The sequence below is a fragment of the Rahnella sp. PCH160 genome (genome assembly GCF_047784855.1).
Lineage (GTDB): Bacteria > Pseudomonadota > Gammaproteobacteria > Enterobacterales > Enterobacteriaceae > Rahnella.
This window is the reverse complement of record NZ_JBLOGT010000001.1, coordinates 1,208,890-1,324,232: the sequence shown is the minus strand read 5'-3', so window position 1 is coordinate 1,324,232 and position 115,343 is coordinate 1,208,890. Positions and strand designations below refer to the sequence as shown.

Here is a 115,343-nt window from a genome sequence, read left to right as displayed (position 1 = left end):
AGAACCGTCAGAAGGTATCACCACGTCAAAGCGGGTTTTGTCGATTTTGTCGCGATAATTCAGACCGTTGAAGTCCCAGACCACGCCGACCTGCACTTCGCCTTTTTCCAGAGAGGCGATAACCGGGTTAGTCAGGCTCAGACGCCCTGCTTTCGCCAGTTTGCCGAAATATTCCAGACCCGGTTTCAGATTCTGTTCGTTGCCGCCCATCGCGTAAGTGGCCGCCAGAACGCCGTTTGCCGCCTGCGCAGCGGTGCTCACATCACCGATGGTGACTTTGTATTTCCCTTTCAGCAAATCAGCCCAGCTGTGCGGCTCATCTTTCACCTGAGATTTATCGATAATAAACGCAATGGTTCCGGTGTAAGCGAGTGCCCACATCCCGTCTTTATCTTTGGCCCAGTCTGGCACCTGATCCCAGGTTGTTGGTTTATAGGGCTGTGTGACGCCCTTCTGGACCGCAACAGGGCCGAATGCCGCACCCACATCACCAATATCTGCACTGGCATTGTCTTTTTCGGCGAGGAATTTAGCGATTTCCTGCGCAGAACTCATATCGGTATCACTGTGCTTCAGACCGTATTTGGTGCTCAAATCATTCCAGGTATCTTTCCAGTTTGCCCAGTCATCAGGCATACCGACACTGTTTACCGTGCCTTCGGCTTGTGCCGCTTTCAGGAGTTCAGCAGGAGGTTCAGCGGCAAAAGCCGATGAAGCGGAGAGGACAAGCGCGCTGGTTAACACAGAAGCGAACAACTGTTTCATAACGGATGCTCCAGATGATAGTGTGTGTGAAGTGCTGGTCTAGTCCAGCAAGAACCAAGCCAATCTAACGATCAATTGTGATAATTATATGTCAGCGTGAAAAAGCAGCTGTTTTAACCTTATAGCTGTTAACAAGCGCACATTATTTACGCAAAGAAGAGTCGGATTGGTGCAAAAACGCACTAAAATGAGGCTTACTAACCGATGAGTGAACCGCAGACCACCCTTGCCGTTATCTGCAAGGCATTGAGCGAAAGTATTGCGGCCGGGGCATTTTCTGCCGAGGGAAGGCTGCCTTCTGAGCGCGCGTTGAGTGAACAGTTTTCCACAACCCGCATCACGCTGCGTGAGGCGTTAGGCCATCTGGAAGCGCAGGGGCTGATTTATCGCGAAGTACGTCGGGGCTGGTTTGTTTCGCCGCCACGCATTATTTATAACCCGTTGCAGCGCAGCCATTTTCACGCCATGGCGAAAGATCAGGGGCGAAGTGCGCAGACGGAGGTCATTGATGCCAGACACTGCATCGCCAGCGACGCCGTTTGCCAGAAATTATTGCTGCCGCCCGCCAGTGATGTGATTTGCATCCGCCGGTTACGCTATATCGATAAACGCCCCGTGCTTTACGTCGAGCATTACCTCAACCCGTTGTATTTTAATGGTATTCTTGATGCAGATTTAACGTCTTCGCTGACTGATTTGTATGCCTCGCGTTACGATATTTATTACGGGCGTGTCCGGTTTGATATGGTGCCGACGCTGCTGACAAAAGACGCATCGCACGCCCTGAAAGTCGCTTCCGGCAGCCCGGCATTATTTATTACGCGCACCAACCGGGATCAACACGACCGGGTCATCGACTGTGATTTGGAATACTGGCGTTATGACGCGCTGCATATTGATGTGGAAGTGAATTGAGATGAACCCCGGTCACTTTTTGAAGTCAGTGACCGGGGTTCATGATGACCGTCAACGGGAAGGATGACGGGGATATTAATCGGCGTCGTAGCCTAAATTAGGCGCCAGCCAGCGTTCGACTTCGGCAACTGGCATATTCTTACGTGCCGCATAATCCTCAACCTGATCGCGCTGGATTTGTGCGACGGCGAAATATTTGCTGTCAGGATGACTGAAATACCAGCCGGAGACTGCCGCGCCCGGCCACATTGCAAAGGATTCTGTCAGTTGCATGCCGGTGTTGGTTTCAACATCCAGTAATGTCCAGATTTGCCCTTTTTCAGTGTGTTCAGGGCATGCAGGATAACCCGGAGCCGGACGGATCCCCTGATAGTTTTCACGAATAAGTTCTTCGTTACTCAGGTTTTCGTTAGCGGCAAAGCCCCAGTAAACCTTACGCACTTTTTCATGCAGGTATTCTGCAAAGGCTTCTGCCAGACGGTCTGCCAGCGCTTTGATCATGATTTTGTTGTAATCGTCGTGCTGCTTGTCGTACGCCTCGGCAAGCGCGTCCTCCTCCAGCCCACCGGTCACGGCAAATGCGCCCAGGTAATCTTTTTTGCCGCTGGATTTCGGCGCAACAAAATCGGACAGACAATAGTTCGCAAAGTCCGTTTTTTCGGTTTGCTGACGCAGATGGTGGCTGACTACCAGCACTTCTTCACGACGCTCGTCACTGTAAATTTCGATATCGTCGCCTTTGCGGTTCGCCGGGAATAAACCGACCACGCCGCGCGGATTCAGTAATTTTTCAGCGGAAAGCTTATCGAGCAGATCGTTGGCATCCTTGAACAGGCGTTTAGCTTCTTCGCCCACCACTTCATCTTCCAGAATCCGCGGGTATTTACCCGCCAGCGACCAGGTCATGAAGAATGGCGTCCAGTCGATGTAATTACGCAGGGTTTCGATGCTGGCTTCCACTTTCTGAACACCCAGACGGTGCGCGACCGGCGGTGTGTAATCTTCCCAGTCGATGACCGTTGCGTTATCACGCGCCACTTCAAGGCTGACCGGCGGCGTCCGGGGTTTTTTACGGGCGTGCTGAATACGCACGGTCTCGTATTCTTTACGGGTTCGCTCGATAAAAGCGTCACGCTGTCCGGCAGATAAGAGTGCCGAAACCACGCCGACAGAGCGTGAGGCGTTTTGCACATAGCACGTCACCCCGCTGTAGTTCTGTTCGATTTTAACCGCCGTATGCGCCTTGGACGTGGTCGCACCGCCGATAAGAAGCGGCATCGTGAATCCGCGACGCTCCATCTCTTTTGCCACGTTGACCATTTCGTCCAGCGAAGGCGTGATCAGCCCGGAAAGGCCGATAATATCGACGTTTTGTTCAATCGCCGTTTTCAAAATTTTGTCGGTCGGCACCATTACACCGAGATCGATAATCTCGTAGTTATTGCATTGCAGCACCACACCCACAATGTTCTTGCCGATGTCATGGACATCGCCTTTCACCGTCGCGAGCAGGATTTTTCCGTTTGTCTGGCCTTTTTCCTTGCTGGCTTCAATGTAAGGTTCGAGATACGCCACCGCCTGTTTCATCACACGCGCGGATTTCACCACCTGCGGCAGAAACATTTTACCTGCACCGAAAAGATCACCGACGACGTTCATGCCATCCATCAGCGGCCCTTCAATCACTTCAATCGGGCGCGCGGCCTGCTGGCGGCACTCTTCGGTGTCCAGCTCGATGAATTCGGTAATGCCTTTGATCAGGGAATATTCGAGACGTTTTTTAACATCCCAGCCACGCCATTCGGCCTGCTGTTTGTTGGCTTCGCCGTCGTCTTTGCTGCCACGGTATTTTTCCGCCAGTTCCAGCAGACGCTCTGTTCCGTCATCACGGCGGTTCAGAATCACATCTTCAACGGCATCGCGCAGTTCAGCCGGTAAGTCATCGTAGATAGCCAGCTGACCGGCGTTAACGATGCCCATATCCATGCCGTTGCGGATCGCGTGATACAGGAATACGGCGTGAATGGCTTCACGCACCGGTTCATTGCCGCGAAAGGAGAAGGAAACGTTGGACACGCCGCCCGAAATCATCGCATGCGGCAATTCTGCTTTGATATCCGCACAGGCTTCAATGAAGTCGACGGCATAGTTGTTATGTTCGTCAATCCCCGTGGCGACCGCGAAGATATTCGGGTCAAAGATTATATCTTCCGGCGGGAATCCGACTTTCTCGGTCAGTAGTTTATAGGCACGACGGCAGATTTCGATTTTACGGGCGCGGGTATCCGCCTGTCCGGTTTCATCAAAGGCCATGACCACCACGGCTGCGCCGTAACGCCGTACAATCCGGGCGTGATGAAGGAAAGCTTCTTCCCCTTCTTTCATCGAGATAGAGTTCACAATGCCTTTGCCCTGGATGCATTTCAGGCCTTTTTCGATGACGTCCCACTTGGAGGAGTCAATCATGATCGGCACACGGGCAATGTCCGGCTCACCGGCAATCAGATTCAGGAAGCGCACCATTGCCGCTTCGGCGTCGAGCATCCCTTCATCCATGTTGATGTCGATAATCTGGGCACCGCTTTCCACCTGCTGACGAGCAACGGCCAGCGCTTCGGCGTATTTTTCTTCTTTAATCAGGCGTTTGAAACGGGCAGAACCGGTGACGTTGGTTCGCTCACCCACGTTCACAAACAGAGTTTGCGCATCAATGGTCAGCGGTTCCAACCCCGCCAGACGGCAGGCGACAGGAATAACCGGCAACTGGCGTGGCGGCACGCCTTCAACTGCTTTCACCATCGCGGCAATGTGCGCCGGCGTGGTACCACAGCAGCCGCCGACAATATTCAGGAAACCCGAACGCGCCCATTCGCCGATATGCTCCGCCATTTCTTTGGCTTCAAGATCGTACTCACCAAAGGCATTCGGTAAGCCCGCATTCGGGTGCGCTGTGACGTAGCATTCGGCAATACGCGACAATTCAGCGACATACTGGCGTAATTCGTCCGGCCCCAGTGCGCAGTTCAGGCCGAAGGTAAGCGGTTTTACGTGGCGCAGTGAGTTATAGAACGCCTCTGTTGTCTGGCCTGACAATGTTCGGCCAGAAGCATCGGTGATCGTGCCGGAGACCATGACCGGCAGCACGATGCCCAGCGCTTCAAATTCCGTTTCTACCGCAAACGTCGCGGCTTTGGCGTTGAGTGTGTCGAAAACGGTTTCGATCATAATCAGATCGGCACCGCCCTTAATCAGCGCCCGGGTAGATTCACGGTACGCGTCGACCAGTTGATCAAAAGAGACATTACGGAAAGCCGGATCGTTTACGTCCGGAGAGATCGACGCTGTGCGGTTGGTCGGGCCTAAAACACCGGCCACATAACGCGGTTTATCCGGCGTGCGGGCAGTCCATTCGTCGGCACAGGCTCGCGCCATACGTGCTGCTTCATAGTTAATTTCAGCGGAAAGCGACGCCATATGGTAGTCGGCCATCGCGATGGTGGTGGAGTTGAAGGTGTTGGTTTCAAGAATATCTGCGCCAGCAGCAAGATAGCCGTTGTGGATCTCAATGATCACTTCGGGTTTGCTCAATACCAGAAGATCGTTATTGCCTTTAAGATCGCTTTCCCAGTCAGCAAAGCGCTCACCGCGATAGTCTTCCTCTTCAAGACGGTAGCTCTGGATCATGGTTCCCATGCCGCCGTCCAACACCAAAATGCGCTGTGCCAATTGCTTATGTAGCGCTTCAACCCGATTAGTCACTTTCACCTCATCACCCACCACGCACACCCGGCAAATTGTTCATTCATACGCCGGAAATTATGGTCAACATCCTAGCATACCTTCCAAAGGCAAAAGGCCGTGCCGACATGAGACTTTTTCAATTCAGGAAGGCATCCCGCAAATGCTGTGCAACACATCGGATGAGCGCAAAGGCAGGTTGCGATCCATACTGTAAAAACGAAAACCAATTCCAAAAATGACTTTTCTTCGCCAGATTTTGGCGCATCTTACAAGGAACAGGCTTATGGCAACGTCCGCATTGACCCCGGCCAAGCGAGCTAAGAAAACAAAAGCCGCTGCAACAGCAGGCAGCGCCGCCACCGGACAGGTTCAGTCCCTCACCCGTGGCCTTAAGTTGCTGGAATATATTGCTGAAGCTCAGGGCAGCGTAGCGCTGACGGATCTGGCTCAACAGGCAGGTTTGCCCAATTCCACCACTCACCGTTTGCTGACAACGATGCAGCAGCAGGGGTTTGTCCGGCAGGTCGGCGATTTGGGCCTGTGGACCATTGGTTCACATGCGTTTGTGGTCGGCAGCAGTTTTCTGCAAAGCCGTAATTTGCTGGCGATGGTACATCCGATGTTGCGCCGGCTGATGGAGGAGTCGGGTGAAACCGTCAATCTGGCCGTACTGGATCACAGTGATTATCAGGCGATCATCATCGATCAGGTGCAATGCAATGCGCTGATGCGGATGTCAGCGCCAATCGGCGGAAAACTGCCGATGCATGCTTCCGGCGCAGGAAAGGCATTTCTCTCCACCCTGGCGGAAGAACGGCTGGCGAAGCTTCTGCACAAAATTGGTTTGCACAGCTATACGCCGCTGACCAAGACGTCTCCGGCAAACCTGAAACAGGAGCTGGCCGATACACGTAAACGCGGTTATGCCTTTGATGATGAAGAACATGCGCTCGGCCTGCGCTGCGTGGCGACCTGTATTTACGATGAACACAACGATGCTTACGCCGCGATTTCCATTTCCGGCCCGGTTTCAAGGATAACCGACGATCGCGTGACCGAACTGGGTGCGCTGGTGATCCACGCGGCAAAAGAAATTACGCAGGCGTATGGCGGCGGGAAACATTAACTGGGGAATGACTCCCGCACGGATGGCGGGAGCATGAGACTTAAAGGTGGATGAAACGCTGGCTGCGGCGATACGCAAAGACGTCCTCAACATGCCCTTCACGGATCCGCGTTTGCAATCCGCGCCAGTAATCGGCAGAAAATAAATCATTGTGTGCCGCTTCGAAGAACTGCCGGACACGTTTATCGCTGCACAGGAAATGGCGGAACTCTTCGGGAAAAACATCACCCGACGCAATGCTGTACCAGGGCTCGCTGGCCAGTTCATCCTCGGGGTAACGCGGTTCAGGGATATCGCGGAAATTTACTTCCGTCATGTAACATATCTCGTCGTAATCATAAAAGACGACGCGGCCATGGCGGGTTACACCAAAGTTTTTAAACAGCATATCGCCGGGAAAGATGTTCGCCGCCGCAAGTTGTTTAATCGCGTTACCGTATTCTTCAATAACGTCATGCAGTTGCTGATCATCCGCCTGTTCCAGATATAAATTCAGCGGCGTCATACGCCGTTCGATATACAAATGCTTAAGGGCAATACTGTCGCCAAGATCCTCAATCTTCGCCGGAACTTCGCGCTGCAGTTCCGCCATTAACTCCGGGCTGATGTTTTTCTTAACCAGGACAAAATGCTCAAACTCCTGGGTATCCGCCATACGTCCAACACGATCATGCTCTTTGACCAGCTGGTAACAGGCCATAACCTGCGCTTCGGTCACCTCTTTTTGCGGTGCAAACCGGTCTTTTATGACTTTGAAAACCCGGTCGCTTCCCGGCAAGGTAAAAACCAGCATGACCATACCTTTGACCCCAGGCGCAATAATAAAGGACTCGTCGGTTTGTGCCATAAACCGTAAATGCTCGCGATAACATTCCGTTTTCGCATGTTTCTGGCACCCGATGGCACTGTAAAGTTCGGCCGTCGTTTTTGCCGGTAAAATCTCCCGCAGCCATTCAATGAGCGCGCCCGGTTGCGGGGCGTAAACCATAAAATAGGAACGTGCGAAGCCGAAAACGATGCTGGCATCATTTCCCTCCGTCAGGCAAGCATCTACAAATAACTGGTGCTGATGGCTTTGATGTACCGGCAATAACAGCGGAAAAACCTGCTGTCCCCACCGGATTTTGCCAATTATCCACGCCGCCTTATTGCGGTAGAAAACTTCAGAGGCGATCTCAATCACCGCCTCTGATAACGCATCACCGGGAAATCTCTGCTGCAACACAGTGGCAATAGAATCAATATCACGCGGCGCATTTTCCCACGCCAAACGCATCGGAAGATCGTTAAGAACTTTGCCCAGCGTCGCGACCAGATTTCCTTGCACAGGGTATTGCCGGGCGAGTGGCCGGACGCAATTTTGTGGGAGGTGAGTTGGCTGTTCGCTGTAAATAAATAGCTTATCCGCCGTCAGCTCACGGTGTTTGAAAATACGGCAATAGACTGAATTAAAGAAGCTTTCAGCGATTTCTGCCCGAGGATAATCAGGCAACAATCCGGCGTAACAGTTTTTTATGCGGACCAGAAATGCAGTGTCGTAGAAGTGCTGGCCCGTGATACATTTGAGCTGCGAGACAACCAATCCGACATGGTGGTCATAAAGATGAATTCGCTGTTTCATCGCCGCCTGCACCGCCTGCCAGTTAGCGCTTTCAAAACGTTGCTGAGCTTCTGAAGTCACTTCCAGAAAACGGCCATATTGGGCATCGAACCCTTGTAAAATAGTCTGAGCGATCAGCAATTCGATGCGCATGGTGTGGGCTCCTGAAGGGAAAAACCCGGCTTGTGCCGGGCCAAATCAGTGTGACGTTGAAGAGAATTGCTGTTCTTCGGTCGAACCGGTTAATGCCGTTACCGATGAGCGGCCGCCCTGAATGATGGTGGTAACTTTGTCGAAATATCCGGTGCCCACTTCCTGCTGATGAGAAGCGAAAGTGTACCCACGGCCGATTGCCGCAAATTCAGGCCCCTGCACTTTTTCGACGTAGTGTTTCATCCCTTCGCCCTGCGCATACGCATGGGCAAGATCGAACATGTTGAACCACATGCTGTGGATGCCCGCCAGCGTGATGAACTGGTACTGATAGCCCATCGCTGCCAACTGGTCCTGGAAGCTGGCAATCGTTTTATCATCGAGATTCTTCTTCCAGTTAAACGACGGCGAACAGTTATAGGCCAGCAATTTTCCGGGAAATTTCGCATGAATAGCCTCAGCAAAACGCTGAGCAAGTTTGAGATCCGGTGTCGATGTTTCACACCAGACAACGTCAGCATACGGCGCGTAAGCCAGCCCGCGGCTGATCGCCTGTTCTATACCGGCGTGCGTCCTATAAAAGCCTTCATGCGTTCTCTCGCCGGTAATGAACTGGCTGTCATAAGGATCGCAATCGGACGTCAGCAAATCAGCCGCATCGGCGTCGGTACGTGCCACCAGCAATGTCGGGACGCCGAGTACATCAGCAGCCAGACGGGCAGACACCAGCTTTTGCACTGCCTCCTGAGTGGGAACTAACACTTTGCCACCCATGTGCCCACATTTTTTCACCGCAGCAAGCTGGTCTTCGAAATGGACGGCCGCCGCACCGGCTTCAATCATCGATTTCATCAATTCAAACGCATTCAGCACACCACCAAAACCGGCTTCTGCATCGGCGACAATCGGCAGGAAATAATCGGTGTAACCTGGCTGGCCAGGTTCGATATTATTGGCCCATTGAATCTGATCGGCACGGCGGAAGGTATTGTTAATACGGGACACAACTTCCGGTACAGAATTCACCGGATATAACGACTGATCGGGATACATACTGGATGCGGTATTCGCATCGGCGGCAACCTGCCAGCCGGACAGATAAATCGCTTCAATACCCGCTTTTGCCTGCTGCAATGCCTGTCCGCCTGTCAGTGCGCCCAGACAATTCACGTAACCTTTGCGGGATGCACCGTGCAGTAAATTCCACAGACGTGAAGCACCGTGCTGAGCCAGCGTGCATTCCGGGTTAACTGAGCCGCGCAGGCTGATGACGTCTGCAGCCGTATAAGGGCGGGTAATGCCTTTCCAGCGTGGCTGGTTCCAGGTTTCTTCAAGCTGCTGAATTTGGTGAGTACGTGTTGTTTTCATGGCAAATGCTCCGGTCTTTTTATGAGTAGGGTAAGAAGAATCAGGCCAGCAGCTGATAGCCCGGCAGGGTCAGGAAGTCGATTAACTCATCCTGTGTGGTAATTTTTTCCATTAATGCGGCGGCCTGCGTGAAGCGCCCGGAACTGAAACGTTGTTCGCCTAACTCCTGTTGGATCACCAGCATTTCTTCATTCAACATTCGACGGAACAGAGGCTTTGTGACCAGCTGGCCGTCGGTGAGCGTTTTGCCGTGATGGATCCACTGCCAGATTGAGGTTCGGGAAATCTCTGCGGTGGCGGCATCTTCCATCAGCCCGTAAATAGGTACGCAGCCATTGCCGGAAATCCACGCTTCGATGTACTGCACCGCCACGCGAATGTTGGCGCGCATCCCCTCTTCGGTACGTTCGCCGGAACAAGGCTCCAGCAGTTGTGCCGCCGTAATATCGGCATCGTCTGCGCGTAATACGTCCAGTTGGTTTGAGCGGGAGCCGAGCGCTTTATCGAAAACTTCCAGCACGGTATCAGCCAGCCCCGGATGCGCGATCCAGGTACCGTCATGCCCGTTACTCGCTTCCAGCTCTTTATCCGTTCTCACCTTGTTCAGAACCCACTCGTTGCGCTTAACATCTTTGCTCGGAATAAATGCCGCCATTCCGCCCATCGCAAATGCGCCGCGGCGGTGGCAGGTTTTGATGAGAAGTCGCGAATACGCCTTGAGGAATGGCTGCGTCATGGTGACTGACTGACGATCGGGAAGGACGCGGTCAGCATGATTTTTCAGCGTTTTGATATAGCTGAAAATATAATCCCAGCGACCACAGTTCAGCCCGACGATATGGTCACGCAGGTGGTAAAGGATTTCGTCCATCTGGAATACGGCAGGCAAAGTTTCAATCAGTACGGTGGCTTTGATGGTGCCACGGGATAATCCGGTGTAATCCTCGGCAAAGCTGAAGACCTGGCTCCACCAGTCCGCTTCCTGATAAGACTGCATTTTTGGCAGATAGAAATACGGGCCGCTGCCTTTTGCCAGTAACGCGCGATAGTTATGGAAGAAGTACAAAGCGAAATCAAACAAGGAACCTGGAATAGCCTCACCCTGCCAGACCACATGTTTTTCGGGCAAATGCAGGCCACGGACGCGACAGATCAACACGGCTGGATCAGGTTTGAGCTGGTAAATTTTGCCTGATTCGTTGGTGTAACTTATCGTGCCGTTAACCGCATCACGTAAGTTGATCTGCCCTTCGATGACTTTCTGCCAGTCAGGAGCCAGAGAGTCTTCAAAATCGGCCATAAAGACTTTCACATTGGCATTGAGCGCATTAATTACCATTTTGCGTTCTACAGGCCCGGTGATTTCTACGCGGCGATCCCTCAAATCGGCCGGAATGCCGAGAATCTTCCATTCTGTTTTTTTAATGGAATCAGTTTCCGAAATAAAATCTGGCAATGTCCCGTCGTCAATTTTTTGCTGCACGGCGATACGTTCTGCCAGCAAGCGGTTACGCAGCGGGGTAAAACGCACGACCAGCTCAGACAAAAAGTCCACAGCCTCCTCGGTCAGGATATGTGTTTCTTTTTCACCAAAATGGCGGGTAAAACCAAGCTGACTGCGCGTAATTTGCTCTGACATCGCTAACTCTCCTGATTTTTCGACTTAAATCTGCCAGACCGCCTCACTAAGCAGATACTGATACGGTAGAAAATAACCCAACGACACCTGACACGATCTTGTGGCGATTTATCGATGGTCATTTATTACCCGATAGATTTAAGCGTAATCAGGATTTACATAAAATCAAAAACGATTTCCATTTTATTTTTATTTATTAAATAACCTCGTTTATTCAGTGAGATGAAAATGTAAAAAATTCTCAAAAAAAGAGAATCGATTTCATTTTTTGAGAGTTTGAGGATTACAGATAGAAAATCGCTGGGAAGAGGTTGGAGGCGAACAGAAGCAGACGATCGGGTGTAGATCGTCTGCAAATTGCGAAGGGAATTATTCCAGGGTTGGATTCATCTGCCGCAGATCGAATGGCGTGATCTGGTAAACATAGTAGTTTAGCCAGTTAGCAAACAGGAGGTGCCCGTGACTACGCCAGGTCGCTTTAGGCGATAACTCAGCATTGTCATGCGGGAAGTAATTGTAAGGCATTTCAGGCGATAAACCGGCTGCGACATCACGCAGGTATTCTCCGGCTAAAGTGCCCGCGTCATATTCCGGGTGCCCCGTGACAAAGGCCATGCGCTTATCTTTCGTTGCAAACAAATAAGCCCCGGCCTCGTCAGATTCCGCCAGAATATCGAGATCAGTATGCTGACGCAGTGTATCCGCTGGGAAATCAGCGTAGCGCGAATGAGGGGCCAGGAATGTTTCATCAAAACCACGGGTTAGCAGAGCCAGTGGCTGTAATGTCTGGTGAGGATAAACGCCTGAAAGCTTAGTTTCGCGTGTCATTTTAGGGATGTCATATAGGACATTTAACGCAGCCTGCACAGCCCAACACACGAACAGTGTTGACGTGACGTGCTCCTTAGCCCAGTGAATAACGCGCTCAATCTCCGGCCAGTAGGCAACATCGCAGAAATCAACTAAGCCCAGGGGGCACCAGTGACAATCAAGCCATCGTAGTTGTCGTGCTGAATATCTTCGAAATCACAGTAGAAGTTATCCAGATGCTCTGCTGGAGTATTTTTAGACTCACGGCTATCAATGCGCAGAAGCTGCACATCAATCTGCAAAGGAGAGTTGGAAAGCAGCCGTAAAAACTGATTTTCGGTCTCAATTTTCTTTGGCATCAGGTTGAGTACCAGCACTTTCAAAGGACGAATTTCCTGAGTTTTTGCGCGTGATGAGGCCATCACAAAAACGTTCTCATTGCGCAGGAAATTTACGGCTGGTAATTCATCTGGAACCCGGATCGGCATAGCAACTTCCTCACTACATCCATTTATACGTTTAGACTTCTAGATAGCCGAAGATAGCGGTTTTTATCTAAGATGTCGAGCCTGCAAACGGTAAGTGAAAATGTTTCAGCTTCAGTTATTAAATTAGACGATTTGGTTATATAAGAGAGAAAACAGAAAGCAATGAGTGATAAAAAGGGAACGACAGGAGGGAAAGAATGGAGGATGTGGCTGAAAATCCCCCCAAATTTCCCATAGCAAAAAGCCCTGTACGTCAGTACAGGGCTTTCCACTTGTTTGATGCCTGGCAGTTCCCTACTCTCGCATGGGGAGACCCCACACTACCATCGGCGCTACGGCGTTTCACTTCTGAGTTCGGCATGGGGTCAGGTGGGACCACCGCGCTACTGCCGCCAGGCAAATTCTGTTTCATCCATAACGCTTACCCTGTCTCAGGCTTGCACTACGAACCAATCTCGGAACATCAGCTGAAAATCAAAGTATCTGCACAGAATCTCTAAAAACACCTTTGGTGTTGTAAGGTTAAGCCTCTCGGGTCATTAGTACTGGTTAGCTCAATGCATCGCTGCACTTACACACCCAGCCTATCAACGTCTTAGTCTTAAACGTCCCTTCAGGTGGCTTAAAGCCACAGGGAAGACTCATCTCGAGGCAAGTTTCGCGCTTAGATGCTTTCAGCGCTTATCTTTTCCGCATTTAGCTACCGGGCAATGCCATTGGCATGACAACCCGAACACCAGTGATGCGTCCACTCCGGTCCTCTCGTACTAGGAGCAGCCCCTCTCAATCTTCCAACGCCCACGGCAGATAGGGACCGAACTGTCTCACGACGTTCTAAACCCAGCTCGCGTACCACTTTAAACGGCGAACAGCCGTACCCTTGGGACCTACTTCAGCCCCAGGATGTGATGAGCCGACATCGAGGTGCCAAACACCGCCGTCGATATGAACTCTTGGGCGGTATCAGCCTGTTATCCCCGGAGTACCTTTTATCCGTTGAGCGATGGCCCTTCCATTCAGAACCACCGGATCACTATGACCTACTTTCGTACCTGCTCGAGCCGTCACTCTCGCAGTCAAGCTAGCTTATGCCATTGCACTAACCTCACGATGTCCGACCGTGATTAGCTAACCTTCGTGCTCCTCCGTTACTCTTTAGGAGGAGACCGCCCCAGTCAAACTACCCACCAGACACTGTCCTCACCCCGGATTACGGGGCCGAGTTAGAACATCAAACATTAAAGGGTGGTATTTCAAGGTTGGCTCCACAAGAACTGGCGTCCTCGCTTCAAAGCCTCCCACCTATCCTACACATCAAGGCTCAATGTTCAGTGTCAAGCTATAGTAAAGGTTCACGGGGTCTTTCCGTCTTGCCGCGGGTACACTGCATCTTCACAGCGAGTTCAATTTCACTGAGTCTCGGGTGGAGACAGCCTGGCCATCATTACGCCATTCGTGCAGGTCGGAACTTACCCGACAAGGAATTTCGCTACCTTAGGACCGTTATAGTTACGGCCGCCGTTTACCGGGGCTTCGATCAAGAGCTTCGCATTGCTGCTAACCCCATCAATTAACCTTCCGGCACCGGGCAGGCGTCACACCGTATACGTCCACTTTCGTGTTTGCACAGTGCTGTGTTTTTATTAAACAGTTGCAGCCAGCTGGTATCTTCGACTGGATTCAGCTCCGGGAGCAAGTCCCTTCACCTACGCGCCAGCGTGCCTTCTCCCGAAGTTACGGCACCATTTTGCCTAGTTCCTTCACCCGAGTTCTCTCAAGCGCCTGAGTATTCTCTACCTGACCACCTGTGTCGGTTTGGGGTACGATTTCGTGTTACCTGGAGCTTAGAGGCTTTTCCTGGAAGCATGGCATCAACTACTTTACCACCGTAGTGGCTCGTTATCACGCCTCAGGGTTATACAAAAGAGCGGATTTACCAACTCTTCCCCCCTACACGCTTGAACCGGGACAACCGTCGCCCGGCTAGCCTAGCCTTCTCCGTCCCCCCTTCGCAGTAACACCAAGTGCTGGAATATTAACCAGCTTCCCATCGACTACGCTTTTCAGCCTCGCCTTAGGGGTCGACTCACCCTGCCCCGATTAACGTTGGACAGGAACCCTTGGTCTTCCGGCGTGCGGGTTTTTCACCCGCATTATCGTTACTTATGTCAGCATTCGCACTTCTGATACCTCCAGCAAACCTCACAGTTCACCTTCGACGGCTTACAGAACGCTCCCCTACCCAACAACGCATAAGCGTCGCTGCCGCAGCTTCGGTGCATGGTTTAGCCCCGTTACATCTTCCGCGCAGGCCGACTCGACCAGTGAGCTATTACGCTTTCTTTAAATGATGGCTGCTTCTAAGCCAACATCCTGGCTGTCTATGCCTTCCCACATCGTTTCCCACTTAACCATGACTTTGGGACCTTAGCTGGCGGTCTGGGTTGTTTCCCTCTTCACGACGGACGTTAGCACCCGCCGTGTGTCTCCCGTGATAACATTCTTCGGTATTCGTAGTTTGCATCGAGTTGGTAAGCCGGGATGGCCCCCTAGTCGAAACAGTGCTCTACCCCCGAAGATGAGTTCACGAGGCGCTACCTAAATAGCTTTCGGGGAGAACCAGCTATCTCCCGGTTTGATTGGCCTTTCACCCCCAGCCACAAGTCATCCGCTAATTTTTCAACATTAGTCGGTTCGGTCCTCCAGTTAGTGTTACCCAACCTTCAACCTGCCCATGGCTAGATCACCGGGTTTCGGGTCTATACCTTGCAACTTGACGCCCAGTTAAGACTCGGTTTCCCTACGGCTCCCCTATACGGTTAACCTTGCTACAAAATATAAGTCGCTGACCCATTATACAAAAGGTACGCAGTCACCCCATAAAAGAGGCTCCCACTGCTTGTACGTACACGGTTTCAGGTTCTATTTCACTCCCCTCGCCGGGGTTCTTTTCGCCTTTCCCTCACGGTACTGGTTCACTATCGGTCAGTCAGGAGTATTTAGCCTTGGAGGATGGTCCCCCCATATTCAGACAGGATGTCACGTGTCCCGCCCTACTCATCGAACTCACAATCTGTGCATTTTTGTGTACGGGACTATCACCCTATACTGTGCGACTTTCCAGACGCTTCCACTAACACACAAACTGATGCTGGTTCTGGGCTCTTCCCCGTTCGCTCGCCGCTACTGGGGGAATCTCGGTTGATTTCTTTTCCTCGGGGTACTTAGATGTTTCAGTTCCCCCGGTTCGCCTCATTACACTATGTATTCATGTAATGATAATGTGTCGAAACACACTGGGTTTCCCCATTCGGGTATCGTCGGTTATTACGGTTCATATCACCTTACCGACGCTTTTCGCAGATTAGCACGCCCTTCATCGCCTCTGACTGCCTAGGCATCCACCGTGTACGCTTAGTCGCTTAACCTCACAACCCGAAGGTGTTTCCACCATCGCATTGCGATTATTTGAGAGACTCTGTTACAGACTAATCACCACTCAGTACTTCTACGGAGAGTGATGTTCAGCTGTAAACTTTCAATTTTCAGCTTGTTCCAGATTGTTAAAGAGCAAAATACTTCGCAGCATACTGTTTCCAATACACTCTGAAGTATTATTTAAAGGCTGTACGGTAATGGTGGAGCTAAGCGGGATCGAACCGCTGACCTCCTGCGTGCAAGGCAGGCGCTCTCCCAGCTGAGCTATAGCCCCATACAGTCACTTACAGATACCTTAATTACTCATCAGTCAGATGAGTCAGCCAATTACTTTCTCATCAAGGCGGAGTCATGCGAAGTTTGCTTGTGCAAACGAGACATGGCGACAACGAAGAGGAGGAGGGAATTGGTAGGCCTGAGTGGACTTGAACCACCGACCTCACCCTTATCAGGGGTGCGCTCTAACCACCTGAGCTACAAGCCTATTAAGGTATTTCTGCTCGTTACTTTCTATCAGACAATCTGTGTGGACACTGCACAATGCGTATCTTGAGGTAAGGAGGTGATCCAACCGCAGGTTCCCCTACGGTTACCTTGTTACGACTTCACCCCAGTCATGAATCACAAAGTGGTAAGCGCCCTCCCGAAGGTTAAGCTACCTACTTCTTTTGCAACCCACTCCCATGGTGTGACGGGCGGTGTGTACAAGGCCCGGGAACGTATTCACCGTAGCATTCTGATCTACGATTACTAGCGATTCCGACTTCATGGAGTCGAGTTGCAGACTCCAATCCGGACTACGACATACTTTATGAGGTCCGCTTGCTCTCGCGAGTTCGCTTCTCTTTGTATATGCCATTGTAGCACGTGTGTAGCCCTACTCGTAAGGGCCATGATGACTTGACGTCATCCCCACCTTCCTCCGGTTTATCACCGGCAGTCTCCTTTGAGTTCCCGACATTACTCGCTGGCAACAAAGGATAAGGGTTGCGCTCGTTGCGGGACTTAACCCAACATTTCACAACACGAGCTGACGACAGCCATGCAGCACCTGTCTCAGAGTTCCCGAAGGCACTAAGCTATCTCTAGCGAATTCTCTGGATGTCAAGAGTAGGTAAGGTTCTTCGCGTTGCATCGAATTAAACCACATGCTCCACCGCTTGTGCGGGCCCCCGTCAATTCATTTGAGTTTTAACCTTGCGGCCGTACTCCCCAGGCGGTCGACTTAACGCGTTAGCTCCGGAAGCCACGCCTCAAGGGCACAACCTCCAAGTCGACATCGTTTACAGCGTGGACTACCAGGGTATCTAATCCTGTTTGCTCCCCACGCTTTCGCACCTGAGCGTCAGTCTTTGTCCAGGGGGCCGCCTTCGCCACCGGTATTCCTCCAGATCTCTACGCATTTCACCGCTACACCTGGAATTCTACCCCCCTCTACAAGACTCTAGCTTGCCAGTTTCAAATGCAGTTCCCAAGTTAAGCTCGGGGATTTCACATCTGACTTAACAAACCGCCTGCGTGCGCTTTACGCCCAGTAATTCCGATTAACGCTTGCACCCTCCGTATTACCGCGGCTGCTGGCACGGAGTTAGCCGGTGCTTCTTCTGCGAGTAACGTCAATGCAATGTGCTATTAACACATTACCCTTCCTCCTCGCTGAAAGTGCTTTACAACCCTAAGGCCTTCTTCACACACGCGGCATGGCTGCATCAGGCTTGCGCCCATTGTGCAATATTCCCCACTGCTGCCTCCCGTAGGAGTCTGGACCGTGTCTCAGTTCCAGTGTGGCTGGTCATCCTCTCAGACCAGCTAGGGATCGTCGCCTAGGTGAGCCATTACCTCACCTACTAGCTAATCCCATCTGGGCACATCCGATGGCGTGAGGCCCGAAGGTCCCCCACTTTGGTCTTGCGACGTCATGCGGTATTAGCTACCGTTTCCAGTAGTTATCCCCCTCCATCAGGCAGTTTCCCAGACATTACTCACCCGTCCGCCGCTCGTCACCCAGAGAGCAAGCTCTCCTGTGCTACCGCTCGACTTGCATGTGTTAGGCCTGCCGCCAGCGTTCAATCTGAGCCATGATCAAACTCTTCAATTAAAAGTTCGATTTGCTTAAACAAGTTAAGCGGTGCTCAAAAATTAACTTTCGTAATAATTCACTAAATGAATTACTGCTTGGTCACTCTTTAAGACTTGATATTTTTTTGCCACCGAAGTGGCTGATATCGTCTTGTGAGTGCCCACACAGATTGTCTGATAAATTGTTAAAGAGCAGTGAGTTACGCGCTTTCGCTTGCTAACTCGAGGTGGCGTATATTACGCTTTCCTCGTTCAGTGTCAACCGTTTATTTCATCCGGTTGCCGCTGCTTTAAATCTTTTCCGACCCGGTCACTTCGTGATGTTGTTCACGTTGTTCCCTGTCGATGGAGCGGCATTATAGGGAGTTCTCAGCAGGCCGCAAGGGCTAATTTTAAGAAAAAATACCGTTTGCTGCATTACACAGCAAACACACCGCTTATACCGTGTTTTGCACAGATTTATCCACAGATCCGCAGGAATCTCAAATTTTGCGAGCGTCGCGCAATCGTTTTCGCTACAATTTCGCGCGTCAGTTTTCGACACCCATTACGGGTGATAAATGAAAAGTAAGCCGTCAGGGGGTAGTTATCCGAGCTCAATCCCGCGTTTTTCTGCAAATTGCTCTATATAAAGAGAAGAAAACGCCCATTGAATTCAGATAACGCTCTTTATTGCGACTCCAAAGCCAAGGATATAAACCACCATGCAACAATCTCGTCCAATCCGCCGCGCCCTGCTCAGCGTTTCTGATAAAGCCGGTATCGTAGAATTCGCCCAGGCACTCTCTTCGCGTGGCGTTGAATTACTTTCCACTGGCGGCACCGCTAGCCTGTTGGCAAAAGCCGGTCTGCCAGTCACAGAAGTGTCTGACTACACGGGTTTCCCGGAAATGATGGATGGACGCGTCAAAACCCTTCACCCGAAAGTTCACGGCGGGATCCTCGGCCGTCGCGGGAAAGATGATGACATTATGGCGCAGCACGCGATCGCGCCAATCGACATGGTGGTCGTAAACCTTTATCCGTTCGCGGAAACCGTCGCCCGCCCGGATTGCTCACTGGAAGATGCAGTCGAAAACATTGATATCGGCGGCCCGACCATGGTTCGCTCTGCGGCGAAGAACCACAAAGACGTGGCAATCGTGGTGAAGAGTAATGATTACGCTTCTGTTATTGAAGAGATGGATGCCAACAGCAGCTCACTGACGCTGACGACCCGTTTCAATCTGGCGATTAAGGCTTTCGAGCACACTGCGTCTTATGACGGCATGATTGCCAACTACTTCGGCACCATGGTTCCGGCTTATCACGGCGATACCGAATCCGCGTCTGGCCAGTTCCCGCGAACTCTGAATCTTAGCTATATAAAGAAACAAGATATGCGTTATGGCGAGAACAGCCATCAGAACGCCGCCTTCTATATAGAAGAAAACGTCAGCGAAGCTTCCGTGGCGACGTCAACCCAGTTGCAGGGCAAAGCTCTTTCCTATAACAACATTGCAGATACCGATGCGGCACTGGAATGTGTGAAGGAATTTGCAGAGCCTGCTTGTGTCATCGTTAAACACGCGAACCCTTGCGGTGTTGCCATCGGAGACAACGTTCTGGCTGCTTACGAACGTGCTTATCAGACTGACCCGACTTCCGCTTTCGGCGGCATTATTGCCTTCAACCGCGAGCTCGATGCTGAAACCGCGAAAGCGATCATCAGCCGCCAGTTTGTGGAAGTGATCATCGCCCCGTCGGTCAGCCCAGAAGCGCTGGCCCTGACTGCGGCAAAACAAAACGTCCGCGTTCTGACTTCCGGCCAATGGCAAGGGCGCCAGAAAGCACTGGACTTCAAACGTGTGAATGGCGGCCTGCTGGTTCAGGATCGTGATTTGGGCATGGTTGATGCCGGTGATTTGCGTGTTGTTTCGCAGCGCCAGCCAACCGAGCAGGAACTGACAGATGCCCTGTTCTGCTGGAAAGTCGCCAAGTTCGTTAAATCCAACGCCATCGTTTATGCACGCGATAAAATGACCATCGGTATTGGTGCAGGCCAGATGAGCCGCGTGTACTCGGCGAAAATCGCGGGGATTAAAGCCGCTGACGAAGGCCTGGAAGTCGCAGGTTCCGTGATGGCATCAGATGCCTTCTTCCCGTTCCGCGACGGTATTGATGCAGCCGCTGCGGTGGGCATTACCTGTGTAATTCAGCCTGGCGGTTCAATTCGTGATGATGAAGTTATCGCAGCCGCAAACGAACACGGTATCGCAATGCTGTTCACAGACATGCGCCATTTCCGTCATTAATTTTCTTTTAGCGGGTGCGATGCGCCCGCTCACCCGGAGTCCTCGAATGAATATTTTAATTATCGGCAACGGCGGGCGTGAACATGCACTGGCATGGAAGGCATCGCAATCTCCACTGGCGGATAAAGTGTTTGTCGCACCCGGTAACGCCGGTACCGCGCTGGAACCTCTGCTGGAGAATGTTGATATCGCCGCGACCGATATCGCCGCTCTGCTGGCATTTGCCAAAAGCAATGATATCGGCCTGACCATTGTCGGCCCTGAAGCGCCGCTGGTGATTGGTGTGGTTGATGCGTTCCGCGCTGCTGGACTGAAAATTTTTGGCCCGACGCAGGAAGCTGCACAGCTGGAAGGCTCGAAAGCTTTCACTAAGGATTTCCTGGCTCGTCACAATATCCCAAGCGCGGATTACCAAAACTTCACCGAAATCGAACCGGCACTGGCTTATCTGCGCAGCAAAGGCGCGCCGATCGTCATTAAAGCCGACGGACTGGCTGCGGGCAAAGGTGTCATTGTGGCGATGACATTGAAAGAAGCGGAAGACGCCGTTCACGATATGTTGGCAGGAAACGCTTTTGGCGATGCAGGCAGCCGTATCGTTATCGAAGAATTCCTGGATGGCGAAGAAGCGAGTTTCATCGTGATGGTTGACGGCACAAATGTTCTGCCGATGGCAACCAGTCAGGATCACAAACGTGTTGGCGATGGCGACAGCGGCCCGAACACCGGCGGTATGGGCGCTTATTCTCCGGCACCGGTTGTCACGGATGAAATCCATCAGCGCGTGATGGATCAGGTTATCTGGCCGACTGTGCACGGCATGGCGGCTGAGAATAATACTTACACCGGTTTCCTGTATGCGGGTCTGATGATCTCCGCTGACGGCCAGCCGAAAGTGATCGAATTTAACTGCCGCTTTGGCGATCCGGAAACTCAGCCGATCATGTTGCGCCTGCGTTCCGATCTGGTCGATCTTTGTCTGGCCGGTTCAGAAGGCCGTCTGGCCGATAAAACATCCGAGTGGGATCCGCGTCCTTCACTGGGTGTGGTGATCGCCGCAGGCGGTTATCCTGCCGATTACAAAACCGGTGACGTGATCCACGGTCTGCCGCTGGAAGAAGCGCCAGACGGTAAAGTTTTCCATGCCGGAACCCGTTTGCAGGATGAACGCGTGGTGACGAATGGCGGACGCGTACTGTGCGTGACTGCGCTGGGTAAAACCGTCGAAGCCGCTCAGCAACGTGCTTATGATTTAGCGAAAGATATTCATTGGGAAGGCAGTTTCTGCCGCAAGGATATCGGCTATCGCGCGATTGACCGCGAACGTAATCTGTAATCAGGTTCACCTGACGATCAAATCCTGACGATCAAAAAAGGCACGCTCAGCGTGCCTTTCGTTTATACGTATACGCAAGCGGGATCAGAGATCTGACTCTTTGGGTTCCCACTGACAAAAATCTTGATTTGCGACCAGTAGCAATTCGTTGCCTTCCGGTGCCGTCAGCCAGGCAAGGCCGAGATTGTCGTTACTGCGACTGGCTCGTTTAGCCAGCCAGACCTGAGAACGGACGGTCAGCTTTGGCGTCACCTGCTCGCCTGCGCAGGTCGTGATCAAACCCTGCCGCCAGTTAGCCTGCACCAGCCGGACATTACCCACGCGCAGCGCACTACTCAGGTCGAGAATTTTTGCCGCTTCATATTTATAGCGCTCGATGTCATCTGAGGATAATTTTTCCCGACGCTCAGGAAGTTGTCGCTGCATAAAGCTGACATGCCCGCTGTCGTCAAAACGCAGCATCACGCCTAAATCCGTTTTAGTCGCATGCGTTTCTTTAATCAGGTGCAATTGCCCCTGCTGGAATTCGTATCGGGTAATGATCGTATCGCCGCCAAAATAGGGGCTGTATACGTTGAGAATAGTTTGAGGTTCGTTCTGTGCGTTGTCTTCACGCCAGAGGCGGTTGATACCTTGATCGGCAACATACCCGCTGGCAAAAAACAATTCAGGGGAATTTTTTGAACTACAACCCACCAGACCGAGAACCAGTAAACTTGCCACCAGTCTGGGGGTGATAAACTGAAGGGGCTTACAGGCCCCTCCGCTTATTCTTTTCACTGCAAGCAATTACTTAACAGCGTCTTTCAGAGCTTTACCAGAAACGAACGCAGGTACGTTTGCAGCTGCGATTTTGATTTCTTTACCAGTCTGTGGGTTACGACCAGTACGCTCGTTACGATGATTTACCTTGAAAGTCCCGAAACCAACCAATTGTACAGCATCACCTTCTTTCAGAGACTCGGTAATAGCAGACAGAGTAGATTCAAGAGCAACTTTGGCTTGTGCTTTGGAAAGATCAGCTTTGTCAGCAATTACATCAATCAGTTGAGTCTTGTTCATAAGTTATCCTTTACAGTGTGTTTATCGTTTGCAAAGCATCGAGTGCGACGGATATGCCGATTGACAGCACCCTCCTGCATACACGCACCGATAGCCACTTTTTTTACGCACCCCAAATGTAGACCAGACAGGGTGCGGATGTGAAGCCTTAAGGCACGACAAATCAGGCGTTAAATCACGTTTTCTAGCCTTATTGCGCTAAATTTATGCCAATGTTACTGACAGCGGCTTCACGCAGGTCAGAACGTAACCCTTTTATTAATTCCAGATCACGCTCTTCACAGTCAGCCAACAGGCGAAAAATCTCCCATTGGATGTCCCATTCTTCTTCAACAGCAGGAATGACTTTCAGCTCATCATCGGTCATTTCTTTACCGGCCTGAGTCATTTCCAGCATCGCAACAGTACGAATTGATGCTTCACTGACAGCAACCGCATGAGACAACGTCTCGCCGCTCAGACGTGAATGAATCAGTTCGCCTAATGCAATACAAGCATCAATGGCCGGGTAAACGCCATAAATGTCGTAGTCATCGGAAGAAGGCACCGCTTCCTCCAGTTTTTCGAGCTGTGAGTCAAAATTGACCTTGGCGTCTTTTACCACCAACGTTTCCCAGATTAAATCCAGGATACGGCGGTAAACCTGTGCCTCGCCAAACCCGGTTTCCAGGCAAAACGCCTGATAGTTCGGGTACATGCGTTCACACAAGCTCGCCATAAACGTCACGTGTTGCCAGCTTTCCAGCTTTTCCAGACGTAAATGTATTGGATTACGTAACATGAGTTGATCTCGTTAACTTTTCTGCGCGGGAGTTTACCTGAAATAAATCAATATCCCTATTCCTTGATTCCTAAAGATCATCACTCAACCGTTGCCAGCGTTGAAACGCTGCCCGGTTTGATGCCACAGCATCGGCCCAGCGGGTTGGCTCCGGCAAACGATATTGCCGCATACAGCGTTCAACCCAGTAAAGTGAAGATTCCATGCTGATGCGATTACCTGGTGAGATAAAAAGCGGGTTACAGCGTAGCTTACTGCGCCAGACCCAACCGATCTGCTCATCGCCATCATACAACGCCTGCTGGCTGTTCTTTTCTTCGCCGAGTGGCAGAAACTTCCCGCACAAACGGCTCTTGGCCACACCAATCGTTGGCACGTCGATCATCAGACCAAAATGGCTGGCGACACCCAGACGGCGCGGATGCGCAATACCCTGCCCGTCAACCAGCACCAGATCCGGGCGCAAAGTGATTTGCTGCCAGGCCTGCAACAGCGCCGGTAACTCCCGGAAAGAAAGGAAACCGGGAATATAAGGCATGACGGTCGGGATACGGGCTATCTGGTATTCCACCAGTTCAAGCGAGGGATAACGCAGAATCGCAACCGCGGCACGCGTCACTTCACCGCCTTGTTCAAAACCCACATCCACACCCGCGACAAGCGCCGGTGTAGTGAAATCAGGCGGATCCTGCAGTTCTGTCTGATCGGCGAGGATCCGTTGTTCTTCACGTAATGCACGGGTATCGATCATACGCCAGGTTTACTCGTGATACTGCCGCGACAGGCTGTGCACCGCTTCCACGAACGCACCGGCGTTTTCTGGCGGAACATCCTGATGAATACCGTGGCCCAGATTAAAGACATGGCCATTACCTTTACCAAAACCGGCCAGAATGGTTTCCACTTCCTGCTCGATACGAACCGGCGAAGCGTACAGCATGGAAGGATCCATGTTGCCCTGAATCGCCACTTTGTCGCCTACGCGACGACGGGCTTCGGCAATATCCGTTGTCCAGTCAAGGCCCAGCGCGTCACAACCGGTTGCCGCCATCGCTTCCAGCCATTGTCCGCCGCCTTTGGTGAACAGCGTCACTGGCACGCGGCGACCTTCGTTTTCACGGATCAGACCGTCGACAATCTTGTGCATGTAGTTCAGGGAGAACTCGCGGTAATCGCGAGGCGTGAGTACGCCGCCCCAGGTGTCAAAAATCATGACAGACTGCGCGCCCGCTTTGATTTGGGCATTAAGGTAGAGAATGACGCTATCGGCCACTTTATCGAGCAAAAGGTGCAAAGTCTGCGGATCGGCATACATCATCTTTTTGATTTTTGTGAAGGCTTTGCTGCTGCCTCCTTCGATCATATATGTCGCCAGTGTCCACGGGCTGCCGGAAAAACCGATAAGCGGCACTTCACCTTTGAGGTTTTTACGGATAGTGCGAACCGCGTTCATGACGTAGCCCAGTTCCATTTCCGGATCAGGGACGGGCAGTTTTTCGACATCGGCACGGCAGGTCAGCGGAGAAGAAAAACGGGGGCCTTCACCGGCTTCGAAATACAACCCCAGCCCCATGGCGTCAGGAATGGTAAGGATGTCAGAGAACAGAATCGCGGCGTCCAGCGGGTAGCGACGCAGTGGCTGGAGGGTCACTTCACAGGCCAGCTCCGCATTCTTGCAAAGCGACATAAAATCACCGGCTACAGCGCGGGTTTCTTTGTACTCTGGCAAATAACGGCCCGCCTGACGCATCATCCAGACCGGTGTGATATCCACAGGCTGGCGTAACAGGGCGCGCAGGTAGCGGTCATTTTTCAACTCATTCATTCTGTCTTTTTCCTTCAATATTCGGGCCGCCCGAAAATAATCTGGCGGCATTCTACCATGCAACACTCCTGCTACACGTCGTCTTCATCTCTTTCTGCGCGGCACAGCGCAACTGTATCTTCAATCAACCGGCGGGCGATGGTTCCCGGCGGCGGCAACTGTGGCAGCTGATCAAAGCGATACCAGCCCGCGCTGAGCAGCTCTTTCGGATCGTGCACGATGTCACCGCTGTCATAGTCGGCCATAAACGCCATCATCAGCGAATTCGGGAACGGCCAAGGCTGAGAGCTGACGTACCGGACGTTTTTCACGCGGATATTGCTCTCCTCCATGACCTCACGCGCCACGGTTTCTTCGAGGGTTTCGCCGACTTCAACGAAACCGGCCAGTACCGTGTGAATACCATTACGGTGACGAACATGCTGCGCCAGCAAAATCTCATCACCCCGGCGGATAGCGACAATGATGCAGGGCGCGATTTGCGGATAATACCGTTCACGACAGTTCCCGCACAGCGCAGCCCATTCCGTTTTACTGACCTGCATTTCATGCCCGCAGTAGCCGCAGAATTTGTGCGAACGGTAAAATTCCGACAGTTGCACGCCGCGCCCGACCAGTTGGAATAGCCCGCGTTCCTGATCGAGCATCTGCCGCGCGGACACCATGTGATGGTGCATCGCCTGACGCACCATCCACACCGGCTCGCCCTGCCACTCGCCAATCTGACGCCCAATTTTGCCTGTCAGCGCAAACTTTTCAGCGCTGCCAAACGGCAGTTCACCTTCAGGCAGCCACAGCTTGCCTTCATAGCTGATCACCCACCAGCCGGTATGTTGTTCTGTAATCTGTAATTCCATAATTGTTGTTGCATAACCTCGACGAGACTGACAATCTGGGGTTGATATTTACATATTAGTAACCTTTGGTTACTTTTTTCTCGCTCACGGAGTCAACCATGCTAAATCGTCTGGAAAGACTGACCCAACGCGTTGGTGGCAGTAATGAGTTAGTGGATCAATGGCTGCACGCACGCAAAGAACTGCTGGTGTCTTACTGCACACTGGTCGGCCTGAAACCCAATAAAGAAAAACATACACCGCTGAATGAAAAAGCGTTGGACAACTTTTGCCATAACCTGGTGGATTATCTGTCCGCCGGCCATTTCCACCTTTATCAGCGGATCATTGATGAAGTGGAAGGTGCAGAGATAAAATTACAGGCTGCGAAAATATACCCCGCACTCGAGCTCAATACTGAAGCTATCATGGCTTTCCATGACAGTTACACCGAAAATGATATTGATGATGACAATGCTTTCGCATTTCATTATGCATTATCTGATGTGGGTGAAGCGTTGGATGCGCGTTTTCAGCTCGAGGATCAACTGATCATTCTGGCCTTTGATCCGGAAAGTCGCAAAGAATTACCTTCTGCAAACGAAGAGCATCTCGCCAAACCCGCGTAACGTGTTACGTCTGCACAACACGTTGCCACAATAAAAACCCTGCTCAGGGTTGTAGTTTTTAAAACGGCCTCCTATATTGAGGCTTCTTGTCGGAGTGCCTCGTGCAAAATTTCCTCGCGGAGATGATGCCAGGCTGAGACCGTTAATTCGGGATCCGCGGAACCTGATCGGGTTAGTACCCGCGAAGGGAACAAGAGTAATGTTATGCGTTTAGCGCGATTTGGCATCAGCCTGCATACGGCCGCCAGCGTTCAACCGCCCATTTTTACTCCTGCCGTAAACCTCCAGACAAGCAATTTTCCATTACGTTCTGTCACGCTTTTGCCGTGAAAACAACACAAGGAATTTGCTATGTCGAGTACCCAGAAACCCGTTACATCCGAAAAAAAGCCCGCTAACCGCCGCGAACAACGCGCACAGGCACAGTCGTTTATCGACAGCCTGCAAGGCGAAGCCTTTCCCAATTCCCGACGTATCTATCTCCAGGGCAACCACGCTGATATTCGTGTCCCTATGCGGGAAATCCAGCTCAGCCCGACGCTGATCGGCGGCGGAAAAGACAATCCGCAGTTTGAAGAAAACGAAGCGATTCCGGTTTATGACACCGCCGGGCCGTATGGCGATCCGTCTGCAACTATCGACGTGCATACCGGTCTGGAAAAATTGCGCGCCCGCTGGATAACCGGACGCGCCGATACCGAAGAACTTCCACAGGTCAGCTCCGGTTTTACTCAGCAGCGTCTGGCCGATGAAGGACTGGATCATTTGCGGTTCGAGCATCTGCCGCGCCCGCGAAAAGCCCTTGCCGGTAAAAATGTCACGCAGTTACATTATGCGCGCCGGGGCATGATTACTCCTGAGATGGAATTCATCGCCATCCGTGAAAATATGGGGCGTGAGCGGATCCGCGGAGAAGTTCTGCGCCAGCAACATCCCGGCGAAAGCTTCGGAGCGCACCTGCCCGCCAATATCACTGCGGAATTTGTGCGCCAGGAAGTCGCCGCCGGTCGCGCGATTATCCCCGCCAATATCAACCACCCTGAATCCGAGCCGATGATCATTGGCCGCAATTTTCTGGTGAAGGTGAATGCCAATATCGGTAACTCAGCGGTGACGTCCTCCATCGAAGAAGAAGTTGAAAAGCTGGTGTGGTCGACACGCTGGGGCGCGGATACCGTGATGGATCTCTCCACCGGCCGCTATATCCACGAAACCCGCGAATGGATCCTGCGTAACAGCCCGGTTCCGATTGGCACCGTTCCGATTTATCAGGCTCTGGAAAAAGTGAACGGCATTGCCGAAAACCTGAACTGGGAAATGTTCCGCGATACCCTGCTGGAACAGGCCGAGCAAGGCGTGGATTACTTCACCATACACGCAGGCGTGCTGCTGCGTTACGTACCGATGACCGCCAAACGCCTGACCGGCATTGTTTCGCGCGGCGGCTCAATCATGGCGAAATGGTGCCTGTCGCATCATCGCGAAAGCTTTCTGTATGAGAATTTCCGTGAGATCTGCGAAATCTGCGCCGCCTACGATGTCTCGCTTTCGCTGGGCGACGGCCTGCGTCCGGGCTCAATTCAGGATGCAAACGACGAAGCGCAGTTCGCAGAATTGCATACGCTGGGCGAGCTGACGAAAATCGCCTGGGAATATGACGTACAGGTGATGATTGAAGGGCCGGGGCATGTGCCGATGCAAATGATCCGCCGCAATATGACCGAAGAACTCGAGCATTGCCATGAAGCGCCGTTCTATACGCTCGGGCCACTGACGACCGACATTGCACCCGGTTACGATCACTTCACGTCCGGGATTGGCGCGGCGATGATTGGCTGGTTCGGTTGCGCCATGCTGTGTTACGTCACGCCAAAAGAGCATCTTGGCCTGCCGAACAAAGAAGACGTTAAACAGGGTTTGATTACCTACAAGATAGCAGCGCACGCGGCAGATTTAGCGAAAGGCCATCCGGGCGCACAAATCCGTGATAACGCCATGTCTAAAGCGCGGTTTGAATTCCGCTGGGAAGACCAGTTTAATCTGGCGCTCGATCCGGCCACAGCACGCGCTTATCACGATGAAACTCTCCCGCAGGAATCCGGAAAAGTCGCACACTTCTGTTCAATGTGCGGCCCAAAATTCTGCTCAATGAAAATCACGCAAGAAGTTCGCGATTACGCCGCCGCGCTGGAAGCCAAAGCCCGGCCTATCGAACTTATGGAATCCGGCATGGCACAAATGTCTGCGGAATTCCGTTCGCGCGGCAGCGAGCTTTATCATCCTGCCAGCCATTACACGCCGGAGATCAGTAAATGAGTCGGCACGCTAAAACGTTCCCGTCCGTTCCTTTCCATCTGGGTTTATATCCGGTGGTGGATACTGTCGAATGGATTGCCCGCCTGCTGGATGCGGGCGTTAAAACGCTGCAACTGCGGGTGAAAGATTTACCCGATGAAGACGTCGAACCCGCCATTATCGACGCCATTACGCTGGGACGAAAATATGACGCGCGGCTGTTCATTAACGATTACTGGCGTCTGGCGGTAAAACATCAGGCATACGGCGTGCATTTAGGTCAGGAAGATCTGGATACCGCCGATTTGCAGGCCATTCTTGATGCCGGTTTGCGTCTGGGCGTATCGACGCATGACGATGAAGAACTGGCCCGCGCCGTGGCGGTCAATCCGTCTTATATCGCACTCGGCCATATTTTCCCGACGCAGACCAAAGATATGCCGTCGGCGCCGCAGGGGTTGTCGGAATTAGCCCGACACATTAGGCAGCTGAACGGCAGTTTCCCGACAGTCGCCATCGGCGGCATCAGTATTGACCGCGCACCGTCGGTTCTTGATTGCGGCGTCGGCAGCATCGCCGTCGTCAGCGCCATAACGCAGGCCGCGGACTGGCGCGCGGCCACCGCGCAACTGCTGGCCTTATGCGCCAGCAAGGTTCCGGAAGATGCTTAACGACGCGGCCTTTATGCGTTACAGCCGGCAACTGATGCTGGAAGAATTCGGTCCACAGGCGCAGGAAAAGTTACTGGCGGCAAAAGTGCTGATCGTCGGGCTCGGCGGTCTGGGTTCACCGGCAGCGCTTTATCTGGCGGCAGCGGGTATCGGTACGTTATTTCTGGCCGATGATGACACACTGCACATCACCAATCTTCAGCGGCAAATTCTGTACCGTACCACTGACCTTGACCAACCGAAAGCCAGACTGGCGAAACGCGAGCTGCTGCGCCTGAACCCACTTTGTGAAGCCGTTGCCATCACTGAACGGCTTGCAGGAGAAGCTCTGCTTCGGGCCGTCGGCAATGCCGATATCGTCTTGGATTGCAGCGACAACATGGAAACCCGCCATGCGGTCAATAAAGCCTGCGTTGAAGCGGGTAAAACGTTGATCAGCGGCAGCGCAGTCGGATTCAGCGGCCAGCTTCTGGTCATCGAAGCGCCCTATCTTCACGGCTGCTACGCCTGTTTGTATCCGGATCAGGAAACAGTACAGCGCAACTGCCGGACATCAGGCGTACTCGGGCCAGTCGTCGGCACCATCGGCACATTGCAGGCGCTGGAAACGCTGAAAATTCTGGCGGGGTTACCGAGTTCTCTCAGCGGAAAGCTGCGGCTGTTCGACGGAAAAACGCAAAACTGGCGTTCCCTGCAACTTACGCGTTCACCGGGTTGTGCCGTCTGCGGAGGCCAGCCATGAACATTCTGGTCAACGAAGAGACGCATCATTTCGCTGATCCTCTGACGCTGAATACGTTGCTTAATCTGCTGGATCTGAACCCGGCGGGGAGCGCGCTGGCGGTCAATCAGATCATTATTCCGCGTGATAACTGGCTTTTTCACTTACTGAAAGACGGTGATCAGGTTCTGCTCTTTCAGGCGATTGCCGGAGGCTGAAACATGTTAAAAATTGCTGATACTACGTTTACCTCACATTTGTTTACCGGGACAGGAAAGTTCGCCAATGCTTCTTTGATGCAGCAATCGCTCGCGGCATCCGGTTCTCAGCTGGTAACGATGGCGATGAAACGCGTCGATCTGCGGCGCGGCGGCGATGACATTCTTTCGCCTTTGCAGCAACTTGGCGTGCGCTTGTTGCCGAATACGTCAGGGGCGAAAACGGCAGAAGAAGCCGTGTTTGCTGCCCAACTGGCACGCGAAGCGCTGGGGACGCACTGGGTCAAACTGGAAATCCATCCGGACATGAAATATCTGCTGCCTGATGCCATCGAAACCCTGAAGGCCGCAGAAATATTGGTGAAACAAGGGTTTGTCGTTTTGCCTTATTGCAGTGCTGATCCGGTACTGTGTAAACGCCTCGAAGAAGCCGGATGCGCTGCGGTGATGCCGCTTGGCGCACCGATTGGTTCTAATCAAGGGCTGCAAACCCGCGAGTTCCTGCAAATTATTATCGAACAGGCGCGGGTGCCCGTTGTGGTGGATGCCGGGATCGGCGCACCCAGTCAGGCCGCCCAAGCGCTTGAAATGGGCGCGGACGCCGTGCTGGTAAATACGGCAATTGCCGTTGCGCGGGATCCGGTTTCCATGGCGACGGCATTTCGTCTGGCTGTTGAAGCGGGCGTGCTTGCCCGTCAAAGCGGATTAGGAGGCCGGCAGCGATACGCCAGCGCATCCAGCCCGCTGACCCGTTTTCTGACTTCCCCGCAGGCAAGTTTATGAGCGACTTTACCGATGTCTGGTCGACGGTCGACTGGGATGATATTTCCCTGCGAATTAACAGCAAAACAGCACACGATGTTGAACGGGCGCTGAGCCAGAGCAAAATAGACCGCGATGATTTTATGGCACTGATTTCTCCGGCCGCGTTACCGTATCTCGAAGAAATGGCACAGCGCGCACAGCAGCTCACCCGCCAGCGTTTCGGCAATACCGTGAATTTCTTTGCGCCTCTTTATCTCTCCAATCTTTGCGCTAACGAATGCACGTACTGCGGCTTTTCGATGAGCAACAAGATCAAACGCAAAACACTGGACGAAGAAGAGATTAGCGCTGAATGTGAGGCGCTGAATGCGCTGGGCTTCAAACATCTGTTGCTGGTGACGGGCGAGCATAAAGGGAAAGTCGGCATGGATTATTTCCGCCGTCATTTCCCCGCTATCCGCAGCCATTTTGATTCGCTGATGATTGAAGTGCAGCCGCTGCAGCAGGAGGAATACGCCGAGTTAAAAACGCTGGGGCTGGACGGTGTTCTGGTTTATCAGGAAACCTATCACGCACCGACTTACGCGTTGCATCATCTTCGCGGGCAAAAACAAGATTTCTTCTGGCGGCTGGAAACCCCAGACCGGCTGGGACGCGCGGGAATCGATAAGATCGGGCTTGGGGCGTTGTTCGGGCTTTCGGGAAACTGGCGCACGGACAGTTATATGGTGGCCGAGCATTTGCTTTATCTGCAACAAACCTACTGGAAAAGCCGTTATTCGGTGGCGTTCCCGAGATTGCGCCCGTGTACCGGCGGAATCGAACCGGCTTCATTGCTGGAGGAAAACCAACTGGTGCAGCTAATTTGCGCTTTCCGGATGCTTTCACCGGATGTTGAGCTTTCTCTGTCGACACGCGAATCACCGTATTTCCGCGATCATGTCATTCCTCTGGCGATCAACACGGTCAGCGCCGGATCCAAAACTCAACCGGGCGGTTATGCAGACGATCATCCTGAACTGGAACAATTCGCGCCACATGATAACCGCTCACCACAGCGGGTGGCGGCGGCATTAACGCAGGCTGGATTACAGCCGGTGTGGAAAGACTGGGACAGTTTTTTGGGGCGTGCGCCGCAGGAAAATGTCGCCAGACAGCAACGCAGTAATCTCTCAGGAATGCGCATTCCATAAAGCGATTTTGCACCTCGCGCCAGCACGCCGGGAAGGTTACCGTGCCGTTGTCGCTGCATCATCGCAACCGGCCAGCGCCACATATCCCGGCGCTGCTTCCAACCAGCCGGAACAGGTTATCGTCCAGTTTCCTGTTCCGGCTCCTCTCTATTATTCATCCGTAAATCCAACGCATCGTTATTTCAGGCAAAAAAAAACCGCTCCCGAAGGAGCGGCTTGATACGTTTCGACAGCGGACGATTACTCGTCGTTGCTGTTACCGAAACCTGCGTTCAGAAGTTCAGCCAGGTTAGCCGTTGCTTCATCCGCGCTCACCGGTGGTGCGACTGGCACATCACCCTGTGCTTTACGACGTGCACGTTCCTGATGGTAAGAGTAACCGGTACCGGCTGGGATCAGACGACCCACGATAACGTTCTCTTTCAGGCCACGCAGTTCATCACGTTTACCGGCAACAGCCGCTTCGGTAAGAACGCGCGTGGTTTCCTGGAACGACGCAGCAGAGATGAAGGATTCGGTCGCCAAAGAGGCTTTGGTAATACCGAGCAGGTCACGGCTGAATGTTGCCGTGATTTTGCCTTCAGCTTCCAGCTTACGGTTAGCGATTTTAACGCGAGACATTTCTGCCTGCTCGCCTTCCAGGAAGTCTGTGCCGCCCGCGCTAACGATGGTGCCTTTACGCAACATCTGACGAACGATAACTTCGATGTGTTTATCGTTAATCTTAACGCCTTGCAGACGGTAAACTTCCTGCACTTCGTTGGTGATGTAGCGGGTAACCGCATGAACACCACGAAGACGCAGAATGTCGTGTGGAGACTCAGGGCCGTCGGATACGACGTCACCACGTTCCACAACTTCACCTTCGAACACGTTCAGCTGACGCCATTTTGGAATCATTTCTTCGTAAGCATCGCTGCCATCCAACGGAGAAATTACCAGACGACGTTTGCCTTTGGTTTCTTTACCGAAGGAGATGATCCCGCTGATTTCAGCAAGGATTGCAGGCTCTTTCGGACGACGCGCTTCGAACAAGTCAGCAACGCGTGGCAGACCACCGGTGATGTCCTTGGTACCGCCGGATTCCTGAGGAATACGCGCAAGGGTGTCACCAGAGTGAATCTGAGTACCATCTTCCAACTGAACGATGGCTTTACCTGGCAGGAAGTATTGAGCAGGCATATCTGTACCTGGGATCAATACGTCGTCGCCTTTGGCATCAACGATTTTCAGTGCCGGACGCAGGTCTTTACCGCTACCAGTACGTTCTGCAGAATCCAGAACTACCAGAGAGGACAAACCGGTCAGGTCATCTGTCTGACGTGTTATGGCCTGAGTATCAATCATATCGGCAAAGCGAATGAAACCACTCACTTCACTGATAACTGGCATTGTGTGCGGATCCCAGTTAGCAACGGTTTCGCCGCCGTTAACGGATGCGCCATCACCTTTGCCCATCACGGAACCGTAAGGCACTTTATAGCTTTCTTTGGTACGACCGAATTCGTCGATCAACTTCAGCTCAGTGTTACGGGAAGTGATAACCAATTTGCCGTTAGAGTTGCTAACGTGCTTATGGTTGCTCAGTCTAATGGTACCGGTGTTTTTCACCTGGATGCTGGATTCAGCAGCCGCACGAGATGCCGCACCACCGATGTGGAACGTACGCATCGTCAGCTGAGTACCCGGTTCACCGATGGACTGTGCTGCAATAACACCGATCGCTTCACCTTTGTTGATGATGTGACCACGTGCCAGGTCGCGACCGTAGCAGTTTGCACACACACCAAAGTCGGTTTCGCAACTTACGACTGAACGTACTTTCACGCTGTCGACGGAGTTTTCTTCTAACAGATCACACGTCTTCTCGTGAAGCAGGGTGTTACGTGGAACCAGGATATCTGCCGTACCCGGCTTGATGATATCTTCAGCAGTTACACGACCCAATACACGTTCGCGCAGTGGTTCTTTAACGTCGCCACCTTCGATGACCGGAGTCATCATGATGCCTTCGTGAGTACCACAGTCGTCTTCGGTAACAACCAGATCCTGTGCCACGTCAACCAGACGACGGGTCAGATAACCGGAGTTCGCCGTTTTCAGTGCGGTATCCGCCAAGCCTTTACGCGCACCGTGAGTAGAGATGAAGTACTGGAGTACGTTCAGACCTTCACGGAAGTTCGCGGTGATTGGCGTTTCAATGATGGAACCATCCGGCTTAGCCATCAGGCCACGCATACCGGCCAGCTGACGAATCTGTGCAGCAGAACCACGCGCACCGGAGTCGGCCATCATAAAGATACTGTTGAAGGAAACCTGCTGTTCAACAACACCGTCACGGTTGACGACGTCTTCAACAGACAAGTTTTCCATCATTGCCTTAGCAACACGTTCGTTGGCCGCAGCCCAGATGTCGATCACTTTGTTATAGCGTTCGCCAGCAGTGACCAGACCAGACTGGAACTGTTCCTGGATTTCAGCAACTTCGGTTTCTGCTTCTTCGATGATCTCTGCTTTCTTCGCAGGGATTACCATGTCATCGATACCGACTGACGCGCCTGAACGGGCAGCGTAGGCAAAACCGGTGTACATGATCTGGTCAGCAAAAATAACGGTCGGCTTCAGGCCCAAAATGCGGTAACAAGTGTTCAGCATTTTGGAGATAGCTTTTTTGCCAAGAGGCTGGTTGACGATAGAGAACGGCAGACCTTTTGGCACGATCATCCACAGGATGGCGCGACCGACAGTCGTGTCGATAATCGATGTCTTATGCGTAACTTCGCCTTCGGTATTTTTGATTTCTTCGGTAATACGCACTTTGACACGCGCATGCAGAGAGGCCAAACCGCCGCGGTAAATACGCTCAGCTTCTTTAGGACCGGTCAGAACCATGCCTTCGCCTTTGGCGTTAACACAGTCACGGGTCATGTAGTACAGACCCAATACAACGTCCTGAGAAGGAACAATGATTGGCTCGCCGTTCGCAGGTGACAGGATGTTGTTGGTAGACATCATCAACGCACGCGCTTCCAGCTGGGCTTCCAGCGTCAGCGGTACGTGAACAGCCATCTGGTCACCATCGAAGTCGGCGTTGTAAGCCGCACAAACCAGCGGGTGCAGCTGGATTGCTTTACCTTCGATCAGAACCGGTTCAAACGCCTGGATACCCAAACGGTGCAGGGTTGGTGCACGGTTCAGCAGTACCGGGTGTTCGCGGATAACTTCGTCCAGGATATCCCAAACGACAGCTTCTTCGCGCTCAACCATTTTCTTAGCGGCTTTGATAGTGGTGGCCAAGCCACGCAGCTCCAATTTGCCGTAGATGAACGGTTTGAACAGTTCCAGTGCCATTTTCTTCGGCAGACCACACTGGTGCAGACGCAGGTATGGACCTACGGTGATAACGGAACGACCCGAGTAGTCGACACGTTTACCCAGCAAGTTCTGACGGAAACGACCCTGTTTACCTTTGATCATGTCTGCCAGAGATTTCAGCGGACGCTTGTTCGAGCCGGTGATAGCACGACCGCGACGGCCGTTATCCAGCAAAGCATCGACCGCTTCTTGCAGCATACGTTTTTCGTTACGTACGATGATGTCTGGCGCAGCCAGATCCAAAAGGCGCTTCAGGCGGTTGTTACGGTTAATCACGCGACGATACAGATCGTTCAGATCCGACGTTGCGAAACGGCCGCCGTCCAACGGAACCAATGGACGCAAGTCTGGTGGCAGTACCGGCAGCACGGTCAGGATCATCCACTCAGGTTTGTTACCAGATTGAACGAACGCTTCCAGCAGCTTGATACGCTTGGTCAGCTTCTTACGTTTGGTTTCGGAGTTAGTTTCGTTCAACTCTTGACGCAGTTGTTCGCACTCGGCTTCCAGATCCATGTTTTTCAACAGAGCCTGAATAGCTTCCGCACCCATCTTCGCGTCAAACTCATCACCAAACTCTTCCAACGCATCCAGATACTGCTCTTCAGTCAGAATCTGGCGTTTTTCGAGGTTAGTCATGCCGCCTTCGATAACCACATAGGATTCGAAGTACAGAACACGTTCGATGTCACGCAGTGGCATATCCAGCAGCAAACCGATGCGCGATGGCAGCGATTTAAGGAACCAGATGTGTGCAGTCGGAGAAGCCAGTTCGATGTGGCCCATACGCTCACGGCGTACTTTAGTCTGGGTCACTTCAACGCCGCACTTCTCGCAGATCACGCCGCGATGTTTTAAACGCTTGTACTTACCGCACAGGCATTCATAGTCTTTTACTGGTCCGAAAATACGGGCGCAGAAAAGGCCGTCACGTTCAGGTTTGAACGTACGGTAGTTAATGGTTTCTGGCTTCTTCACTTCACCAAAAGACCAAGAACGGATCATGTCTGGCGATGCCAGAGCAATTTTGATCGCATCAAACTCTTCGGTCTTAGTTTGCGCTTTCAGAAACTTTAGTAAGTCTTTCACGGATTAGCTCCCGTCGGGTTAGACCTGTTAGGCACCTGCTGCCTGTCTCCAGACAGACAGGTGCCCCTGTGATCATTGCGAATTCGAGTACTTACTCGTCTTCCAGCTCGATGTTGATACCCAGAGAACGGATTTCTTTCAACAGTACGTTGAAGGATTCCGGCATGCCTGGTTCCATACGATGATCGCCATCTACGATGTTTTTATACATCTTAGTACGGCCGTTAACGTCATCGGACTTAACAGTCAGCATTTCCTGCAGGGTATAAGCGGCACCGTATGCTTCCAGTGCCCACACTTCCATCTCACCGAAGCGCTGACCACCGAACTGAGCTTTACCACCCAGCGGCTGCTGAGTAACGAGGCTGTAAGAACCGGTAGAACGCGCGTGCATCTTATCGTCAACCAGGTGGTTCAGTTTCAGCATGTACATGTAGCCGACGGTAACCTGACGCTCGAATTGCTCGCCGGTACGGCCGTCAAACAGTGTGATCTGACCAGAGGTTGGGACGCCGCCCATTTCAAGCAGTTGCTTGATCTCTGTCTCTTTCGCACCATCAAAGACTGGTGTTGCGATTGGCATACCCTTTTTCAGGTTTTCTGCCAGACGCAATACTTCGTCATCGGTGAAGGTGGTCAGATCAACTTTCTGACGTACGTCGTCGCCCAGATCATAGGCACGCTGGATGAACTCGCGCAGCTTAGAAACTTCTTCATGTTTCTTCAGCATGGCATTGATTTTTTCACCAATACCTTTCGCGGCCATACCCAGGTGGGTTTCCAAAATCTGACCAATGTTCATACGTGATGGAACGCCCAGCGGGTTCAGTACGATATCAACAGGAGTCCCGTTTTCATCGTAAGGCATATCTTCGATCGGGTTGATCTTAGAGATAACACCTTTGTTACCGTGGCGGCCTGCCATCTTGTCACCAGGCTGGATTTGACGTTTAACGGCCAAATACACTTTAACGATTTTCAGCACACCAGGTGCCAGGTCATCGCCCTGAGTGATTTTACGACGCTTAGCTTCAAGTTTTTTCTCAAACTCGGATTTCAGTTCGTCGTACTGTTCAGCAAGCTGTTCCAGCTGATTCTGTTTGTCTTCGTCAGTCAATGACAGTTCTAACCAACGATCGCGAGGCAATTTGCCCAGCTTGTCAGCTTCAACACCGCCAGCAACCAGCGCAGACTGGATACGTGCAAACAGGCCCGCTTCCAGGATTTGCAGCTCTTCAGTCAGGTCTTTCTTAGCCTGTTTCAGCTGCATTTCTTCGATTTCTAACGCACGTTTGTCTTTTTCCACGCCATCGCGGGTGAAGACTTGTACGTCAATAATCGTACCGGAAACACCATTTGGTACACGCAGAGAAGAGTCTTTAACATCAGACGCTTTCTCACCGAAGATCGCACGCAGCAGTTTCTCTTCCGGAGTCAGCTGAGTTTCACCTTTAGGTGTAACTTTACCGACCAGAATGTCACCACCGGTGACTTCAGCACCGATATAAACGATACCGGATTCATCCAATTTGGAGAGCGCAGCTTCACCCACGTTAGGGATGTCAGCGGTGATCTCTTCAGGCCCTAACTTGGTGTCACGGGACACACATGCCAGTTCCTGGATGTGGATGGTCGTGAAGCGATCTTCCTGCACAACTCGTTCGGAGACCAAGATGGAGTCTTCGAAGTTGTAACCGTTCCAAGGCATGAACGCGACACGCATGTTCTGACCCAGAGCCAGTTCGCCCAGATCTGTTGACGGACCATCTGCCAGCACGTCGCCGCGCTCGATTGGCTCGCCCAGATTTACACACGGCATTTGGTTGATGCAGGTGTTCTGGTTAGAACGGGTGTATTTGGTCAGGTTATAAATGTCGATACCTGCTTCGCCCGGGTACATCTCTTCTTCGTTAACACGAATAACGATACGGGATGCATCCACGTACTGAACAATACCGCCACGTTTGGCTACGGCAGTAACACCGGAGTCAACCGCTACAGCACGTTCCATACCAGTACCGACCAGCGGCTTATCAGCGCGCAGGGTTGGAACTGCCTGACGTTGCATGTTCGCACCCATCAATGCACGGTTGGCGTCATCGTGTTCCAGGAATGGAATCAGAGAAGCACCAACGGAGACGATCTGCTGGGTGGAAACGTCCATGTAGTCAACCTGATCGCGGCTAAACAGGCTTGATTCGCCTTTGCTACGACAAGTGACTAAGTCTTCCAGGAAGTGGCCTTCTTCGTCCAGGTTGGAGTTCGCCTGAGCGATGACGAAGTTGCCTTCTTCAATGGCAGACAGGTAGTTAATTTCATCGGTAACCATGCCTTCACGCACACGGCGGTAAGGGGTTTCCAGGAAACCGTACTCATTGGTCTGTGCGTAGACAGACAAGGAGTTGATCAGACCGATGTTTGGACCTTCCGGCGTTTCGATTGGGCATACGCGACCGTAGTGAGTCGGGTGTACGTCTCGAACTTCAAAGCCAGCACGTTCACGGGTCAAACCGCCCGGGCCCAATGCAGAGATACGACGTTTGTGCGTGATCTCAGACAACGGGTTGTTCTGGTCCATAAATTGTGACAGCTGGCTTGAACCGAAGAACTCTTTCACCGCCGCCGAGATCGGCTTAGCGTTGATCATGTCCTGAGGCATCAGGGTATCGAGGTCGCCAAGAGACAGACGCTCTTTAACAGCACGCTCAACACGAACCAAACCTACACGGAATTGGTTTTCAGCCATTTCGCCGACAGAACGAATACGACGGTTGCCCAAGTGGTCGATATCATCCACTTCGCCCTGGCCGTTACGAATGCCGATCAGCTTTCTCATTACCTGGATGATGTCATCTTTGCTCAGAATGCCTGAACCTTCGATTTCATCACGCAACAGAGAACGGTTGAACTTCATACGACCCACTGCAGACAGGTCGTAACGATCTTCAGAGAAGAACAGGTTCTCAAACAGGCTTTCAGCAGCTTCGCGAGTTGGTGGTTCACCAGGGCGCATCATGCGGTAGATCTCAACCAATGCGCTCAAACGATCGCTGGTTGGGTCGACGCGGATGGTCTCGGACATGTAAGCGCCATGATCGAGATCGTTGGTGAACAGCGTTTCAATAGTTTTGTGTCCGGCCTGGCTCAATTTAGCCAGTAAATCCAGAGACAATTCCATGTTCGCAGGGACAATCAGCTCACCGGTATTAGTATCGATGTAGTCTTTAGCAACGACTTTCCCTGCGATGTACTCAACAGGAACTTCGATGCGCTGAATGTCGTCTTTTTCAAGCTGGCGAATATGGCGAGCAGTGATACGGCGGCCTTTCTCGATATAAACTTTGCCGTCAGCTTCGATATCAAAGGAAGCTGTTTCACCACGCAGGCGCTCAGGTACCAGTTCCATCTGCAACTTGTTGTCGCGGATCTGGTAAATCACCTTCTCAAAGAACAGGTCAAGGATCTGCTCAGTGGTATAGCTTAATGCACGCAGGATGATAGTCGCTGGCAATTTGCGGCGACGGTCAATACGTACAAACAGGTTGTCTTTCGGGTCAAACTCGAAATCTAACCATGAACCGCGATAAGGGATGATACGTGCGTTGTACAGCACTTTGCCCGATGAGTGGGTTTTACCCTTATCACTGTCAAAGAATACGCCCGGACTACGGTGAAGCTGAGATACGATAACCCTCTCAGTACCGTTAATCACAAAGGTACCATTTTCGGTCATGAGCGGAATTTCGCCCATATAGACTTCTTGTTCCTTGATGTCTTTGACCGTACCTTCTGGTGCTTCACGCTCGTAGATGACCAGACGCAGTTTCACACGCAGTGGCGCGGAGAAAGTTACACCACGGATCTGGCATTCTTTAACGTCGAATACTGGCTCACCAAGACGGTAGCTAACGTATTGCAGCTCAGAATTACCGCTGTAGCTTTTGATTGGAAATACAGAACGGAATGCAGCTTCCAAACCGTGCTGGCCTTCCGGATCTTGCTCGATAAACTTCTGGAACGAGTCAAGCTGGATAGAAAGGAGAAAGGGAATGTCCAAAACTTGTGGACGTTTACCAAAATCCTTACGAATGCGTTTTTTCTCGGTATAGGAGTAAACCATAGGGTTCCTCAGCTCGCTGATCAGTGACCCAATCTTGTCTGCCCTGAGAAGGACAGTTCATGCAACACCGTTTATGTCGACCGGAAAGCAGAAACGCTTCCCGCAATACCTGTTTCTATCACTCTTAAATCATTTCGTTGTGCATTATCCCTGGATGAGCCAAGGCAAGCGGCAGCAATATATTAAGGCGTATCAAGAAGAGATATTAGAGTAGTTCAGTGCTCAAACAGTGTGAAACACCACTGACACTCTATAGCGCAAAAAGGCTGGTGACTAAAAAGTCACCAGCCATCAGTCTGTTAGGACAGACTGCACTCCGGGAAGTTAAACTTACTTAACTTCAACAGAAGCACCAGCTTCTTCCAGAGATTTTTTCAGAGCTTCAGCGTCGTCTTTGCTGATGCCTTCTTTCAGAGCTGCTGGAGCAGACTCAACCAGGTCTTTAGCTTCTTTCAGACCCAGGCCAGTTGCGGTACGAACAGCTTTGATAACTGCAACTTTGTTCGCGCCAACAGCAGCCAGAACAACGTCGAACTCAGTTTTTTCTTCAACAGCTTCAGCAGCAGCAGCAGGACCTGCAACAGCAGCAGCAGCAGAAACGCCGAATTTTTCTTCCATAGCGGAGATCAGTTCAACGATTTCCATTACAGACAGAGCTGCAACGCCTTCAATGATTTGTTCTTTAGTGATTGACATTTCAAGTGTTCCTAGAATTCAGAAATAGTGTATACGTAAGCAAATGAACGAGAGAAGAAAGGCTGATTAAGCAGCTTCTTTCTGATCGCGTACAGCAGCCAGAGTGCGAACCAATTTGCCTGCAGCGGCTTCTTTCATGGTTGCCATCAGGCGTGCGATTGCTTCTTCGTAAGTAGGCAGAGTTGCCAAGCGGTCGATTTGAGCCGCAGAGATAAACTCACCTTCAAAGGCCGCAGCTTTAACCTCAAATTTTGCATTCGCTTTAGCGAAATCTTTGAACAGACGGGCAGCAGCGCCTGGGTGTTCAGTAGAGAATGCAATCAAGGTTGGACCGACAAACGTGTCTTTCAGGCACTCAAACTGAGTACCTTCTACGACGCGACGCATCAAGGTGTTGCGAACAACACGCATGTAAACGCCAGCTTCACGACCTGCTTTACGCAGTTCAGTCATTTTATCTACAGTTACGCCACGGGAATCCGCAACAACCGCAGACAGCGCGCCTTTGGCTACTTCGATGACTTCAGCAACAATCGCTTGTTTGTCTTGAAGATTTAATGCCATTAGCTTTTTGCTCCTGGATTTGGCCGGGGAAAATCCCCGGAACTCACATCGCTTGTTACCGAGATCGATATCAAGCGTTCAAACACGGTGAGCAGAGAATCCAGCAAAGACAAATCTTAATTCTTTATAAAAAAGACAAAGAAATATTTTCTTCAGGCTCTGTCACCGTCTACGCAGGAAGAATTAAGTCCTTTTCAGGACACCTGCGGTCTTGGACGGAGGCCTGGATAGGCCAGGCTCCAACCGAAAATTCTTGGTTTCGCATTAACGAAACAACGGGCCATAGATTCTAGACAAATCTATCGCCCGCGTAAAGCGATAAACGCAGGCAGTTAATTAGTTAACTACAGCGCTCAGGCCGCTTTGATCAACAGAAAGACCCGCGCCCATGGTAGTGGACAGGCTTACTTTCTTGATGAAAACGCCTTTAGCCTGAGAAGGCTTCGCTTTTTTCAGCGCGACCAACAGAGCTTCCAGGTTTTCTTTCAGCTTGTCGGATTCGAAATCAACCTTACCAATAGTGGTATGGATGATGCCGTTTTTGTCGTTACGGTAACGAACCTGACCTGCTTTAGCATTCTTAACTGCTTCAGCAACGTTAGGCGTTACAGTACCCACTTTCGGGTTAGGCATCAGGCCACGTGGACCCAGAACCTGACCTAATTGGCCAACAACGCGCATTGCATCTGGAGATGCGATAACAACGTCGAAGTTCATCTCGCCTTTCTTGATCATGTCAGCCAGATCTTCCATACCTACCAGTTCAGCGCCTGCAGCTTTAGCAGCTTCAGCGTTTGCACCTTGGGCGAAGACGGCAACGCGAACAGAACGACCGGTGCCGTGTGGCAGTACGGTTGCGCCGCGAACGTTTTGATCAGATTTACGTGCGTCGATGCCGAGGTTAACGGCAACGTCCACGCTTTCTACGAATTTAGCAGTGGCCAGCTCTTTGAGCAGAGCAACGGCTTCGGTGATGTCATACTGTTTAGTAGCATCAACTTTGTCACGGATCACGCGCATGCGCTTGGTCAGCTTAGCCATTTATTAATCCTCCACTACCAGGCCCATGGAACGAGCAGTACCTTCGATGGAGCGAGTCATCGCTTCAACGTTAGAACCAGTCATGTCCGCAGCTTTGGTTTCTGCGATTTCACGAACCTGAGCACTCGTTACTTTACCCACTTTGTCTTTGTTCGGCTTGCCAGAACCAGACTTGATACCAGCCGCTTTCTTCAGCAATACTGCTGCAGGAGGGGTTTTGGTAACGAAGGTGAAAGAACGGTCAGAATAAACGGTAATAACAACAGGAGTTGGCAGGCCTTTTTCCATGCTTTCAGTCTTAGCATTGAACGCCTTACAAAATTCCATGATGTTCACGCCTTGCTGACCCAGAGCTGGACCAACTGGCGGACTTGGGTTTGCCATACCAGCTGCAACTTGCAGCTTAACGTAGGCTTGTACTTTCTTGGCCATGGTAAATATCCTCGTTTGGGTGATATCGCCTGTTTGAAGAGGCTCCCCGTTATTGGCAGTACTTTATTCTTTAAATTTTTTATGTGCAGAGGCTGCACATAAAAACAAAAGGCGCGAAATTGTAGTTCAATTTCGCGCCTTGTACAACATCTGTTCTAATGAATATTTAGAAATATGTTGTTAGCCTTTTTCAACCTGCCCGAAATCCAGTTCGACCGGTGTTGCACGACCAAAGATGGAAACAGACACTTTCAAGCGGCTCTTTTCGTAATCAACTTCTTCGACCACACCATTGAAGTCCGCAAACGGACCGTCGTTAACACGTACCAGTTCACCTGGTTCAAACAGTGTTTTAGGACGTGGCTTATCACCCGCTTGTTGCAGGCGATTCATGATCGCATCAACTTCTTTATCGCTGATTGGTGCAGGACGATCTGACGTTCCGCCAATGAAGCCCATCACACGAGGAACGCTGCGAACTAAGTGCCAGCTGGCATCATTCATTACCATCTGTACCAGCACATAACCCGGGAAGAATTTACGTTCGCTTTTACGGCGCTGGCCACCACGGATCTCAACCACTTCTTCGGTTGGGACCATGACTTCACCAAACAATTCTTCCATGTCATGTAATTTGATGTGCTCACGCAGCGATTGCGCCACGCGGCCTTCAAAGCCAGAAAACGCCTGAACGACGTACCAACGTTTTTTAGGTGCTTCAGACATTTAGAACCTCAAGCCAGTAATGAAAGATACCAGGCGGACTAAAATACCATCCAGCCCCCACAGAATCAGAGACATAACGGCAGTCACCGCAGCAACGATCAGTGTGGTATGCAATGTTTCCTGGCGCGTCGGCCAAATGACTTTACGTACTTCGGTGCGTGCTTCACGAGCAAACGCAACTGTCGCCTTGCCTTTGGTGGTCAATAAAGCCACTGCGCCTGCAATTGCGATAATAACTACTACGGCTAACGCGCGTAACGGCAGGCTGTATGCACGGTAATAATAGTTACCGACAATAGCTACAACCAACAAAACGGCAACAACCAGCCACTTTACCGCTTCCAGGCCGCGCCCGCTCCCTTGAGCCTCGGTATTCGCACTCATAAACCAACCCGTCACAATGATTCAGAACAAACAACTTTGCCTCGCATTGCGAGGCAAACCAAACCGATCGATGCTCTACTTGAGCGCAATTCGGTGTTTTACGCTATATCTAAGAGCCTATCTCACCAGTGATTATGACGTATAAATCGCTGATGAGATAGGTTCTAGCACCACAGCGTATAAAAAAGGGCATCGAATGATGCCCTTTTCGTGTGTATTGCGTCAACGTTTAGTGACAAAAAACTATCAGCGATTAAGCGATAACTTTAGCAACAACACCAGCACCTACAGTACGGCCGCCTTCACGGATTGCGAAACGCAAACCTTGGTCCATCGCGATTGGATGGATCAGGGTAACAACCATGTTGATGTTGTCACCTGGCATTACCATCTCAACGCCTTCTGGCAGTTCGATGGTACCGGTCACGTCAGTTGTACGGAAGTAGAACTGTGGACGGTAGCCTTTGAAGAACGGAGTATGACGGCCGCCTTCATCTTTGCTCAGGATATAAACTTCTGAGTCAAAGGTCGTGTGTGGTTTGATTGAGCCTGGTTTAGCCAGAACTTGACCACGTTCGATGTCTTCACGCTTAATACCACGCAGCAGAACACCAACGTTCTCACCAGCACGGCCTTCGTCCAGCAGTTTGCGGAACATTTCAACGCCAGTACAAGTAGATTTCACGGTATCTTTGATACCCACGATTTCAACTTCTTCGCCGACTTTAACGATACCGCGCTCTACACGACCGGTAACAACTGTACCACGGCCGGAGATGGAGAATACGTCTTCGATTGGCAGCAGGAACGGCTGGTCGATAGCACGTTCTGGTTCTGGGATGTAAGAATCCAGGAAACCAGCCAGTTCGATGATTTTAGCTTCCCACTCAGCTTCGCCTTCCAGTGCTTTCAGCGCTGAACCACGAACAACTGGGATGTCGTCGCCTGGGAATTCGTACAGAGAAAGAAGTTCACGAACTTCCATTTCTACCAATTCCAGCAGCTCTTCGTCATCAACCATGTCGCATTTGTTCATGAATACGATCATGTATGGAACGCCAACCTGGCGACCCAACAGGATGTGCTCACGAGTCTGAGGCATAGGGCCGTCAGTTGCAGCAACAACCAGAATTGCACCGTCCATCTGAGCAGCACCGGTGATCATGTTTTTCACATAGTCGGCGTGGCCTGGGCAGTCAACGTGCGCGTAGTGACGAGCTGGGGTGTCATATTCAACGTGTGAAGTGTTGATGGTGATACCACGAGCTTTTTCTTCTGGTGCGTTATCGATCTGGTCGAATGCGCGTGCAGAACCGCCGTAGGTTTTAGCCAGAACGGTAGTGATTGCTGCAGTCAGGGTAGTTTTACCGTGGTCAACGTGGCCGATAGTACCAACGTTAACGTGCGGTTTTGTACGTTCAAACTTTTCTTTAGACATCGATTGTCCCTCTAAGACACGGTTAAATCGGTGGTATCACCACATCAACCAAGCATTTGCTTGACGAATTAGTTTACAGAAAGAAAATCAGGAGGGAGGATTTGGAAGTGGTGCTGATAGGCAGATTCGAACTGCCGACCTCACCCTTACCAAGGGTGCGCTCTACCAACTGAGCTATATCAGCACATACTTGGAGCGGGCAGTGGGAATCGAACCCACATCATCAGCTTGGAAGGCTGAGGTAATAGCCATTATACGATGCCCGCATCCTGGAACTCGGCTACCTAATTTTTCTGAAGAACTCGAAGACGGGGAAAAGGACGTGAGACACTTAATTCCTCACCTTCACTTAAAGCGACTCTTTCACTTTAAGTTGCTTCATTGCTGAAGCTTGTATGGTGGTGGGGGAAGGATTCGAACCTTCGAAGTCGATGACGGCAGATTTACAGTCTGCTCCCTTTGGCCGCTCGGGAACCCCACCTAATTGTTTAATACTTGAATGGTGCCGGCACCAAGAGTCGAACTCGGGACCTACTGATTACAAGTCAGTTGCTCTACCAACTGAGCTATGCCGGCATCAAGTGCTGCGCATTCTAGGGAGAGTTTACGGGCTATGCAACAAAAAAATTGCATGTTTTTCGCTATTGCTCATGTTTTATTCAAAAAGTACGATTTCACCCTAATTAACACGTTTAAAGGTTCAAATAATGTGCAAAAAAAGTCGCCTCGCCTCTCGCGGCTGAGACGATGTATTGTGTTTCCCTCTTTGTTAATCTCAATAAAAATCATCCCCTGCGTATACCTGTTCGATTTATGCACTGAAAATGTGCTTTTGCCTCATCAAAGAGCACCAACCCGCTTTTTCTTTTCGGCTAATACTGATTTTTCGCCCTTTTTAGTTGGCGCAATTTTTGCTTTCTTCTTTACGAACGCACTGTTTTTTCTTCTCAGGAGTGCTGCAATGAAAATCGTCATGCTTAATGCTGCGACATTACCTGTTTACCGGGATGAACTGGCACAGCTTCTGGTAGAAGCCAACAGCCTGGGCAACTCAACCGGGTTTCCTTACGCCACAGAACAGAAAGACGCCGAAGATTCTTTCAACGATTTGCGCCCCTCCCTTTCTCAAAATGAGCGTTTGCTTTGGATAGCCCGTGATGAGCAAGGCGTTATCGGGACAGTCCAGCTGGATTTAACGCATCCGGCAGATTCTCCGCACGAGGCGGAAATTAATACTTTATTGGTTTGTGTGCGTGCAAGACGGCGTGGCGTCGGAAGATTGTTAATGCGCGAACTCGAAAATGCAGCTCAGGATTTACGTTGCACCGTCCTGTCATCCGATATGGAATCGGGTTCTGAAGCCGAAGCCTTCTACAGGGCTCAGGGTTATCGCTGTGCAGCCTCTAAATCTGACGCTGACCATTACAGTCGAAAAAATGAAGTGGTCTACTACAAGCGACTTTCCACGTTTATTTGCTCTTCCCCTTCCCTCTTCTGATGTCCATACGGGGAGACGAAAGTCATCCCGTACCCGTGCTTATGCAATAACTTTCTTTTTTTTGCATAACTTTCTTAAAAATTTTTAAACTCAATCAAAGAAATCGATAAGTTATAAGAAAAAGATCTCCCCCGAAAATTTAGGTGTCTATAATATGCTGCTGGTTTACTGTCTGGAGTTGGCGTGATCGCCTTTCCTGACCTGCGCTAACAGGCAGACTTTAACTTATGAAAAAAAGAGACCCATCTTTGGCAACTCCTTATCTGCAGTTCGATCGTGCGGAGTGGGCGGCCTTACGTGATTCAGTACCGCTAACGCTCAAAGAAGCGGAAGTCGTCAACCTGAAAGGTATCAATGAGGATTTATCCCTCGAGGAAGTCGCGCAAATCTATCTGCCACTTTCACGCCTTCTCAATTTTTACATCAGTTCCAACTTGCGTCGGCAAGCTGTGCTTGAACAGTTCCTCGGCACAGACGGACAGAAAATACCTTATGTCATTGGCATTGCGGGTAGTGTTGCTGTGGGTAAAAGCACAACGGCACGTGTGCTTCAAGCGTTGTTAAGCCGCTGGCCAGAGCATCGCTCAGTAGAGTTGATCACCACTGATGGGTTCCTCTACCCCAATAAGACGCTGCAAGAACGTGGGATCATGAAGAAAAAGGGATTCCCACAGTCCTACGACATGCATCAACTGGTTAATTTCGTTTCTGAAGTTAAGTCAGGAGCTAAACGGGTTACTGCGCCGGTGTATTCGCATCTGATTTATGACGTGATCCCCGATGGGAATAAAGTCATTGAGCAACCCGACATTCTAATTCTAGAAGGGCTCAATGTTTTACAAAGTGGAATGGATTACCCTCACGATCCGCATCATGTATTTGTTTCTGATTTCGTTGATTTCTCAATATATGTTGATGCACCGGAAGATCTATTACAGGGCTGGTATATTAATCGCTTCCTGAAATTCCGCCAGGGGGCATTCTCTGATCCCGACTCCTATTTCCATCACTATGCAAAGCTGCCGGAAGAAGAAGCAGTAAACATTGCAACGCAGTTATGGAATGAAATTAACGGATTGAATTTAAAAGAAAATATATTACCTACACGCGAACGAGCCAGCCTGATTCTGACGAAAAGCGCTAATCATGCTGTTGAAAACGTCCGCTTGAGAAAATAAAATATTAGAAATTAATTAAGGAGAGCCAATGCTCTCCTTGTATTTTTATTCAGACACCGCGCAGTGAAATCTCACCACCAATATATGGTTTAACAACGCCAGCTTGCTCGAGTAACAGTGCGCCCTGTGGATCAATTCCCCGTTCGATGCCATGAATTTCCTGATCGCCAATCAGCAATTTGACCGGCCGGCCGAGGAAATTATCTAAGCCACGCCAGCGGGCAATAAAGGGTGTCAGACCTTCTTGCTCAAAATGCACTAAGGCAGAACGCAGCTCTTTCAGCAACGTGGCGGTCAGTTCGTTGCGATCTATGTTCACACCGGCTTCCTGCAAGTTAATCCATCCCTGAGTAATGGTATCGGTCGCAGGCTCACGCATTTTGAGATTGATGCCCGCCCCGATAACCAAATGGGCTGCATCTCCGGTTTTCCCTGTCAACTCAACGAGAATACCCGCCAGCTTACGGTCATTGAGGTAAAGGTCATTAGGCCATTTAACCCTGACATCTTCGGCCCCGAGACGATGAAGCACTTCCGCCATGACTATCCCGATTACCAGGCTCAGCCCCATAGCTGCAGCAGGGCCTTGCTCTAGTTTCCAGTACATAGAGAGATAAAGATTACTGCCAAACGGTGAAAACCACTTACGTCCGCGACGGCCTCGCCCAGCTTGCTGATATTCTGCAACGCAAGCATCCCCTGAATTTAGCTGGCCAATTCTGTCCATCAGAAACTGATTGGTTGAATCAATAACAGGTAAAACGCTGACTCCGCCAGCCGGGAGCATGCCGAGGATCTTTTCTTCTTCCAGCAACTGAATAGGATAAGGCAAGCTGTAGCCTTTCCCGGGAACAGTGAAGATATCAACCCCCCAGTCACGTACCGTCTGGATATGTTTATTAATAGCCGCACGACTCATTCCCATGGCGGTTCCCAACTGTTCGCCAGAATGAAACTCACCATCGGCCAAAATAGAGATCAATTGTAGCGGTACTGTAATATCCTTCATGACAGTGCCTCCACAGCATTCACTTCACCTTGAGCTGCAATAAAGCGCACTTCAGGCTCAAGCCAAATACCAAATTTATCGGCAACAGCCTCACGAACATATTTTGCTAACGCACGAACATCACCGCTGCTCGCATGATCTTTATTGATGAGTACAAGTGCCTGTTTCTCATCTACAGCAGCGCCGCCGATGCTAAATCCCTTCAGACCGGATTGTTCAACTAACCAACCTGCGGCAAGTTTTACCTGACCATTGGCTTGAGGATAAGATGGCATTGAGGGGTACTGGCTGCTGATTTTCTCTGCGACCGAAGCGCTGACGGTTGGATTTTTGTAAAAGCTGCCCGCATTACCGGTGACCGCTGGATCGGGTAACTTGCTACGTCGCATCGAGCATACTGAATCAAAGATTTCCTGAGGCGTTACAGACTTCGGATCCAGTCGGGTCAGGTCACCATAAGTGAGCTTCGGCTGCCATTGTTTTGTCAGCTTCAAACCGACAGCTATGATCGCATAACCGCTTTTATAAGAATGCTTAAATATGCTTTCCCGATAACCGAACTGGCATTCTTTATCGCTTAAACGCACCCGTTTTTCTGTCTGAAGATCTAAAACGTCGACATAGTGGCAGATACTTTGCAGTTCAATACCATAAGCACCAATATTCTGAATAGGCGCAGAGCCCACACAACCAGGGATCAGAGCCAGATTCTCCAGACCGGGGACATTATGTTTCAGTGTGTAGCAAACCAGCTCGTGCCAGTTTTCTCCGGCACCAACATGCAACAACCATTCCTCTGCATTTTCAGTCAGTTCAATACCTTTGATCCGGTTCAAAACAACCAAACCCGCAAAATCATCAAGAAAAAGAACGTTGCTTCCTTCACCTAAAAGAAGAAATGGTTGCTGCTTTTCTTTCGCAGATTTCCAGGCCGAAGTCAGCTGTTCTACATTGTGAACGCTTACTATTTCAGCGGCATGTGCAGCCAGGGAAAAGGTATTTCGGGATTGAAGAGAGGTGTCGTCAATCGACATAACTAATTTACTCATTGGTGACTTATTTGAGCTTAGTTTAACCGATTCGCTGCTCTCTGACGCACAGTTTTCTGGCAGGGAGCGAACAGGGAAAGGGAGGGTGTAGAGAAAGTGACCTACTCCCCTTCAAATTTCCCATAGCAAAAAGCCCTGTACGTCAGTACAGGGCTTTCCACTTGTTTGATGCCTGGCAGTTCCCTACTCTCGCATGGGGAGACCCCACACTACCATCGGCGCTACGGCGTTTCACTTCTGAGTTCGGCATGGGGTCAGGTGGGACCACCGCGCTACTGCCGCCAGGCAAATTCTGTTTCATCCATAACGCTTACCCTGTCTCAGGCTTGCACTACGAACCAATCTCGGAACATCAGCTGAAAATCAAAGTATCTGCACAGAATCTCTAAAAACACCTTTGGTGTTGTAAGGTTAAGCCTCTCGGGTCATTAGTACTGGTTAGCTCAATGCATCGCTGCACTTACACACCCAGCCTATCAACGTCTTAGTCTTAAACGTCCCTTCAGGTGGCTTAAAGCCACAGGGAAGACTCATCTCGAGGCAAGTTTCGCGCTTAGATGCTTTCAGCGCTTATCTTTTCCGCATTTAGCTACCGGGCAATGCCATTGGCATGACAACCCGAACACCAGTGATGCGTCCACTCCGGTCCTCTCGTACTAGGAGCAGCCCCTCTCAATCTTCCAACGCCCACGGCAGATAGGGACCGAACTGTCTCACGACGTTCTAAACCCAGCTCGCGTACCACTTTAAACGGCGAACAGCCGTACCCTTGGGACCTACTTCAGCCCCAGGATGTGATGAGCCGACATCGAGGTGCCAAACACCGCCGTCGATATGAACTCTTGGGCGGTATCAGCCTGTTATCCCCGGAGTACCTTTTATCCGTTGAGCGATGGCCCTTCCATTCAGAACCACCGGATCACTATGACCTACTTTCGTACCTGCTCGAGCCGTCACTCTCGCAGTCAAGCTAGCTTATGCCATTGCACTAACCTCACGATGTCCGACCGTGATTAGCTAACCTTCGTGCTCCTCCGTTACTCTTTAGGAGGAGACCGCCCCAGTCAAACTACCCACCAGACACTGTCCTCACCCCGGATTACGGGGCCGAGTTAGAACATCAAACATTAAAGGGTGGTATTTCAAGGTTGGCTCCACAAGAACTGGCGTCCTCGCTTCAAAGCCTCCCACCTATCCTACACATCAAGGCTCAATGTTCAGTGTCAAGCTATAGTAAAGGTTCACGGGGTCTTTCCGTCTTGCCGCGGGTACACTGCATCTTCACAGCGAGTTCAATTTCACTGAGTCTCGGGTGGAGACAGCCTGGCCATCATTACGCCATTCGTGCAGGTCGGAACTTACCCGACAAGGAATTTCGCTACCTTAGGACCGTTATAGTTACGGCCGCCGTTTACCGGGGCTTCGATCAAGAGCTTCGCATTGCTGCTAACCCCATCAATTAACCTTCCGGCACCGGGCAGGCGTCACACCGTATACGTCCACTTTCGTGTTTGCACAGTGCTGTGTTTTTATTAAACAGTTGCAGCCAGCTGGTATCTTCGACTGGATTCAGCTCCGGGAGCAAGTCCCTTCACCTACGCGCCAGCGTGCCTTCTCCCGAAGTTACGGCACCATTTTGCCTAGTTCCTTCACCCGAGTTCTCTCAAGCGCCTGAGTATTCTCTACCTGACCACCTGTGTCGGTTTGGGGTACGATTTCGTGTTACCTGGAGCTTAGAGGCTTTTCCTGGAAGCATGGCATCAACTACTTCACCACCGTAGTGGCTCGTTATCACGCCTCAGGGTTATACAAAAGAGCGGATTTACCAACTCTTCCCCCCTACACGCTTGAACCGGGACAACCGTCGCCCGGCTAGCCTAGCCTTCTCCGTCCCCCCTTCGCAGTAACACCAAGTGCTGGAATATTAACCAGCTTCCCATCGACTACGCTTTTCAGCCTCGCCTTAGGGGTCGACTCACCCTGCCCCGATTAACGTTGGACAGGAACCCTTGGTCTTCCGGCGTGCGGGTTTTTCACCCGCATTATCGTTACTTATGTCAGCATTCGCACTTCTGATACCTCCAGCAAACCTCACAGTTCACCTTCGACGGCTTACAGAACGCTCCCCTACCCAACAACGCATAAGCGTCGCTGCCGCAGCTTCGGTGCATGGTTTAGCCCCGTTACATCTTCCGCGCAGGCCGACTCGACCAGTGAGCTATTACGCTTTCTTTAAATGATGGCTGCTTCTAAGCCAACATCCTGGCTGTCTATGCCTTCCCACATCGTTTCCCACTTAACCATGACTTTGGGACCTTAGCTGGCGGTCTGGGTTGTTTCCCTCTTCACGACGGACGTTAGCACCCGCCGTGTGTCTCCCGTGATAACATTCTTCGGTATTCGTAGTTTGCATCGAGTTGGTAAGCCGGGATGGCCCCCTAGTCGAAACAGTGCTCTACCCCCGAAGATGAGTTCACGAGGCGCTACCTAAATAGCTTTCGGGGAGAACCAGCTATCTCCCGGTTTGATTGGCCTTTCACCCCCAGCCACAAGTCATCCGCTAATTTTTCAACATTAGTCGGTTCGGTCCTCCAGTTAGTGTTACCCAACCTTCAACCTGCCCATGGCTAGATCACCGGGTTTCGGGTCTATACCTTGCAACTTGACGCCCAGTTAAGACTCGGTTTCCCTACGGCTCCCCTATTCGGTTAACCTTGCTACAAAATATAAGTCGCTGACCCATTATACAAAAGGTACGCAGTCACCCCATAAAAGAGGCTCCCACTGCTTGTACGTACACGGTTTCAGGTTCTATTTCACTCCCCTCGCCGGGGTTCTTTTCGCCTTTCCCTCACGGTACTGGTTCACTATCGGTCAGTCAGGAGTATTTAGCCTTGGAGGATGGTCCCCCCATATTCAGACAGGATGTCACGTGTCCCGCCCTACTCATCGAACTCACAATCTGTGCATTTTTGTGTACGGGACTATCACCCTATACTGTGCGACTTTCCAGACGCTTCCACTAACACACAAACTGATGCTGGTTCTGGGCTCTTCCCCGTTCGCTCGCCGCTACTGGGGGAATCTCGGTTGATTTCTTTTCCTCGGGGTACTTAGATGTTTCAGTTCCCCCGGTTCGCCTCATTACACTATGTATTCATGTAATGATAATGTGTCGAAACACACTGGGTTTCCCCATTCGGGTATCGTCGGTTATTACGGTTCATATCACCTTACCGACGCTTTTCGCAGATTAGCACGCCCTTCATCGCCTCTGACTGCCTAGGCATCCACCGTGTACGCTTAGTCGCTTAACCTCACAACCCGAAGGTGTTTCCACCATCGCATTGCGATTATTTGAGAGACTCTGTTACAGACTAATCACCACTCAGTACTTCTACGGAGAGTGATGTTCAGCTGTAAACTTTCAATTTTCAGCTTGTTCCAGATTGTTAAAGAGCAATATCTTAAACACGACTCGTTAAAGTCATCTTTAAGATTTTTTATCGTTCATTAAGAACGGTTGATAATGTCTTTCACACATTATCGGATTGGCGTCCCCAAGGGGATTCGAACCCCTGTTACAGCCGTGAAAGGGCAGTGTCCTAGGCCTCTAGACGATGGGGACACGAAAAATCCGTACCAGACCGTATAACGGTATGGCACTTTTCGCATCAGCGTAAGGTCTCCCTTACCGCATCAACAGGTGCTCTTGCTCATTAATTTCATCAGACAATCTGTGTGGACACTGCACAATGCGTATCTTGAGGTAAGGAGGTGATCCAACCGCAGGTTCCCCTACGGTTACCTTGTTACGACTTCACCCCAGTCATGAATCACAAAGTGGTAAGCGCCCTCCCGAAGGTTAAGCTACCTACTTCTTTTGCAACCCACTCCCATGGTGTGACGGGCGGTGTGTACAAGGCCCGGGAACGTATTCACCGTAGCATTCTGATCTACGATTACTAGCGATTCCGACTTCATGGAGTCGAGTTGCAGACTCCAATCCGGACTACGACATACTTTATGAGGTCCGCTTGCTCTCGCGAGTTTGCTTCTCTTTGTATATGCCATTGTAGCACGTGTGTAGCCCTACTCGTAAGGGCCATGATGACTTGACGTCATCCCCACCTTCCTCCGGTTTATCACCGGCAGTCTCCTTTGAGTTCCCGACATTACTCGCTGGCAACAAAGGATAAGGGTTGCGCTCGTTGCGGGACTTAACCCAACATTTCACAACACGAGCTGACGACAGCCATGCAGCACCTGTCTCAGAGTTCCCGAAGGCACTAAGCTATCTCTAGCGAATTCTCTGGATGTCAAGAGTAGGTAAGGTTCTTCGCGTTGCATCGAATTAAACCACATGCTCCACCGCTTGTGCGGGCCCCCGTCAATTCATTTGAGTTTTAACCTTGCGGCCGTACTCCCCAGGCGGTCGACTTAACGCGTTAGCTCCGGAAGCCACGCCTCAAGGGCACAACCTCCAAGTCGACATCGTTTACAGCGTGGACTACCAGGGTATCTAATCCTGTTTGCTCCCCACGCTTTCGCACCTGAGCGTCAGTCTTTGTCCAGGGGGCCGCCTTCGCCACCGGTATTCCTCCAGATCTCTACGCATTTCACCGCTACACCTGGAATTCTACCCCCCTCTACAAGACTCTAGCTTGCCAGTTTCAAATGCAGTTCCCAAGTTAAGCTCGGGGATTTCACATCTGACTTAACAAACCGCCTGCGTGCGCTTTACGCCCAGTAATTCCGATTAACGCTTGCACCCTCCGTATTACCGCGGCTGCTGGCACGGAGTTAGCCGGTGCTTCTTCTGCGAGTAACGTCAATGCAATGTGCTATTAACACATTACCCTTCCTCCTCGCTGAAAGTGCTTTACAACCCTAAGGCCTTCTTCACACACGCGGCATGGCTGCATCAGGCTTGCGCCCATTGTGCAATATTCCCCACTGCTGCCTCCCGTAGGAGTCTGGACCGTGTCTCAGTTCCAGTGTGGCTGGTCATCCTCTCAGACCAGCTAGGGATCGTCGCCTAGGTGAGCCATTACCTCACCTACTAGCTAATCCCATCTGGGCACATCCGATGGCGTGAGGCCCGAAGGTCCCCCACTTTGGTCTTGCGACGTCATGCGGTATTAGCTACCGTTTCCAGTAGTTATCCCCCTCCATCAGGCAGTTTCCCAGACATTACTCACCCGTCCGCCGCTCGTCACCCAGAGAGCAAGCTCTCCTGTGCTACCGCTCGACTTGCATGTGTTAGGCCTGCCGCCAGCGTTCAATCTGAGCCATGATCAAACTCTTCAATTAAAAGTTCGATTTGCTTAAACAAGTTAAGCGGTGCTCAAAAATTAACTTTCGTAATAATTCACTAAATGAATTACTGCTTGGTCACTCTTTAAGACTTGATATTTTTTGCCACCGAGGTGGCTGATATCGTCTTGTGAGTGCCCACACAGATTGTCTGATAAATTGTTAAAGAGCGTACGTTGCGAGACTTAACTCAGCAACGCGGGAGGCAGATATTACTCTTTCTCCCTGAAGAGTCAACCATTTTCTTTTACAAGATGCGGTGTTTTCACCGGGTTGATTCTTCCTGACTGGGCGACTTGGTTCTCGTTAGAGGAGTCGTTGTTCCCGGTCAGTGGAGGCGCATTATAGGGAGTTCTCAGAAGGCCGCAACCCTTAATTTCAAAAAACTTTCCGAATGCTTTCTTTTTGGTCTAAACGTCTATTAAGCCCGCATTAGTGCGATTTTTTATACGATATTTGCCCAAAATCTTTAGCGAATTTAGCCACCTGCTGCCAGTCGGTGTATTCCACTTCTTTACGGGTATCTGTTTCACCGCCCGTCATTCGCATAATAAGTTTGATCATCACCTTATCGAACCAGCCATAACGCGGATAACGCAAGGCTCCGGCGAAGACACCACAGATTGCCGGTTCCCACGGTGAAGTCAGCAGGAACTTACGCACATAGGCATTGGTTTGCGGCGTTCTCTTCTCCGGCTTACGGGCTGTGAGATTCACGCCAAAAAATGCAGAAGGCATTTGATTCAGCGTTTCCGAATGCTTCTTAACGAACTTATCCAGCACAGCATTGAAATGACCATAACGGATGGACGCGCCGATCATCACCTGGTCGTAATGTTTTAAATCAACGTGCTCCGCATGATTTAGATCGACAACATCGCAACTGCACTTCTCTTTCAGCTCGTTTGCTATATAGGAAGCGATGGCATGAGTCTGGCCGTCACGGCTTGAGTAGAGGATCAACGCTTTCATTCTTATTCCTTATTCCCTTTCTTAAAACTCATTCGCGCCAAAATGTCGGCGTGAACAGCACTAATAATGTGAAGACCTCAAGGCGGCCAAAGAGCATCGTGACAATCAGGATCCATTTCGCCACGGAATTCATAGAGGCAAAGTTATCTGCTACAACACCCAGCCCCGGCCCCAGATTATTAAGCGTGGCCGTGACCGCAGCAAAAGCGGAGAAGTTATCGACGCCCGTCGCTACTATTGCCAGCATACTGACAATAAACACCAGCGCGTAAGCCGAGAAGAAACCCCACACGGCTTCAATAATACGTTCCGGCAATGCACGGTTACCCAGTTTGATGGTGTAAACCGCATTCGGGTGAACCAGTCTTTTCAGTTCCCGCGTGCCTTGTAAATAAAGAAGCAGGATGCGGATGACTTTCAGGCCGCCGCCGGTCGAACCCGCACAGCCACCGATAAACGCTGAACACAATAATAGAAGAGGCAGGAACAGCGGCCACTTAGAAATACTGTCGGTGGTATACCCTGCCGTCGTTGCCATCGACACCACCTGGAAGAACGCCTGATTCAGCGTTTCCAACCCAGAGCCGTAGGTATTATGGATCCACAGAATGACCGTACAGATCACCACCAGCGTAAATTGCACGCCGATGAACATCCGGAATTCCGGGTCACGCCAGTAGACTTTCAGGTTGCGCCCGCTCAGCACCGCAAAGTGCAGGCCATAGTTACAACCGGAGATCAGCAGGAAAACGGCGACAATCGTATTAATGGTGCCATTGTGGAAATAACCGATACTGGCATCGTGCGTCGAGAAACCGCCGATCGCGATGGTTGAAAAGCTATGCCCGATGGCATCGAAAACCGACATCCCTGCGCCCCACAGCGAAAGCGCACAGGCAATAGTCAGCAGAACATAGATAAGCCACAGCGTTTTTGCCGTTTCGGCAATACGCGGGCGCATCTTGTTATCTTTCAGAGGCCCTGGCATTTCGGCCCGATACAGCTGCATCCCGCCGACACCCAATATCGGCAGAATCGCCACGGCGAGCACAATGATCCCCATACCGCCAAACCATTGCAGCATTTGCCGGTAGAACAAAATGGCCTTCGGCAATGAATCCAGCCCGACCAGCGTGGTCGCGCCCGTGGTGGTCAGCCCGGAGAAAGATTCAAAGAAAGCGTCGGTGAGCGACAGATTCGGGCGCTCGGAGAACAGAAAAGGCAATGCCCCGACGCTGCCCAGCACCGTCCAGAACAACACGACAATCAGGAAACCTTCGCGCGGCTTAAGTTCGCTTTTCTGCTTACGGTTGGGCAGCCAGAGGAATAATCCAATGGCCAGAGCGACAAAGAAGGTCTGGCTGAACGCACGGCCCGCGCCATCGCGGTAAATTAAAGCGACCAGGCCGGGAATAATCATCGTTCCGGAAAAAAGGATGACAAGCACCCCGACGATGCGTGTTATGGCACGAAAATGCATGCTGGTGCGTTCCTCAGCGAATTAACCATAGAAAAGTTTAAGAAACCGGACGCAAGATGAGCGCGCCACGGCTGATATCGAAAAGCTGACTGATTGCGGCCTGCGCCTGTGCGGCAGGCAAAGCCAGAACGAGATCGACCGACGCCCCGTATTCACTGCGTAAAATATGCCCGCCAACCTGCGAGAGCAGCGTTTCCACCAGCTGTAACTGGCTGTAATCACACTGCACCGCGTACTCTGCCAGGGGGACTTTTTGCTGCACAACAAGCAACTTCAATGCCTGCTGAACACCGCCGCCGTAGGCTTTCACCAGCCCGCCGGTGCCCAACATAATACCGCCGTAATAACGCACAACAACGGCCGTTATTTCTCCGACTCCGCTTCCCATCAGCTGGCTGAGGATAGGTTTGCCTGCGGTGCCTGCAGGCTCACCATCATCGGAAAAGCCCAGTTGCCGAGAATCGTTCGGTGCGCCAGCCACAAACGCCCAGCAGTGATGTCGCGCTGCCGGATGTTGATTTCTGACGTCCTGAACAAAAGCTTTCGCCGCCTCAACGCCTTCTGTTCTTGCCAGCAAGGTAATGAAGCGGCTCTTCTTTATCTCTTCGCTGTAACTGACCGGTTCAGCGGGGACGGAATACGGCTGCATCAGGCCAGCTTCAGATCACGGGTCATGTTCTCGATACGATTGTCATGAATAACAATATTGTCTTCGATACGGATCCCGCCAAATGGCTTCATTGCATTAATACGATCCCAGGCAAAGTGCTTACTGAATTGCCCTTCACGCCACGGCGTCAGCAGCGAATCAATGAAATACAGGCCCGGTTCGATGGTCAGAACCATTCCCGGCTCAATCACACGCGTACAACGCAGATAAGGATATTGCGAAGGCGCGGCCAGATGCGTGCCCTGATCATCTTGCATAAAACCGGCAACATCATGAACCTGCAACCCCAGCGGATGCCCCAGGCCATGCGGCAGGAAAGGCCCGGTCAGGTTCTGTTCGACCATCGCGTCTTCGCTGATATCGACGACCAGCTTGTGCGCTTTCAGCAGCTTGGCGATACGATGATGCATCTGAACATGATAGTCGGTATAGCGCACACCGGATTTAATCGAGTCAATCAGAGCCAGTTCTTCGGTGTTAAGATCTTTAACCAGTGCGCCAAAATCGCTGTCGGGTTTTCCGGCATAGGTACGCGTCAGGTCAGCGGCATAACCGTTATATTCCGCGCCGGCATCGAGCAGGAAACTGCGCATTTCGGCCGGGGGCTGATTATCGAGCGTGGTGTAATGCAGCACGGAAGCGTGTTCATTGAGCGCCACGATGTTGTCGTAAGGCACGTCGGTATCGCGGTGACCGGTTGCGGTGAGATACGCGAGATTGATATCAAACTCACTCATCCCCGACAGAAACGCTTCTTTCGCCGCACGGTGACCGCTTACGGCGACTTTCTGCGCTTCACGCATACAGGCCAGCTCGTAGTCAGTTTTGTAGGCGCGATGATAATGCAGATAATCCAGCACGGCTTTCGGGTTCACGTTCGACGCAGGAACACCCATGCTGATGGCGCGATCCTGGCTGGAGCCGATATAACCCACGCGTTTCAGATCCACCGGCAACTGGCCTTTGATATCGTCCGCATTCGCCAGCGGCGTCAGCGAAATTTCTTTGGTCCAGAAACTCTCAGGCAATGGCTCATGGCTGTGCCAGTAATCCACCGGCGAATAGAACCACAGCTTCGGCGCATTAACGCCATCCACCCACAGCCAGCAGTTCGGCACTTTAGTGACCGGCACCCAGGCTTTGAATTGCGGGTTTACTTTGAAAGGATAACTGTGGTCATCAAGGAAGGTCGTTATCAGTTCACCGGAGTGAATCAGTAACGCATCAAGCTGAGAACGTTGCAGAATTTCACGGGCACGCGCCTGCAGCGTGGCGATATGTTGTTTATAGAGCGTAGTAAGCGATTCCATCCAACTGTCCTTTTTTCACCGGAAAGACGATGCAGCATCTTACCACAGCCTCACGGCGACCATAGTCCCGGAAGGTTTGTGATCTTGCCTGCAAATAAAACACATCTCATTTGCAAATTATTAACATAAAAACCACACTCGAAAGCATCTGGTCATACCAGATCATCCCAGATGATTCAGGAGAGACACATGCTCTACCAAGGCGAAACATTACATCTGCACTGGCTCGATGGCGGTATTGCTGAGCTGGTGTTTGACGCTCCGGGCTCGGTGAACAAGCTCGACACCCAAACGGTCGCCAGCCTCGGCGAAGCCATTGCGGTACTGGAAAAACAGTCTGAGCTGAAAGGTTTACTGCTCAGCTCCGCGAAATCCGCTTTTATTGTCGGCGCGGATATTACCGAGTTTTTATCTCTGTTTAACGCTCCAGCGGAAAAACTGCACGAGTGGCTGAATTTCGCCAACAGCATTTTCAACCGCCTGGAAGATTTACCGGTTCCGACGCTTTCTGCCATCAGCGGATATGCACTGGGCGGAGGCTGCGAATGCGTACTGGCCACCGATTTCCGTATCATCACCGCTGACGCGCGCATCGGTTTGCCGGAAACCAGCTTAGGCATCATGCCGGGCTTTGGCGGCTCGGTGCGCCTTCCGCGCCTGATTGGTACAGACAGCGCGCTGGAAATTATTGCCGCAGGAAAAAATATCAGCGGCAAAGATGCCCTGAAAATCGGGCTGGTTGATGCGATTGTTGATGCTGAGAAATTGCGCGATGCCGGTATCAGCATGCTCAAACAGGCCATCGCCGGGAAACTGGAATGGCAAAGCCGCCGGGAACCGAAACTGCAGCCTCTGAAACTCAGCCAGATTGAAGCGGCGATGAGCTTCAGCGTGGCAAAAAGCATGGTCATGCAAAATGCCGGAAAACATTACCCGGCACCGATGACCGCGGTGAAAACGATCGAAGCCGCGGCACGCCTTGGCCGTGACGAAGCCCTTAAGCTGGAAACCGCCAGTTTTGTTCCTCTCGCGCAATCAAAAGAAGCGCGCGCGCTGGTCAGCATTTTCCTTAACGACCAGTTCGTGAAAGGCAAAGCCAAAAAACTGGCGCAAGACTGTGAAAAACAAACGCAAGCTGCCGTTCTCGGCGCGGGGATTATGGGCGGGGGTATCGCCTATCAGTCTGCGCTGAAAGGCGTGCCGGTTGTGATGAAAGACATCAGCGAACAGTCGCTGACGCTCGGCATGAATGAAGCGGCCAAGCTGCTGAATAAACAGCTGGAACGCGGCAAGCTGGACGGCATGAAGATGGCGAAAGTGCTGTCGACAATCCATCCGACGCTGGATTACAGCGGCATCGAACGCGCCAAAGTGGTGGTCGAAGCGGTCGTAGAGAATCCAAAAGTGAAAGCCGCCGTGCTGGCTGAAGCAGAATCCCTGCTGAGCGCCGACACCGTTCTGGCGTCCAACACCTCGACCATTCCGATCGACCAACTGGCCTCTTCGCTGAAACGCCCGGAAAACTTCTGCGGCATGCACTTCTTCAACCCGGTTCACCGGATGCCGCTGGTGGAAATCGTTCGTGGCGAGAAAACCTCGGACAAAACAATTTCACGCATCGTCTCTTACGCGCTGACGATGGGCAAAACGCCGATCGTGGTTAACGACTGCCCGGGGTTCTTTGTTAACCGCGTGCTGTTCCCTTATTTATCCGGCTTCAGCCTGCTGCTGCGTGACGGCGCGGACTTCCGCCAGATAGACAAAGTGATGGAAAAACAGTTTGGCTGGCCGATGGGCCCGGCCTATTTGCTGGATGTCGTGGGCATCGATACCGCTCACCACGCGCAGGCCGTGATGGCCGCCGGTTTCCCTCAGCGCATGGCACGCAATTACCGTGACGCCGTGGACGTCTTATTTGACAACCGCCGCTTTGGTCAGAAAAACCAGCTGGGCTTCTACCGTTACAGCCAGGACAGCAAAGGCAAGCCACGTAAAGACGTCGACGATCAAGCGATCAGCCTGTTAGCGGAAAACCTGAAACCTGCGCATTCCGATTTCTCACCGCAAGACATCATTGCCCGCATGATGATCCCGATGATCAACGAAGTGGTTCGCTGCCTGGAAGAAGGCATTATCGCCAGCCCGGCAGAAGCCGATATGGCGCTGGTTTACGGCCTTGGTTTCCCTCCGTTCCACGGTGGCCCGTTCCGTTATCTGGATACGCTCGGCACCGCCGCGTACCTGAAACTGACCGAACAATACGCACACCTCGGCCCGATGTATCAGGCGCCGGAAGGGTTACGCGCCAAAGCGCAGGCAAACGAAAGTTATTATCCGGTTGCATCTGCGCTGGAAAACCTCAGCACCGGCAATCAGGCATAAGGACCGAAATCATGGAAAACGTAGTCATTGTTGACGCAGTCCGTACGCCAATGGGCCGTTCGAAAGGCGGCGCATTCCGTCAGGTCAGGGCTGAAGATTTATCGGCACATCTGATGCGCGCCCTGCTGGTACGCAATCCGTCCGTCGATGCCAAATCGATTGATGATATTTACTGGGGCTGCGTGCAGCAGACGCTGGAGCAGGGCTTCAATATTGCCCGCAACGCCGCCCTGCTGGCAGAAATTCCGCACAGCGTCCCGGCCACCACGGTGAACCGGCTGTGTGGTTCGTCCATGCAGGCTTTGCACGACGCGGCGCGGGCTATTATGGTCGGCGATGCACAGGTCAGCCTGATCGGTGGCGTGGAACATATGGGTCACGTCCCGATGAGCCACGGCGTGGATTTCCATCCGGGCCTGAGCAAAACCGTGGCGAAAGCCGCAGGTATGATGGGACTGACCGCCGAAATGCTGGCGAAAATGCACCAGATCAGCCGCGAGATGCAGGATGAGTTTGCGGCACGTTCCCATCAGCGGGCACACGCCGCAACGCTTGCCGGACACTTTGCTAATGAAATCGTGCCGACCGAAGGCCATAACGCAGAAGGCGTGCTGACCCGTTATGATTTTGACGAAGTCATTCGCCCGGAAACCACCGTCGCCACGCTGGCGGCATTGCGTCCGGCCTTTGACCCGGTCAATGGTACCGTGACGGCGGGGACTTCTTCGGCGTTATCCGACGGCGCATCCGCCATGTTGCTGATGAGCGAATCCCACGCGAAATCCTTAGGTCTGAAAGCCCGCGCACGAATCCGCGCGATGGCCGTGACCGGTTGTGACCCTTCTATTATGGGTTACGGCCCGGTTCCTGCGACACGTCTGGCGTTGAAACGCGCCGGTCTTAGCGTGCAGGACATCGGCCTGTTTGAGCTTAACGAAGCTTTTGCCGCGCAGGCGCTGCCATGCGTAAAAGATTTGGGACTGCTGGAAACGATGGAAGAACGCGTCAACCTGAACGGCGGCGCAATCGCGCTCGGACACCCGCTCGGTTGCTCCGGTTCACGTATTTCCACGACGTTGCTGAACCTGATGGAACGCCGCGATGTGCAGTTTGGCGTCGCCACCATGTGTATCGGTTTAGGTCAGGGTATCGCCACCGTCTTCGAACGCCTCTGACGTCAGTCTGTAAAAATGAAAAAGCGGACGCCATGTCCGCTTTTTTAAATCTTGTACTTCCCGTTTTAGTTGCCGTTTTCCCGCCTGTCAGGGGCGGGCTTTTTCTCACCATTCATTTTCAGATCAGATGAAAGAGAAGGCATCACCAAACAAACGGTCTTCCAGCGCACCGCGTTCCGCAACAAAACGCTCACGGGCAATTTTTGCCATTTCAAAACGACCGGCGATATAAATATCGTGCTCCGCCAGTGAAGAGAAATCTTGCAAAACGGCGCTCAGCACTGTCCCGCTTCTGCCCTGCCAGCCTTCTTCCGGCTGTTCGACAACGGGGATCACTTTCAGATTCGGGTGGTTGATGCTCATGGCTTCAAGCTCGCCCAAATCATACAAGTGCTTCAGTTCACGGCCACCCCAGTAAATCGAGATATCCCGGTGAGGCTGCTGCTCGAGCGCCGTAATCAGAATGGAACGGACATACGAGAACCCGGTTCCGCCCGCAATCAGCACCAGCGGACGTTCGCCTTCTTCACGCAGCCATGCGTCGCCGTGCGGAATATCCACGGTAATCGCCTGTTCTTTCAGAATGCGATCCATCACCGCCATCGCGTACAAATTCAGCTCAGACGCGCCGATGTGCAGCTCAATAACGTTGTTTTCAGCCGGCGTAGACGCCAGAGAGAACGGACGCTTGTCGCGCTCGTCCATCACGACCATCAGATACTGACCCGCGCGGAACGAAAAAGGCGCTTCCGGAACCAGCCGGACACGGTACACCGTATCCGTTATCGCCTCGACCGAGGTCACTTTACAGCTCAATATTGTCATGCGTTCCCTCTGTGGGTCATCAAAGCAAAGCGTAGGACAAAGATTCGATTATTTTTTCGCATCGTCTTTATCATTTAGAATAGCGAGTTCATCCCAGATGGCGTCGATTCGCGCGGTCACGTCCGGATCTTTCACAATCGGGCGTCCCCATTCACGCTGCGTTTCTCCCGGCCATTTGTTGGTCGCATCCATCCCCATTTTTGAGCCGAGGCCCGAAACCGGAGAGGCAAAATCCAGATAATCTATCGGCGTATTTTCCACCAGCACGGTATCGCGTGCGGGATCCATCCGGGTGGTGATCGCCCAAATCACGTCATTCCAGTCGCGGGCATTCACGTCGTCATCACACACAATCACAAATTTGGTGTACATGAACTGACGCAGGAAAGACCAGACGCCCATCATGACGCGTTTCGCATGACCGGCGTACTGCTTCTTCATGGTAACGACCGCCAGACGGTATGAGCAACCCTCCGGTGGCAGATAAAAATCAACAATTTCCGGGAATTGTTTCTTCAAAATTGGCACAAACACTTCATTGAGCGCCACGCCCAGCACTGCAGGTTCATCCGGCGGACGGCCTGTGTAGGTCGAATGATAAATAGGATCTTTACGCTGCGTCATATGCGTAATTGTGAAGACCGGGAAACTGTCTACTTCATTATAGTAGCCGGTATGGTCGCCATAAGGGCCTTCGGGCGCCATTTCACCGGGTTCGATATACCCTTCGAGCACGATTTCCGCACTGGCGGGCACTTCCAGATCGTTGGAAATACATTTCACGACTTCGGTTTTATTGCCGCGCAGCAAACCTGCAAAAGCGTATTCTGACAGTGTGTCCGGCACTGGCGTTACCGCGCCAAGAATAGTGGCCGGATCTGCACCGAGCGCGACTGCCACCGGGAAGCGTTTCCCCGGATTCTGCTGGCACCATTCCTGGAAATCCAGCGCGCCACCGCGATGGGATAACCAGCGCATGATCACTTTGTTTTTGCCCAAAACCTGCTGGCGATAAATGCCAAGGTTCTGACGCGGCTTGCTCGGGCCACGGGTCACGGTCAGGCCCCAGGTGATGAGCGGCGCAGCATCTTCCGGCCAGCACTGCATCACCGGGATTTTGGTGATATCAACCGCGTCGCCTTCCCAAATCTGCTGCTGGCAAGGTGCGGAATGCACGACTTTGCTCTGCATGTTCAGCACCTGCTTAAACTTCGGTGCCTTGTCGTATAAATCGCGGAGACCACGCGGAGGCTCAGGCTCTTTTAGAAACGCCAGTAATTCACCGACTTCGCGTAACGCGCTGACGTCTTCTTTCCCCATACCCATGGCGACACGCTGGGGTGTGCCGAACAAATTGCACAGCACAGGCATGTCATAACCTTTCGGATTTTCAAACAGCAGCGCCGGACCGCCCGCCCGTAAAGTACGATCGGCGATTTCGGTCATTTCCAGATAAGGGTCAACAGACTGAGTAATGCGTTTCAGTTGGCCTCTCTTTTCGAGTAACGAGAGGAAGTCACGTAAATCACGGTATTTCATGCTGATTCTGAGTCGCCGGGTTGAAGGAGGGCATTATAGAGCCTCTCCGGTGTTGTTGCTGCTTTTTTGTTATCAGCAGGTAAACACTTGATAACGAAAAAGCGGTATAACCGCCAGACGCAAACGCTGCGGGTCTGGCGATGCGCAAGTGACTGAGCAGCAGCCTTACAGACAGTTAAAAGGCACCAGCGACTGTATCTCCTGCGTGTCCTGATATTCCTGCGTTTCCTGCCCGTGACGGAACACTTTAAAACCCTGCCCTTTCGCGCTGAAATAGCTCAGATTGTTGCCGGAAACCTGCAACAAACTGCCTTCACGCAATGCCAGCACCGACTCCGACGGATTAACCGCGCAGAATTCAGCAATGCGTTCATCACGGGTTTCACCCATGTGGCCGCTTAAATGCGCGTCGATATAGTGCGGGTTAATCTGCACCGGAAAGAGGCCAAGAGAAGGCAGAACCACAGAGTTGCGAACCGGCATATCATTGGTGGTGCGAATGCTTGGCATGGCTACGTTACAACCCGCGCTCCAGCCAATGTAAGGCACATTGCGTTCACGTACTGCACGCTGGATCGGCACAATCAGGCTATTTTCATGCAGCAGTTGATTGAGCATCCAGGTATTTCCGCCGCTGATCAGAATACATTCTGCGCTGGCAATGGCTTCCGCTGAGTTTTCGGCGTGATGAATGCTGTCCACTTTGATGCCCAGAGCCTGCGAAAGCTCATTTGCGCGAGCGTCATAATCACTGCGGATCAACGCGTAAGGGATCAAAACAGCAGAACGAATGTTTTTTGCCTGCAACATTGCCTGGATACGCTCTTTTGCATATCCCAGTAACTCTGATTCACCTGAGAGTTTACCGTTACTCAGCAAGAACAACTCCATGGGACATCTCCTGATAAAATTAGGACGAAGAGAGGGGATAAGACCGCGCTTTTCTTCGATAATAAAAGATAACGGGCAGACAATCAGCAAACGTCTGCACAGGCTTACACTGTCTGTATCTCATGAGTGGCTTTTGGTATGCTGCCCCGCTCAATGATTTAATGTGGGAAACTATGGAATCCTGGTACTTACTCTATTGCAAACGTGGTCAGTTGCTTCGCGCGAAAGAACACCTGGAACGCCAGGAAGTTAACTGCCTGACACCGATGATCACACTGGAAAAAATGGTGCGTGGACGCCGTACGGCCGTCTGCGAGCCCATGTTCCCCAATTACATGTTCATCGAGTTCGACCCTGAGCGTATCCATACCACGACGATCAACGCCACGCGTGGCGTCAGTCACTTCATCCGCTTCGGCGCAAAATTGGCGACGGTTCAGCCTGACGTCATCAAACAACTGATGGAACCACCTACTGTCGAATTCCGCGACCCCGAGACGCCTTATGAAGGTGACCATGTGGTGATCACCGACGGGATTTTCACCGGCATCGAAGCCATTTATACCGAACCCGATGGCGAAGCGCGTTCCCTGCTGATGCTCAACCTGATTAACCAGCCAGTCCGCCAGAGCATTGAAAACAAGCACTTCCAGAAAATCTGATTTTGCGATCTCTGGCATCCCTGCGTAAAAGCACCGTTTACCGGTGCTTTTTTATTTCAACCTACCCATTTCAGCGCGGAGGAAGGGAAAAAAGCTTACGCGCATTCTCATCCGTTATTTCCGCCAGCCATTGCGGATCATCACCCCGCCACATCGCTACCTGATTCACAATATGTGGCAGGAAAGCCGGTTCATTACGACGATTCTTCGGCTTATTTTCCATATCACGCGGCAACAGATAAGGTGCATCGGTTTCCAGCATCAACCGTTCAACTGGGATCAGCGGCAGCATTTCCCGCAGTTCCAGCCCGCGGCGTTCATCGCACACCCAGCCGGTAATACCAATCGACAGCCCAAGAGACAGATACAGCTCAAGCTCTTCACGCGTGCCGGTAAAACAGTGCACTACGCCGCCCGGTAAATCCGATAGCCAGGGTTTAAGCAGTGCGGCAAACCGTTCTCCGGCATCACGGCAGTGTAAAAAAACCGGCAACTGCAATTCTTTCGCCAGCGACAATTGCGCGGTAAACGCCGCCTCCTGGCTGTCCGCTGGAGAAAAATTACGGTTAAAATCCAGCCCGCATTCACCGATTGCGACAACGTTTGGCTGCGATGCCAGCTCACGAATGCCGCGCTCAACGTCTTCGTTCCAGTCACTCGCCTGATGCGGATGTACGCCCGCCGTTGACCAGCAGAAATCCGGATGTTCCATCGCCATCTTCTGTGCTTCAACGCTTTCCTGCGCAGACGTGCCGGTGATCAACATACCGCTCACGCCCGCCGCTTTGGCTCTTTCCACGACCTGCGGGCGATCTTTATCAAACTGATTACTGGTGAGATTAATACCAATTTCAAACATGGACAGTTCCAAAACAGAAACCGCCCAACAGGGCGGTTTTTTCATCAAAGAATGTATTACGCAGGCTGATCCGGATCAGCGTCATTATCGAAATCAGCGCGACGGCGGCCACCGACGTAGAAACGGGCAAAGAACACGCCGATTTCAAACAGCAGGTACATCGGAATGGCCAGCAACGTCTGAGAGAAAACGTCCGGCGGCGTTAACAACATACCGACCACAAACGCCCCGACCAGCACATACGGACGTTTCTTTTTCAGGTCTTCCGGCGTTGTTACGCCACTCCAGCACAGCAGCACAATCGCGATAGGCACTTCAAAAGAAACACCAAATGCCATAAACAGCGCCATCACGAAATCGAGATAGTTGTTGATGTCAGTCGCTATCTGAACACCAGCCGGTGCCGTTTTCGCAAAGAAAGCAAACGCCAGCGGGAACACCACGAAGTAAGCAAAAGCCACGCCGAGATAAAATAATGCAGAGCTCGAGAACAACAGCGGCATCATCAGACGGCGTTCATGTTTGTACAGCGCAGGCGCAACAAACGCCCAGACCTGATACAAAATAAACGGCGCAGAAAGGAATACCGAAACAATCATCGTCAGCTTGATTGGCGTGAAGAACGGTGACGCGACGTCTGTCGCAATCATGCTCGCGCCCATCGGCATCTGTTTAATCAGCGGAGAAGCGACCAGTTGGTAGATATCATTGGCAAAATAGACCAGCGCCAGGAATACCACGAGAATGCAGACAATGGCATTCAGCAGACGCTTACGCAGCTCAATCAGATGGCTGATAAGGGGTTGTGTATCTTCAACAGCCATGTTTAACGCTCACCTGTCGTTTGAGTTGATGAAACCGGTTTAACCGGCACTGCGGGTTCAGCAACAGGGGCTTCAGCGACAACAGGTTTCATCACCGGCGCGGAAGCAACAGCAGGTTCGGTAACAGCAGGTTCGGTAACTGAAGGCTCATCTGAAGCGGCCAGCGTTTCAGCATGTTCAGCCGCTGCATGCGCCGTCTTATTGGAAGCCAGCGCAGCATCAACGGCGCTTTGCGGTACAGCAGCAGGCGCAGAGACCACTTTCTCAGCCGTAGCCGGAGAAATACCCGCATCATGGTGTGCTTCAGCTTCATCCAGAACCGGATTGTGGATGGTATTCCCTTCCGCTTTGGCGTTCTCCACAGCTTTCTCCGCAGGGTTCAGTCCTGAGTTGATCGACTGTTTCATAGACTCTGCCGCTTCTTTCAGCTCATCCATGGACGCTTTGATTTCTGGCGTTAAATTCTTCAGGCCTGACTCTTCAGCTTTTTTCAGGGTGTCCTGCAATTCCTGAAGTTTCAGTTCCTGGGACAATTCGCTCTGCACGGAAGCCGCCATGGCACGCAGTGTGCGGATCCAGCCTGCTACTGTTCTTACTGCTACAGGTAAACGCTCTGGCCCAAGCACTACCAGGCCAATCACCAATACCAGCAGCAGTTCACTAAATCCAATATCGAACACGGCTTATACCTGCTCTTTGTTTTGGCTCTTGGTTTCATCGGCCTTGGCTGCTGGCTTGCTTTCAACAGACTTAGCAATGAAATCAGCATCAGAGGCAGACGTGTCAGCCTCTTTGTTGGCTTTCTGGCCTTCATCATCGCTCATCGCTTTTTTAAAGCCTTTGATGGATGCACCCAGATCAGAACCCAGACCACGCAGTTTCTTAGTACCGAACAGCAGTACCACGAGTACAACGAGAATCAGGATTTTAGTAATACTAATACCACCCATTATCTTCACCTCAATAGGAAGGAACGACATTCATTGCCGTTCGCAAACGGCATTCAATTTACTGCAAAGTATTCAGCTGGCGCGTTTCCATCCAATCAACCAGGAAATAGCACCCGCAGCCATCAGGCAAGCCGGATAAACCTTAACATCGCCCAACAGTAAAAGGGTTCCGCTCAATAACAGCGTCGCACCAATCCCCAGAAGATAACGAGACTGCCCCTGACGGGAACTCTGGTTATGGATCTGGGAGGAAAGCTTCTCAATGTTGTATTGCAACAACTTATGCTGATTCAGGCTCTGGTAAACCAAATCCGGCAACTCAGGCATTTTCTCAAGCCAGAAAGGTGCACGCTCTTTCAGTGCCCGGATCATTGCCGGTAACCCGACCTGATCGCGCACCCAGCTTTCAAGGAAAGGTTTCGCCGTGGTCCACAAATCAAGTTGAGGATAAAGCTGACGCCCGAGACCTTCTACGTACAGCAGCGTTTTTTGCAGCAGCACGAGCTGAGGCTGAACTTCCATATTAAAACGGCGCGCCGTATTAAACAGATTCAGCAGCACGTTACCGAAAGAAATTTCTGCCAGCGGTTTCTCAAAAATCGGTTCGCAGACAGTACGGATAGCGAATTCGAACTCTTCGACATTGGTATCGCGGGGAACCCAGCCGGAATCGACATGTAATTCAGCCACTTTACGATAATCGCGGTTGAAGAAAGCGATAAAATTCTCCGCCAGATACCGCTTGTCTTCCTTGTTGAGCGAACCAACTATGCCGCAATCAATGCCTATGTAGCAAGGATCTTCAGGGGTTTCGTAACTGACGAAAATATTCCCCGGATGCATATCGGCATGGAAGAAACTGTCACGAAAAACCTGAGTGAAGAAAACCTGCACGCCGCGTTCGGCCAGCAGTTTCATATTGGTGCCCTGTTTCTTCAGTGCTTCAATATCAGAAACCGGGATGCCGTAAATACGCTCCATCACCATCAGACGTTCGCTGCAGTAATCCGGATAGACCTCCGGCACATACAGCATCGGGCTGCCTTCGAAATTACGGCGCAGCTGAATAGCATTCGCCGCTTCGCGCAGCAAATTCAGTTCATCAAGCAGCGTTTTTTCATATTCGCGCACCACCTCACGGGGACGTAAACGGCGGCCATCGGGCAACAGAATCGGTAACCAGCTCGCCAGGCGCGACATCAGACGGATATCCGCCACGATGGTCGGCAAGATATCCGGACGGATCACTTTCAGGACCACCGGCTTACCGTTTTCTTTCAAAATGGCGGTATGGACCTGAGCAATCGAGGCTGAAGCCAGCGGCGTCTGATCGAATTCATCAAACCAGGTTTCCACGGGGCCACCGAGCGCAACTTCAATTTGCTGACGCGCTTTCGCGCCATCAAAAGGCGGAACGTGGTCCTGAAGTAAAGCAAGCTGATCGGCAATCTGAGGAGGGAAAAGGTCGCGGCGTGTCGACATCATCTGGCCGAACTTGATCCATACAGGCCCCAGTTCTTCCATCGCCATACGCATGCGCTCACCCAGTGGCTTTTCTTTGTGACGATTAGGCAACCAGAAAAAAAGATAACGTCCAATACGCAGCGGCAGCGTTAAGCGGATTTTAGGGATGAGTTCGTCAAGGCCATAGATCAGAAACATGCGGATAATCAGATATAAACGTCGCATTTCCCTAGGCGTCACGGTTTACCCTCCAGTTTTTCGATACGTTTATCCAGCGCATCCAGCTCGCGTTCCAGCGCAGAAACTTCATCGCTAAACCAGACCACTTCCAGGGAAGCCGGCGCCATTTTCCACTCTTCGGTTAGCGTCTGAGCCACATAGCTTTGCTGATGCTTCAGGCCTTTTTGCAGAAAACGCAAACTCCCCTGAACAGCCTGAGTCAGCCCCTGCGCTGCGATATCACCGATGTAAGGTGCCAGGAATTCAGCAGGATCCCATTCGGCCATATCCAGCAGGGCAACCCATTGCTGGACGACAGAAATATCGCCCTCGACCACCAGCTCACCGCTGCGCATCAGCGGCGATAGTTGCTGACGATCGCGCAGCTTATGCAGCACAGAAAGCCGGGTGATAACGGTGCAATCTGCTGCCCCCTCCCACTGCCCGAGAACATCAATTTTTTGCTCGCTGAACACGAACGTCAGCGGTGCGCTGAGTTCCTGCAATTCGACACGCAGAACTTTACCTGCCAGACGCGTCCTCGCCGCCTTCATGCTGCGATCGCGAAAAAGCAGGTAATTAAGCGGCGTCTCAATGGCGGCAGTCAGTAACGGTGTCAACAACATCGGCATGCTCATATCAGAATTTGAAACCCCGATGCAGAGCGACAATGCCACCGGTCAGATTGTGATACGTCACATTTTCAAAACCTGCGTCCGCCATCATGCCCTTCAGGGTTTCCTGATCAGGATGCATACGGATAGATTCGGCCAGATAACGATAGCTTTCAGCGTCTTGCGCAACCAGCTCGCCAATACGCGGCAAAATATGGAACGAATAGGTGTCATAAGCTTTGCTGAGCGGTTTCAGCACCGGTTTGGAGAACTCCAGAACCAGCAAACGGCCGCCCGGCTTGAGTACGCGGAACATCGAACGCAGCGCTTTTTCTTTTTCAGTCACGTTACGCAAACCGAAAGAAATGGTGATGCAGTCGAAATAATTATCAGGGAAAGGCAAAGCTTCAGCGTTGGCCTGAACGTAGCTAACGTTACCCACGATGCCAAGATTACGCAGCTTTTCGCGGCCCATTTTCAGCATGGAATCGTTAATATCCGCCAGCACGACTTCACCTTTTTCACCCACCAGACGGGAGAACTTTGCGGTCAAATCGCCAGTACCACCGGCCAGATCCAGCACACGCTGGCCCTGACGCACGCCGCTAGAATCAATAGTGAAACGTTTCCAGATGCGATGAATACCAAAGGACATCAGGTCATTCATCAAATCATATTTTGCTGCAACGGAATGGAAGACTTCCGCCACCATTTCCTGCTTCTCATCTTTGGCTACTGTACGAAAACCGAAATGGGTGGTTTCCTGCGTCTGCTTTTCCATTATTTGTGCCTGCTTTTTCAGTCAAACTCTTGGGGAGAAGTGTACCAGAACCCGTTAGAAAGCCCCATCACCGATGGTGATTCAACATATTGCAAAGATTCACTGATTGAATCAGTAACAGCCTGTGGAGACCTTTGCCGGCTTTGATTATTCATGCGGGTTCAGCGCCTGTTCTTCTTCCGCATCAGAGGTATCGGGCAGAGATGCGGTATCTTCCGGTTCATTTTCCGCTTTCGCTATCTCAGCCAGAGACGGGCTGATTGGCCGTTTAACTTCGACCCCCAGAGCACGGAAACTTTCAACCTGCCCGATAAGATTACCACGGCCTTGCGAGAGTTTATTCATCGCCGAGCGATAACTTCCCTGCGCTTTGTCGAGGCTTTGCCCCATCGACTCCATGTCATCCACGAACAACCTCAGCTTGTCATACAGACGGGCGGCGCGATCGGCAATACGTTTGGCATTCTGGCTCTGATGCTCATAGCGCCATAAATTACTGATAGTACGCAAAGCCACCAGCAGCGTTGTCGGGCTGACAAGCATAATATTGTGACGCAGTGCTTCGCTGATCAATTCTGGCTCCCGGTCGATAGCCAGTAAAAATGCGGGCTCAACGGGGATAAACATCAAAACATAATCGAGGCTGCGCAAGCCGGGAAGCTGCTGATAATCTTTGCGGCCCAGCAGGCGGATATGCCCGCGAACAGACGCAATATGCTCATTCAGCGCCGCTTCACGTTCGCTGTCATCTTCACTGTTGAAATAACGCTCGTAGGCTACCAGCGTCATTTTCGCGTCGATCACCACGTCTTTATTCTGCGGCAGGCGCACCACCACGTCGGGCTGCATACGGCTGTTCGTATCGACCTGTACGCTGACCTGGGTCTGATATTCGTAACCTTCGCGCAGGCCGGATGCCTCCAGCACGCGGCTGAGCACCACTTCGCCCCAGTTCCCCTGCGTTTTATTATCGCCTTTTAGCGCTTTGGTGAGGTTCACGGCTTCGCGCGCCATCTCAACATTCAGCTGTTGCAGGTTACGGATTTCATGCGCCAGCGTGTGACGCTCACGGGCTTCCTGACCAAAACTGTCCTGCACCTGACGACGGAAGCCATCCAGTTGCTCGCGCAGCGGCAGCAGCAGTTTGTCGAGGCTTTGCTTATTTTGTTCGTCGGCCCGGCGACCATTTTGTTCAAAAATACGGTTGGCCAGATTTTCAAACTGGCTGCTCAGACGTTGTTCGCTGTTGATCAGCAGACGCTGTTTGTCTTCTGCTGCCATGCGCGTTTCGTCCAGCCGCGTAGCAACCTCGCGCAGCTCGGCTTCCTGAGCGCTGTTGATTTCACGCTGGGCGCGTAATTCCTGATTGAGCTGCTCGCATTCATTTTGCCAGTGAGCCAGCAACTGCAATTTTTCCTGGCTGGCAGCCGCCGCGCTGTGCAATTTGCGCAGTTCAAGTTCCGCTTCACGCATTTGTTGCTGAACAGCCTGCCGCTCATTTTTGTGCGCGTCGTTTTCTGCCTTCACTTGTTCCAGTGAATGCTCAAGCAACCGGCGCTGTGTTTCGTATTCTGCCTGCTGCTGCTGTTGCCGCAAACTGGCAACCAGCCAGCCGACTAACAGGCCGATTATCCCTGCGCCCAGGGCGTACAAAATGCTGATATCCACGCGTATTCCTTCTTAAAATCACTTGCGGTCACGGTAATAGCAGGCTGTATGGATGTCCAGTCTATTTTCAGGTGCATGACGCCTTTGCGAGACGTCTTCCAAAAAGGAATTTCTCCCTCCCGCCCCTCTTGAAGACGTCAGCGATGCAGCGCAGGATTCAGAACCAGCGGCTCAGCCATTGAATGCCAAAAGCACCGGGCGCAAGAATGCCGAATGCCCAGATCAGTGCGGAGGTCACGTTGGCAATCTGGAAATATTTTTGCGGCATACCGCAGATACCCGCCACCAGCGGCACCACGGCACGTAGCGGGCCAAAGAAGCGCCCGATAAATGCGCCCGGCATGCCCCATTTTTCGAAGAATGCATGTCCGCGAACCAGCATCTGCGGATGGCGGGAGAACGGCCAGAAACTCCCGACGCGATCCTGATAATGCGCGCCGACCCAGTAAGAAAGCCAGTCGCCGAAGAATGCACCCGCCGCCGCCGCTGCCCATATTGGCCAGAACGGAATGCCGGTCTCACCAATCAGCGCGCCGAGCCCTAACAAAATAAAAGTTGCCGGCAGCAGCAGTGATAAGAACGCCAGAGATTCGCCAAAGGCGAGGAAGAAAACGATAGGCGCAGCCCATACCTGATGCGCGCGAATAAAGGCCGTTGTGTAATCAAGCAGGTCGTGAACAGTCAAAAAGCAGTTCCTTTTGTCAGCGGTTAAAAGCTCGGATTGATAAATTATTCCAGACACTCTACTAACACGACCTTAACAGATCTGATTATCGGGGCAAAAAAATGGGCCGCCAGAGGCAGCCCACAGATGTGATGTATTTGTTTTAGTATTTTTTAGATCAGGCGACGGGCGGCTTCTACAACGATTTTCACCGCGTGGCTTTCGGTCTTTTTCATCGTTTCCGCGTCAGGAATTTCCTGCTGCGTGCGGTTTACGATAACACCGGCAACCATACCTGCACGGAGGCCCTGGCTTGCACACATGGTCAGCAGTGTGGCGGATTCCATTTCATAGTTCATCACGCCCATTTCCTGCCATTCTTTCATCGATTCTTTGAAGCGACGAACAACGCGGCCGGAGAAGGTATCGTAACGTTCCTGGCCCGGATAGAAGGTGTCAGAAGACGCGGTTACGCCGATGTGCGTTGCAGCGCCAACAGATTCTGCCGCCGCGACCAGCGCCGTGGTGCAGGCGAAATCGGCGACAGCCGGGAATTCCATCGGTGCAAAGTGCAGGCTCGCGCCATCAAGGCGAACAGCAGCAGTCGTGACCAGAACATCGCCCACATTGATGTGTGGCTGAATAGCACCAGTAGTACCCACGCGCAGGAACGTCCGGATACCCAGTTGTGCCAGTTCTTCCACCGCGATGGATGTTGACGGGCCGCCAATACCGGTTGAACAAACAATCACAGATTTGCCGTCAAGCTCAGCACGCCATGAGGTAAATTCGCGATGAGAAGCCAGACGCACCGGGTTCTCCATCAGTTTGGCAATTTTCTCCACGCGCTCCGGGTCGCCGGGAACAATCGCCAGCGTGGCACCATTTAAATCTTTTTTGGCCAGGCCAAGGTGGAAAACTTCAGGCTGAGACATAACAAACTCCTCTGTATGTAAGGTCATTTATTGGCAGGAGGAACACCCGGCAACTGTACTGAACATTGTGACGTTATTTCGTGACGGCAGTCACTATGATGTAACAACAAGAATCACGCATACATTTAATTTGTGATTCATGTCACAAATTAAATGCATTACGCCGAAATTTTAAACAGAGTGATGTTTCGCAGAATGACGTGTTTTCCCGAACGGGGAAATAAAGGCAGGCGTTGCCGTATCACTGATGAACGACGCCGCCTGCCGGTAAGGCTGATTAAAATTTAACTCAGGCCGGAACTGCTCCGGCTGCCGCGCTGCGTGACCAGACACGGTGTTTCGCCATTTCTTTCAGGAACTCTTTCAGCAATTTCCCTTCCGCCTTTTCGCCTTCGATAATACCGTCCTCCGGTACGTCATCTGTCAGTCCAAGCAACGGTTTGAAGCGACGGGCATCCCCGCTCAGCCCGATGACTTTTAGATGCTTATAGGCTTCAAGCACGTAATGACGGGAATCACCGTTCATCAGCAAAGCATCAATGTGGCCGTGAGGCACAATAACGGCGTCCACGGTAATGGACGGCGAACCGGCAAACGTGGCGTCTACCGGCAATGTCGAACCATCATCGGCAATGACATTTCCCAGATGGCTGGCCAGAAGTTTGGGATGAACGCCCGCAGCCTGAAGCGCCTGCAAGGTTTCCAGCACATCGGCCGCGTTAACGCCTTCACCCAGCAGCACCGCCACCTGACGCCCTTTGACCGTCCCTTTCCCGCTGGCATAGAGACTCAGTGAAGGGTCAGCTTCCAGACCATTTACCGGTTTCGGAGGCTTAATCTTTCTCGTCTGCGCCGAAAGTGTGATGCCCAGATTCTTCGCGACGATAGCCGCCAGAGTCTGGTCAACGTGCGCCAGCAAATCCACCACGCGTTCGCGAATATACGGCCGCACCACTTTGGATAATTCAAACGAGAACGCCCCGGCGATATGGTCCTGTTCCACCGGCGTCTGGCTCAGCCAGAACAGGCGAGGATGCGCATAGTATTCTGCGAATGACTCACTTCGCTGACGGATTTTTTCGGCATCAATGCGCTCAGGATAACTTTCAAATCCGCCTCCGGACGCTGCCGGTGGCGTTTCTCGCGGCCAGTTATTGTTGATGGAATTCGGTTCATAGTTGGCCGGATTGGTATCCACATCCTGCCGGTGCATCCCGTCGCGCTGAAAATTATGGTACGGACAGGTTGGCCGGTTAATCGGGATCTCATGAAAATTCGGCCCGCCCAGACGGCTGATTTGTGTATCGGTGTAAGAGAACAGACGCCCCTGCAACAGCGGATCATTCGTAAAATCAATGCCGGGCACAACGTGTCCCGGATGGAAAGCAACCTGCTCGGTTTCCGCGAAATAGTTGTCCGGATTACGGTTGAGCACCATTTTCCCGACAAGCTCGACTGGCACCAGTTTTTCAGGGATCAGCTTGGTCGGGTCGAGCAAATCGAAATCAAACTTGAATTCGTCTTCTTCCGGGATCAGCTGAACGCCCAGCTCATACTCAGGATAATCGCCGGCTTCGATGGCTTCCCACAAATCACGCCGGTGGAAATCAGCATCTTTCCCTGCCAGTTTCTGCGCCTCATCCCACAACAGAGAAGCCTTGCCCGCCAGCGGTTTCCAGTGAAAACGGACAAACGTCGCTTTTCCTTTAGCATTCACAAAACGGAAAGTGTGGATCCCGAAACCTTCCATCGTGCGGTAACTGCGCGGGATCCCCCGGTCAGACATCGCCCAGAAAACGTTATGCAACGTTTCGGGCTGGAGCGAAACGTAGTCCCAGAAGGAATCATGCGCACTGGCACCTTGCGGGATTTCGTTGTGCGGCTCGGGTTTTACCGCATGTACAAAATCAGGGAACTTATGGGCATCCTGAATGAAGAAGACCGGCGTGTTATTGCCGACAAGATCATAAATCCCTTCATCGGTATAAAACTTGGTGGCCCAGCCGCGAATATCACGCACCGTATCTGCCGAACCCTTTGAGCCTTGCACCGTGGAGAAACGGACAAAGACTGGCGTTATCTTTTTCGGGTCGGAGAGGAAACTGGCTTTCGTGACTGCTTTAAGGCTGCGGTAAGGTTGGAAATAACCGTGTGCGGCGGCACCGCGCGCATGAACGATACGTTCAGGTATCCGCTCATGGTCAAAATGGGTGATTTTCTCGCGGAGGATGAAATCTTCGAGCAGCGTCGGCCCCCGGCTGCCTGCTTTCAGCGAGTTCTGATCATCAGCAATTTTGGTGCCCTGATTGGTGGTCAGCGGCTGCTTCTCACCATTTTTTCGATGTCTTTGCAGCGCATCGAGTTTGGCGTTGGTGTTCTCCGGGCTTTTGGCGCTGCCGGAGGCGGTCGGTTCTTTTCCGGGCGGCGTAGGTTGCGGTGAAGCCTGATAAGCACTGTCGGATGGCGCGAGATTGCCCAGGCCGGGTTGTGAAGATTTACTGCCCGTGGCGGGGGCGCGGCTTACCGATTTTGGCTCACTTCTCTTGGTCGTTTTAGACGGTGATTTCGACATTGAACATGACTCCTCATGAAAGATTCAGACGTTCTATGGTTCTTCCCTGACATATTTCCTGCATAACTTTTAACTATAGAACATCTGTTCTGCCTTGCTGTTCCCGCTTTACGGCTATAGTTTTAATCCATAGAGCCAGATTTCCGTATGGACACTTGCATGGAGACTACGATGAAAAAAGAAGAAAAATTACTGACTTTGAAACAGGCTCCGACCAGCTTTGCTCCTGCTGTCACACCGGTTGCCAGCACGACCATTCACACTGATACCGACGGACTGCACGCCGGGCAGACCACTATTCCTTCGCAAGGTGAAGATCTTCCCGCTTACCTTGCGCGGCCTGAGCATTTCACCGGAAAATTACCGATCATTCTGGTGGTTCAGGAGATTTTTGGCGTTCACGAACATATTCAGGATGTCTGCCGCCGTCTGGCGAAGCAGGGATATATGGCCATCGCGCCTGAACTGTATTTCCGTCAGGGCGATCCGCGTGATTACACCGAAATCAGCGAACTGTTCGAAAAACTGGTCAGCAAAGTGCCGGATCAGCAGGTCCTTTCTGATCTCGACCACACTGCGCATTGGGCATCGCAGCATGGCGGAGATATTTCAAAACTGGGGATTACCGGTTTCTGCTGGGGTGGCCGAATCGCATGGCTGTACGCGGCGCATAACCCGCAGCTGAAAGCGGGCGTGGCGTGGTACGGAAAACTGGTCGGCAATAAAACGCTGACCAGCCCGACGAACCCGGTTGACCGCGCCGCCGCACTTGATGCACCGGTCTTAGGTTTGTACGGCGGTCAGGACACCAGCATTCCGCTGGATACTATCGAAACCATGCGTCAGGCCATTCGCGCGGCTAATGCCAACGCGGAAATCGTCGTTTATCCTGAAGCCGGGCATGCTTTTTATGCTGATTACCGCCCGAGTTATAACGCTGAAGCGGCTCACGATGGCTGGCAGCGTATGCTGGATTTTTTTGCACAGTATGGCGTGAAGTAATCACCAAGACGGCGTGATAAAGCCGCCCAGATGTCAGAAGCCCGACAGGTTTTCCTGCCGGGCTTTTTTACATGCGAACTTTATGCGCAGAATGATTTAACGCAGCGACAACTGGCCAAATGCGCCCTGCCAGTCTTCTTCGAATTTAACCACCGCAGCCTGCACCGCCGGTGTGCTGACAAACTGCTCGGCAACATCAACCGGGATCGTAATGGACTGGCATCCGGCCAGCAGGCAGGCAAGCGCCTGACGTGGTGTTTTGAAGCTGGCAGCCAGCACTTTAGTATTTGGCGCATGCAACGTCAGCAATTGCTGCAATTCCGTCACCATCGCAATGCCGTCCCCGCCCTGCGCATCAAGGCGGTTCACGTAAGGCGCAACATATTCAGCCCCGGCCAGCGCCGAAAGCAGCCCCTGACCTGCGCCATACACGGCGGTTCCCAGCGTCGGGATTTTTCGGGTGCGCAGGATTTTAATGGCCGCCAGTCCTTCCGCCGTCACCGGAACTTTTACGACCAGACCTGGCACGCGCGAATGAAGCAATTCAGCCTCTTCCACCATCTGTTCAGCCTGATTTGCCAGCACCTGAGCAAACAGTTTTCCTTCACCGCCTAAAGCATCACGCAACGCGGGCAAGACTTCCCATAATGACGTCCGCGCTTTCGCCACAATGCTTGGGTTTGTGGTCACGCCGTGTAACGGCAAAATGCGGGATAAACGTTTTACTTCGCTGATATCAGCGGTATCCAGATACAGTTCCATACCCTCTCCTTTCAGAGTTCAAGCTCTTGTTTCAGCATCGTTTCAATCTGCGCTGCCGTGGTCGAATTCATCAGTGCATCCCGGAAACTGTCATGCATAATCCGGCGCGCAAGCTTTGAAAAAATCCGCATATGCTGATCGCCTGCCGCGTGCTTATTGAGGGTCAGCATGATGACAAACTGCGCTTCTTCATCGCCCCACTGCACAGGCTCTGGCAACTTCGCGACGCTAATCGTCGATTGTTCGATATGTTCTGATTTGGTATGCGGGATAGCAAAACCGAAGCCCAGACCGGTCGAAAATACGGCCTCACGCGCCCAGACGTCTGCGGCCAGTTTTCGCGGATAGCGGCAGCGCCCTGCCAGCATCAGGTTATCAACCATGCCTTTAATCACTTCCTCTTTGCTACACCAGTCCACATTGAGCGCCACGCATTCTGCGGTGATCAGTGGCGCATCGTTTACAGCCATACGGAACTGCGCCAGCAAATGTTCAACCTCAAGTGACGTGCGGCACTGCATGGCACGGTTGAGCAACTGCCGGCATTCCCGGCTGTCGAGTTTTGCCAGACGCGCTTTCGTCACCGGTACCGACGGCGCACTCATGCTGATTTCATCCAGCCCCAGTCCGACCAGCAGGGGCAACACGGAACCTTTTGCGCCCAGTTCGCCGCATAAACCAATCCATTTCCCATTGTGATGTACCGCGCGAACCACGTGATCAAGACCACGCAGGAATGCCGGGTTCAGGCTGTTGTAATGGCGAGTGACTTTGGCGTTATCCCGGTCAACGGCGAGCAGGTATTGCGTCAGGTCATTGCTGCCGATACTAAAGAAATCAATCTCCTCGCAGCACTGGTCGATGATGAACATCACCGACGGGACTTCCAGCATGATGCCGAACGGAATTTTTTCATCAAACGGGATCTGTTCGTTACGCAGCGACTGTTTGGCCTCCGCCAGCCGGTCTTTTACCCATAAAATTTCTTCCATAGAGGAAATCATCGGGATCATGATTTTCAGCGAACCGTGCGCAGAGGCACGCAAAATCGAACGCAACTGCGTGAGGAATAAAGGCAGGAATTCCTGATAAATGCGGACAGCGCGATAGCCCAGAAAAGGATTATTTTCAGCCGGAATATTCAGGTAACTGACCGGCTTATCGCCGCCAATATCCATGGTGCGGATAATAATGCTTTTGCCTTTTGCCGCCTCCGTTGCCTGACAATAAATGTTGTACAGCTCATCTTCAGAAGGCGCACTCGCACGATCCATATAGAGCATTTCCGTACGGAACAGCCCTACCGCTTCGGCACCGTTACTGAATGCCGCGTCAGCTTCGACCGAATGCGCGATATTCGCCGCGACCTCCAGGCGCACGCCGTCGGCGGTGTAGCCAGGTTTATCAAGATAGGCACTCTGCTGCTGCCGTAAAGTCTGACGGACACGTTCTTCCTGACGGTAATAGCGGCGCACTGGCTCACTGAGCGCACAAGCCACCAGCCCGAGATCGCCATCTATCTGCACATCCTGCCGCAGATACGCCTGTAATGGTTGCGGATCGACACCGACCAGCGTGGGTATATTGAAAGACCGCGCGAGGATCACCGTGTGCGATGTGCTCCCACCACTGCCGAGCAGCAATCCTTTAAGGTGTTGTTTATCCAGCGCAAGAAACTGGCTTGGCGTCAGTTCATCCGCCAGACAAATGCTCGCTTCGCTCAGTTTTTGCTGAGACGCGAAGTACGCTTCGCCATAGATTTGTTGCAACAGCTGGAAGCTGACATCACGAATGTCCAGATCACGTTCGCGCAGATAGGCACTGGAAGATTGCGCCAGCTGTTCGCTGAAATGCAGGGCCGTTTCCACGATGCTTTGCGCGCAACTTTTTCCTTCCATGACGTGCTTATGCAGCGCGTCACGCAGGCTGTTATCACGCAGCAAAGAGCGGTGCGCCTCCAGCACGGCGGTCACCGTGCCATTCCCCGCCATCAGCTGAAGTTCGATGAATTTCTCCAGCGCGGCCAGCCCGTGGGAAAGCAAACTTTGTTCTTTATCCGTGCCTTGCGGCTCGGGTAAATCCGTCAGCGTCGCCAGATTCACGCGGGCAAGGCTGACCAGTTTCCCCAGCGCACAGCCTTCACTGACGGAACGGGCGCGAAAGACCCGCGGGGAAAGATGTGTCAGAGATTCAGGAAGCGGTTCCCGCTCCGCCTGATCATCGTGCTCAGGCAGGGCTTCATCACACAGCGGAAACTGATGTTCAATAAAATGCGCCAGTGCGGCATACGCGGCTTCTTCGTCTGCCCCTTCCACGGTGACGTGGCATTCATCACCCAGCAAAATATCCGCGCCAATCAGCGACAGAACACTTTTGCCATCGGCTTTGCGGTCAGAGCGGGCATTGTGCCAGTGAAAAGCAGAATCAAATCCATTGCATAGCGTTTCAATATGGCTGGCCGGACGGGCATGAACACCATTTACCAGTACGCAGGTGAAGCTCAACTTCTTGGTCATTTCTGAATCCTCATCCCAAATTCCGGCGGATAAACCGGCTCATTGCAGGATAAGGGTCTCGCGGTGCAACTTGCTACCAGACAGAAATGACAAACACTGGACAAATGTAATGTCCGCCGTTTTCTGCGAGGCAGCTCACACTGCGATAGGGCGTAAAAACCTCGCGCAAACTTGGGTTATTTGAACTTGCTCGCATTTTTTAACTGAGCTTACAAAAGTCCAGTAAAACACAAATTTGTCCACTATTAGCGCGCATGACAGCGGCCTATTGTGGTCGTCAATATTCTTTCAGCTTCCGAGGTTTTGCTGAAAGGACGTTCCGTTATTTTCGCCCGACACCGGAGCCCACCATGAAAGAATTGCTTAATATTCTGAAAAATACCCGTCAGCACCTGATGACCGGCGTATCCCATATGATCCCTTTTGTGGTCGCGGGCGGCATTCTGCTGGCGGTCTCCGTCATGCTTTACGGTAAAGGCGCCGTGCCTGACGCGGCTACCGATCCGAACCTGAAAAAACTGTTTGATATCGGCGTGGCCGGTCTGACGCTGATGGTGCCTTTTCTGGCCGCTTACATCGGCTATTCCATTTCTGATCGCTCTGCACTCGCGCCGTCAGCCATTGGCGCCTGGGTCGGCGCTTCCTTTGGTGCAGGCTTTTTCGGCGCGATCATCGCCGGTCTTCTCGGGGGATCATCGTTTTCTATCTGAAGAAGATCCCGGTGCCGAAGATCCTGCGCTCAGTGATGCCGATCTTTGTGATCCCAATTATCGGTACCCTGCTGACGGCGGGCATCATGATGTGGGGGCTGGGCGAACCGGTCGGGCTGCTGACATCCTCACTCACGCACTGGCTGCAAGATATGCAGCAAGGCAGCATTGTCGTGCTCGCCATCATTATGGGGCTGATGCTGGCTTTCGATATGGGCGGGCCGGTCAATAAAGTCGCCTACGCTTTTATGCTGATTTGCGTGGCACAGGGCGTTTATACCGTCGTGGCCATTGCCGCCGTCGCTATCGCCACACCACCGCTGGGGCTGGGTTTCGCCACGCTGATTGGCCGCAAATACTATTCCACTGAAGAACGCGAAGCCGGAAAAGCCGCCCTGCTGATGGGTTGCGTGGGCGTCACTGAAGGCGCGATCCCTTTCGCCGCCGCCGACCCGCTGCGTGTTATTCCTTCCATTATGATCGGTTCGGCCTGTGCGGCAGTGACCGCTGCACTGCTGGGCGCCGAATGTTATGCCGGCTGGGGCGGGCTGATCGTGCTACCGGTCGTGGAGGGAAAACTCGGTTATATCGCGGCCCTGCTGGTCGGCATGGTCGTGACAGCCGTGTGCGTCAACGTACTGAAGTATCTGGCTGCCAAAAAGCAGTCGGCTAAAAAGCATCAGGAATCAGACCTGGATCTGGACTTCGAAATTAACTGACCTCAGACGTAAAACCAAAAGGTGAAGATCATGACCAAAATTATTGCTGTAACGGCCTGCCCTTCCGGCGTCGCTCACACCTATATGGCCGCCGAAGCAATTGAACGCGCGGCCAAAGTCAGAGGCTGGGAATGCAAAGTCGAAACGCAGGGTTCGATTGGCCTGGAAAATGAGCTGACCGTGGAGGATGTCGCCGCCGCCGACATGGTGATCCTCACCAAAGACATCGGCATCAAATTTGAAGAACGCTTTAAAGGCAAAGTGGTGGTTCGGGTGGCAATCAGCGACGCAGTAAAACGCGCTGACGCCATGATGGAAAAAATCTCGGCACACCTCGCCAGCACGGCGGCCACGGATTAATCACAAGGAGAATAAGATGACTTCCCGCATCGAACGTCTGAAAGCCGCACTCTTCGCCAGCCCGCGTGAAATTTCGCTGGAACGTGCCCTGCTGTATACCGAAAGCCATCGCAACACAGAAGGCGAATGTACGCTACTGCGTCGCGCTAAAGCGACGGCTTACATTCTGGACAACGTTGAAATTACCCTGCGTGAAGACGAACTGATCGCCGGTAATCGCACGGTAAAACCACGTGCGGGAATCGTCTCTCCTGAAATGGACCCTTACTGGTTGCTGAAAGAACTGGATGCTTTCGCCACCCGTCCGCAGGACCGTTTCAACATTTCAGAGCAGGAGAAACAGGTTTACCGCGAGCAGCTTTTCCCTTACTGGGAATCCCGCTCGATGAAAGATTTCATTAATCAGCAAATGCCGGAAGACGTGAAGGCAGCGACCAAAACGCAGATTTTCAGCATCAACCAGACCGACAAAGGCCAGGGGCACATCATTATTGATTACCCGCGTCTGCTGAACACGGGGCTGGGTAATCTGGTGTCTGAACTGCAACAGCACGTTGAACAGGCACCGGACAACACGTTTTATCGGGCGGCGCTGGTTCTGTTGCAGGCCGCACAGCGCCACATCAGGCGTTATACCGCGCTGGCGACGCAGATGGCGGGTGAATGCGAAGACGCCCAGAGAAAGCAGGAACTGGAACGCATTGCCGCTATCTCCGCGCACATTTCCGCGAAGAAACCGCAGGATTTCTATCAGGCCTGTCAGCTTTTCTGGTACATGAATATCATTTTGCAGTACGAATCTAACGCCAGTTCGCTGTCTCTCGGGCGCTTCGATCAGTACATGCTGCCGTTCTATCAGTATTCCCTTTCACACGGTGAGCAGCCGGAGTTTCTCAAAGAGCTGCTGGAAAGTTTGTGGGTGAAATGCAATGACATCGTGCTGTTACGTTCGACGTCTAGCGCCCGGTATTTCGCCGGTTTCCCAACGGGTTATACGATTTTACTCGGCGGTTTAACGGAGACGGGACGCAGCGCCGTCAACGTGTTGTCATTTCTGTGTCTGGACGCTTATCAGAGCATCTGCCTGCCACAGCCTAATCTCGGTGTGCGGGTCAATGAGATGATTGACCGTCCATTCCTGCTGAAAACAGCCGAAACTATCCGTCTCGGCACCGGCATTCCACAAATCTTCAACGATGAAGTGGTCATTCCGGCTTTCCTGAACCGCGGCGTGAGCCTGGAAGATGCCCGTGATTATGCAGTTGTCGGTTGCGTCGAATTATCCATTCCCGGGAAAACGTACGGGCTGCATGACATTGCGATGTTCAACCTGCTGAAAGTCATGGAGTTAACGCTGCATGAGAACGAAGGCAATTCTGCGATTACCTATCCAGAACTGGTGGAACAGATCCGCCAGAAAATCAGCCACTACGTGAAACTGATGGCGCAGGGCAGCAATATCTGCGACATCGGCCACCGCGACTGGGCACCGGTTCCATTACTTTCATCTTTCATTGAAGGCTGCCTGAAGAGCGGAAAAGACATTACTGCCGGTGGCGCGCGCTATAACTTTTCCGGCGTTCAGGGTATCGGCATCGCAAACCTCAGTGACTCGCTGTTTGCGCTGAAAGGGCTGGTGTTTGATCAGCAACGCCTGAGCTTTGATGAACTGCTCGCCTCGCTGAAAGAGAACTTCGCCAGCGAAGCGGGCCGTGCGATCCGCGCCCGCCTGATCAACCGCTTCGAGAAGTACGGTAACGACGTCGATGAAGTCGACCTGATCAGTGCCGACTTGCTGCGTTTTTATTGCAAAGAAGTCGAGCAATACCGCAACCCGCGCGGCGGCGAGTTTACGCCGGGGTCCTATACCGTTTCAGCCCATGTGCCGCTCGGTGCAGTCGTAGGCGCGACGCCGGACGGGCGTTTTGCGGGGGAACAGCTGGCTGACGGTGGCCTTTCGCCTATGCTCGGGCAGGATCATCAGGGGCCAACCGCTGTACTGAAATCCGTCAGCAAGCTCGACAATACGCTGCTCTCAAACGGCACTCTGCTGAACGTGAAATTTACGCCATCAACGCTGGAAGGTTTGCAGGGTCTGAATAAGCTGGCTGATTTTCTCGGCGCTTTCACCCGGCTGAAATTACAACATGTTCAGTTCAACGTGGTGAATGCAGAACAGCTTAGTGAAGCGCAAAGGCGTCCGCAGGATTTCGCCGGATTAGTGGTCAGGGTCGCCGGATACAGCGCGTTCTTTGTCGAACTGTCAAAGGAGATTCAGGATGACATTATCGGCCGCACCGCGCACCAGCTCTGAATGGCGTATCCCCACGCTCAACGGAGATAGTGAAACCGCTGAAAAATCCCTGACGGGGCGAATTTTTAATATTCAGCGCTTCTCTCTCAATGACGGTCAGGGGATACGCACGATGGTTTTCTTCAAAGGTTGCCCGCACCGCTGCCCGTGGTGCGCCAACCCGGAATCCATGTCACCCCGGATCCAGACAATCAAACGTCAGGCAAAATGCCTGAACTGCCGGACCTGTTTGCAGGATCCGCAGGAGTGCCCAAGCGGCGCGCTGGAATATGTGGGTGAAGACATCACGCTGGCGGCGCTGATGTCATGCCTGCTCAAAGATGAAGTTTTTTTCCGCTCATCCGGCGGTGGCATTACGCTTTCCGGTGGAGAAGTGCTGATGCAACCGGTTTTTGCCCGTCAGTTGTTGCTGGAATTGCAGAGCCTCGGGATCCACACGGCCATCGAAACAGCAGGCGATGTGCCGCAGGATCATTTGCTTTCGGTGGTTGATCACTGCGATCAGGTTTTATTTGATTTCAAAATCATGGATGCCACGCTCGCCCGCACCGTGCTCAACATGAATCAGCCCAGAGTGCTGGAAAATTTTCGGGCGCTGGCAACACGCGACGTAAAATTGCTCCCGCGCGTTCCGCTTATTCCCGGCTACACGCTGGCACAGGAAAACCTGCGTCAGATTCTGGATTTCCTTAAGCCCTTCAACTTAAAAGAAATCCATTTGTTACCCTTCCACAAGTACGGAGAAGCAAAATATCCGTTATTAGGAAAAACCTATTCGATGCACAAAACACCCGTGCCGGATGCCATAACGCTCGTACCTTTTCGCGAGATGGCTGAAAGCGAGGGTTATACCGTGACGCTGGGTGGGTAAAGTTTCCAGCTATAGGAGCCGTAAATGTCATTAAAACTGGTCGGAGTCACGGCCTGTATCAGTGGTGTGGCACACACGTATATGGCGGCGGAACGTCTGGAAAAACTGTGCTTACAGGAAAAATGGCAGGTTAAAGTGGAGACGCAGGGCGCGCTGGGGGTCGAAAACGTGCTCACGGAAACCGATATTGCTCAGGCGGATATCGTTTTGCTTATCACGGAGATTCAACCGGAAAACAGTGACCGCTTTGTCCGCAGCCGTTGCGTTCAGACCGGCATTCACACATTTTTACGCACGCCTGAAAAAGTCATGGCCGCCGCGAAAAAAGTCTCCACATCCCCACAGGGTACGCACATCGTTCTCCCATAATGCAGGCCGTAAATGTATTACGGCTCCAGAATTTCAAACTGGCTGCGATACTGGCGGCGGTATTCAGAAGGGGAACGTTCGGTGCTTTTCTTAAACTGGCGGCAAAAATAATTACTGTCGATGAATCCACAGGCATGGGCGACTTCTTTCACTTTCATGTCGTACCCTTTCAGCAGATTTTTTGCCTGCTCAAGCCGCACGTAGTTCAGGTATTCGTTGAGCCCAATCCCGCCGCTTTTTTGAAACAGATGCGACAGATAATTCGGTGAAATATAAAACGCGTTGGCGACCGAATCCCGCGTGAGCGGCTCGCGGTAATGCTCTTCGATATGTTGCCGGATTGCCCCGAAAAGCGCCTGACTGCGTGAGGCGGTATGCGTTGATGAGCTGAATAAATCCAGCGCGTGGCTCAGTAAGCCTTTCACCAAAAATCGCGCCGTCATCTGATCTGCCCGGTGCCACGCCAGTTCATTCAAAGCCTGTAACATAAACGCCCCTACACGTGGACCACGTCGGCCGATATTGCCTTTTTCACGGGATCCAAACTGTTTCCCGTCCCAGCCAAGCAGGCTGAAACCGAGCTGTTGTTTGCCAAATAACAGGCTCAGCGTGCTAACCGGCGTTTGCCATAACGGATTATTCCAACCTTTTGCGGGCACAAATAACACATCCCCCGCCAGCATACAGACAGCCTGAGTCACACCCTGTTCATTTTCCCATTCCATCATTTGCTCCCCTTCGAGAACCATCTCCAGACGCGGAAAATCGACCTGATATGCCAGCTCCGGCACCGGATGCTGGGCACCGGCAAAAAAGACCTGCCGGACACCTTCGGGTTGCTCAAGTACCGGAGATAAAACAGAAAAAAGAGGATGCGTCATGTTCAGGTTACCTGTCAGCAGAATCGCTTCATCATAACCAACCTGCCGCACAGACAGAAAAAGAAGTCACAAATTTGGGAGGCGTGCCGGAAATGCAGTCTGCCGGTAAACACTCCGCGCGCAGACAGCCTCCGGATGAGGCGTATGGCGGATCGCCGTACCGGCCATTTACCCCCCTTATTCCCGCCAGGCAACGGATATTTTCACATCTCTCATCGCCCTACTCTTGGTCTGCGGGTCCGCACCTCGTTTCGCAATTATCCAACAGGAGTAAATATTATGGATTCACAATTTATTGGTTCCGTCATCAATGCCCTGCCACTGGAAAACATGATTGGCGGGCCGTTACAGGCCATGATCAAAGCGCAGGTTCAGGCCAGTAAAGCCTATGCCGACTTCCTGCTTTCAGTTTGTATTAAAGATGGCAAGGCTGAAGCCGTTCAGTTTGACTACGACGAAACGGTCGTCGATCAGGCCGGCGTCATTCAGGGGGTGGTCAAAAAGACCATGCGCATTCCTCTTCTGGCGGCCATTACCCATCCGATCATTTGTATTGAAGAAGGTACGATTGACTTCGAACTGGAGGTGACTCAAAGCGAATCCAGTTCCAGCAGCGATGACGCTGAAGGGTCTTTCGAAGCCACTCTGGGTTGGGGGCCGGTTAAAGTGAAAGTCTCCGGGCGCGTTTCGCATAAAGCCGAACAAACCCGCAAATCCGATACCCGCGCGAAGTACAGCATCCATACACAGATCAAACGTCAGCAGCCGCCTGAAGCGCTGATGCGCGTGATCGACTTCCTCACGGATGCTGCGACCAAACCCGCCGTTCTGCCAGCCGAAGCGAACAAAAAAGAGCTGGATGCTTTCACGCCAACCGTAACAACCGCAGACAAAACACCGGAAAAAGTCCCGGCCTGATCAAGCCGGAACCTGACCACGTCTAATCCGAAGGCCGCCATCGCGGGGCCTTTTCAATCAGGAGCAGATTATGTCTTTAAAAAGCTGGCTACGGGGCGGGAAACCCTCTGGCGAAACACCTCCGGGCGGAGCGGTTCCTCCTCCGGGAAATTCAGGCACGCCACCTTCGCAACCCGGAGGCCTGATGCCGGTATCCCTGGAGGAAGTCACCCGTGGGATGCAACAGGCGGCAAGCGCAGCCAACCAGCTGATTGCACATCAATATATGCAGGCGCTGGATCCGTATTTTGAGCATCTCGATGACGGCTCCGTCGTGCCACGCACGATGATTATGCAGATTGACGACAAGCACCATTTCGAATTGCCTCTGGTCGCTCTGTCTACGCCGCGCGGGCTGATGCTGGAAAAGATGAAGGTTCATCTGACCATCCGCACCGATGGCGTTGAGCAATTACCCATTGAAGGCGGAGAAGAAAATGTCAGCCGTTTTCATGTGAGTCTTTCGCCAGCCAGCAAGAATCAGGAAGGCCGTGACAGTCGTCATGTTGATATCGAAATGCAGTTTACCGTACTCGAACCGCCCGAAAGCGTCATGCGCCTGATTGACGAATATACCAACCGGATTATCCCCAAACCTAACGCCACAGAGGTACCTGCAGATGAGTGAGCCACGTTTATCTACCGGCGTAAAAGGGATCGCGCTGATAAAAAGTTTCGAAGGTCTGCGTCTCGAAAAATACCAGGATGTTGTGGGCAAATGGACCATCGGCTATGGTCATCTGATCCTGCCGGAGGAATCATTTCCAGCGCCAATCCCGGAAGCGCAGGCTGATGCACTTTTGCGCCAGGATCTGGGCATCAGTGAAAAAGCGGTGAATCAGTACGTCATTGTTCCGCTCACGCAGAATCAGTTTGATGCGCTGGTGTCTTTCACCTTCAATCTCGGCATCGGCAATTTGAAAAGCTCAACATTGCTGAGAGTGCTGAATGCGCGCCAGTATCAGGACGCTGCTGAAGAATTTCTGCGTTGGGATAAAGCGGGTGGAAAACAGGTTGCCGGATTAACCCGACGTCGTACGGCAGAACGCGCGTTATTTATTAGCCAGCCGTAATGATTTCATCGCCTGTATTTCCTTTTATTATCGACTGTTCACGAACACAGGAAATAGACATTATGCATTTTCGCCGAAACACTTTATCCGGGTCATTCCCGAAATTCGCTGCTTTATCTTTTTTAGTATTATTAACATCGACGACGTATGCCGCAGATAAAATAAATTGTGATGCTGCCGTTCATGAGACGAATCAGCAACTGGAAAGTAATAATAACAAACCTGTTAATGATGAAGCCGGTCTGGTGAAATTATTACGGACACTCAACAAAGATGACGTTTTGCCTGTGCAATATGTCACCACTGAATATGCTAAGAAACAGGGCTGGAGCGGAAACCCTCAGGACTCTCTCTGGAAAGTCTGGGTGCTGAATAAGAAAGAAATTGGCGGTGACAGCATTCAGATCCCGGAGCAAAAAAGCGGCGAAAAATGGTACAGCGCAGATCTGGAATCAGTACGCGGATTACGCAGCGCAAAACGCCTGATTTATTCACCCCAACGACAGGAGCGATATTTGACAACAAATGACAACGCATCGCGAATCATCATTAAGGCGTGCATTTAAACGAAGCTGAAATTTAATTATTTCATCCAACCCTCCACAGCTCATTTATATACATTGAGAGGTATCATCATGTTTGAAACCTTTACGCTTCAGCAACCGGCAGGCAGTGATTCTTGTGGCGCATTTTCTCTGGCGGCATTATTAAATGCCCGTAATCAGGGTTTGCCCGTCAATACGCCTACAGGGGCCGCGGTATATAACGATATTATCGCCAGGCAAAACCCCCTTCCTCCTGGCTACCCGCTGATTTTTGCCCCTCCGGCACCACGCTCGTTACCCTCTAGTCTCGTTCGCACAGGTATCGCCCGTGGATTTAACGATCAGGTCCAGGTCATGGTTAATCAGGCGTTGATGCCCGTCGCCATGCATCCTTTGGTCAACCCGGAGACCCTGCGGATTGGAAATGCGGCGGCGGTCATTAACAGCGCGGCCAATCTGCAGGCGATGGTTCAGGCCGCAGGCTATTATCTGGCGCTGGTGCTCGGCGGTAATCACTGGATTGCACTCGGGCGCAACGCACAGGGTTTCTATGCCTACGATCCGGCATCCAATTTCCACGGTGCCGTGGGTCAGCCGGTCGGGAACCGGGTAACACTCAACGGTGTACAGTATGATTTCTCAGGGATTTTAATCTGTTTCTGAGCCAGCCTTTCATTGCTGTTCAGTGCCACGTCGGTGGCACTGTCTTTCTAAGGAGTCCGCTATGGCAGCCGTCATGCTTGAATCCTCACAAAGTTTCCTCATCAGCCAGATTCTGGCCGCCTTTTCTGGTTTGTTTGGCGGGCTGAGTATTTCGTTCTTCTGGCAACCTAAAAAACTGCACCAGCATGGCCGGCTTTCCGCCGGGCTTATCATCTGTAGTATCAGCGTTGCGGCGACGTTTGCCCTCGGCGGTCTGGTCTCTCGCTGGCTGGGGATGAACTTTAGTCAGGCCGATAATGCCATGGGATTAGGCTATGGCCTTGGGGTGGTGAGCGTTGGGGTCATTGCCTGGCTGGCCAATTTTTTCAACCGCCGGGAAGACAGCGATATTCTGGAAGTCGCCGGAGAACTTAAGCGGGTCGCTCGCGGGCTTCGTGCCAGCAGACAGGAAGGGAACAACTCACAAAATTAAATCCTGATTAACTTATCAGACGTTGCAGCAGTAACGTCTGATGTTTTTTTCAGTCGTACTGTAAATGAATAATCCCTGGTGAAAAATAAACGTCCAATGGCGGGCTTTATTTACTTATCGAAACGATTTCTTTCAAAAAAATTACTCATCTGCAGACATCATCATCGCGGCCTGAGTTCTGTTTTTCACATTAAGACGACGATAAATAGATTCAAGATGTGACTTTACTGTTCCGGCGCTGATATTAAGATGACGGCTAATTTGTTTATTTGATTCGCCGGCGGCAATAAGCCTTAACACTTCCCGCTGACGATCGCTTAATTTTGTTAATAATGCCTGGTCACTGTCCATATCCCAGACGCTTTCACTGTGCGGAATACAGACCATCCCGCAGCAGGCCGTTTTTATTACCTGAAAAATAGTGTCCATTGACGCTTCTTTCGATACCACCGCAACGGCATGATGTTCCAGGAAGCGCCGCAGCGAGTCTTTCCTCACCCTCATTAACATCACGATGATACGAATATTGGGATATCGGGTGGCAATATCATCGAGCAAGATAAACTGCGAACTATTCTCCATTCCTCCGTCAATCAACATGACAGAAATAGGCATTGCCGACAGTATATCCCAAATACCTTCGCACTGACTTACGCCATTGACAGAGATATCCGGCATTGTATTTTTGAGGCCAGCCGTCATTCCCTGTATAAAAAGCGGCAACGGATCAACAATGAGTATGTTCATTATAATGACTCCCATAACGTAGAAATTGCGTGTGTGTCGGACCAGAGGAAAATTCCTCTGCTTAACGAGTATTGACGCAATAATTAATAAAGGGAGACGTCATTCGGCCTATGACATAAGACCAACAGACAAAGGAAATAATCCTTTTTTCAGACAGGGAAATAAAAAAGAGGCACCGAAGTGCCCCAAAAGTTTCACCAACAACACAACATCAGCGTTTTTCGGCGCGCAGGCGTTTGGCGGCTTTTACCATGTTTTCCAGCGATTCGCGGGTTTCCGGCCAGCCACGGGTTTTCAGGCCGCAGTCCGGGTTGACCCACAGACGCTCTGCCGGGATACGGTCTGCCGCTTTGCGCAGCAGGTCTTCGATCCATTCCACGCTTGGCACGTTCGGTGAGTGAATGTCGTAAACGCCCGGCCCGATTTCGTTCGGATATTCGAAGTCTTTGAATGACTCCAACAGATCCATATCGGAACGGGAGGTTTCGATAGTGATGACGTCAGCATCCAGCGCGGCAATGGAATCCATGATGTCGTTGAATTCGCAGTAACACATGTGGGTGTGGATCTGCGTGTCATCACGGGCAATTGCGGCGTTCAGTTTGAAGGCATCGACTGCCCAGCGCAGATACGCATTCCATTCTGAGCGGCGCAGCGGCAGGCCTTCGCGCAATGCCGGTTCGTCAATCTGGATGATGCCAATACCGGCTTTTTCCAGATCTTCCACTTCGTCGCGCAGTGCCAGACCGATTTGCTTAGCGATGGTTTCACGGCTGACGTCTTCACGCGGAAACGACCAGCAGAGAATGGTGAGCGGGCCGGTCAGCATTCCTTTCACCGGTTTTTCAGTCAGGGACTGGGCGTATTTCGCCCACTCAACGGTGATGGCTTGCGGGCGGCTGACATCGCCGATAATCACCGGGGGTTTAACGCAGCGGGAACCGTAGCTCTGTACCCAGCCGTTTTGGGTGAACACAAAACCGTCCAGATGTTCGCCGAAATATTCCACCATGTCGTTACGTTCAGCTTCGCCGTGAACCAGTACGTCGATATCCAGACGTTCCTGTTCTTTAATCGCCTGGCGGATGTGCTCGCTGATGCCGGTACGATATTTGGCGTTATCCAGACGGCCCTGTTTGAAGTCCAGGCGCAGACCCCGGATTTCGGTGGTTTGCGGGAATGAACCGATCGTGGTCGTCGGCCATGCCGGCAGATTAAAGCGGGCACGCTGCGCAACGGCGCGCGTCGTGTAAATGCTTGGACGCTCGATGTCCGCCGCCGTAATCGCGGCAACACGTTTGCTCACGGCTGCGTTATGAACGCGTGCGGATTCGCGGCGGGCGCGGATTGGCGCACTGTATTCCGCCAGTTTCTGCCGGGCTTCTGCGGTCGGATTATTCAGTGCAGAGGTCAGCAGTGACAGCTCGGCGCATTTTTGCAGGGCAAAGGCGAACCAGCTTTTCACTTCTTCATCCAGACGGCTTTCAACGCTTAAGTCGATCGGGCTGTGCAGAAGCGAACATGAGCTGCCGATCCAGACATTGCGGCCTTCCACCAGCGGCTTCAGACGGTCAAACCAGGTGCTCAGATCTGCACGCCAGACATTACGGCCATTAATCACGCCAAGTGAAATTAGCCAGTCTTTTGGCAGCGCGTTGATCACGGTTTGCAGGTCGTCGTGACCGGCAACAGCATCAATGTGCAGCCCCTGAACCGGCAGTTGGCGGATAGTGTCGAGGTTATGACCGACGCTGTCGAAATAAGTCGTCAGCAGCAGTTTGATTTTGCTTTGTTGCAGTGCGGTGTACGCCGGTTGGTACGCATCCAGCCATTCCTGCGGCAATTCCAGAACCAGCGCAGGTTCATCAATCTGCACCCATTCGATGTCGCGTTTGGCCAGTTCAGCCAGCACCTGCTGGTAAACAGGCAGAATGTCGTTGAGCAGGGAAAGGCGGTCAAATTGCTCGCCTTTCACTTTGCCGAGCCATAGGTAAGTCAGCGGCCCGAGCAGAACTGGTTTCACTTTGTGGCCGAGCGCCAGTGCTTCATCCACTTCTTCCAGCAGCTGTGTCCAGGTCAGTTTGAATTTTTGTCCTTTAACGAACTCCGGCACCATGTAGTGATAGTTGGTGTTGAACCATTTGGTCATTTCCGCCGCGGCAGCCGGTTTACCGGTTGGTGCGCGGCCACGGCCAAGTCGGAATAAGGTATCAAGATCGACAGAACCGTCAGCATTCTGGTGACGTGCAGGCACGTTACCCAGCAAGAGGCTGGTGGTCAGTACGTGATCGTACCAGGCGAAATCGCCCACCGGCACAAGATCCACGCCTGCTTCTGCTTGTTGTTTCCAGTGGCGGGCACGCAGTTCACGGCCGGTGGCCAGCAGTTCTTCCTGAGTGGCGTTGCCTGCCCAGTAGCTTTCCTGCGCTTTTTTCAGTTCACGACGCAGACCAACGCGTGGAAAACCCAGAGTGTGATTCAGTATCGTCATCTTTAAATTCCCATTTAGCCATCCAGATGTTTACACATCCATAATCCGCAGGTACTGTATATTGCACAAGCGCAAATTATTCATGTCACAGTGAAGGACTCTCATGATCGAACTGAAACACCTGCGAACGTTGCAAGCACTGCGCAACACCGGGTCACTGGCCGCCGCCGCCTCGCAGCTTCATCAGACACAATCGGCCCTGTCGCATCAGTTCAGCGACCTTGAGCAGCGGTTGGGTTTCAGGTTGTTCGTGCGGAAAAGCCAGCCGCTGCGGTTTACGCCACAGGGCGAAATCATGCTGAATCTGGCTGAACAGGTGCTGCCACAAATCCAGCAGGCATTACAGTCGTGCAATGAGCCGCACCAGACTTCACTGCGCATTGCGATTGAATGTCACAGCTGTATTCAGTGGCTGACGCCCGCGCTGGATAACTTCCACCAGAACTGGCCGCAGGTGGTGATGGATTTCAAATCCGGCGTGACGTTTGACCCGCAACCCGCACTGCAACAGGGTGAGCTGGATATCGTGCTGACCTCCGATATTCTGCCGCGCAGCGGTTTGCACTATTCTCCGATGTTCGATTATGAAGTCCGTCTGGTGCTGGCACCGGATCATCCGCTGGCGACCAAAACGGTGATTACGCCGGAAGACTTAAGTACGGAAACCCTGATGATTTATCCGGTTCAGCGTCAGCGTCTGGATATATGGCGGCACTTCCTGCAACCGGCAGGCATCAGCCCGTCGCTGAAAAGCGTCGATAACACGTTGTTACTGATTCAGATGGTGTCGGCGAGAATGGGGATTGCGGCGTTACCGCACTGGGTCGTGGAGAGTTTTGAGCGCCAGGGTCTGGTCGTGACCAAAACCCTGGGCGACGGTTTATGGAGCCGCCTGTTCGCCGCCGTGCGCGACGGCGAACAGCGCCAGCCAGTGACCGAAGCGTTTATTCGTTCGGCGCGGCAGCACGCGTGCGATCATCTGCCGTTTGTTCGCGACGCGGCACGACCCAACGCCGGTGTACCCACAGTGAGGACATAATCACTGCCGCACCGAGGATAAAACTCGGCCAGTGAGGCTGCTGTTGCCAGATCGCCAGATTAACCAGCAGCCCGGCCGGGACGTGAAAGTTGTTCATAATCCCCAGCGTTCCGGCGTCCACCTGCGTGGCCCCGTAGTTCCACATGAAATACCCCAGCCCCGAAGCGCCAATGCCCAGCCAGACCAGAATGCCCCATTGCAGATCCGTGGTCGGCAGTTTTTGCGGATTTCCCCACAAGAACCAGGCCACCACGGCGCAAAGCAGCGCACCGATATAAAACCACGAAAACGCTGTATGTTGCGGCACCGGACGGGTTTCCATCAGACGTTTATACCCTACCTGGCCGATGGCAAAACAGATGTTCGCCGCCTGTACCAGCAGCAAACCGATAATGAAGTGTTCGCTGATATGGTCGTAACGGATAATCGCCGCTCCGGCCACCGCCAGCAGTGCGCTCAGCGCGTAACCCATGCGAATTTTGCGTCCGCTGATCAGGTCATAAATCAGCGTCACGTACAGTGGCGTCATCACCGTAAACAGCAGGAATTCCGGCACCGACAGGTACAGATACGCTTCAAAGCTGATGAGATACATGATCCCAAGCTGCATCGCGCCGACCGCCATATACAGCACAATGGTGGTGAGCTGATAGCCTTTCCAGCGCAGGAATGGCAGAAATACCAGCGCCGCCAGCCCTAAACGGACCAGCACGGCGAAGACGCTGTCGACCTGTCCGGCCAGATAAACCCCGATCAGGCTGAAGGAAAAGGCCCACAAAATAGTGGTGATAATAAGTAAAGGCACGGCAGTTGAGCCCTAAAATGTTAAAGATGCACGATTGTAGCGGAATGCGGATAACCGCGGCGTGTGAAGGTGGTTTACATATGGTCAATTATAGAGCAAACGAGAGCATCCCCACGCTTTGAGGGATTCGTGCCGTGAAATCTCACACCCGTTGGTGTGATGGCATACACTTAACCGATGACTGGAAATGGAGGAAGACCAAATGAAAATCATGCATGGAATCATCACCGCCCTGCCGTTGTTGTTCGCCGTACAGGCGGCCAGCGCGGTCGAGAAAGTGCCGAATACGAACGATCCGCTGCTGACCAATCCTTCACAACAAAGGATGCAGCAACAGCAGCAGGTTAACCAGCAGATGCAAAAGCGCCAATTGCAGCAAGGCATAAACAACAGCCAGCAGCAACAACAGCTCAGGCTTCGTTCACAGATTCAAAATGATCAGCAGCGTCTGCAAACCCAACAGCTGAATCAGAACAATCAGCAGCTAAATCAGAAATTGAATCAGACGCCGTAAAGGCGTCTTTTCATCTGGTTCTGCCCTGCCTGGTTTAAATCCGTTCAGATTGCTCTCCGGGGACAAGCGGCATCAACTGCTCTACGGCTCTGAGTACATTTTCGCGCTGCTCATTTTTGCGAACCACTAAATAGACATCAATATTCAAGTGCCGTGCCGTCCGCGCCTCCAGCTTGCGATAACACAACCCTTCACGCGTCGACAAACACATAGATTCAGGCATCAACGCCATCCCTTTTCCACGGGACACATTCGCCAGCGTCAGCAAAGAGTCATCTGGTTCTGATTTCCGCTTGAGAGTAAAAGGCAGCTTTCCAAAAAATGCTTCGCACTTATCATAAAAGCTGGGGTTTGCGCTGCGGCTGAACCAATACAGTGGTAAATCAGCCACATCCTGCAATGAGAGGCTGTCCTTAATACTGGCAGGGTGTGATGAAGGCAACGCCAGCATCAGAGGCTCGCGATGCAACCAGCGGAAATCGAATTCGTCATCATTACTGGAAGATTTCTCCCCGGTTAACGCGATATCCAAATTTCCACGGCCGAGGATTTGTAATAACTGCCTGGACGTCAGCTGATAAGAAGAAACATCATCAGCATCAATCAGTTTTTCCAGGTCTGCATTAATGGTGGGAATTAACGTGAAATCCAACGTTCTGGTCACGCCAATTCTGACGGTTCCACTTTCTACTTTAAGACTTTTGACCAATTGTGAAAGTTGTTCAATGAGTTGCATGGCCTGAGCCTGTAACCGCACCCCTTCCTCAGTTAAGTGAACCTGATGAGTATTACGGGTAAAAAGATGGCAACCAATCACATCTTCAAGGCACTGAATCTGCCGGGTCAGCGGGGGCTGAGTCATCCGCATCCGCTCGGCCGCACGCCGAAAATTCAGTTCATGAGCGACAACAACAAAGCATTGTAATTGTTTGATTGTAGGCAATTTTTCGCTGAAAAAATTCAATGCATAGCTCCCGCGCCATTTTCCCTGGTTCCAGAGAGAAATAGGGAATAGTCAATGTCAGAAAAATAACCTGTCCGGGTGTCCGTTACAGTTGAAAGAGTGCTGTTAAATAGGTTACCCGAAGCAACCATCACTTTCCATAACCTGTGTGATACCAAATCTATATTACAAAAGTAACAATTCTCTAAAAAGAGTGAATTGATATTGTGATGTCTCTCACACACATCTCTAAAGAGGCTTTACTATGTCAGCTAAATATGTACTTATCTCGCGCTTCCCGTTGAAAACCAATACTGATAAAACGCTTTTCTCTTCATTAAATAATAGCGATAGCAAAAAATATTTTTTCTCCGACGAGCAGGGCATCAATGAATTATTGGAGCTGCGTGCTTTCAGTTCAATTGCTGACATTGAAAGTCAGGAAGGTGAATTAGAAGAAGCATTTAAAACATTCGCCAAAGTGCTCGCCGGTGATGTTCGCCGCGAGTTGGTTAAGTATGTTGAAGCCCCGATCGACTCCACGAATGATTTACCAGCGACTGAATATGTACAACTGCGTCATGTCGAAGTCCCTGCAGAGAATTACAGTCAATATCGTCAATGGCGTGACGAGACCATTTTCAATGTGGTTCGTGACAACAAAGATAAGATCGTCAGCTTTGGTGCTTATCATTCATTGATCAGTGGTCAGCCTGGCGTGATGTTTATCTCCGCATTCAATGGCAATAAAGAAGCCTATAAAGAAGCCTTCACCAACGAGCGCTACCAGACAATTATCCAACAAGCAGGGGATAATTACATTACTGGCGGAAACGAGGGGCTTTACACCCGGTTCTATCGTTCCATTTCGGGTTGTTGATGTTTTCTCCTATGATAGGAAATAATCATGACTAAAAGAATCATTGTCGTTGGTGACAAATTTAGCGAATTTTCTAACGGAAAAGATGTTGTTACGATTAGTCAGTTAGATCTCATCACACAAATACCCGCACATATCATTGATACGGACAGTCATTTTATTGTAGGCCAAGGTGTTCGTGATGATTATGCCGGCAAGGTATTGGATAATCAGCGCCGGAATAAAAACCATGAGAATAAACTCGACTTAACCGAATTACAGCAACTGACTACCTCTGCCAAAAATGCACACTCACATAAGAAAATGTACCACAACACCTTAATTGGCATGGCAGAAAGGGTTGAAGAGGATTTATTTGCACTCTCGTTATTAATTGATGAGCGTTGCGAGTTGATGGCTGATCATCAGACAGGTCAGCATATTCAGGGAATGATATTGGTTGAAGCTTGCCGCCAGACTTTTATTGCCATTACGGAAGAGTTTTATATGGCCGGGCAGGCGGGTAAGTCCTATTACGTTATTAATGACATGAATATTAAATTTGAGAATTTTCTTTTTCCACTTCCGGCGCTGGTTAATTATGAGTTAGTGGAGAAAGACATTAATGAAAGAAGATCGCGCTTTAAGGCCACGATTCGAATATCTCAGCACACCACGTTATGTGCAACGATGTCAGTCGCGTTCACCGTTTATCCTTCAAGCGTGATCAGTGAGAAGGAAGGATTATTAGCCACAGACATGACCCACTCCATTTTACAGTCACCAATAACACACTCTTTAGTGGCTGACGGGAGCACACATGTCTAAACCAAGCGGCCAGCATTATACTCTGGCCGTGACCACGCAGGGGCCGCTTTACCCCCCTGCGGAGGTCGTGGACGCGCAGGGGAACTTTGTTGTTATCGGTCAGATCTCAACGCACGCCGGCATTGCCTGGGGTGGCGCGATTGTGGATAAGAACAGCCCACTCCCGCCGTTTGGCCAGGTAAAACCTTATACGATTATTCATCATATTAGTGAGTTAACGGAAGATCAGCTGGCCGAAATTACGCTTTACACCCTGCCACTGCCTCTTCCTCTGAATAACTACCCGATGCTGTTTGCCCCGGAACAAAGACCGCAGGCAGCACAGGACAAGCGGCCAGCACGACCGCTGCATGAAGGTTATATCGCCGATTGTCGCCCGGCAGATGGCCGCCGAAAATTGCCGGCCATCACACTGGCAGACTGGGTTAAAGCTCAGGGCGAACTCGTCGTGACGTTGAGTGAAGATAAACGCTCTGCGCGTTTTGATTTTATATTTAAAAATCTAATACCTGACAGTCTGTATACCATAATGAGTTTAAGGGAAAGAGATCTTGCCCCGAAGCAACCGAGCAGACCTGGCCCGTTAGGTATTCCGAACGTATTTATTACCGATGCACAAGGCAATGCAACCTATTGGGCTGAACTTCCCAATCCATTTCCTGCCACGGGTAATGAACGAAATCGAGTCATTAATGTTGTGGTGCTTTTTATGAGCTGCCAACAAAGTTATGGCGGTGCAATCGGCCTGTATGGTTTGGGTGGGGATATTCATGCTCATCTAAAATTAACGACATTATCTTTCAGTGAACTAAATACTTCTGAATAAGGAAAGACTATGCCATTTGCACAAATCACCACCTGGAAAATGAATGATGAGACTAAAGTTAAAAAATTAGTCGAGGACATCACCCATGCCATCCATCTGCACTGCGGCGCACCTCTGGATAAAATATCTGTGGTGATCAGCGAATTACCCCCTTCCCGCTGGTCCGATGCCGGGATATTAGGCAATGATGAAACATTCCCTACCCAAAGTCGCAGGAAAAATTATGAGGAGAAGCTGTGAAATCAGCAGCAGCTTTTTTTGATGTGGATGAAACATTGATAAAAATGAAAAGCATGTTTCATTTTTATCAATACTGGAGCGATGTTTTCCAGTGGCAGGAAAAACATCAGCATTTTACCGAGAGATTCAGGCAAGCATTATCGGCAGGCACTGCCAGAGAAGAACTTAATAGGATGTATTATCGCGAATTTGCTGGCGTAAATATTGATGACCTTAACCGTGTGGGAGAAAACTGGTTCAACACCTTCTTACAGCACGATGAGGTTTATATTTCGAGTGCAGTCGATGCACTTCGTCAACATAAATCTCTCGGGCATGTGACGGTATTTATCTCGGGTTCAATTCTGCCTATTTTGAAACCGCTGGGAGAGCATCTCGGCGTTGACGCCATACTTAGCGCGCCGCTACTGATTAATAGCAGCGGAAAGTTAACCGGCGAAATTGGTGAGCCACAGACCATTGGCCGTGGGAAACAGCGAGCATTATTAGAATTTAGCCAAAAAAATACGATTAACCTCACAAAGAGTTATGCCTATGGCGATGATCTTTCAGATATTCCGATGTTGGAAGTAACAGGCTATCCCGTATGTGTCGGAGCAGGTTCAAAACTTGCTGAATATGCGCTTCAGAATAAATGGACCATTCTTGAACAGAATGTTCCAGCAACGTAAGGAATATTATGAATATCTCACATCATGACCATCCCCCTCTGAGTCTGCAAACATGGCTGGCGCTGATTATTCTCGCGCTTTCTACGTTCACCATCGTTACCACGGAATTAGCGCCAATTGGCCTGTTAACGCCCATGGCACAGGGCTTACACCAGTCTGAATCGATGATTGGTCTCACCGTCACGCTGTATGCCTGGGTTGGGGCGATCAGCGCCCTACTCTCTTCGCTGTTTTTGGGCAACCTGCCGAAGAAAATGCTGTTGCTGGTATTGACCTTGATTATTTTAGTTTCTAACAGCCTCTGCGCATCGGTTGACAGCTATTCATGGTTGCTGGCGGCCAGGGTCATTGGTGCACTCGCGCACGGTGCGTTTTGGGCAATGATCGGGGCTACCGCCGTTTCGATGGTTCCTGTGCGGTATATCGGCGTAGCAACCTCGGTGGTTTTTGGTGGCGTCTCTGCTGCAAGCGTATTTGGTGTGCCGCTTTCAAACTATATCGGCCTTAATCTCGGCTGGCGTCCGGCCTTCTGGCTGATGTCATTACTCAGCGTGATCGCTTTTTTCGGCATCGCCCTGATTGTACCGAAAGTTAAAAGCAGCAGCACGCTGGGGCTTGATGCTCTGGGCCGGGTATTACGCTCCGGTGCTCTGTGGAAAATCTATGCTGCCACCCTGCTGGCGATCACCGCACACTTTGCCGCATTCACCTTCATCGAACCCTGGCTACACAGCGTTAACGCCGTATCTGCCAGCATGATCCCAGTCATGCTATTCGTTTTTGGTATCGCCGGTTTAGCGGGCAATTTTGTCACCGGTATGTTGATTGATAAATGGTTGAAGCCTTTGGTATCGCTCTCCGTGGTGCTGATTGCCGCAACGCTGATCACCCTTGGACAATGGGGTGAAAACCTGGCTGCGGGCCAAATTCTGGCACTGATTGTGGTCTGGGGCCTGGCGGTTTCCGGTATTTTCGTCGGCTTCCAGACTTGGGTATTGAGGCTGGCGGGCGAGAACGCTTTCCCCGCGTCGGCCATCTACGTCTCTTTCTTTAATGGGGCGATTGGTTGTGGCGCACTGGCTGGCGCCTGGCTGGTCTCCACACTGAGTATTCCTGTACTCATGAGCATTGCCGGCGTAGCGATCGCCCTGTCATTACTTCTGGTCGCGATCATTCCGATAAAAGTTCAGCAGACATCCATTCTCTCCGGGGAGGCAGCATGAAATCAGGCAAGGAGTTAACAGAGTACGGCCGTTCGATTATGGACAAGTTAGAGACAGGTCTGGCTGACAAAGTCACTTCACGTTTAAGTGAACTGGACACCGACCTGCCAAAGCTTATCACCGATTATGCCTTTGGAGCGGTGGTGGGACGTCCAGGCCTGGATCTCAAAACACGCGAGATGATTACCGTCGCCTCGCTCATCACATTGGGAAACGCGCAGCCTCAGCTTGAACTGCACATGCGCGGTGCGATGAATGTCGGGGTGACCCAGGAAGAATTACTGGAGATTGTCATTCAAATGGCGGTGTATGCCGGTGTTCCTGCCTGTATGAATGCCCTCACTGCTTACCGCTTAGCGGTCGCGCAGTACCGGGCGCAGAACCATTAACCAAGGAAACACACCATGATAGAAGTAGTGGTAGTCGCGGCAAAACGAACCGCAACGGGAAGTTTCCAGGGTTCACTGGCTGAGCAACCGGCAACCGCATTAGGCAGCGCCGTCATTAAGGCGCTGCTCGACGAAACCGGCATTCCGACAGGGGCCATTGAGCAAGTCATCATGGGACAAGTTCTGACCGCAGGCTGTGGCCAGAACCCGGCACGGCAAACCGCATTACTGGCAGGGTTGCCTGCCACCGTGAATGCAATGACCGTCAATAAAGTCTGTGGTTCCGGTCTGAAAGCCGTGCATCTGGCGATGCAGGCGATTCAATGCGGCGAGGCTGAGGTCGTGATCGCCGGGGGGCAGGAAAATATGTCTCTGGCTCCGCATATTCTAAACGGTGCTCGTCAGGGACTGCGCCTCGGTCACGGCGAGTTCAAGGACACGTTGGTTCACGACGGTTTATGGGATGCCTTTCACCATATCCATATGGGCGTGACGGCAGAAAATGTCGCCCGTCAGTTCAACATCCCCCGTTCACGTCAGGATGAATACGCTGCCATTTCACATCAGCGGGCATTAAAAGCACAACAGGCTGGACATTTTCGCGACGAGATTGTGCCGTTTGAATCTGTCACCCGCAAAGGGGAAGTCAGGGTGTTTTCTCAGGATGAAGGACCGCGCGAAACCAGCTTCGACAAGTTATCTCAGTTGAAGCCGGCATTCGAAAAAGCAGGCACCGTTACAGCAGGCAATGCCTCATCACTCAATGATGGCGCAGCGGCAATCCTGCTCTGCAGCCGTGCAAAAGCCGAGAGCCTGGGCCAGGTGGTGGGGAAGGTGTGGCTCTGGCAGTACGACGTGATTGAAGGTTAATCGAGACAAAAAATAAAGGGCTGATAATTCAGCCCTTTATTATCCTGGCGGTCAACCTACGGCGCTAAGCATTCACGCCTTTCATTCCTTCGAGGCTGTAACGCTCACCTTTAATTTCAATCCTGTTTTTAAGCGCATTAATAAACGCCACATCCTCTGGGCTTAACCTAATGTCAGCCGCACCGGCATTTTCCACCGCATACTGACTGTTTTTGGTGCCGGGGATCGGCACAATCTGATCATATTGCGCAAGAAGCCACGACAGGGCAATTTGTCCCAATGTGCAGTGATACTTTTCGGCCAGGGGCTGAATAACATCCAGGATGCGGGTGTTGTACTTCATATTTTCATCACTGAAACGGGCGTTGTTTTTACGGAAATCCCCCTCAGAGAAATGGCTGTTATTACGGTATTTCCCGGTCAGGAAACCTCGTCCCAGCGGCGCATAAGGCACCACGCCAATCCCCAGTTTGACAGCCATCGGCAGGATGTCCTGTTCAATATCACGCGTCCAGAGGGAATACTCGGTTTGCAACGCAGCGACCGGGTGAACATGGTGAGCTTTTTCGATCGTGGTCGCCGAAACCTCACACAGCCCCACATGCGCAATTTTACCCTCTTTCACCAATTCGCTCAGGCAAGACATACTCTCCTCAATGGAGGCCTCAGGGTTGACGCGGTGCAGGTAGTAGAGATCAATGCGTTCCACGCCCAGACGCTGCAAGGACTCATGACAGCATTGGCGAATGTAATCAGGCTGGTTGTTGATGCTGCGTTCGTAGGTGGCGTCTACCGGGCGATCGATACCACATTTTGTGGCGATTTTGATTTGTTCACGCTGCGCACTTTTCAGCGTAGCCAGAAAATGTCCGATCAGGCGTTCGTTATGTCCACGACCGTAGACGTTAGCGGTATCGATCATGTTAACGCCGGTGTCGATCACCGTTTTCAGTACCTCAAGGGAATGCGCATCTTTCGCTTCGCCGTAGAACTCACTCAGTCCCATTGCGCCAAAGCCCATCGCCGATACGCTCAACTCTCCACCTAATGTTCTTGTTTGCATCTTCGTCTTTCCTCAGAATAAAAAGTGAGTATGAACCAAGGTCAGAACCGGAAGAATTCCAAAGATATTAATATAAAAAAGGTATCACCGGGATATCACAAAGAGGATATCCCTTTTCGCAGCTGGCGTTTTCAGGCGATTAACTCAGACAAAATCCGGCCCAATCACATCAATCTTATCCGTACAGATGCAATCTACGCCCCAGCGCAGTAACTCGCGGGCGCGGTCCGGGTTATTCACGGTATACACCAGAATATGCAGCCCGGCGGCTTTGATTGCTTTCACGCGTTCTTCATTGAGCAGTTTGTGATTGAGATGCAAAGACACGCATTCCAGTTCGTCGGTCAGCGCTTTCCAGTTTTCGTGCCAGGTGTCGATCAGCAAACCGCGCGGAAGTTCGGGGGCGGCTTTTTTGGCGGCGACCAGCGCATCGAATTCGAAGGAAGAAAGCAGCGGCGGAACGGCCTGATTTTTCCACAATTCACGGGCAGCCAGCGCGACGTCGGTGCCGGTTTTTTCATCCAGCCCGGTCGTTGGTTTGATTTCGATATTCACCATCATGTTATGGTGCGCACAACGTTCCGCGACCTGCGACAGCAACGGGAGTTTTTCCCCTTTGAACTCTGCGCCGTACCAGTCACCGGCGTCGAGCCGTTCGAGTTTTTCCCACGGCAATTCACCTGCCACGCCCCAGCCATTACTGGTGCGGTTCAGCGTGTCGTCGTGCAGTAAGAAAATTTCCCCACCCTGTGCCAGTTTGGCGTCAAATTCGATCATCGTGTGACCGTATTTCGCGCCCACGTCGATAGCCGCCAGCGTGTTTTCCGGTGCCAGCGCGCCGCCGCCGCGGTGCGCCACAATGCGAGGATAAGGCCAGGCTTTCATGTTCATTCCATCCGTAATCCGCTGTGGGTATCGAAAAAGTGTAACGCTTTCGTCGGGAAAACCAAGCGTAACAGCGAACCGGCGGCAGGAAATACTTCATGTGATAAACGCACCACCACGCCGCTGCCCGCCAGTTTGCCGTGCGCCAGATTATCTGCGCCCAGCAATTCCAGCGTATTGAGCACCATCGGAATGCCGTTTTGCGTGTCGTCCGTGAGCTGAATATGTTCAGGACGAATACCGACCGTCAGTTCGCGGCCACCCCATTCCGGGCGAGGAACCGGCAGCGGAAGTTCAAAACCCCCCTCCATCACCAGCGAGGTGCCGTCAGTGGTCAGCTGACCGGGCAGTAAGTTCATCGCAGGAGAACCGATAAAGCTGGCGACAAACAGGCTGGCCGGACGGCGGTAAACTTCCGACGGCGTGCCAATCTGCTCGGCAATCCCTTTGTTCATCACGATGACGCGTTCTGCCAGCGTCATCGCCTCAACCTGATCGTGCGTCACGTACAAACTGGTGGTGCGCAGGCGGCGATGCAGTTCCTGTAATTCGAGGCGCATCTGCACGCGCAGTTTGGCATCAAGGTTTGAGAGCGGTTCGTCGAACAGGAAAACCGCCGGTTCACGCACAATGGCGCGCCCCATCGCGACACGCTGACGCTGGCCGCCGGAAAGCTCGCGCGGCTTGCGTTTCAGCAACGGGCCGAGTTCGAGAATTCGCGCCGCTTCTTCCACGCGCGCCTGGATCTGCGCCTTGCCGAAACCGCGAATTTTCAGGCCGTACGCCATGTTGTCGAACACGCTCATGTGCGGATACAGCGCGTAGTTCTGGAACACCATCGCGATACCGCGATCTTTCGGTTCCAGATCGGTGACCCGCTGGTCATTAATGTAGATATCGCCGGACGTCGTGCGCTCCAGCCCGGCCACCATGCGCAGCAGCGTGGATTTGCCGCAGCCGGAAGGCCCGACCATCACGATGAATTCGCCGTCGGCCACGTCCAGATCAATGCTCTGGATAATCTGGTTTTTGCCGTCGTAAGACTTTGTCACTGCCTGTAATTTCAAATTTGCCATTTCGGTTTACTTCTCACTGTCTACCAGACCGCGCACAAACCAGCGCTGCATCAGGAGCACCACCGCCAGCGGTGGCAATAAGGTCAGGATCATGGCCGCCATCACCTGATTCCATTGGGTCGAGCCGTCGCCTGAGGAGATCATGCTTTTAATCCCCGCCACCGCCGTGCCCATCGAGGCATCGCTGGTGATCAGAATCGGCCACAGATATTGGTTCCAGCCATAAATAAAGGTGATAACAAACAGCGCGGCCAGATTGGTTTTGGACAGCGGCAGCACGATGTCCCAGAAGAAGCGCATCGCGCCCGCGCCGTCGATACGCGCCGCTTCGAGCAGCTCATCCGGCAGGGTCATGAAGAACTGGCGGAACAGGAACGTCGCGGTCGCCGACGCCATCAGCGGCAGCGTCAGGCCGGTGTAGCTGTCGAGCATATGCAGATTGGCGATCACCTGAACGGTCGGGAAAATACGCACTTCCACCGGCAGCATCAGCGTCATGAAAATCAGCCAGAAGAACAGGTTACGCAGCGGGAAACGGAAATAGACAATCGCGTAAGCCGAGAGCATCGAGACGGAGATTTTCCCGACGGTGATCACCATCGCCATAATAAAACTGTTGATCAGCAAACGGCCAAACGCCGGGCTGTTGTTGCCCGCGCCCTGCGTCCAGATGGTGCTGATGTTTTCCCACAAATGGCCGCCAGGGATCAGCGTCATCGGCACATCGAAAATCTGTTTGTTATCCAGCGACGCCGCCACAAACGCGACGTACAGCGGGAACAAAATCACCAGCACGCCAAGCAGCAGCATGACGTGGCTGAAAATATCCAGCCCTTTGCGATTTTCAATCATTGGTAACGCACCTTACGCTCGACAAAGCGGAACTGAATGAACGTCAGGCCGATCACCAGCAGCATCAGAATGACGGACTGCGCGGCGGAACTGGATAAGTCCAGACCGGAGAAACCTTCGCGGTAGACTTTGTAAATCAGAGTCGTGGTCGCCTGAACCGGGCCACCGCCCGTCGCGGCGTCAATCACCGGGAAGGTATCAAAGAAGGCGTACACCAGATTCACCACCAGCAGGAAGAAACTGACCGGCGAAATCAGCGGCAACACCAGATTGAAGAAACGTCGCACCGGGCCCGCGCCGTCGATAGCGGCCGCTTCCACCAGCGATTTTGGGATCGACTGCAACGCCGCCAGAAAGAACAGGAAGTTATAGCTGATTTGCTTCCAGACCGACGCGAGGACGACCAGGAACATCGCCTGACCGCTGTTTTGCGCGTGGTTCCAGTTGTAGCCAATCGAGCCGAGGAAATGCGAAATCAGGCCGAGGCCGGGGCTGAACAAAAACATCCACAATACAGCAGCCACGGCGGGCGCAACGGCGTAGGGCAGGATCATCAGCGTCTGATAAATCCGGCTGCCGCGAATAACGTGATCGACCAGCGCGGCGAAAAACAGCGACAGCACCAGCCCGAAAAAAGCCACCATAAAGCTGAATTTCAGCGTGGTGTAGAAGGAGTCGAGATAGTACGGATCCTGAAACAACTGCGTGAAGTTCGTCATGCCCGCAAACGTGCTGGAAAGCCCGAACGGATCCAGTGTCTGCACCGAATACCACAGCGCCTGCCCCGCAGGCCACAGGAAGAATATCGCGGTGATCAGCAGTTGCGGCAATACCAGTGCGTACGGCAGCCAGCTGCAACCAAAACCGGGACGGTGTGAACTCATAATGGTTTACTCGTTGAAACGATGACGGGTTTAGCTTCTCCCCTGCGCAGGGGGAATGCTGTTTTGCTCCCTCCCCTGCGAAGGGGAGGGTTGGGGTGGGGTATTAATGACAACTCAGTCGTTTGTTAAACCCCCTCCCGGCCTCCCCTTCGCAGGGGAGGAGCAAGAAAATTACTTGGTCGACGCTTCGAAGCGACGCAGCAATAAATTCCCGCGCTGTACCGCAGTATCCAACGCTTCTTTCGCCGTTTTCTTGCCGCTCCAGACGCTTTCCAGTTCTTCGTCCACGATGGTACGAATCTGTGGCATGTTGCCCAGACGCAGACCTTTGGTGAACGGTAATGGCGGTTTGTTCAGCATCTGGCGGGTGGCAACGTCAGAACCCGGGTTCTTCTCGTAGAAGCCTTCTTTTTTGGTCAGCTCATACGCGGCTGTCGTAACCGGCAGATAACCGGTTTTCTGGTGCCATTCGGCAGCGATTTCCGGCGTAGTCAGGAATTGCAGGAATTCGGCAACGCCTTTGTAGGTGTCTTTGTCTTTACCGTTCATCACCCACAGACTTGCACCGCCGATGATGGCGTTTTGTGGCGCGCCTTTGATGTCTGCGTCGTAAGGCATCATGCCTACGCCGTAGTTGAATTTAGAATACTGACGGATATCAGCCAGAGAACCGGAAGACGCGGTGGTCATCGCGCAATCGCCGTTATAGAACTTGGCGGTGGATTCGTCTTTACGACCAAAATAGGTGAAATCACCTTTTTTGTTCATGTCTTCGAGCATCTGGATATGTTTGATTTGCTCTGGTTTGTTGAATTCCAGAACGGCATCAGTGCCATCGAAACCGTTGTTTTTGGTCGCGATCGGCAGGCTGTGCCAGGCGCTGAAGTTTTCAATCTGGATCCAACCCTGCCAGCCGCTGGCGTAACCACATTTCATGCCCGCTTCGCGCAGTTTCTGGGTGTAAACCGCCATGTCCTGCCAGGTTTTTGGCGGCTGATCCGGGTTCAGACCGGCTTTCTTAAAGGCGTCTTTGTTGTAATACAGCACCGGCGTGGAGCTGTTGAAAGGCTGCGACAACAGGCGGCCTTTGGAATCGGAGTAGTAGCCGGAGACGGTCGGCACGAACTGGGAAACGTCTTGTTTAAGACCGGCATCGCTGAACACTTCGTAGACCGGTTTGATGGCTTTGCTCGCCATCATGGTTGCGGTGCCCACTTCGTAAACCTGCAGGATAGCGGGCGCATTACCGGTGCGGTACGCCGCAATACCGGCGGCCAGGCTTTCGTCGTATTTACCTTTGTAGACAGGCACGATTTTGACATCAGGGTGAGTCTGGTTAAAACGGTCGGCCAGAGAGTTCACTTCTTTACCTAACTCGCCGTCCATGGAATGCCAGAAAGGAATTTCTGTCACAGCAAAAGCGTTGGCGCTTAAAGCCAGCGTCAGCGCGGTGCCGAGTACCGTTTTTTTGAGATTGATGAACATGCCTGTCTCCTGAATTCTGCTGGTGTAAAAGGGGCAGAGATAAATGGGGTATTGAGAAACGTTTTTATGCGGAGGTAACATGACACGGCTAAATTACAGATAAATAACAGTTAAATGACATTGACGTTACAGCAGCATGAAGTGCAGGTGACGAACAGATGGCAAAAAAGAAGGCGCATCGGGTGAGCGATACGCCTTATAAAGAAGGGGAAAGCGGGGGTTTTACAGCGCGCGTTTCAGGCGGGCAACGGCCTCATGCATCTGCTCTTCGGTCGCGGTGGCGAACGACAGGCGGAAGGTCGAGTGATCCGGATTATCGGCGTAGAAGAATTCGCCCGGCACAAACACCACGCCCTGCTCCAGGGTCTTTTTCATCCACTCTGCGCAGTTACGCGGCTCGCGGAAACGCGCCCACAGGAACATGCCGCCTTTCGGATATTCAAACGTCAGCACGTCGCCCAGCTCGCGCTCCAGCAACTCCGCCAGGATCTGGCATTTCTTTTTGTACGCGGCACGAATCGTTTCGATTTGCGCAGGCAAACGCCCCAGACCGAGATAGCATTCGGCAATCGACTGTGACAGCGCGCTGGCGTGCAAGTCTGCCGCCTGTTTGATGATCGCGACTTTGTGCAGCAACCAGTCAGGCATAATCACCCAGCCCAGACGCAGACCCGGTGCCAGAATTTTGGAGAACGTTGAGGTGTAGATGATGTTATCGGCGTGACCAAACAGCGCTTTCGACAGCTCAAACAGCGTTGGCTGACGCTCGTCGGTGAAACGCAGTTCGCCGTACGGATCATCTTCCACAATCAGGAATTCATGTTTTGCCGCCAGCTGAACCAGCTGTTCACGACGCGCACGGCTCAGGGTCACGCCGCTCGGGTTGCCAAACGTCGGCACCAGATATACGCCTTTGATTTTGCGGGTTTTGAGCAGTTCGGCCAGCTCATCAACAATCATGCCGTCGCCATCGGTGCCGACAGAAAGGATGTTCGCCTCCGCCAGCTCCAGCGTTTGCAGTGCCGCCAGATACGTCGGGCGCTCTACCACAAAAATATCATCCGGATTCACTACCGCGCGCATCACCAGATCCAGCGCCTGCTGGGAACCGGCGGTCACCACGATATCATCGGGTTTAGCCACTACGCCGCGTTCCTGACAAAGCTCAGCAATACGCTCACGCAGCGTATAACTGCCTTCGGTCAGGCCATACTGGAATGCGTGCTCCGGCTGTTCCGTGATCGCCCGTTGCGTGGCTTCACGCAGACCGTCAAAATCAAACAGCGCCGAAGAAGGAATACCACCCGCCAGTGAAATAACGCCTTCCATTTTGCTGTGTTTGAGCAGTTCCCGGATGGCTGAACTTTTAAGCCTGACCATACGGGCGGCGAGTAAACCTTCTGTGTTCATGAAATGTTCCTGAAGAGGTGCAACGTTATTAGAATGTGAGAGATGTTAATTTATAGGCAAAACAAAAACCGCAAAGCGCCAGCCGTGCGGTTTTATAGATTTATCACAGATTTTCGAACTCCAAAGCGGATTTATGCGCCGAGATACGCCGCACGTACCGCTTCGTTCGCCAGTAATGCCGCGCCGGTATCTTCCAGCACCACATGACCGTTCTCCAGCACATAACCGCGATCGGCGAGTTTCAGCGCCTGATTGGCGTTTTGCTCGACCAGGAAGATGGTCATCCCTTCTTCGCGCAGTTGCTGGATGGTATCAAAAATCTGCTGGATGATGATCGGCGCCAGACCGAGCGACGGCTCGTCGAGCAGCAGCAAACGCGGCTGGCTCATCAGCGCACGGCCAATCGCCAGCATCTGTTGCTCGCCGCCGGACATGGTGCCTGAACGTTGCAGACGGCGCTCTTTCAGACGCGGGAACAGCGTATACACGCGTTCCAGACGTGACTGAAACTGATCACGCGTGGCAAAGAAACCGCCCATCGCCAGATTCTCTTCCACCGTCATCCGCGAAAATACGCGGCGGCCTTCCGGCACAATCGCGATATCGCCGCGCATGATTTTGGCGGTCTGCCACTGGGTGATGTCCTGGCCTTCGAAAATAATCGCGCCGTGCGACGCCCGCGGTTCGCCACATAAACTGCCGAGCAGCGTGGTTTTCCCCGCGCCGTTCGCGCCGATCAGCGTGACGATTTCCCCTTTGTTGATATTCAGGCTGACTTCATGCAGCGCCTGGATTTTGCCGTAATGGGCGGATACCTGATTAAATGACAACATCTTGTTCTGTCCCTTAGCCTTCGCCCATTAACCTTCGCCTAAATAGGCGCGGATCACGTCAGGATTATTACGAATTT

92 protein-coding genes, 7 tRNA genes, 6 rRNA genes, 3 pseudogenes and 1 riboswitch (2 of these 109 only partly in view) are annotated in these 115,343 nt (G+C 52.0%); of the genes and pseudogenes, 38 read left to right on the top strand and 70 right to left on the bottom strand.

Annotated features, from left to right (window positions below; translation table 11 throughout):
* Nucleotides 1-765, bottom strand: partial view of an ABC transporter substrate-binding protein gene (locus ACM5QY_RS06100; protein WP_416119693.1) — the 5' portion only. The gene continues 294 nt to the left of window position 1, outside the view; only the first 765 of its 1,059 coding nucleotides appear in the window; the start codon lies at nt 763-765; the stop codon falls past the left edge of the window.
* 204 nt (nt 766-969) lie between these two features.
* On the opposite strand from ACM5QY_RS06100, the gene ACM5QY_RS06095 reads away from it, so the two are divergent.
* Nucleotides 970-1,680: a UTRA domain-containing protein gene (locus ACM5QY_RS06095; protein WP_416119692.1), complete on the top strand. Its 711-nt coding sequence runs from the start codon at nt 970-972 to the stop codon at nt 1,678-1,680.
* 75 nt (nt 1,681-1,755) lie between these two features.
* On the opposite strand, the gene metH is transcribed toward ACM5QY_RS06095, so the two are convergent.
* On the bottom strand, nt 1,756-5,439 hold the full coding sequence (gene metH / locus ACM5QY_RS06090) for a methionine synthase (RefSeq protein WP_416122825.1): 3,684 nt from the start codon (nt 5,437-5,439) through the stop codon (nt 1,756-1,758).
* Nucleotides 5,440-5,704: 265 nt separating this feature from the next.
* On the opposite strand from metH, the gene iclR reads away from it, so the two are divergent.
* Nucleotides 5,705-6,547, top strand: a complete 843-nt coding sequence (gene iclR, locus ACM5QY_RS06085; RefSeq protein WP_416119691.1) for a glyoxylate bypass operon transcriptional repressor IclR — start codon at nt 5,705-5,707, stop codon at nt 6,545-6,547.
* Between the two features lie 40 nt (nt 6,548-6,587).
* Here iclR and aceK read toward each other — a convergent pair whose 3' ends face one another.
* The 9 genes and pseudogenes from aceK to ACM5QY_RS06040 form a co-directional block, all read right to left on the bottom strand.
* Complete coding sequence (gene aceK / locus ACM5QY_RS06080) at nt 6,588-8,300, bottom strand: bifunctional isocitrate dehydrogenase kinase/phosphatase (RefSeq protein WP_416119690.1); 1,713 nt, start codon at nt 8,298-8,300, stop codon at nt 6,588-6,590.
* A 45-nt stretch (nt 8,301-8,345) separates the two neighbouring features.
* On the bottom strand, nt 8,346-9,668 hold the full coding sequence (gene aceA / locus ACM5QY_RS06075) for an isocitrate lyase (protein WP_416119688.1): 1,323 nt from the start codon (nt 9,666-9,668) through the stop codon (nt 8,346-8,348).
* A gap of 40 nt (nt 9,669-9,708) precedes the next feature.
* Nucleotides 9,709-11,307: a malate synthase A gene (gene aceB, locus ACM5QY_RS06070; protein WP_416119687.1), complete on the bottom strand. Its 1,599-nt coding sequence runs from the start codon at nt 11,305-11,307 to the stop codon at nt 9,709-9,711.
* Nucleotides 11,308-11,676: 369 nt separating this feature from the next.
* Nucleotides 11,677-12,605 (bottom strand): annotated as a pseudogene (metA, locus tag ACM5QY_RS06065) (homoserine O-succinyltransferase MetA).
* 281 nt (nt 12,606-12,886) lie between these two features.
* Nucleotides 12,887-13,002 (bottom strand): 5S ribosomal RNA (rrf, locus tag ACM5QY_RS06060).
* Nucleotides 13,003-13,123: 121 nt separating this feature from the next.
* Nucleotides 13,124-16,033: ribosomal RNA gene (locus ACM5QY_RS06055) — 23S ribosomal RNA — on the bottom strand.
* Between the two features lie 208 nt (nt 16,034-16,241).
* A tRNA-Ala gene (locus tag ACM5QY_RS06050) sits at nt 16,242-16,317 on the bottom strand.
* A 133-nt stretch (nt 16,318-16,450) separates the two neighbouring features.
* A tRNA-Ile gene (locus ACM5QY_RS06045) sits at nt 16,451-16,527 on the bottom strand.
* 71 nt (nt 16,528-16,598) lie between these two features.
* Nucleotides 16,599-18,141, bottom strand: a 16S ribosomal RNA gene (locus ACM5QY_RS06040).
* Together the 16S, 23S and 5S rRNA genes with 2 tRNA genes alongside form the textbook arrangement of a ribosomal RNA operon.
* 685 nt (nt 18,142-18,826) lie before the next feature.
* Between ACM5QY_RS06040 and purH the strand changes: the two genes are divergently transcribed.
* Both purH and purD read left to right on the top strand, forming a co-directional pair.
* Complete coding sequence (purH, locus tag ACM5QY_RS06035; RefSeq protein ID WP_416119686.1) at nt 18,827-20,416, top strand: bifunctional phosphoribosylaminoimidazolecarboxamide formyltransferase/IMP cyclohydrolase; 1,590 nt, start codon at nt 18,827-18,829, stop codon at nt 20,414-20,416.
* 46 nt (nt 20,417-20,462) lie between these two features.
* Nucleotides 20,463-21,752: a phosphoribosylamine--glycine ligase gene (gene purD / locus ACM5QY_RS06030; protein ID WP_416119685.1), complete on the top strand. Its 1,290-nt coding sequence runs from the start codon at nt 20,463-20,465 to the stop codon at nt 21,750-21,752.
* Between the two features lie 84 nt (nt 21,753-21,836).
* Here the strand turns inward: purD and ACM5QY_RS06025 are convergent, their stop codons facing one another.
* The 6 genes from ACM5QY_RS06025 to nudC form a co-directional block, all read right to left on the bottom strand.
* A complete protein-coding gene (locus ACM5QY_RS06025) occupies nt 21,837-22,478 on the bottom strand; it encodes a DUF1481 domain-containing protein (RefSeq protein ID WP_416122824.1) in 642 nt (213 codons plus the stop codon).
* 63 nt (nt 22,479-22,541) lie between these two features.
* Nucleotides 22,542-22,814: a nucleoid-associated protein HU-alpha gene (gene hupA, locus ACM5QY_RS06020; protein WP_013577396.1), complete on the bottom strand. Its 273-nt coding sequence runs from the start codon at nt 22,812-22,814 to the stop codon at nt 22,542-22,544.
* 190 nt (nt 22,815-23,004) lie between these two features.
* Nucleotides 23,005-23,595, bottom strand: a complete 591-nt coding sequence (locus ACM5QY_RS06015) for a YjaG family protein (protein WP_416119684.1) — start codon at nt 23,593-23,595, stop codon at nt 23,005-23,007.
* A gap of 70 nt (nt 23,596-23,665) precedes the next feature.
* Entirely contained in the window at nt 23,666-24,346 is a 681-nt protein-coding gene (gene nfi, locus ACM5QY_RS06010; protein ID WP_416119682.1) for a deoxyribonuclease V, read from the bottom strand.
* A 9-nt stretch (nt 24,347-24,355) separates the two neighbouring features.
* Nucleotides 24,356-25,420: a uroporphyrinogen decarboxylase gene (gene hemE / locus ACM5QY_RS06005; RefSeq protein ID WP_416119681.1), complete on the bottom strand. Its 1,065-nt coding sequence runs from the start codon at nt 25,418-25,420 to the stop codon at nt 24,356-24,358.
* A 71-nt stretch (nt 25,421-25,491) separates the two neighbouring features.
* The gene (gene nudC / locus ACM5QY_RS06000; protein WP_416119679.1) at nt 25,492-26,277 is read right to left on the bottom strand and encodes an NAD(+) diphosphatase; all 786 of its coding nucleotides are present in this window, start codon (nt 26,275-26,277) and stop codon (nt 25,492-25,494) included.
* A gap of 98 nt (nt 26,278-26,375) precedes the next feature.
* Here nudC and rsd point away from each other — a divergent pair, with 98 nt between their 5' ends.
* From rsd to thiH, 7 genes are all read left to right on the top strand, one after another.
* On the top strand, nt 26,376-26,885 hold the full coding sequence (rsd, locus tag ACM5QY_RS05995; RefSeq protein ID WP_416119677.1) for a sigma D regulator: 510 nt from the start codon (nt 26,376-26,378) through the stop codon (nt 26,883-26,885).
* An 80-nt stretch (nt 26,886-26,965) separates the two neighbouring features.
* Nucleotides 26,966-27,092: riboswitch (TPP riboswitch) on the top strand.
* A gap of 144 nt (nt 27,093-27,236) precedes the next feature.
* Entirely contained in the window at nt 27,237-29,201 is a 1,965-nt protein-coding gene (thiC, locus tag ACM5QY_RS05990; protein WP_416119676.1) for a phosphomethylpyrimidine synthase ThiC, read from the top strand.
* Nucleotides 29,198-29,851: a thiamine phosphate synthase gene (gene thiE / locus ACM5QY_RS05985; RefSeq protein ID WP_416119675.1), complete on the top strand. Its 654-nt coding sequence runs from the start codon at nt 29,198-29,200 to the stop codon at nt 29,849-29,851. Before thiC ends, thiE begins: the two co-directional genes overlap by 4 nt.
* Entirely contained in the window at nt 29,844-30,593 is a 750-nt protein-coding gene (locus tag ACM5QY_RS05980; protein ID WP_416119674.1) for a HesA/MoeB/ThiF family protein, read from the top strand. Before thiE ends, ACM5QY_RS05980 begins: the two co-directional genes overlap by 8 nt.
* Entirely contained in the window at nt 30,590-30,790 is a 201-nt protein-coding gene (gene thiS / locus ACM5QY_RS05975; protein ID WP_416119673.1) for a sulfur carrier protein ThiS, read from the top strand. Before ACM5QY_RS05980 ends, thiS begins: the two co-directional genes overlap by 4 nt.
* 3 nt (nt 30,791-30,793) lie before the next feature.
* On the top strand, nt 30,794-31,573 hold the full coding sequence (locus ACM5QY_RS05970) for a thiazole synthase (protein WP_416119672.1): 780 nt from the start codon (nt 30,794-30,796) through the stop codon (nt 31,571-31,573).
* Nucleotides 31,570-32,748 carry a 2-iminoacetate synthase ThiH gene (gene thiH / locus ACM5QY_RS05965; RefSeq protein ID WP_416119670.1) on the top strand — a complete coding sequence of 393 codons (1,179 nt, stop codon included), beginning with the start codon at nt 31,570-31,572 and terminating at the stop codon, nt 32,746-32,748. The genes ACM5QY_RS05970 and thiH overlap by 4 nt, the downstream gene beginning before the upstream one ends.
* Nucleotides 32,749-32,988: 240 nt before the next feature.
* Here the strand turns inward: thiH and rpoC are convergent, their stop codons facing one another.
* The 13 genes from rpoC to ACM5QY_RS05900 all read right to left on the bottom strand — a co-directional run bounded on the left by rpoC (nt 32,989) and on the right by ACM5QY_RS05900 (nt 47,189).
* The gene (gene rpoC / locus ACM5QY_RS05960) at nt 32,989-37,212 is read right to left on the bottom strand and encodes a DNA-directed RNA polymerase subunit beta' (RefSeq protein WP_416119669.1); all 4,224 of its coding nucleotides are present in this window, start codon (nt 37,210-37,212) and stop codon (nt 32,989-32,991) included.
* A gap of 91 nt (nt 37,213-37,303) precedes the next feature.
* Nucleotides 37,304-41,332: a DNA-directed RNA polymerase subunit beta gene (rpoB, locus tag ACM5QY_RS05955; protein ID WP_104924135.1), complete on the bottom strand. Its 4,029-nt coding sequence runs from the start codon at nt 41,330-41,332 to the stop codon at nt 37,304-37,306.
* 330 nt (nt 41,333-41,662) lie between these two features.
* Nucleotides 41,663-42,028: a 50S ribosomal protein L7/L12 gene (gene rplL, locus ACM5QY_RS05950; protein WP_013577410.1), complete on the bottom strand. Its 366-nt coding sequence runs from the start codon at nt 42,026-42,028 to the stop codon at nt 41,663-41,665.
* 66 nt (nt 42,029-42,094) lie between these two features.
* Entirely contained in the window at nt 42,095-42,592 is a 498-nt protein-coding gene (gene rplJ / locus ACM5QY_RS05945; protein WP_104924134.1) for a 50S ribosomal protein L10, read from the bottom strand.
* Between the two features lie 336 nt (nt 42,593-42,928).
* Nucleotides 42,929-43,633: a 50S ribosomal protein L1 gene (rplA, locus tag ACM5QY_RS05940; protein ID WP_104924133.1), complete on the bottom strand. Its 705-nt coding sequence runs from the start codon at nt 43,631-43,633 to the stop codon at nt 42,929-42,931.
* 3 nt (nt 43,634-43,636) lie between these two features.
* Nucleotides 43,637-44,065, bottom strand: a complete 429-nt coding sequence (rplK, locus tag ACM5QY_RS05935) for a 50S ribosomal protein L11 (RefSeq protein WP_104924132.1) — start codon at nt 44,063-44,065, stop codon at nt 43,637-43,639.
* Between the two features lie 180 nt (nt 44,066-44,245).
* Nucleotides 44,246-44,791 (bottom strand): transcription termination/antitermination protein NusG, encoded by a 546-nt coding sequence (gene nusG, locus ACM5QY_RS05930; RefSeq protein ID WP_104924131.1) that lies wholly within the window; start codon nt 44,789-44,791, stop codon nt 44,246-44,248.
* Nucleotides 44,792-45,175, bottom strand: coding sequence for a preprotein translocase subunit SecE (gene secE / locus ACM5QY_RS05925; RefSeq protein WP_034794996.1), 384 nt, complete (start codon nt 45,173-45,175; stop codon nt 44,792-44,794).
* 253 nt (nt 45,176-45,428) lie between these two features.
* Nucleotides 45,429-46,613, bottom strand: coding sequence for an elongation factor Tu (tuf, locus tag ACM5QY_RS05920; protein WP_416119114.1), 1,185 nt, complete (start codon nt 46,611-46,613; stop codon nt 45,429-45,431).
* A 108-nt stretch (nt 46,614-46,721) separates the two neighbouring features.
* Nucleotides 46,722-46,797: transfer RNA gene (locus ACM5QY_RS05915), tRNA-Thr, on the bottom strand.
* A 7-nt stretch (nt 46,798-46,804) separates the two neighbouring features.
* A tRNA-Gly gene (locus ACM5QY_RS05910) sits at nt 46,805-46,879 on the bottom strand.
* 130 nt (nt 46,880-47,009) lie between these two features.
* Nucleotides 47,010-47,094, bottom strand: a tRNA-Tyr gene (locus ACM5QY_RS05905).
* A gap of 19 nt (nt 47,095-47,113) precedes the next feature.
* A tRNA-Thr gene (locus tag ACM5QY_RS05900) sits at nt 47,114-47,189 on the bottom strand.
* A 37-nt stretch (nt 47,190-47,226) separates the two neighbouring features.
* On the opposite strand from ACM5QY_RS05900, the gene ACM5QY_RS05895 reads away from it, so the two are divergent.
* Complete coding sequence (locus ACM5QY_RS05895; RefSeq protein WP_416119668.1) at nt 47,227-48,111, top strand: GNAT family N-acetyltransferase; 885 nt, start codon at nt 47,227-47,229, stop codon at nt 48,109-48,111.
* Nucleotides 48,112-48,338: 227 nt separating this feature from the next.
* Nucleotides 48,339-49,289, top strand: a complete 951-nt coding sequence (coaA, locus tag ACM5QY_RS05890) for a type I pantothenate kinase (protein ID WP_416119667.1) — start codon at nt 48,339-48,341, stop codon at nt 49,287-49,289.
* A 49-nt stretch (nt 49,290-49,338) separates the two neighbouring features.
* Here coaA and birA read toward each other — a convergent pair whose 3' ends face one another.
* The 10 genes from birA to pepQ form a co-directional block, all read right to left on the bottom strand.
* Entirely contained in the window at nt 49,339-50,298 is a 960-nt protein-coding gene (gene birA, locus ACM5QY_RS05885; RefSeq protein ID WP_416119666.1) for a bifunctional biotin--[acetyl-CoA-carboxylase] ligase/biotin operon repressor BirA, read from the bottom strand.
* Nucleotides 50,295-51,332 (bottom strand): UDP-N-acetylmuramate dehydrogenase, encoded by a 1,038-nt coding sequence (murB, locus tag ACM5QY_RS05880; protein ID WP_416122823.1) that lies wholly within the window; start codon nt 51,330-51,332, stop codon nt 50,295-50,297. Before murB ends, birA begins: the two co-directional genes overlap by 4 nt.
* 185 nt (nt 51,333-51,517) lie before the next feature.
* Nucleotides 51,518-51,633: ribosomal RNA gene (gene rrf / locus ACM5QY_RS05875) — 5S ribosomal RNA — on the bottom strand.
* 121 nt (nt 51,634-51,754) lie between these two features.
* Nucleotides 51,755-54,664, bottom strand: a 23S ribosomal RNA gene (locus tag ACM5QY_RS05870).
* 235 nt (nt 54,665-54,899) lie between these two features.
* A tRNA-Glu gene (locus tag ACM5QY_RS05865) sits at nt 54,900-54,975 on the bottom strand.
* A 142-nt stretch (nt 54,976-55,117) separates the two neighbouring features.
* A 16S ribosomal RNA gene (locus tag ACM5QY_RS05860) occupies nt 55,118-56,660 on the bottom strand.
* A gap of 435 nt (nt 56,661-57,095) precedes the next feature.
* On the bottom strand, nt 57,096-57,635 hold the full coding sequence (gene hemG / locus ACM5QY_RS05855; RefSeq protein ID WP_416119664.1) for a menaquinone-dependent protoporphyrinogen IX dehydrogenase: 540 nt from the start codon (nt 57,633-57,635) through the stop codon (nt 57,096-57,098).
* Nucleotides 57,636-57,663: 28 nt separating this feature from the next.
* A complete protein-coding gene (gene trkH, locus ACM5QY_RS05850; RefSeq protein ID WP_416119663.1) occupies nt 57,664-59,115 on the bottom strand; it encodes a Trk system potassium transporter TrkH in 1,452 nt (483 codons plus the stop codon).
* A 37-nt stretch (nt 59,116-59,152) separates the two neighbouring features.
* Nucleotides 59,153-59,764 carry an IMPACT family protein gene (locus tag ACM5QY_RS05845; protein WP_416119662.1) on the bottom strand — a complete coding sequence of 204 codons (612 nt, stop codon included), beginning with the start codon at nt 59,762-59,764 and terminating at the stop codon, nt 59,153-59,155.
* The gene (gene pepQ, locus ACM5QY_RS05840) at nt 59,764-61,095 is read right to left on the bottom strand and encodes a Xaa-Pro dipeptidase (RefSeq protein WP_416119661.1); all 1,332 of its coding nucleotides are present in this window, start codon (nt 61,093-61,095) and stop codon (nt 59,764-59,766) included. Before pepQ ends, ACM5QY_RS05845 begins: the two co-directional genes overlap by 1 nt.
* 189 nt (nt 61,096-61,284) lie before the next feature.
* Here pepQ and fadB point away from each other — a divergent pair, with 189 nt between their 5' ends.
* Together fadB and fadA are read left to right on the top strand one after the other, a co-directional pair.
* Complete coding sequence (gene fadB / locus ACM5QY_RS05835; RefSeq protein ID WP_416119660.1) at nt 61,285-63,477, top strand: fatty acid oxidation complex subunit alpha FadB; 2,193 nt, start codon at nt 61,285-61,287, stop codon at nt 63,475-63,477.
* 11 nt (nt 63,478-63,488) lie between these two features.
* A complete protein-coding gene (gene fadA / locus ACM5QY_RS05830) occupies nt 63,489-64,652 on the top strand; it encodes an acetyl-CoA C-acyltransferase FadA (RefSeq protein ID WP_101079364.1) in 1,164 nt (387 codons plus the stop codon).
* 123 nt (nt 64,653-64,775) lie between these two features.
* Here the strand turns inward: fadA and fre are convergent, their stop codons facing one another.
* The 3 genes from fre to pepE all read right to left on the bottom strand — a co-directional run bounded on the left by fre (nt 64,776) and on the right by pepE (nt 67,907).
* Nucleotides 64,776-65,477 carry an NAD(P)H-flavin reductase gene (fre, locus tag ACM5QY_RS05825; protein ID WP_101079365.1) on the bottom strand — a complete coding sequence of 234 codons (702 nt, stop codon included), beginning with the start codon at nt 65,475-65,477 and terminating at the stop codon, nt 64,776-64,778.
* A gap of 48 nt (nt 65,478-65,525) precedes the next feature.
* Nucleotides 65,526-67,016: a 4-hydroxy-3-polyprenylbenzoate decarboxylase gene (ubiD, locus tag ACM5QY_RS05820; RefSeq protein WP_416119659.1), complete on the bottom strand. Its 1,491-nt coding sequence runs from the start codon at nt 67,014-67,016 to the stop codon at nt 65,526-65,528.
* Nucleotides 67,017-67,181: 165 nt separating this feature from the next.
* Nucleotides 67,182-67,907 carry a dipeptidase PepE gene (gene pepE / locus ACM5QY_RS05815; RefSeq protein WP_416119658.1) on the bottom strand — a complete coding sequence of 242 codons (726 nt, stop codon included), beginning with the start codon at nt 67,905-67,907 and terminating at the stop codon, nt 67,182-67,184.
* A gap of 173 nt (nt 67,908-68,080) precedes the next feature.
* On the opposite strand from pepE, the gene rfaH reads away from it, so the two are divergent.
* The gene (gene rfaH, locus ACM5QY_RS05810; protein WP_416119657.1) at nt 68,081-68,569 is read left to right on the top strand and encodes a transcription/translation regulatory transformer protein RfaH; all 489 of its coding nucleotides are present in this window, start codon (nt 68,081-68,083) and stop codon (nt 68,567-68,569) included.
* A 70-nt stretch (nt 68,570-68,639) separates the two neighbouring features.
* Here the strand turns inward: rfaH and tatD are convergent, their stop codons facing one another.
* The 11 genes from tatD to katE all read right to left on the bottom strand — a co-directional run bounded on the left by tatD (nt 68,640) and on the right by katE (nt 80,119).
* Complete coding sequence (gene tatD, locus ACM5QY_RS05805; protein WP_416119655.1) at nt 68,640-69,428, bottom strand: 3'-5' ssDNA/RNA exonuclease TatD; 789 nt, start codon at nt 69,426-69,428, stop codon at nt 68,640-68,642.
* Between the two features lie 56 nt (nt 69,429-69,484).
* A complete protein-coding gene (gene tatC / locus ACM5QY_RS05800; protein ID WP_416119654.1) occupies nt 69,485-70,252 on the bottom strand; it encodes a Sec-independent protein translocase subunit TatC in 768 nt (255 codons plus the stop codon).
* Nucleotides 70,253-70,254: 2 nt separating this feature from the next.
* On the bottom strand, nt 70,255-70,932 hold the full coding sequence (gene tatB / locus ACM5QY_RS05795; protein WP_416119652.1) for a Sec-independent protein translocase protein TatB: 678 nt from the start codon (nt 70,930-70,932) through the stop codon (nt 70,255-70,257).
* A 3-nt stretch (nt 70,933-70,935) separates the two neighbouring features.
* Nucleotides 70,936-71,202 carry a Sec-independent protein translocase subunit TatA gene (gene tatA, locus ACM5QY_RS05790; RefSeq protein WP_104924113.1) on the bottom strand — a complete coding sequence of 89 codons (267 nt, stop codon included), beginning with the start codon at nt 71,200-71,202 and terminating at the stop codon, nt 70,936-70,938.
* A 72-nt stretch (nt 71,203-71,274) separates the two neighbouring features.
* Entirely contained in the window at nt 71,275-72,906 is a 1,632-nt protein-coding gene (ubiB, locus tag ACM5QY_RS05785; RefSeq protein ID WP_416119651.1) for a ubiquinone biosynthesis regulatory protein kinase UbiB, read from the bottom strand.
* On the bottom strand, nt 72,903-73,511 hold the full coding sequence (gene ubiJ / locus ACM5QY_RS05780; protein WP_416119650.1) for a ubiquinone biosynthesis protein UbiJ: 609 nt from the start codon (nt 73,509-73,511) through the stop codon (nt 72,903-72,905). The genes ubiB and ubiJ overlap by 4 nt, the downstream gene beginning before the upstream one ends.
* A 13-nt stretch (nt 73,512-73,524) precedes the next feature.
* On the bottom strand, nt 73,525-74,280 hold the full coding sequence (gene ubiE, locus ACM5QY_RS05775) for a bifunctional demethylmenaquinone methyltransferase/2-methoxy-6-polyprenyl-1,4-benzoquinol methylase UbiE (RefSeq protein WP_416119649.1): 756 nt from the start codon (nt 74,278-74,280) through the stop codon (nt 73,525-73,527).
* Nucleotides 74,281-74,427: 147 nt separating this feature from the next.
* Nucleotides 74,428-75,948: a DNA recombination protein RmuC gene (rmuC, locus tag ACM5QY_RS05770; RefSeq protein WP_416119648.1), complete on the bottom strand. Its 1,521-nt coding sequence runs from the start codon at nt 75,946-75,948 to the stop codon at nt 74,428-74,430.
* Nucleotides 75,949-76,105: 157 nt separating this feature from the next.
* Nucleotides 76,106-76,633 carry a DedA family protein gene (locus ACM5QY_RS05765; RefSeq protein ID WP_416119647.1) on the bottom strand — a complete coding sequence of 176 codons (528 nt, stop codon included), beginning with the start codon at nt 76,631-76,633 and terminating at the stop codon, nt 76,106-76,108.
* Between the two features lie 152 nt (nt 76,634-76,785).
* Nucleotides 76,786-77,547 carry a uridine phosphorylase gene (gene udp / locus ACM5QY_RS05760; protein WP_101079380.1) on the bottom strand — a complete coding sequence of 254 codons (762 nt, stop codon included), beginning with the start codon at nt 77,545-77,547 and terminating at the stop codon, nt 76,786-76,788.
* Nucleotides 77,548-77,836: 289 nt separating this feature from the next.
* Nucleotides 77,837-80,119 (bottom strand): catalase HPII, encoded by a 2,283-nt coding sequence (katE, locus tag ACM5QY_RS05755; RefSeq protein ID WP_416119646.1) that lies wholly within the window; start codon nt 80,117-80,119, stop codon nt 77,837-77,839.
* 171 nt (nt 80,120-80,290) lie between these two features.
* Here katE and ACM5QY_RS05750 point away from each other — a divergent pair, with 171 nt between their 5' ends.
* Nucleotides 80,291-81,121, top strand: coding sequence for a dienelactone hydrolase family protein (locus ACM5QY_RS05750; protein WP_416119645.1), 831 nt, complete (start codon nt 80,291-80,293; stop codon nt 81,119-81,121).
* A gap of 96 nt (nt 81,122-81,217) precedes the next feature.
* Here the strand turns inward: ACM5QY_RS05750 and fsa are convergent, their stop codons facing one another.
* Entirely contained in the window at nt 81,218-81,883 is a 666-nt protein-coding gene (gene fsa / locus ACM5QY_RS05745; RefSeq protein WP_416119644.1) for a fructose-6-phosphate aldolase, read from the bottom strand.
* Nucleotides 81,884-81,894: 11 nt separating this feature from the next.
* Nucleotides 81,895-84,399: a phosphoenolpyruvate--protein phosphotransferase gene (gene ptsP / locus ACM5QY_RS05740; RefSeq protein ID WP_416119643.1), complete on the bottom strand. Its 2,505-nt coding sequence runs from the start codon at nt 84,397-84,399 to the stop codon at nt 81,895-81,897.
* A 350-nt stretch (nt 84,400-84,749) separates the two neighbouring features.
* Between ptsP and ACM5QY_RS05735 the strand changes: the two are divergent.
* From ACM5QY_RS05735 to ACM5QY_RS05715, 5 genes and pseudogenes are all read left to right on the top strand, one after another.
* Nucleotides 84,750-85,828: pseudogene (locus ACM5QY_RS05735) on the top strand (PTS fructose transporter subunit EIIC).
* Nucleotides 85,829-85,858: 30 nt separating this feature from the next.
* Nucleotides 85,859-86,188, top strand: a complete 330-nt coding sequence (locus ACM5QY_RS05730; protein ID WP_416119642.1) for a PTS fructose-like transporter subunit IIB — start codon at nt 85,859-85,861, stop codon at nt 86,186-86,188.
* Between the two features lie 16 nt (nt 86,189-86,204).
* Nucleotides 86,205-88,502: a formate C-acetyltransferase gene (locus ACM5QY_RS05725; RefSeq protein WP_416119641.1), complete on the top strand. Its 2,298-nt coding sequence runs from the start codon at nt 86,205-86,207 to the stop codon at nt 88,500-88,502.
* Nucleotides 88,468-89,373, top strand: coding sequence for a [formate-C-acetyltransferase]-activating enzyme (locus ACM5QY_RS05720; RefSeq protein WP_416119640.1), 906 nt, complete (start codon nt 88,468-88,470; stop codon nt 89,371-89,373). Before ACM5QY_RS05725 ends, ACM5QY_RS05720 begins: the two co-directional genes overlap by 35 nt.
* A 24-nt stretch (nt 89,374-89,397) precedes the next feature.
* The gene (locus ACM5QY_RS05715; RefSeq protein ID WP_416119639.1) at nt 89,398-89,742 is read left to right on the top strand and encodes a PTS fructose-like transporter subunit IIB; all 345 of its coding nucleotides are present in this window, start codon (nt 89,398-89,400) and stop codon (nt 89,740-89,742) included.
* A 17-nt stretch (nt 89,743-89,759) separates the two neighbouring features.
* On the opposite strand, the gene ACM5QY_RS05710 is transcribed toward ACM5QY_RS05715, so the two are convergent.
* Nucleotides 89,760-90,623: an AraC family transcriptional regulator gene (locus tag ACM5QY_RS05710; protein ID WP_416119638.1), complete on the bottom strand. Its 864-nt coding sequence runs from the start codon at nt 90,621-90,623 to the stop codon at nt 89,760-89,762.
* Nucleotides 90,624-90,902: 279 nt separating this feature from the next.
* Here ACM5QY_RS05710 and ACM5QY_RS05705 point away from each other — a divergent pair, with 279 nt between their 5' ends.
* The 6 genes from ACM5QY_RS05705 (at nt 90,903) to ACM5QY_RS05680 (ending at nt 94,333) form a co-directional block, all read left to right on the top strand.
* Nucleotides 90,903-91,541, top strand: a complete 639-nt coding sequence (locus tag ACM5QY_RS05705; RefSeq protein ID WP_416119637.1) for a DUF2589 domain-containing protein — start codon at nt 90,903-90,905, stop codon at nt 91,539-91,541.
* A 70-nt stretch (nt 91,542-91,611) separates the two neighbouring features.
* Nucleotides 91,612-92,208, top strand: a complete 597-nt coding sequence (locus tag ACM5QY_RS05700) for a DUF2589 domain-containing protein (protein ID WP_416119636.1) — start codon at nt 91,612-91,614, stop codon at nt 92,206-92,208.
* A complete protein-coding gene (locus ACM5QY_RS05695) occupies nt 92,201-92,653 on the top strand; it encodes a lysozyme (RefSeq protein ID WP_416119635.1) in 453 nt (150 codons plus the stop codon). The genes ACM5QY_RS05700 and ACM5QY_RS05695 overlap by 8 nt, the downstream gene beginning before the upstream one ends.
* Nucleotides 92,654-92,715: 62 nt before the next feature.
* The gene (locus ACM5QY_RS05690; protein WP_416119634.1) at nt 92,716-93,219 is read left to right on the top strand and encodes a ribonuclease; all 504 of its coding nucleotides are present in this window, start codon (nt 92,716-92,718) and stop codon (nt 93,217-93,219) included.
* 69 nt (nt 93,220-93,288) lie between these two features.
* Nucleotides 93,289-93,861 carry a hypothetical protein gene (locus tag ACM5QY_RS05685; RefSeq protein ID WP_416119633.1) on the top strand — a complete coding sequence of 191 codons (573 nt, stop codon included), beginning with the start codon at nt 93,289-93,291 and terminating at the stop codon, nt 93,859-93,861.
* A 61-nt stretch (nt 93,862-93,922) separates the two neighbouring features.
* The gene (locus ACM5QY_RS05680; RefSeq protein ID WP_416119632.1) at nt 93,923-94,333 is read left to right on the top strand and encodes a hypothetical protein; all 411 of its coding nucleotides are present in this window, start codon (nt 93,923-93,925) and stop codon (nt 94,331-94,333) included.
* Between the two features lie 141 nt (nt 94,334-94,474).
* Here the strand turns inward: ACM5QY_RS05680 and ACM5QY_RS05675 are convergent, their stop codons facing one another.
* Complete coding sequence (locus tag ACM5QY_RS05675; RefSeq protein WP_416119631.1) at nt 94,475-95,080, bottom strand: response regulator transcription factor; 606 nt, start codon at nt 95,078-95,080, stop codon at nt 94,475-94,477.
* 211 nt (nt 95,081-95,291) lie between these two features.
* Entirely contained in the window at nt 95,292-97,571 is a 2,280-nt protein-coding gene (gene metE, locus ACM5QY_RS05670; RefSeq protein ID WP_416119629.1) for a 5-methyltetrahydropteroyltriglutamate--homocysteine S-methyltransferase, read from the bottom strand.
* Nucleotides 97,572-97,674: 103 nt separating this feature from the next.
* On the opposite strand from metE, the gene metR reads away from it, so the two are divergent.
* On the top strand, nt 97,675-98,610 hold the full coding sequence (gene metR / locus ACM5QY_RS05665; RefSeq protein WP_416119628.1) for an HTH-type transcriptional regulator MetR: 936 nt from the start codon (nt 97,675-97,677) through the stop codon (nt 98,608-98,610).
* Here the strand turns inward: metR and ACM5QY_RS05660 are convergent.
* Nucleotides 98,516-99,415 carry a carboxylate/amino acid/amine transporter gene (locus ACM5QY_RS05660; protein ID WP_416119627.1) on the bottom strand — a complete coding sequence of 300 codons (900 nt, stop codon included), beginning with the start codon at nt 99,413-99,415 and terminating at the stop codon, nt 98,516-98,518. The two genes, metR and ACM5QY_RS05660, sit on opposite strands and share 95 nt — an antisense overlap.
* A gap of 202 nt (nt 99,416-99,617) precedes the next feature.
* On the opposite strand from ACM5QY_RS05660, the gene ACM5QY_RS05655 reads away from it, so the two are divergent.
* Complete coding sequence (locus ACM5QY_RS05655; RefSeq protein ID WP_416119625.1) at nt 99,618-99,929, top strand: DUF2756 domain-containing protein; 312 nt, start codon at nt 99,618-99,620, stop codon at nt 99,927-99,929.
* 34 nt (nt 99,930-99,963) lie between these two features.
* Here ACM5QY_RS05655 and ACM5QY_RS05650 read toward each other — a convergent pair whose 3' ends face one another.
* A complete protein-coding gene (locus tag ACM5QY_RS05650) occupies nt 99,964-100,893 on the bottom strand; it encodes a LysR family transcriptional regulator (protein WP_416119624.1) in 930 nt (309 codons plus the stop codon).
* Between the two features lie 244 nt (nt 100,894-101,137).
* On the opposite strand from ACM5QY_RS05650, the gene ACM5QY_RS05645 reads away from it, so the two are divergent.
* From ACM5QY_RS05645 to ACM5QY_RS05610, 8 genes and pseudogenes are all read left to right on the top strand, one after another.
* Nucleotides 101,138-101,752, top strand: a complete 615-nt coding sequence (locus ACM5QY_RS05645) for a hypothetical protein (RefSeq protein ID WP_416119623.1) — start codon at nt 101,138-101,140, stop codon at nt 101,750-101,752.
* A 27-nt stretch (nt 101,753-101,779) separates the two neighbouring features.
* Nucleotides 101,780-102,559, top strand: coding sequence for an AfsA-related hotdog domain-containing protein (locus tag ACM5QY_RS05640; RefSeq protein WP_416119622.1), 780 nt, complete (start codon nt 101,780-101,782; stop codon nt 102,557-102,559).
* The gene (locus ACM5QY_RS05635; RefSeq protein WP_416119621.1) at nt 102,552-103,385 is read left to right on the top strand and encodes a hypothetical protein; all 834 of its coding nucleotides are present in this window, start codon (nt 102,552-102,554) and stop codon (nt 103,383-103,385) included. The genes ACM5QY_RS05640 and ACM5QY_RS05635 overlap by 8 nt, the downstream gene beginning before the upstream one ends.
* A 9-nt stretch (nt 103,386-103,394) precedes the next feature.
* Nucleotides 103,395-103,625 (top strand): tautomerase family protein, encoded by a 231-nt coding sequence (locus ACM5QY_RS05630; protein WP_416119620.1) that lies wholly within the window; start codon nt 103,395-103,397, stop codon nt 103,623-103,625.
* The gene (locus ACM5QY_RS05625; protein WP_416119619.1) at nt 103,622-104,296 is read left to right on the top strand and encodes an HAD family hydrolase; all 675 of its coding nucleotides are present in this window, start codon (nt 103,622-103,624) and stop codon (nt 104,294-104,296) included. The genes ACM5QY_RS05630 and ACM5QY_RS05625 overlap by 4 nt, the downstream gene beginning before the upstream one ends.
* 8 nt (nt 104,297-104,304) lie before the next feature.
* Complete coding sequence (locus tag ACM5QY_RS05620) at nt 104,305-105,519, top strand: MFS transporter (RefSeq protein WP_416119618.1); 1,215 nt, start codon at nt 104,305-104,307, stop codon at nt 105,517-105,519.
* Nucleotides 105,516-105,908 carry a carboxymuconolactone decarboxylase family protein gene (locus tag ACM5QY_RS05615; RefSeq protein ID WP_416119616.1) on the top strand — a complete coding sequence of 131 codons (393 nt, stop codon included), beginning with the start codon at nt 105,516-105,518 and terminating at the stop codon, nt 105,906-105,908. Before ACM5QY_RS05620 ends, ACM5QY_RS05615 begins: the two co-directional genes overlap by 4 nt.
* Nucleotides 105,909-105,923: 15 nt before the next feature.
* A pseudogene (locus ACM5QY_RS05610) lies at nt 105,924-106,724 on the top strand (acetyl-CoA C-acyltransferase); the annotation flags it as partial.
* Nucleotides 106,725-106,842: 118 nt separating this feature from the next.
* On the opposite strand, the gene ACM5QY_RS05605 reads toward ACM5QY_RS05610, so the two are convergent.
* The 9 genes from ACM5QY_RS05605 to livG all read right to left on the bottom strand — a co-directional run.
* Entirely contained in the window at nt 106,843-107,841 is a 999-nt protein-coding gene (locus tag ACM5QY_RS05605) for an aldo/keto reductase (RefSeq protein WP_416119615.1), read from the bottom strand.
* Nucleotides 107,842-107,985: 144 nt separating this feature from the next.
* Nucleotides 107,986-108,726: a glycerophosphodiester phosphodiesterase gene (gene ugpQ / locus ACM5QY_RS05600; RefSeq protein ID WP_416119613.1), complete on the bottom strand. Its 741-nt coding sequence runs from the start codon at nt 108,724-108,726 to the stop codon at nt 107,986-107,988.
* A 2-nt stretch (nt 108,727-108,728) separates the two neighbouring features.
* Nucleotides 108,729-109,802, bottom strand: a complete 1,074-nt coding sequence (locus ACM5QY_RS05595) for a sn-glycerol-3-phosphate import ATP-binding protein UgpC (protein WP_416119611.1) — start codon at nt 109,800-109,802, stop codon at nt 108,729-108,731.
* A gap of 6 nt (nt 109,803-109,808) precedes the next feature.
* A complete protein-coding gene (gene ugpE, locus ACM5QY_RS05590; protein WP_416119609.1) occupies nt 109,809-110,654 on the bottom strand; it encodes a sn-glycerol-3-phosphate ABC transporter permease UgpE in 846 nt (281 codons plus the stop codon).
* Complete coding sequence (gene ugpA, locus ACM5QY_RS05585; protein ID WP_416119608.1) at nt 110,651-111,538, bottom strand: sn-glycerol-3-phosphate ABC transporter permease UgpA; 888 nt, start codon at nt 111,536-111,538, stop codon at nt 110,651-110,653. Before ugpA ends, ugpE begins: the two co-directional genes overlap by 4 nt.
* 171 nt (nt 111,539-111,709) lie before the next feature.
* On the bottom strand, nt 111,710-113,023 hold the full coding sequence (gene ugpB, locus ACM5QY_RS05580) for a sn-glycerol-3-phosphate ABC transporter substrate-binding protein UgpB (protein ID WP_416119606.1): 1,314 nt from the start codon (nt 113,021-113,023) through the stop codon (nt 111,710-111,712).
* Nucleotides 113,024-113,245: 222 nt separating this feature from the next.
* Nucleotides 113,246-114,433, bottom strand: coding sequence for an aminotransferase-like domain-containing protein (locus ACM5QY_RS05575; protein ID WP_416119605.1), 1,188 nt, complete (start codon nt 114,431-114,433; stop codon nt 113,246-113,248).
* A gap of 131 nt (nt 114,434-114,564) precedes the next feature.
* The gene (livF, locus tag ACM5QY_RS05570) at nt 114,565-115,266 is read right to left on the bottom strand and encodes a high-affinity branched-chain amino acid ABC transporter ATP-binding protein LivF (RefSeq protein ID WP_416119603.1); all 702 of its coding nucleotides are present in this window, start codon (nt 115,264-115,266) and stop codon (nt 114,565-114,567) included.
* Between the two features lie 27 nt (nt 115,267-115,293).
* Nucleotides 115,294-115,343: the final stretch of a high-affinity branched-chain amino acid ABC transporter ATP-binding protein LivG gene (livG, locus tag ACM5QY_RS05565; RefSeq protein WP_165061854.1), read on the bottom strand. 721 nt of this gene lie beyond the right edge of the window; only the last 50 of its 771 coding nucleotides appear in the window; its start codon lies off the right edge, out of view — the gene reads right to left on this strand; the stop codon is at nt 115,294-115,296.

Coding starts and splice junctions, on each gene's coding strand:
- ACM5QY_RS05845 (WP_416119662.1), bottom strand. CDS start 59,764: ATGCAGCCGTATTCCGTCCCCGCTGAACCGGTCAGTTACAGCGAAGAG.
- ubiJ (WP_416119650.1), bottom strand. CDS start 73,511: ATGTTGTTGACACCGTTACTGACTGCCGCCATTGAGACGCCGCTTAAT.
- ACM5QY_RS05895 (WP_416119668.1), top strand. CDS start 47,227: ATGCAACAAAAAAATTGCATGTTTTTCGCTATTGCTCATGTTTTATTC.
- hupA (WP_013577396.1), bottom strand. CDS start 22,814: ATGAACAAGACTCAACTGATTGATGTAATTGCTGACAAAGCTGATCTT.
- ACM5QY_RS05720 (WP_416119640.1), top strand. CDS start 88,468: ATGACATTATCGGCCGCACCGCGCACCAGCTCTGAATGGCGTATCCCC.
- ACM5QY_RS05675 (WP_416119631.1), bottom strand. CDS start 95,080: ATGAACATACTCATTGTTGATCCGTTGCCGCTTTTTATACAGGGAATG.
- purH (WP_416119686.1), top strand. CDS start 18,827: ATGCAACAATCTCGTCCAATCCGCCGCGCCCTGCTCAGCGTTTCTGAT.
- hemE (WP_416119681.1), bottom strand. CDS start 25,420: ATGAATGAGTTGAAAAATGACCGCTACCTGCGCGCCCTGTTACGCCAG.
- ACM5QY_RS05700 (WP_416119636.1), top strand. CDS start 91,612: ATGTCTTTAAAAAGCTGGCTACGGGGCGGGAAACCCTCTGGCGAAACA.
- aceK (WP_416119690.1), bottom strand. CDS start 8,300: ATGCGCATCGAATTGCTGATCGCTCAGACTATTTTACAAGGGTTCGAT.
- rplK (WP_104924132.1), bottom strand. CDS start 44,065: ATGGCCAAGAAAGTACAAGCCTACGTTAAGCTGCAAGTTGCAGCTGGT.
- tuf (WP_416119114.1), bottom strand. CDS start 46,613: ATGTCTAAAGAAAAGTTTGAACGTACAAAACCGCACGTTAACGTTGGT.
- ugpB (WP_416119606.1), bottom strand. CDS start 113,023: ATGTTCATCAATCTCAAAAAAACGGTACTCGGCACCGCGCTGACGCTG.
- ACM5QY_RS05605 (WP_416119615.1), bottom strand. CDS start 107,841: ATGCAAACAAGAACATTAGGTGGAGAGTTGAGCGTATCGGCGATGGGC.
- ACM5QY_RS05970 (WP_416119672.1), top strand. CDS start 30,794: ATGTTAAAAATTGCTGATACTACGTTTACCTCACATTTGTTTACCGGG.
- ACM5QY_RS05595 (WP_416119611.1), bottom strand. CDS start 109,802: ATGGCAAATTTGAAATTACAGGCAGTGACAAAGTCTTACGACGGCAAA.
- metR (WP_416119628.1), top strand. CDS start 97,675: ATGATCGAACTGAAACACCTGCGAACGTTGCAAGCACTGCGCAACACC.
- fadA (WP_101079364.1), top strand. CDS start 63,489: ATGGAAAACGTAGTCATTGTTGACGCAGTCCGTACGCCAATGGGCCGT.
- aceA (WP_416119688.1), bottom strand. CDS start 9,668: ATGAAAACAACACGTACTCACCAAATTCAGCAGCTTGAAGAAACCTGG.
- pepE (WP_416119658.1), bottom strand. CDS start 67,907: ATGGAGTTGTTCTTGCTGAGTAACGGTAAACTCTCAGGTGAATCAGAG.
- rpoB (WP_104924135.1), bottom strand. CDS start 41,332: ATGGTTTACTCCTATACCGAGAAAAAACGCATTCGTAAGGATTTTGGT.
- metE (WP_416119629.1), bottom strand. CDS start 97,571: ATGACGATACTGAATCACACTCTGGGTTTTCCACGCGTTGGTCTGCGT.
- tatC (WP_416119654.1), bottom strand. CDS start 70,252: ATGGCTGTTGAAGATACACAACCCCTTATCAGCCATCTGATTGAGCTG.
- ACM5QY_RS05750 (WP_416119645.1), top strand. CDS start 80,291: ATGAAAAAAGAAGAAAAATTACTGACTTTGAAACAGGCTCCGACCAGC.
- iclR (WP_416119691.1), top strand. CDS start 5,705: ATGGCAACGTCCGCATTGACCCCGGCCAAGCGAGCTAAGAAAACAAAA.
- thiC (WP_416119676.1), top strand. CDS start 27,237: ATGTCGAGTACCCAGAAACCCGTTACATCCGAAAAAAAGCCCGCTAAC.
- thiE (WP_416119675.1), top strand. CDS start 29,198: ATGAGTCGGCACGCTAAAACGTTCCCGTCCGTTCCTTTCCATCTGGGT.
- nfi (WP_416119682.1), bottom strand. CDS start 24,346: ATGATCGATACCCGTGCATTACGTGAAGAACAACGGATCCTCGCCGAT.
- ACM5QY_RS05645 (WP_416119623.1), top strand. CDS start 101,138: ATGTCAGCTAAATATGTACTTATCTCGCGCTTCCCGTTGAAAACCAAT.
- coaA (WP_416119667.1), top strand. CDS start 48,339: ATGAAAAAAAGAGACCCATCTTTGGCAACTCCTTATCTGCAGTTCGAT.
- ACM5QY_RS05705 (WP_416119637.1), top strand. CDS start 90,903: ATGGATTCACAATTTATTGGTTCCGTCATCAATGCCCTGCCACTGGAA.
- tatD (WP_416119655.1), bottom strand. CDS start 69,428: ATGTTTGAAATTGGTATTAATCTCACCAGTAATCAGTTTGATAAAGAT.
- ACM5QY_RS05725 (WP_416119641.1), top strand. CDS start 86,205: ATGACTTCCCGCATCGAACGTCTGAAAGCCGCACTCTTCGCCAGCCCG.
- ugpA (WP_416119608.1), bottom strand. CDS start 111,538: ATGAGTTCACACCGTCCCGGTTTTGGTTGCAGCTGGCTGCCGTACGCA.
- udp (WP_101079380.1), bottom strand. CDS start 77,547: ATGTCTCAGCCTGAAGTTTTCCACCTTGGCCTGGCCAAAAAAGATTTA.
- pepQ (WP_416119661.1), bottom strand. CDS start 61,095: ATGGAATCGCTTACTACGCTCTATAAACAACATATCGCCACGCTGCAG.
- ubiD (WP_416119659.1), bottom strand. CDS start 67,016: ATGAAATACCGTGATTTACGTGACTTCCTCTCGTTACTCGAAAAGAGA.
- rplL (WP_013577410.1), bottom strand. CDS start 42,028: ATGTCAATCACTAAAGAACAAATCATTGAAGGCGTTGCAGCTCTGTCT.
- ACM5QY_RS05730 (WP_416119642.1), top strand. CDS start 85,859: ATGACCAAAATTATTGCTGTAACGGCCTGCCCTTCCGGCGTCGCTCAC.
- birA (WP_416119666.1), bottom strand. CDS start 50,298: ATGAAGGATATTACAGTACCGCTACAATTGATCTCTATTTTGGCCGAT.
- ACM5QY_RS05710 (WP_416119638.1), bottom strand. CDS start 90,623: ATGACGCATCCTCTTTTTTCTGTTTTATCTCCGGTACTTGAGCAACCC.
- ACM5QY_RS05620 (WP_416119618.1), top strand. CDS start 104,305: ATGAATATCTCACATCATGACCATCCCCCTCTGAGTCTGCAAACATGG.
- ACM5QY_RS06015 (WP_416119684.1), bottom strand. CDS start 23,595: ATGTTACGTAATCCAATACATTTACGTCTGGAAAAGCTGGAAAGCTGG.
- katE (WP_416119646.1), bottom strand. CDS start 80,119: ATGTCGAAATCACCGTCTAAAACGACCAAGAGAAGTGAGCCAAAATCG.
- thiS (WP_416119673.1), top strand. CDS start 30,590: ATGAACATTCTGGTCAACGAAGAGACGCATCATTTCGCTGATCCTCTG.
- nudC (WP_416119679.1), bottom strand. CDS start 26,277: ATGGAATTACAGATTACAGAACAACATACCGGCTGGTGGGTGATCAGC.
- fre (WP_101079365.1), bottom strand. CDS start 65,477: ATGACAATATTGAGCTGTAAAGTGACCTCGGTCGAGGCGATAACGGAT.
- livF (WP_416119603.1), bottom strand. CDS start 115,266: ATGTTGTCATTTAATCAGGTATCCGCCCATTACGGCAAAATCCAGGCG.
- nusG (WP_104924131.1), bottom strand. CDS start 44,791: ATGTCTGAAGCACCTAAAAAACGTTGGTACGTCGTTCAGGCGTTTTCT.
- rplA (WP_104924133.1), bottom strand. CDS start 43,633: ATGGCTAAGCTGACCAAGCGCATGCGCGTGATCCGTGACAAAGTTGAT.
- ugpQ (WP_416119613.1), bottom strand. CDS start 108,726: ATGAAAGCCTGGCCTTATCCTCGCATTGTGGCGCACCGCGGCGGCGGC.
- ACM5QY_RS05655 (WP_416119625.1), top strand. CDS start 99,618: ATGAAAATCATGCATGGAATCATCACCGCCCTGCCGTTGTTGTTCGCC.
- ACM5QY_RS05680 (WP_416119632.1), top strand. CDS start 93,923: ATGGCAGCCGTCATGCTTGAATCCTCACAAAGTTTCCTCATCAGCCAG.
- fsa (WP_416119644.1), bottom strand. CDS start 81,883: ATGGAACTGTATCTGGATACCGCTGATATCAGCGAAGTAAAACGTTTA.
- ACM5QY_RS05615 (WP_416119616.1), top strand. CDS start 105,516: ATGAAATCAGGCAAGGAGTTAACAGAGTACGGCCGTTCGATTATGGAC.
- ptsP (WP_416119643.1), bottom strand. CDS start 84,399: ATGACCAAGAAGTTGAGCTTCACCTGCGTACTGGTAAATGGTGTTCAT.
- rfaH (WP_416119657.1), top strand. CDS start 68,081: ATGGAATCCTGGTACTTACTCTATTGCAAACGTGGTCAGTTGCTTCGC.
- ubiE (WP_416119649.1), bottom strand. CDS start 74,280: ATGGAAAAGCAGACGCAGGAAACCACCCATTTCGGTTTTCGTACAGTA.
- murB (WP_416122823.1), bottom strand. CDS start 51,332: ATGTCGATTGACGACACCTCTCTTCAATCCCGAAATACCTTTTCCCTG.
- aceB (WP_416119687.1), bottom strand. CDS start 11,307: ATGTCAGAGCAAATTACGCGCAGTCAGCTTGGTTTTACCCGCCATTTT.
- rplJ (WP_104924134.1), bottom strand. CDS start 42,592: ATGGCATTAAATCTTCAAGACAAACAAGCGATTGTTGCTGAAGTCATC.
- rsd (WP_416119677.1), top strand. CDS start 26,376: ATGCTAAATCGTCTGGAAAGACTGACCCAACGCGTTGGTGGCAGTAAT.
- secE (WP_034794996.1), bottom strand. CDS start 45,175: ATGAGTGCGAATACCGAGGCTCAAGGGAGCGGGCGCGGCCTGGAAGCG.
- ugpE (WP_416119609.1), bottom strand. CDS start 110,654: ATGATTGAAAATCGCAAAGGGCTGGATATTTTCAGCCACGTCATGCTG.
- ACM5QY_RS05575 (WP_416119605.1), bottom strand. CDS start 114,433: ATGAACACAGAAGGTTTACTCGCCGCCCGTATGGTCAGGCTTAAAAGT.
- ACM5QY_RS05640 (WP_416119622.1), top strand. CDS start 101,780: ATGACTAAAAGAATCATTGTCGTTGGTGACAAATTTAGCGAATTTTCT.
- ACM5QY_RS06095 (WP_416119692.1), top strand. CDS start 970: ATGAGTGAACCGCAGACCACCCTTGCCGTTATCTGCAAGGCATTGAGC.
- ACM5QY_RS05635 (WP_416119621.1), top strand. CDS start 102,552: ATGTCTAAACCAAGCGGCCAGCATTATACTCTGGCCGTGACCACGCAG.
- purD (WP_416119685.1), top strand. CDS start 20,463: ATGAATATTTTAATTATCGGCAACGGCGGGCGTGAACATGCACTGGCA.
- ACM5QY_RS05685 (WP_416119633.1), top strand. CDS start 93,289: ATGTTTGAAACCTTTACGCTTCAGCAACCGGCAGGCAGTGATTCTTGT.
- fadB (WP_416119660.1), top strand. CDS start 61,285: ATGCTCTACCAAGGCGAAACATTACATCTGCACTGGCTCGATGGCGGT.
- ACM5QY_RS05630 (WP_416119620.1), top strand. CDS start 103,395: ATGCCATTTGCACAAATCACCACCTGGAAAATGAATGATGAGACTAAA.
- ACM5QY_RS05980 (WP_416119674.1), top strand. CDS start 29,844: ATGCTTAACGACGCGGCCTTTATGCGTTACAGCCGGCAACTGATGCTG.
- hemG (WP_416119664.1), bottom strand. CDS start 57,635: ATGAAAGCGTTGATCCTCTACTCAAGCCGTGACGGCCAGACTCATGCC.
- thiH (WP_416119670.1), top strand. CDS start 31,570: ATGAGCGACTTTACCGATGTCTGGTCGACGGTCGACTGGGATGATATT.
- ACM5QY_RS05690 (WP_416119634.1), top strand. CDS start 92,716: ATGCATTTTCGCCGAAACACTTTATCCGGGTCATTCCCGAAATTCGCT.
- trkH (WP_416119663.1), bottom strand. CDS start 59,115: ATGCATTTTCGTGCCATAACACGCATCGTCGGGGTGCTTGTCATCCTT.
- tatA (WP_104924113.1), bottom strand. CDS start 71,202: ATGGGTGGTATTAGTATTACTAAAATCCTGATTCTCGTTGTACTCGTG.
- ACM5QY_RS05715 (WP_416119639.1), top strand. CDS start 89,398: ATGTCATTAAAACTGGTCGGAGTCACGGCCTGTATCAGTGGTGTGGCA.
- ACM5QY_RS05695 (WP_416119635.1), top strand. CDS start 92,201: ATGAGTGAGCCACGTTTATCTACCGGCGTAAAAGGGATCGCGCTGATA.